Annotated in this window: 103 protein-coding genes, 4 tRNA genes and 6 pseudogenes (2 of these 113 only partly in view); 48 read left to right on the top strand and 65 right to left on the bottom strand. The window is 59.6% G+C overall.

What is annotated here, in order from left to right; all coding sequences use genetic code 11:
* On the bottom strand, window positions 1–5,169 hold the 5' portion of the coding sequence (locus tag AACY18_RS02515) for a retention module-containing protein (RefSeq protein ID WP_339464110.1). The gene continues 2,697 nt to the left of window position 1, outside the view; the window shows 5,169 of its 7,866 coding nt (coding positions 1–5,169); it begins with the start codon at window positions 5,167–5,169; the stop codon falls past the left edge of the window.
* A gap of 533 nt (window positions 5,170–5,702) precedes the next feature.
* Here AACY18_RS02515 and AACY18_RS02510 point away from each other — a divergent pair.
* From AACY18_RS02510 to AACY18_RS02500, 3 genes are read left to right on the top strand one after another with little or no spacing between them, the layout of a single operon-like run.
* Window positions 5,703–7,061: a TolC family outer membrane protein gene (locus AACY18_RS02510; RefSeq protein ID WP_339430771.1), complete on the top strand. Its 1,359-nt coding sequence runs from the start codon at window positions 5,703–5,705 to the stop codon at window positions 7,059–7,061.
* A 33-nt stretch (window positions 7,062–7,094) separates the two neighbouring features.
* Entirely contained in the window at window positions 7,095–9,254 is a 2,160-nt protein-coding gene (locus AACY18_RS02505) for a type I secretion system permease/ATPase (protein WP_339464109.1), read from the top strand.
* A 10-nt stretch (window positions 9,255–9,264) separates the two neighbouring features.
* The gene (locus AACY18_RS02500; protein ID WP_339464108.1) at window positions 9,265–10,626 is read left to right on the top strand and encodes an HlyD family type I secretion periplasmic adaptor subunit; all 1,362 of its coding nucleotides are present in this window, start codon (window positions 9,265–9,267) and stop codon (window positions 10,624–10,626) included.
* A 121-nt stretch (window positions 10,627–10,747) separates the two neighbouring features.
* Here AACY18_RS02500 and AACY18_RS02495 read toward each other — a convergent pair whose 3' ends face one another.
* Together AACY18_RS02495 and AACY18_RS02490 are read right to left on the bottom strand one after the other, a co-directional pair.
* A complete protein-coding gene (locus AACY18_RS02495) occupies window positions 10,748–11,344 on the bottom strand; it encodes a tRNA-uridine aminocarboxypropyltransferase (protein WP_339430774.1) in 597 nt (198 codons plus the stop codon).
* Between the two features lie 18 nt (window positions 11,345–11,362).
* Window positions 11,363–12,256 (bottom strand): LysR family transcriptional regulator, encoded by an 894-nt coding sequence (locus AACY18_RS02490; protein ID WP_090282283.1) that lies wholly within the window; start codon window positions 12,254–12,256, stop codon window positions 11,363–11,365.
* Window positions 12,257–12,570: 314 nt separating this feature from the next.
* Here AACY18_RS02490 and speB point away from each other — a divergent pair, with 314 nt between their 5' ends.
* From speB to AACY18_RS02460, 6 genes are all read left to right on the top strand, one after another.
* Window positions 12,571–13,521 carry an agmatinase gene (speB, locus tag AACY18_RS02485; RefSeq protein WP_339464107.1) on the top strand — a complete coding sequence of 317 codons (951 nt, stop codon included), beginning with the start codon at window positions 12,571–12,573 and terminating at the stop codon, window positions 13,519–13,521.
* Between the two features lie 10 nt (window positions 13,522–13,531).
* The gene (locus AACY18_RS02480; protein ID WP_339430776.1) at window positions 13,532–13,972 is read left to right on the top strand and encodes a YybH family protein; all 441 of its coding nucleotides are present in this window, start codon (window positions 13,532–13,534) and stop codon (window positions 13,970–13,972) included.
* 75 nt (window positions 13,973–14,047) lie between these two features.
* Window positions 14,048–15,559 carry a purine-cytosine permease family protein gene (locus AACY18_RS02475; protein ID WP_339430777.1) on the top strand — a complete coding sequence of 504 codons (1,512 nt, stop codon included), beginning with the start codon at window positions 14,048–14,050 and terminating at the stop codon, window positions 15,557–15,559.
* A gap of 93 nt (window positions 15,560–15,652) precedes the next feature.
* On the top strand, window positions 15,653–17,032 hold the full coding sequence (locus AACY18_RS02470) for a sodium:solute symporter (protein ID WP_339430778.1): 1,380 nt from the start codon (window positions 15,653–15,655) through the stop codon (window positions 17,030–17,032).
* A gap of 86 nt (window positions 17,033–17,118) precedes the next feature.
* A complete protein-coding gene (locus AACY18_RS02465; RefSeq protein ID WP_339464106.1) occupies window positions 17,119–17,844 on the top strand; it encodes an MBL fold metallo-hydrolase in 726 nt (241 codons plus the stop codon).
* A gap of 43 nt (window positions 17,845–17,887) precedes the next feature.
* Window positions 17,888–18,136, top strand: coding sequence for an acyl carrier protein (locus tag AACY18_RS02460; protein ID WP_339430780.1), 249 nt, complete (start codon window positions 17,888–17,890; stop codon window positions 18,134–18,136).
* Window positions 18,137–18,225: 89 nt separating this feature from the next.
* On the opposite strand, the gene AACY18_RS02455 is transcribed toward AACY18_RS02460, so the two are convergent.
* Complete coding sequence (locus AACY18_RS02455) at window positions 18,226–18,354, bottom strand: PA1414 family protein (protein WP_003184145.1); 129 nt, start codon at window positions 18,352–18,354, stop codon at window positions 18,226–18,228.
* Between the two features lie 142 nt (window positions 18,355–18,496).
* Window positions 18,497–19,390, bottom strand: a complete 894-nt coding sequence (gene ptrR, locus AACY18_RS02450) for a putrescine utilization regulator PtrR (RefSeq protein WP_339464105.1) — start codon at window positions 19,388–19,390, stop codon at window positions 18,497–18,499.
* 104 nt (window positions 19,391–19,494) lie between these two features.
* Between ptrR and AACY18_RS02445 the strand changes: the two genes are divergently transcribed.
* Window positions 19,495–20,676 carry an MFS transporter gene (locus AACY18_RS02445; protein WP_339464104.1) on the top strand — a complete coding sequence of 394 codons (1,182 nt, stop codon included), beginning with the start codon at window positions 19,495–19,497 and terminating at the stop codon, window positions 20,674–20,676.
* Here AACY18_RS02445 and AACY18_RS02440 read toward each other — a convergent pair.
* From AACY18_RS02440 to AACY18_RS02430, 3 genes are all read right to left on the bottom strand, one after another.
* Complete coding sequence (locus tag AACY18_RS02440; RefSeq protein ID WP_339464103.1) at window positions 20,624–21,553, bottom strand: DMT family transporter; 930 nt, start codon at window positions 21,551–21,553, stop codon at window positions 20,624–20,626. The two genes, AACY18_RS02445 and AACY18_RS02440, sit on opposite strands and share 53 nt — an antisense overlap.
* Window positions 21,554–21,802: 249 nt before the next feature.
* On the bottom strand, window positions 21,803–22,207 hold the full coding sequence (locus AACY18_RS02435) for a DUF2177 family protein (RefSeq protein WP_339430783.1): 405 nt from the start codon (window positions 22,205–22,207) through the stop codon (window positions 21,803–21,805).
* Between the two features lie 45 nt (window positions 22,208–22,252).
* Window positions 22,253–23,089 (bottom strand): CvfB family protein, encoded by an 837-nt coding sequence (locus AACY18_RS02430; protein WP_221733693.1) that lies wholly within the window; start codon window positions 23,087–23,089, stop codon window positions 22,253–22,255.
* A 340-nt stretch (window positions 23,090–23,429) separates the two neighbouring features.
* On the opposite strand from AACY18_RS02430, the gene AACY18_RS02425 reads away from it, so the two are divergent.
* The 3 genes from AACY18_RS02425 (at window position 23,430) to AACY18_RS02415 (ending at window position 25,490) form a co-directional block, all read left to right on the top strand.
* Entirely contained in the window at window positions 23,430–23,618 is a 189-nt protein-coding gene (locus tag AACY18_RS02425) for a hypothetical protein (RefSeq protein ID WP_016985943.1), read from the top strand.
* A gap of 209 nt (window positions 23,619–23,827) precedes the next feature.
* Window positions 23,828–24,544 carry a TorF family putative porin gene (locus AACY18_RS02420; RefSeq protein WP_339430784.1) on the top strand — a complete coding sequence of 239 codons (717 nt, stop codon included), beginning with the start codon at window positions 23,828–23,830 and terminating at the stop codon, window positions 24,542–24,544.
* A 76-nt stretch (window positions 24,545–24,620) separates the two neighbouring features.
* Window positions 24,621–25,490, top strand: a complete 870-nt coding sequence (locus tag AACY18_RS02415) for a DUF6279 family lipoprotein (RefSeq protein WP_339464102.1) — start codon at window positions 24,621–24,623, stop codon at window positions 25,488–25,490.
* A gap of 52 nt (window positions 25,491–25,542) precedes the next feature.
* On the opposite strand, the gene AACY18_RS02410 is transcribed toward AACY18_RS02415, so the two are convergent.
* Window positions 25,543–25,935: a transcriptional regulator gene (locus AACY18_RS02410; RefSeq protein ID WP_339430786.1), complete on the bottom strand. Its 393-nt coding sequence runs from the start codon at window positions 25,933–25,935 to the stop codon at window positions 25,543–25,545.
* 176 nt (window positions 25,936–26,111) lie between these two features.
* Here AACY18_RS02410 and AACY18_RS02405 point away from each other — a divergent pair, with 176 nt between their 5' ends.
* The 4 genes from AACY18_RS02405 (at window position 26,112) to AACY18_RS02390 (ending at window position 28,857) form a co-directional block, all read left to right on the top strand.
* Window positions 26,112–26,852, top strand: a complete 741-nt coding sequence (locus AACY18_RS02405; RefSeq protein ID WP_339430787.1) for a DUF899 domain-containing protein — start codon at window positions 26,112–26,114, stop codon at window positions 26,850–26,852.
* 268 nt (window positions 26,853–27,120) lie between these two features.
* Entirely contained in the window at window positions 27,121–27,396 is a 276-nt protein-coding gene (locus AACY18_RS02400; RefSeq protein WP_339464101.1) for a hypothetical protein, read from the top strand.
* Window positions 27,397–27,660: 264 nt separating this feature from the next.
* Window positions 27,661–28,245 carry a papain-like cysteine protease family protein gene (locus tag AACY18_RS02395; RefSeq protein ID WP_339430789.1) on the top strand — a complete coding sequence of 195 codons (585 nt, stop codon included), beginning with the start codon at window positions 27,661–27,663 and terminating at the stop codon, window positions 28,243–28,245.
* Between the two features lie 12 nt (window positions 28,246–28,257).
* On the top strand, window positions 28,258–28,857 hold the full coding sequence (locus AACY18_RS02390; protein WP_339430790.1) for a hypothetical protein: 600 nt from the start codon (window positions 28,258–28,260) through the stop codon (window positions 28,855–28,857).
* A 61-nt stretch (window positions 28,858–28,918) separates the two neighbouring features.
* Here the strand turns inward: AACY18_RS02390 and AACY18_RS02385 are convergent, their stop codons facing one another.
* Window positions 28,919–30,259, bottom strand: a complete 1,341-nt coding sequence (locus AACY18_RS02385; RefSeq protein WP_339430791.1) for a DEAD/DEAH box helicase — start codon at window positions 30,257–30,259, stop codon at window positions 28,919–28,921.
* Between the two features lie 190 nt (window positions 30,260–30,449).
* Between AACY18_RS02385 and AACY18_RS02380 the strand changes: the two genes are divergently transcribed.
* Window positions 30,450–31,748: a mechanosensitive ion channel family protein gene (locus AACY18_RS02380; protein ID WP_221733702.1), complete on the top strand. Its 1,299-nt coding sequence runs from the start codon at window positions 30,450–30,452 to the stop codon at window positions 31,746–31,748.
* A 50-nt stretch (window positions 31,749–31,798) separates the two neighbouring features.
* Here AACY18_RS02380 and AACY18_RS02375 read toward each other — a convergent pair whose 3' ends face one another.
* The 13 genes from AACY18_RS02375 to AACY18_RS02315 form a co-directional block, all read right to left on the bottom strand.
* Window positions 31,799–32,665: a carboxylate/amino acid/amine transporter gene (locus AACY18_RS02375; RefSeq protein WP_339464099.1), complete on the bottom strand. Its 867-nt coding sequence runs from the start codon at window positions 32,663–32,665 to the stop codon at window positions 31,799–31,801.
* A gap of 141 nt (window positions 32,666–32,806) precedes the next feature.
* Window positions 32,807–33,403, bottom strand: coding sequence for a nucleotidyltransferase family protein (locus AACY18_RS02370; RefSeq protein WP_339464098.1), 597 nt, complete (start codon window positions 33,401–33,403; stop codon window positions 32,807–32,809).
* Window positions 33,400–34,380 carry an XdhC family protein gene (locus AACY18_RS02365; protein WP_339464097.1) on the bottom strand — a complete coding sequence of 327 codons (981 nt, stop codon included), beginning with the start codon at window positions 34,378–34,380 and terminating at the stop codon, window positions 33,400–33,402. Before AACY18_RS02365 ends, AACY18_RS02370 begins: the two co-directional genes overlap by 4 nt.
* A complete protein-coding gene (locus tag AACY18_RS02360) occupies window positions 34,380–36,701 on the bottom strand; it encodes a xanthine dehydrogenase family protein molybdopterin-binding subunit (protein WP_339464096.1) in 2,322 nt (773 codons plus the stop codon). The genes AACY18_RS02365 and AACY18_RS02360 overlap by 1 nt, the downstream gene beginning before the upstream one ends.
* Complete coding sequence (locus AACY18_RS02355; protein WP_221733707.1) at window positions 36,698–37,168, bottom strand: (2Fe-2S)-binding protein; 471 nt, start codon at window positions 37,166–37,168, stop codon at window positions 36,698–36,700. The genes AACY18_RS02360 and AACY18_RS02355 overlap by 4 nt, the downstream gene beginning before the upstream one ends.
* Before the next feature lie 247 nt (window positions 37,169–37,415).
* Entirely contained in the window at window positions 37,416–38,435 is a 1,020-nt protein-coding gene (murB, locus tag AACY18_RS02350; protein ID WP_339430797.1) for a UDP-N-acetylmuramate dehydrogenase, read from the bottom strand.
* Window positions 38,432–38,896 (bottom strand): low molecular weight protein-tyrosine-phosphatase, encoded by a 465-nt coding sequence (locus AACY18_RS02345; RefSeq protein ID WP_339430798.1) that lies wholly within the window; start codon window positions 38,894–38,896, stop codon window positions 38,432–38,434. Before AACY18_RS02345 ends, murB begins: the two co-directional genes overlap by 4 nt.
* Complete coding sequence (kdsB, locus tag AACY18_RS02340) at window positions 38,896–39,660, bottom strand: 3-deoxy-manno-octulosonate cytidylyltransferase (RefSeq protein WP_221733710.1); 765 nt, start codon at window positions 39,658–39,660, stop codon at window positions 38,896–38,898. Before kdsB ends, AACY18_RS02345 begins: the two co-directional genes overlap by 1 nt.
* Complete coding sequence (locus AACY18_RS02335) at window positions 39,657–39,842, bottom strand: Trm112 family protein (RefSeq protein WP_187677807.1); 186 nt, start codon at window positions 39,840–39,842, stop codon at window positions 39,657–39,659. The genes kdsB and AACY18_RS02335 overlap by 4 nt, the downstream gene beginning before the upstream one ends.
* A 22-nt stretch (window positions 39,843–39,864) precedes the next feature.
* Window positions 39,865–40,875 carry a tetraacyldisaccharide 4'-kinase gene (lpxK, locus tag AACY18_RS02330; protein ID WP_339430799.1) on the bottom strand — a complete coding sequence of 337 codons (1,011 nt, stop codon included), beginning with the start codon at window positions 40,873–40,875 and terminating at the stop codon, window positions 39,865–39,867.
* Window positions 40,875–41,303, bottom strand: coding sequence for an ExbD/TolR family protein (locus tag AACY18_RS02325; protein WP_221733712.1), 429 nt, complete (start codon window positions 41,301–41,303; stop codon window positions 40,875–40,877). Before AACY18_RS02325 ends, lpxK begins: the two co-directional genes overlap by 1 nt.
* Window positions 41,300–41,935, bottom strand: a complete 636-nt coding sequence (locus AACY18_RS02320; protein ID WP_221733720.1) for a MotA/TolQ/ExbB proton channel family protein — start codon at window positions 41,933–41,935, stop codon at window positions 41,300–41,302. The genes AACY18_RS02325 and AACY18_RS02320 overlap by 4 nt, the downstream gene beginning before the upstream one ends.
* Before the next feature lie 101 nt (window positions 41,936–42,036).
* Entirely contained in the window at window positions 42,037–44,271 is a 2,235-nt protein-coding gene (locus AACY18_RS02315; RefSeq protein WP_339464095.1) for a DNA internalization-related competence protein ComEC/Rec2, read from the bottom strand.
* A gap of 136 nt (window positions 44,272–44,407) precedes the next feature.
* On the opposite strand from AACY18_RS02315, the gene AACY18_RS02310 reads away from it, so the two are divergent.
* The gene (locus AACY18_RS02310; RefSeq protein ID WP_339430801.1) at window positions 44,408–44,926 is read left to right on the top strand and encodes a DUF2062 domain-containing protein; all 519 of its coding nucleotides are present in this window, start codon (window positions 44,408–44,410) and stop codon (window positions 44,924–44,926) included.
* A 75-nt stretch (window positions 44,927–45,001) separates the two neighbouring features.
* On the opposite strand, the gene AACY18_RS02305 is transcribed toward AACY18_RS02310, so the two are convergent.
* From AACY18_RS02305 to AACY18_RS02290, 4 genes are all read right to left on the bottom strand, one after another.
* Window positions 45,002–45,781: an ABC transporter permease gene (locus tag AACY18_RS02305; RefSeq protein WP_339430802.1), complete on the bottom strand. Its 780-nt coding sequence runs from the start codon at window positions 45,779–45,781 to the stop codon at window positions 45,002–45,004.
* On the bottom strand, window positions 45,778–46,710 hold the full coding sequence (locus tag AACY18_RS02300; RefSeq protein WP_339430803.1) for an ABC transporter ATP-binding protein: 933 nt from the start codon (window positions 46,708–46,710) through the stop codon (window positions 45,778–45,780). The genes AACY18_RS02305 and AACY18_RS02300 overlap by 4 nt, the downstream gene beginning before the upstream one ends.
* Before the next feature lie 136 nt (window positions 46,711–46,846).
* Window positions 46,847–47,470 (bottom strand): glutathione S-transferase family protein, encoded by a 624-nt coding sequence (locus AACY18_RS02295; protein WP_339464094.1) that lies wholly within the window; start codon window positions 47,468–47,470, stop codon window positions 46,847–46,849.
* Window positions 47,471–47,513: 43 nt separating this feature from the next.
* On the bottom strand, window positions 47,514–48,173 hold the full coding sequence (locus AACY18_RS02290; protein WP_339464093.1) for a transglutaminase-like domain-containing protein: 660 nt from the start codon (window positions 48,171–48,173) through the stop codon (window positions 47,514–47,516).
* Window positions 48,174–48,421: 248 nt separating this feature from the next.
* Between AACY18_RS02290 and AACY18_RS02285 the strand changes: the two genes are divergently transcribed.
* A complete protein-coding gene (locus tag AACY18_RS02285; protein WP_339464092.1) occupies window positions 48,422–50,869 on the top strand; it encodes an acyl-CoA dehydrogenase in 2,448 nt (815 codons plus the stop codon).
* An 87-nt stretch (window positions 50,870–50,956) separates the two neighbouring features.
* A complete protein-coding gene (locus AACY18_RS02280) occupies window positions 50,957–51,364 on the top strand; it encodes a PA2817 family protein (protein ID WP_339430807.1) in 408 nt (135 codons plus the stop codon).
* Window positions 51,365–51,427: 63 nt separating this feature from the next.
* Here the strand turns inward: AACY18_RS02280 and AACY18_RS02275 are convergent, their stop codons facing one another.
* A complete protein-coding gene (locus AACY18_RS02275) occupies window positions 51,428–52,426 on the bottom strand; it encodes a LysR family transcriptional regulator (protein ID WP_339430808.1) in 999 nt (332 codons plus the stop codon).
* Window positions 52,427–52,516: 90 nt separating this feature from the next.
* On the opposite strand from AACY18_RS02275, the gene AACY18_RS02270 reads away from it, so the two are divergent.
* The 3 genes from AACY18_RS02270 to AACY18_RS02260 all read left to right on the top strand — a co-directional run bounded on the left by AACY18_RS02270 (window position 52,517) and on the right by AACY18_RS02260 (window position 54,643).
* A complete protein-coding gene (locus AACY18_RS02270; protein ID WP_339430809.1) occupies window positions 52,517–53,143 on the top strand; it encodes an alanyl-tRNA editing protein in 627 nt (208 codons plus the stop codon).
* 89 nt (window positions 53,144–53,232) lie between these two features.
* Entirely contained in the window at window positions 53,233–54,003 is a 771-nt protein-coding gene (locus tag AACY18_RS02265; protein ID WP_339464090.1) for a 2OG-Fe(II) oxygenase, read from the top strand.
* A 1-nt stretch (window position 54,004) separates the two neighbouring features.
* Window positions 54,005–54,643, top strand: a complete 639-nt coding sequence (locus tag AACY18_RS02260) for a LysE family translocator (RefSeq protein WP_339430811.1) — start codon at window positions 54,005–54,007, stop codon at window positions 54,641–54,643.
* Window positions 54,644–54,780: 137 nt separating this feature from the next.
* Here AACY18_RS02260 and AACY18_RS02255 read toward each other — a convergent pair.
* The 4 genes from AACY18_RS02255 to AACY18_RS02240 all read right to left on the bottom strand — a co-directional run bounded on the left by AACY18_RS02255 (window position 54,781) and on the right by AACY18_RS02240 (window position 55,193).
* A tRNA-Gly gene (locus AACY18_RS02255) sits at window positions 54,781–54,856 on the bottom strand.
* Window positions 54,857–54,859: 3 nt separating this feature from the next.
* Window positions 54,860–54,935, bottom strand: a tRNA-Glu gene (locus tag AACY18_RS02250).
* Between the two features lie 104 nt (window positions 54,936–55,039).
* Window positions 55,040–55,115, bottom strand: a tRNA-Gly gene (locus AACY18_RS02245).
* Window positions 55,116–55,117: 2 nt separating this feature from the next.
* Window positions 55,118–55,193 (bottom strand) — tRNA-Glu (locus AACY18_RS02240).
* 385 nt (window positions 55,194–55,578) lie between these two features.
* Here AACY18_RS02240 and AACY18_RS02235 point away from each other — a divergent pair.
* Window positions 55,579–56,337 carry a hypothetical protein gene (locus tag AACY18_RS02235; protein WP_339430812.1) on the top strand — a complete coding sequence of 253 codons (759 nt, stop codon included), beginning with the start codon at window positions 55,579–55,581 and terminating at the stop codon, window positions 56,335–56,337.
* Window positions 56,338–56,478: 141 nt separating this feature from the next.
* On the opposite strand, the gene AACY18_RS27975 is transcribed toward AACY18_RS02235, so the two are convergent.
* The 4 genes and pseudogenes from AACY18_RS27975 to AACY18_RS02220 form a co-directional block, all read right to left on the bottom strand.
* The gene (locus tag AACY18_RS27975; RefSeq protein ID WP_445261464.1) at window positions 56,479–57,342 is read right to left on the bottom strand and encodes a methyl-accepting chemotaxis protein; all 864 of its coding nucleotides are present in this window, start codon (window positions 57,340–57,342) and stop codon (window positions 56,479–56,481) included.
* Window positions 57,340–57,564 (bottom strand): annotated as a pseudogene (locus AACY18_RS27970) (HAMP domain-containing protein); the annotation flags it as partial. The gene AACY18_RS27975 and the pseudogene AACY18_RS27970, both read right to left, overlap by 3 nt.
* Before the next feature lie 990 nt (window positions 57,565–58,554).
* Window positions 58,555–59,955, bottom strand: a complete 1,401-nt coding sequence (locus AACY18_RS02225; protein ID WP_339464087.1) for an aminotransferase-like domain-containing protein — start codon at window positions 59,953–59,955, stop codon at window positions 58,555–58,557.
* Window positions 59,956–60,146: 191 nt separating this feature from the next.
* Complete coding sequence (locus AACY18_RS02220; protein WP_339430814.1) at window positions 60,147–60,908, bottom strand: SDR family oxidoreductase; 762 nt, start codon at window positions 60,906–60,908, stop codon at window positions 60,147–60,149.
* Window positions 60,909–61,145: 237 nt separating this feature from the next.
* Between AACY18_RS02220 and AACY18_RS02215 the strand changes: the two genes are divergently transcribed.
* Window positions 61,146–62,150 (top strand): NADP-dependent oxidoreductase, encoded by a 1,005-nt coding sequence (locus tag AACY18_RS02215; protein WP_339464086.1) that lies wholly within the window; start codon window positions 61,146–61,148, stop codon window positions 62,148–62,150.
* A gap of 126 nt (window positions 62,151–62,276) precedes the next feature.
* On the opposite strand, the gene pyrF is transcribed toward AACY18_RS02215, so the two are convergent.
* Window positions 62,277–62,975 carry an orotidine-5'-phosphate decarboxylase gene (gene pyrF / locus AACY18_RS02205; protein WP_339430816.1) on the bottom strand — a complete coding sequence of 233 codons (699 nt, stop codon included), beginning with the start codon at window positions 62,973–62,975 and terminating at the stop codon, window positions 62,277–62,279.
* 295 nt (window positions 62,976–63,270) lie between these two features.
* Here pyrF and AACY18_RS02200 point away from each other — a divergent pair, with 295 nt between their 5' ends.
* The 3 genes and pseudogenes from AACY18_RS02200 to AACY18_RS02190 form a co-directional block, all read left to right on the top strand.
* Complete coding sequence (locus tag AACY18_RS02200) at window positions 63,271–64,020, top strand: response regulator (protein ID WP_445261463.1); 750 nt, start codon at window positions 63,271–63,273, stop codon at window positions 64,018–64,020.
* On the top strand, window positions 64,020–65,069 hold the full coding sequence (locus AACY18_RS02195; RefSeq protein WP_339430817.1) for a sensor histidine kinase: 1,050 nt from the start codon (window positions 64,020–64,022) through the stop codon (window positions 65,067–65,069). Before AACY18_RS02200 ends, AACY18_RS02195 begins: the two co-directional genes overlap by 1 nt.
* An 87-nt stretch (window positions 65,070–65,156) precedes the next feature.
* Window positions 65,157–65,312 (top strand): annotated as a pseudogene (locus tag AACY18_RS02190) (histidine kinase); the annotation flags it as partial.
* A gap of 77 nt (window positions 65,313–65,389) precedes the next feature.
* Here the strand turns inward: AACY18_RS02190 and AACY18_RS02185 are convergent.
* The 4 genes from AACY18_RS02185 to AACY18_RS02170 all read right to left on the bottom strand — a co-directional run bounded on the left by AACY18_RS02185 (window position 65,390) and on the right by AACY18_RS02170 (window position 69,104).
* Complete coding sequence (locus AACY18_RS02185; RefSeq protein ID WP_339430818.1) at window positions 65,390–66,442, bottom strand: AI-2E family transporter; 1,053 nt, start codon at window positions 66,440–66,442, stop codon at window positions 65,390–65,392.
* A 67-nt stretch (window positions 66,443–66,509) separates the two neighbouring features.
* Window positions 66,510–67,319 carry a DUF4892 domain-containing protein gene (locus tag AACY18_RS02180; protein WP_221732995.1) on the bottom strand — a complete coding sequence of 270 codons (810 nt, stop codon included), beginning with the start codon at window positions 67,317–67,319 and terminating at the stop codon, window positions 66,510–66,512.
* A 127-nt stretch (window positions 67,320–67,446) separates the two neighbouring features.
* The gene (locus AACY18_RS02175; protein ID WP_339464085.1) at window positions 67,447–68,301 is read right to left on the bottom strand and encodes an alpha/beta hydrolase; all 855 of its coding nucleotides are present in this window, start codon (window positions 68,299–68,301) and stop codon (window positions 67,447–67,449) included.
* Entirely contained in the window at window positions 68,298–69,104 is an 807-nt protein-coding gene (locus AACY18_RS02170) for an alpha/beta fold hydrolase (RefSeq protein ID WP_339430820.1), read from the bottom strand. The genes AACY18_RS02175 and AACY18_RS02170 overlap by 4 nt, the downstream gene beginning before the upstream one ends.
* Window positions 69,105–69,320: 216 nt before the next feature.
* Here AACY18_RS02170 and AACY18_RS02165 point away from each other — a divergent pair, with 216 nt between their 5' ends.
* The gene (locus AACY18_RS02165; RefSeq protein ID WP_339464084.1) at window positions 69,321–72,317 is read left to right on the top strand and encodes an RHS repeat-associated core domain-containing protein; all 2,997 of its coding nucleotides are present in this window, start codon (window positions 69,321–69,323) and stop codon (window positions 72,315–72,317) included.
* A 1-nt stretch (window position 72,318) separates the two neighbouring features.
* Here the strand turns inward: AACY18_RS02165 and AACY18_RS02160 are convergent, their stop codons facing one another.
* From AACY18_RS02160 to AACY18_RS02140, 5 genes are all read right to left on the bottom strand, one after another.
* On the bottom strand, window positions 72,319–72,762 hold the full coding sequence (locus AACY18_RS02160; protein WP_339430822.1) for a hotdog fold thioesterase: 444 nt from the start codon (window positions 72,760–72,762) through the stop codon (window positions 72,319–72,321).
* 31 nt (window positions 72,763–72,793) lie between these two features.
* Window positions 72,794–74,449, bottom strand: coding sequence for an AMP-binding protein (locus AACY18_RS02155; RefSeq protein WP_339430823.1), 1,656 nt, complete (start codon window positions 74,447–74,449; stop codon window positions 72,794–72,796).
* A 122-nt stretch (window positions 74,450–74,571) separates the two neighbouring features.
* Entirely contained in the window at window positions 74,572–75,024 is a 453-nt protein-coding gene (sixA, locus tag AACY18_RS02150) for a phosphohistidine phosphatase SixA (protein WP_339430824.1), read from the bottom strand.
* Window positions 75,021–75,368, bottom strand: a complete 348-nt coding sequence (locus AACY18_RS02145) for a DUF4389 domain-containing protein (RefSeq protein WP_339430825.1) — start codon at window positions 75,366–75,368, stop codon at window positions 75,021–75,023. Before AACY18_RS02145 ends, sixA begins: the two co-directional genes overlap by 4 nt.
* Window positions 75,369–75,386: 18 nt before the next feature.
* A complete protein-coding gene (locus AACY18_RS02140) occupies window positions 75,387–76,412 on the bottom strand; it encodes an NAD(P)H-dependent glycerol-3-phosphate dehydrogenase (RefSeq protein WP_339430826.1) in 1,026 nt (341 codons plus the stop codon).
* Window positions 76,413–76,608: 196 nt separating this feature from the next.
* Here AACY18_RS02140 and AACY18_RS02135 point away from each other — a divergent pair, with 196 nt between their 5' ends.
* The 6 genes from AACY18_RS02135 to AACY18_RS02110 all read left to right on the top strand — a co-directional run bounded on the left by AACY18_RS02135 (window position 76,609) and on the right by AACY18_RS02110 (window position 84,081).
* Window positions 76,609–78,732, top strand: a complete 2,124-nt coding sequence (locus AACY18_RS02135; RefSeq protein ID WP_339430827.1) for a TonB-dependent receptor plug domain-containing protein — start codon at window positions 76,609–76,611, stop codon at window positions 78,730–78,732.
* Window position 78,733: 1 nt separating this feature from the next.
* On the top strand, window positions 78,734–79,666 hold the full coding sequence (locus AACY18_RS02130; protein ID WP_339464083.1) for an ABC transporter substrate-binding protein: 933 nt from the start codon (window positions 78,734–78,736) through the stop codon (window positions 79,664–79,666).
* Entirely contained in the window at window positions 79,663–81,567 is a 1,905-nt protein-coding gene (locus AACY18_RS02125; protein ID WP_339430829.1) for a response regulator, read from the top strand. The genes AACY18_RS02130 and AACY18_RS02125 overlap by 4 nt, the downstream gene beginning before the upstream one ends.
* 247 nt (window positions 81,568–81,814) lie before the next feature.
* Entirely contained in the window at window positions 81,815–82,330 is a 516-nt protein-coding gene (gene fabA / locus AACY18_RS02120; RefSeq protein WP_003227150.1) for a 3-hydroxyacyl-[acyl-carrier-protein] dehydratase FabA, read from the top strand.
* 11 nt (window positions 82,331–82,341) lie between these two features.
* Window positions 82,342–83,562: a beta-ketoacyl-ACP synthase I gene (gene fabB, locus AACY18_RS02115; protein WP_221733008.1), complete on the top strand. Its 1,221-nt coding sequence runs from the start codon at window positions 82,342–82,344 to the stop codon at window positions 83,560–83,562.
* Between the two features lie 330 nt (window positions 83,563–83,892).
* Window positions 83,893–84,081, top strand: a complete 189-nt coding sequence (locus AACY18_RS02110) for a hypothetical protein (protein WP_339430830.1) — start codon at window positions 83,893–83,895, stop codon at window positions 84,079–84,081.
* Window positions 84,082–84,150: 69 nt separating this feature from the next.
* Here AACY18_RS02110 and AACY18_RS02105 read toward each other — a convergent pair whose 3' ends face one another.
* The 8 genes from AACY18_RS02105 to AACY18_RS02070 all read right to left on the bottom strand — a co-directional run bounded on the left by AACY18_RS02105 (window position 84,151) and on the right by AACY18_RS02070 (window position 93,759).
* Entirely contained in the window at window positions 84,151–84,693 is a 543-nt protein-coding gene (locus AACY18_RS02105) for a DUF2058 domain-containing protein (RefSeq protein WP_339430831.1), read from the bottom strand.
* A gap of 25 nt (window positions 84,694–84,718) precedes the next feature.
* Complete coding sequence (gene mazG, locus AACY18_RS02100) at window positions 84,719–85,552, bottom strand: nucleoside triphosphate pyrophosphohydrolase (protein ID WP_339431010.1); 834 nt, start codon at window positions 85,550–85,552, stop codon at window positions 84,719–84,721.
* Window positions 85,553–85,684: 132 nt separating this feature from the next.
* Entirely contained in the window at window positions 85,685–87,928 is a 2,244-nt protein-coding gene (gene relA / locus AACY18_RS02095; RefSeq protein ID WP_339430832.1) for a GTP diphosphokinase, read from the bottom strand.
* A gap of 76 nt (window positions 87,929–88,004) precedes the next feature.
* Entirely contained in the window at window positions 88,005–89,405 is a 1,401-nt protein-coding gene (gene rlmD / locus AACY18_RS02090) for a 23S rRNA (uracil(1939)-C(5))-methyltransferase RlmD (RefSeq protein WP_339464082.1), read from the bottom strand.
* Window positions 89,405–90,307, bottom strand: coding sequence for a cysteine synthase CysM (cysM, locus tag AACY18_RS02085; RefSeq protein ID WP_221733057.1), 903 nt, complete (start codon window positions 90,305–90,307; stop codon window positions 89,405–89,407). The genes rlmD and cysM overlap by 1 nt, the downstream gene beginning before the upstream one ends.
* A 107-nt stretch (window positions 90,308–90,414) precedes the next feature.
* Window positions 90,415–91,440 (bottom strand): PDDEXK nuclease domain-containing protein, encoded by a 1,026-nt coding sequence (locus tag AACY18_RS02080; protein ID WP_339464080.1) that lies wholly within the window; start codon window positions 91,438–91,440, stop codon window positions 90,415–90,417.
* Window positions 91,441–91,625: 185 nt separating this feature from the next.
* Window positions 91,626–93,050 carry a sensor histidine kinase gene (locus AACY18_RS02075; protein ID WP_339430835.1) on the bottom strand — a complete coding sequence of 475 codons (1,425 nt, stop codon included), beginning with the start codon at window positions 93,048–93,050 and terminating at the stop codon, window positions 91,626–91,628.
* Complete coding sequence (locus tag AACY18_RS02070) at window positions 93,037–93,759, bottom strand: response regulator transcription factor (RefSeq protein ID WP_339464079.1); 723 nt, start codon at window positions 93,757–93,759, stop codon at window positions 93,037–93,039. The genes AACY18_RS02075 and AACY18_RS02070 overlap by 14 nt, the downstream gene beginning before the upstream one ends.
* Before the next feature lie 219 nt (window positions 93,760–93,978).
* On the opposite strand from AACY18_RS02070, the gene AACY18_RS02065 reads away from it, so the two are divergent.
* Window positions 93,979–96,732, top strand: coding sequence for a response regulator (locus tag AACY18_RS02065; protein WP_339431011.1), 2,754 nt, complete (start codon window positions 93,979–93,981; stop codon window positions 96,730–96,732).
* An 82-nt stretch (window positions 96,733–96,814) separates the two neighbouring features.
* Window positions 96,815–97,804, top strand: coding sequence for a 2-hydroxyacid dehydrogenase (locus AACY18_RS02060; protein WP_339430837.1), 990 nt, complete (start codon window positions 96,815–96,817; stop codon window positions 97,802–97,804).
* 12 nt (window positions 97,805–97,816) lie between these two features.
* Here AACY18_RS02060 and AACY18_RS02055 read toward each other — a convergent pair whose 3' ends face one another.
* Complete coding sequence (locus AACY18_RS02055; protein ID WP_339430838.1) at window positions 97,817–98,272, bottom strand: hypothetical protein; 456 nt, start codon at window positions 98,270–98,272, stop codon at window positions 97,817–97,819.
* A 133-nt stretch (window positions 98,273–98,405) separates the two neighbouring features.
* On the opposite strand from AACY18_RS02055, the gene AACY18_RS02050 reads away from it, so the two are divergent.
* Both AACY18_RS02050 and AACY18_RS02045 read left to right on the top strand, forming a co-directional pair.
* A complete protein-coding gene (locus AACY18_RS02050; protein ID WP_008079168.1) occupies window positions 98,406–98,840 on the top strand; it encodes a hypothetical protein in 435 nt (144 codons plus the stop codon).
* Window positions 98,840–99,244 (top strand): META domain-containing protein, encoded by a 405-nt coding sequence (locus tag AACY18_RS02045; protein WP_339430839.1) that lies wholly within the window; start codon window positions 98,840–98,842, stop codon window positions 99,242–99,244. Before AACY18_RS02050 ends, AACY18_RS02045 begins: the two co-directional genes overlap by 1 nt.
* Before the next feature lie 66 nt (window positions 99,245–99,310).
* On the opposite strand, the gene AACY18_RS02040 is transcribed toward AACY18_RS02045, so the two are convergent.
* Complete coding sequence (locus tag AACY18_RS02040) at window positions 99,311–99,778, bottom strand: TlpA disulfide reductase family protein (protein ID WP_339430840.1); 468 nt, start codon at window positions 99,776–99,778, stop codon at window positions 99,311–99,313.
* Window positions 99,779–99,891: 113 nt separating this feature from the next.
* Between AACY18_RS02040 and arsC the strand changes: the two genes are divergently transcribed.
* From arsC to AACY18_RS02025, 3 genes are read left to right on the top strand one after another with little or no spacing between them, the layout of a single operon-like run.
* Window positions 99,892–100,245: an arsenate reductase (glutaredoxin) gene (arsC, locus tag AACY18_RS02035; RefSeq protein WP_339430841.1), complete on the top strand. Its 354-nt coding sequence runs from the start codon at window positions 99,892–99,894 to the stop codon at window positions 100,243–100,245.
* Complete coding sequence (wrbA, locus tag AACY18_RS02030) at window positions 100,242–100,838, top strand: NAD(P)H:quinone oxidoreductase (protein ID WP_221733022.1); 597 nt, start codon at window positions 100,242–100,244, stop codon at window positions 100,836–100,838. Before arsC ends, wrbA begins: the two co-directional genes overlap by 4 nt.
* A gap of 1 nt (window position 100,839) precedes the next feature.
* Complete coding sequence (locus tag AACY18_RS02025; RefSeq protein WP_339430842.1) at window positions 100,840–101,265, top strand: DUF2069 domain-containing protein; 426 nt, start codon at window positions 100,840–100,842, stop codon at window positions 101,263–101,265.
* A gap of 99 nt (window positions 101,266–101,364) precedes the next feature.
* Here the strand turns inward: AACY18_RS02025 and AACY18_RS02020 are convergent, their stop codons facing one another.
* Window positions 101,365–102,039: a DNA-3-methyladenine glycosylase I gene (locus AACY18_RS02020; RefSeq protein ID WP_123534540.1), complete on the bottom strand. Its 675-nt coding sequence runs from the start codon at window positions 102,037–102,039 to the stop codon at window positions 101,365–101,367.
* Window positions 102,040–102,108: 69 nt separating this feature from the next.
* Window positions 102,109–102,933 (bottom strand): tRNA 2-thiocytidine(32) synthetase TtcA, encoded by an 825-nt coding sequence (gene ttcA / locus AACY18_RS02015; RefSeq protein ID WP_339430843.1) that lies wholly within the window; start codon window positions 102,931–102,933, stop codon window positions 102,109–102,111.
* Window positions 102,934–103,221: 288 nt separating this feature from the next.
* On the opposite strand from ttcA, the gene AACY18_RS02010 reads away from it, so the two are divergent.
* Together AACY18_RS02010 and AACY18_RS02005 are read left to right on the top strand one after the other, a co-directional pair.
* The gene (locus tag AACY18_RS02010) at window positions 103,222–103,824 is read left to right on the top strand and encodes a Yip1 family protein (protein WP_339430844.1); all 603 of its coding nucleotides are present in this window, start codon (window positions 103,222–103,224) and stop codon (window positions 103,822–103,824) included.
* Between the two features lie 149 nt (window positions 103,825–103,973).
* Complete coding sequence (locus tag AACY18_RS02005) at window positions 103,974–104,468, top strand: SprT family zinc-dependent metalloprotease (protein WP_221733026.1); 495 nt, start codon at window positions 103,974–103,976, stop codon at window positions 104,466–104,468.
* Between the two features lie 36 nt (window positions 104,469–104,504).
* Here AACY18_RS02005 and AACY18_RS02000 read toward each other — a convergent pair whose 3' ends face one another.
* Window positions 104,505–105,686 (bottom strand): CaiB/BaiF CoA transferase family protein, encoded by a 1,182-nt coding sequence (locus AACY18_RS02000; RefSeq protein WP_339464078.1) that lies wholly within the window; start codon window positions 105,684–105,686, stop codon window positions 104,505–104,507.
* 145 nt (window positions 105,687–105,831) lie between these two features.
* Complete coding sequence (locus AACY18_RS01995; RefSeq protein WP_339430846.1) at window positions 105,832–107,166, bottom strand: dicarboxylate/amino acid:cation symporter; 1,335 nt, start codon at window positions 107,164–107,166, stop codon at window positions 105,832–105,834.
* A gap of 353 nt (window positions 107,167–107,519) precedes the next feature.
* Here AACY18_RS01995 and AACY18_RS01990 point away from each other — a divergent pair, with 353 nt between their 5' ends.
* A complete protein-coding gene (locus AACY18_RS01990; protein ID WP_339464077.1) occupies window positions 107,520–108,518 on the top strand; it encodes an AraC family transcriptional regulator in 999 nt (332 codons plus the stop codon).
* Between the two features lie 49 nt (window positions 108,519–108,567).
* Here the strand turns inward: AACY18_RS01990 and AACY18_RS01985 are convergent, their stop codons facing one another.
* Entirely contained in the window at window positions 108,568–110,199 is a 1,632-nt protein-coding gene (locus tag AACY18_RS01985; RefSeq protein ID WP_339464076.1) for a hypothetical protein, read from the bottom strand.
* A gap of 240 nt (window positions 110,200–110,439) precedes the next feature.
* Window positions 110,440–110,734, bottom strand: a pseudogene (locus tag AACY18_RS01980) (ATP-binding protein).
* A 60-nt stretch (window positions 110,735–110,794) separates the two neighbouring features.
* On the opposite strand from AACY18_RS01980, the pseudogene AACY18_RS01975 reads away from it, so the two are divergent.
* Window positions 110,795–110,929, top strand: a pseudogene (locus AACY18_RS01975) (helix-turn-helix domain-containing protein); the annotation flags it as partial.
* A gap of 54 nt (window positions 110,930–110,983) precedes the next feature.
* On the opposite strand, the gene AACY18_RS01970 reads toward AACY18_RS01975, so the two are convergent.
* The gene (locus AACY18_RS01970; protein WP_339464074.1) at window positions 110,984–112,738 is read right to left on the bottom strand and encodes a YncE family protein; all 1,755 of its coding nucleotides are present in this window, start codon (window positions 112,736–112,738) and stop codon (window positions 110,984–110,986) included.
* Window positions 112,739–112,796: 58 nt separating this feature from the next.
* Window positions 112,797–113,000, bottom strand: a pseudogene (locus AACY18_RS01965) (ATP-binding protein); the annotation flags it as partial.
* Between the two features lie 48 nt (window positions 113,001–113,048).
* Here AACY18_RS01965 and AACY18_RS01960 point away from each other — a divergent pair.
* Window positions 113,049–113,192: pseudogene (locus AACY18_RS01960) on the top strand (helix-turn-helix domain-containing protein); the annotation flags it as partial.
* A 15-nt stretch (window positions 113,193–113,207) separates the two neighbouring features.
* Here the strand turns inward: AACY18_RS01960 and AACY18_RS01955 are convergent.
* Window positions 113,208–114,469, bottom strand: the 3' portion of a protein-coding gene (locus AACY18_RS01955; protein ID WP_339464073.1) for a hypothetical protein. The gene runs 334 nt beyond the window's last position; only the last 1,262 of its 1,596 coding nucleotides appear in the window; its start codon lies off the right edge, out of view; the stop codon is at window positions 113,208–113,210.

Genomic DNA, 114,469 nt, shown 5'->3' with positions numbered 1-114,469 from the left:
GCTGCCGCCAGTCACCGCGCCGACCAGCGTGCCGGTTGCGGTTTCGCCGGTGTTGGTCGGATCGCTGCCGGTGACCGTACCCGGGGCCAGGTCCTGGCCGTCCTGGGTCAGGTCGAGGGCTTTCTCAAAGACCGTCACGTCCTGATCGACCGAGGCCACGAGTTTGCTGTCGGCAACGTTGATGGTGAGGGTTGTGGTGCTTTCGTCGCCGTCGGTGTCGCGGATGGTGTAGGTAAAGGTGTCGGTGGCGCCGGGTGGGCTGACCGAGTTCGGATTGCTGTGGTAAACGGCGTTGCCCGCCGCATCCAGGGTCAGGTAACCGTAGGCGCCGTTGATGTTGCTGTTGAGCCCGCCAACGGCCGAAGTGCCGGTGTTGCTGCCGGCGCGCACGCCAACCACGGTGGCCGCACCATCGGCCCCGCTGATGTCATTGCCCAGCACGCTGACGTTGACCGTGCCGCCCTCCGCCACCGACCCCGTGTCGGGTGTGGCAGTTGGCAGGTCATCGATGATGTTGACGTTGATCTGGCCCGTGGCGGTGCTGCCATCGGTGTCGGTGGCCACCACGTTGAAGTTTTCGGTGAGGCTGTTGGCACCGTTGCCGCTCGGATGGGTTTCGTTATCCACCAAGGTGTAGCTGTAGCTGACCACACCGGTCGCCGGGTTGTAACCGGTGATGGTGAACGTGCTGCCCAGGGGCGAGACGGCCGATTGCGGGAAGCCTGCAGCCACACCGTTGGTGACCACGGCTATGCCGCCGACCGTGAGGGTTTGCAGACCATCAAGCGCGGTGACGATGAAGGTGCCGCTTTGGGTCAGCGCCGCAGTGTTGGGGTTGGTGCCGTCGCTGAGGTTTTTCTCGTAGACGGTGAGTTCGCCGCCATAGACATCGAGCCCGTTGAGCACCACCGGATCATCATTGTTGTGGATGTTCAGCATCAGGTTGGCGGTGCTGGTGTCGCCGTCGGCATCGGTCAGCGTGTAGGTGAACGTTTCGGTGCCGTTGCCGCCGCCGTGCAGGTTTTTGAAATCGGCATCATTGGTGTCCAGGGTGTAGGTGTAAGTGCCGTTGGCGTTGAGCACCAAGGTGCCGTAAGTGCCGACGATGGTGGCGGGCGTGATCGGCCCGGCATTCGGCCCGGTCGCTACCACGTCCGCCCCTTGCACATCGTTGGTCAATACGTTGCCGGTCAGCGTCAATTGGGTTTCCGATGCGGTGTTCGCGTTGCTGTCGTTCATCGCTTTGGGCACGTCATCGACGATGCTGACGACGATGGTGCTGGTGACGATGTTGCCCAGCGAATCGGTGGCCTGATAGGTAAAGCTTTCGGTCAGGGTGTTGGCACCGTCGTCGGCATGCGGCGTGGTGGTTGCCGGCGATGTCAGGGTGTAGGTGTAGGTGCCGTTGGGGTTGAGCACGATCTGTCCGTAGCTGCCGATGGCGCTGCCGACCAGCGCATAGCTGATCGCACCGACCGCGCCCGTGACCGAGCCGACCAACGTGCCAGACGCGGTTTCACCGGTGCTGGTCGGATCGCTGCCAGTCACCGTACCGGCGGCCAGGTCGGCGCCATCCTTGGTCAGGTCCAGGGCTTTCTCGTACACGGTGACGTCGGTATCGCTGGCCGCACACAGTTTGCTGTTGGAGACATCGATGGTGATGGTCGTGGTGCTTTCATCACCGTCGGAATCACGCACGGTGTAGGTGAACACATCGAACGCGCCAGGCCCATTCACGGCATTGGGCGCGCTGTGGTAAACCGCGTTGCCGTTGGCATCCAGCGTCAGGTAACCGTAAGTGCCGTTGATCTGGGTGTTCAAACCACCGAGGGCCGAGGTCGAGGTATCTGAACCGGCGCGCACGCCAACCACGGCGCCCGTAACGGCCGGGCCATCGGCGCCACCAATGTCGTTGTCCAGCACATTGCCGCTGACGGTGCCGCCCTCCGCCACCGACGCCGAATCGGGGTGAGCGCTGGGCAAGTCATCGATGATGTTGACGTTGATCTGGCCGCTGGCAGTGCTGCCGTCGGTGTCGGTCGCCACCACATTGAAGTTCTCGGTGATGCTGTTGGCGCCGTTGCCATTGGGATGGGTTTCGTTATCCACCAAGGTGTAGCTGTAGCTGACCACGCCGGTCGTCGCGTTGTAGCCGGTGATGGTCAGCGTGCTGCCGAGCGGCGTGACCACCGATTGCGGGAAACCTGCGGCGACGCCACCAGTCACCACGGCGATGCCACCGACGGTGAGGGTTTGCAAACCGTCGAGTGCGGTGACGGTGAAGGTGCCGCTCTGGGTCAGCGCTGGCGCGTCAGGGCTGGTGCCGGCGCTGAGGTTTTTCTCGTAAACGGTGAGTTCACCGCCATAGACGTCGAGGCCGTTGAGAATCACCGGGTCGTCATTGTTGTGGATCTGCAAAACCAGATTCGCGGTGCTGGTGTCACCGTCCGAATCGGTGATGGTGTAGGCGAAGGTTTCGGTGCCGTTGCCGCCGCCGTGCAGCGCTTTGAAATCCGCATCGCTGGTGTTCAGCGTGTAGGTGTAAGTGCCGTTGGCGTTCAATACCAACGTGCCATAGGTGCCGGTGAATGTACCGGCCGTCACGGGCCCGGTGGGTACACGGTCGGCGCCTTGCACGTCGTTGGTCAGGACGTTGCCGGTCAGGGTCAGTTGGGTTTCCGAAGCCGTGGTTGCGTTGCTGTCATCGAACGCTTTTGGCAGGTCGTCGATGATGTTGATGTCGAGGGTCGCGTTGGCGGTGGTGCCGTTGTCATCGACCACGGTCACGGCGAACTGCTCAGGCAGGTTGTTCGCGCCATTGGCGGTGGGATGCGCTTCGTTATCGACCAGGGTGTAGCTGTAACTGACCACGCCGGTTGCCGCATTGAAACCGGTAATCGTCAGCGTGCTGCCCAAAGGCGTAGTGACCGATTGCGGGAAACCGGCGGCCACGCCATTGGTGACCACGGCGATGCCGCCGACGGTCAGCGTGGTGACGCCGTCCAAAGCCGTGATGCTGAAGGTGCCGCTTTGGGTCAGTGCCGTGGAATCCGGTGCACTGCCGTCGCCGAGGTTTTTCTCGTAAACCGTCAACTCCCCGCCCTCAACGTTCAAGCCGTTGATGATCACCGGGTCGTCGTTGTTGTGGATCTGCAAAACCAGATTCGCGGTGCTGGTGTCACCGTCCGAATCGGTGATGGTGTAGGCGAAGGTTTCGGTGCCGTTGCCGCCGCCGTGCAGCGCTTTGAAATCCGCATCACTGGTGTTCAGCGTGTAGGTGTAAGTGCCGTTGGCGTTCAATACCAACGTGCCGTAGGTGCCGGTGAATGTACCGGCCGTCACCGGCCCGGTGGGTACACGGTCGGCGCCTTGCACGTCGTTGGTCAGGACGTTGCCGGTCAGGGTCAGTTGGGTTTCCGAAGCCGTGGTTGCGTTGCTGTCATCGAACGCTTTTGGCAGGTCGTCGATGATGTTGATGTCGAGGGTCGCGTTGGCGGTGGTGCCGTTGTCATCGACCACGGTCACGGCGAACTGCTCAGGCAGGTTGTTCGCGCCATTGGCGGTGGGATGCGCTTCGTTATCGACCAGGGTGTAGCTGTAACTGACCACGCCGGTTGCCGCATTGAAACCGGTAATCGTCAGCGTGCTGCCCAAAGGCGTAGTGACCGATTGCGGGAAACCGGCGGCCACGCCATTGGTGACCACGGCGATGCCGCCGACGGTCAGCGTGGTGACGCCGTCCAAAGCCGTGATGCTGAAGGTGCCGCTTTGGGTCAGTGCCGTGGAATCCGGTGCACTGCCGTCGCCGAGGTTTTTCTCGTAAACCGTCAACTCCCCGCCCTCAACGTTCAAGCCGTTGATGATCACCGGGTCGTCGTTGTTGTGGATCTGCAAAACCAGATTCGCGGTGCTGGTGTCACCGTCCGAATCGGTGATGGTGTAGGCGAAGGTTTCGGTGCCGTTGCCGCCGCCGTGCAGCGCTTTGAAATCCGCATCACTGGTGTTCAGCGTGTAGGTGTAAGTGCCGTTGGCGTTCAATACCAACGTGCCGTAGGTGCCGGTGAATGTACCGGCCGTCACCGGCCCGGTGGGTACACGGTCGGCGCCTTGCACGTCGTTGGTCAGGACGTTGCCGGTCAGCGTGAGCAAGGTTTCCGAGGCGGTCGACGCGTTGCTGTCATCGAACGCTTTGGGCACGTCGTCGATGATGTTGATGTCCAGCGTACCGGTCGCGGTATCGCCATTGCTGTCGCCGGCGATCACGGTGAACTGTTCGCTGAGACTATTGGCGCCGCCACCCGTCGCATGGGTGTCGTTGCCATTGAGGGTGTAGCTGTAACTGACCACGCCGGTCGCCGCGTTGTAACCGGTGATGGTCAGGGTGTTGCCCAGTTGCGTGGTGATCGATTGCGGGAAACCGACGGCCACCCCACCGCTGATCACGTTGATGCCGCCGATGCTCAGACTGTTCAAACCGTCCGGTGCCGTTACCGTGAAGCTTGCGTTTTGGGTCAGCGCGCCAGCGTTGGCCGCCGAGCCGTCTGGCAGATTCGCTTCGTTGAGTGTCAGTTCGCCCCCGGGCACGGCAAGGCCGGTGAGGGTCACGAGGTTGTTGACGGGCGGCACGACAGGCGCGGGGGTGCCATCGCCGTTATCGATCACGGCGTTGTGGCGCTCTTCGGGAAATTCGGGAATGCCATTGAACCCGGCAGTGGGGAAACCGATGATCGGATCAACCCGCCCGCCGACTTCCGTCAGCAAGACAAAACTGTGCCCGCCGCCCACTGCACCACCGGTATCGCCCGGGGCGTTGGGGCCAGCGGCGGTGGCTTCAGCGGTTTTGGTCGGGTCGTCACCGGCGGCGATGGCTTTCTGAATCTGCTCGACGTCAGTCAGTTGCGCTTCGCTCGGGGTCACAGCCTCCGGCGCGTTCACATGGGCGGCCTGATCGGCGAGCAATTGGCCGGTCATGGTCAGGCTGCTGTCGCGGCCCAGGGTCAAATCCTGGCCATTTTGCAGATGAACGGCGACGGCGCCTTCGGCCCCGGTGATCAGTTGATCGCCAGCAAACAAACGGTCGCCCTCGACCAAGGCGCGACGAGTGCCGTCAGTACCTTGCGCGAAAACCTGACCAATGACTTTAGTGACGATACCAATGAGCGTTGCCATGTGAATTCCTCCGCTGCCGACCACCGTCGGCACTGGTTCGCGAAGCAGCCCATGGCTCAATCGGGTTGTCGGGGCGACGCTCGCACCCTCGACAGTTCGTTTGGCCAGTGACGCCTCAAGGGGAAACTTCAGTGCTATCAAGCACTTGCAAACCCCGATTGAAGCAGCACACCGACTAACGCTACGTAACGGTGGTGAATCACCCAGGTGACAAAAATCTGTCACCCATCAACCGCTACGCGTCCCTCCCCTTCAGCAGTACTTCGCCGTATGTCGCAAAGTGAATGGAACTTTCCTCAAGCCTTTTCGCGCTCCCTAAAGCACATAAAACAAAGGCTTTCGACCTGAACAATGTGCCGGTTTTTACAAAGCGCATAAGTTTTTTTCGGCATAAGCCTTATGAAAATTTTTTCTTAGCTACGCTTCAGGATGTTCTTAGCTCTGTTGTTACAAGAGTGAAACGCCTACAGCTAAAAATACCGCCAAATTTTTGGCGACAGTAACACACCATCAGGAATCAGGGAGATGCACCCATGCGCGTTCTAACCCCCCTCTGCAGCGCGGTTTTGCTGGCCATGGCTTGCACTTCTCAAGCTCAGGCCATGAACCTCACCGAGGCGATTCAAAGCACCATCGCCACGCACCCGGAACTGGCTTCACGCGTGGACGCACGCCTGGCTGCAGATGAACAAATCAAAGTCGCCAAGGGCGGTTTCTACCCGTCCGTCGATTTGAACGCATCCTACGGGCGCGGCTACAGCGACAACACCACGACCCGGTCGCTGGGTAACCACCACACCTCGATCCTCAACTACACACAGTCCGAATTGCGGCTGCGGCAGATGCTCTTCGACGGTTTCAACACCGCCAACGAGGTTGAACGCACCAAAGGCGTGTCCAACTCGCGCGCTTACTACGCGCAAGGCACCGCTCAGGATCTGGCCCTGCGCACCATCGAGGTTTACCTCGAAGTGCTCAAGCGCCGCGAACTGGTGACCCTGGCCCGCAACAACCTGCAGGCGCACTTGCGTGTAAACGACCAGATTGGCCTGCGTACCGAGCGCGGTGTTGGTAGCACCGCCGACTCCGACCAGTCGGGTGCCCGTAAGGCACTGGCGCAAAACAACCTCGATACCGCTGAAGTCGATCTGGCCGATGCCGAATCGAATTTCTACAGCGTGGTCGGGCGCATGCCCGACGAGCTGGAAGCGCCGGCATCGACCCGTGGCGAGTTGCCCGCCACCCTGCCGGAAGCCCAGCAGAGCATGGTCGAGAACAACCCGTATCTGAAATCCGCACAGGCCGATGTGCAGTCGGCAGAGAGCCAGTACGAAGTGGCCAAATCGCCGTTCTACCCTCGCTTCGACGCGGAAGCGGCAGTGGGCGCGAACAACAACGTGCAGGGTGACCAGGGCCACGACAACGAATGGCGCGTGGGGGTGGTGATGAACTACAACCTGTTCCGCGGCGGCAGCGACAAGGCACGACTGGCCTCCGATGCACACCAGATCAATCAGGCCATGGACATCCGCAACAATGCCCTGCGCCAGCTCAACGAGAACATTCACCTAGCCTGGAACGCCATGGTCAACGCCAAGAAACAAACCCCGACCGCCCGCGAATACGCCGAAACCACCAAACGCGTGCGCGCCGCGTATCAGGACCAGTTCGGCCTCGGCCAACGCACCCTGCTCGACTTGCTCGACAGTGAAAACGAGCTCTACAACGCCAACCGCCGCTACACCGAAATCCGTTACACCGAGGAATACTCGATGTACCGCGTGCTGGCGAACATGGGTCAGTTGCTGAGCAAGCAACGGGTGGTGCTGCCTGCCGACGCGATCGCTGCGACCGAGGTGAAAAACGAAGCGCGCTTGCCTGAACTGAAGTAAGTCCAATGAAGCGGTAACAGGGGAACAATCAATATGACCAGCATGGAACCCGGCCATTGCGGAGTCGATCCGCGGCTGAGCTTCGATGATCCGTTACTCGACGGTCTGTTGATCCTCTGCAAACTCCATGGCGCGACGGTCAGTCGCGCCAGCCTGAGTGCCGGTCTGCCGCTGAACAAACAACGCCTGAGCCTTGATCTGCTGCCCCGCGCCGCCGCCCGTGCCGGGTTACAGGCACGGTTGTTGCGGCGAGACCTGAACGACATTTCGCCGCTGAACCTGCCGCTTCTGTTGCTGCTCAACGACGGTCGCACCGCCGTGTTGCGGCGTTTCGGCGACGACGGCAAAGCGCTGATCCTGCCCAGTGAAGCCGATGGCGGCGAGCAATGGGTCAGTCGCGAAGAGCTCAGCGAGCACTACAGCGGCCAGGCCTTGTTCGCTCGACCTCGGCATGAACTCGAAGACCTGCGCTCACCGCTGGTGCCACGGGTACATGCATGGTTTCGCGACACCCTGAAGCTGTCGAAATGGCTGTACAGCGATGCAATTCTCGCCAGTTTCCTGATCAACCTTTTAGGCCTGATGGTGCCGCTGTTCGTCATGCAGACCTACGACCGCGTGGTACCCAATCAAGCCACCTCGACCCTGTGGGTGTTGTCGATCGGTCTGCTGATCGGCACCGGTTTCGAACTGGTATTACGGGTGGTGCGCGCGCACCTGCTCGACACCGCCGGCAAGAAAACCGACGTGATCCTTTCCGCGACGTTATTCGAGCGCATCACCGGCATGTCGATGAAGGCACGACCGGCGACCATCGGCGGTTTCGCTCAGAGCATTCATGACTTCCAGGGCCTGCGCGAATTTCTTACGGCGGTAACCCTGACCAGTCTGATCGACCTGCCCTTCGTGGTGTTGATGCTGGTGGTCATCGGCCTGCTGGGCGGCTGGCTGGTGATGATCCCGCTGCTGGCCTTCCCCATCACCATCGTCTTCGCGATGGTCATTCAGGTGCGTCTGCGCGACACGGTGCAAAAAAGCCTGAGCCTGGGCGCTGAGCGTCAGGCGCTGCTGATCGAAACCCTCGGTGGCCTGGAAACCCTCAAGGCCTGCAGCGCCGAAAGCGAGCGCCAGCACAAATGGGAAAGCACCCACGGCGCCCTCACCCGCCTCGACAGCCACGCGCGCAACCTCTCGGCGCTGGCGACCAACGGCACGCTGTTCATTCAACAGTTTTCGGGGATGGCGACGATTGTCGCCGGGGTCTACAGCATCATCGCCGGCAACCTCAGTGTCGGGGCGCTGGTGGCAACCTACATGCTCGGCAGCCGCGTGCTCGCCCCCCTGGGGCAGATTGCCGGGCTGATCACTCGCTACCAGCAAGCGCAACTGACCATGAAAAGCACCGACGCGCTGATGTCGTTGCCACAGGAACGCGACGGCAAACAGCGACCGCTGGAGCGTACGCAACTGCAAGGCGCACTGGACGTCAGCGGTGTGACGTTTCACTACAACGGCCAGAATGCGCCGGCCCTGAGCAACGTCACTTTCAGCCTGAAGCCCGGAGAACGGGTCGGTATCATTGGCCGTAGCGGCTCAGGCAAAAGTACCCTGGCGCGGCTGGTGATGGGGTTCTACGAACCGGAGGAAGGCCAGTTGCTGCTCGACGGCCTTGACCTGCGGCAACTGGATGTCGCCGACCTGCGCCAGCAGATCGGTTACGTCGCCCATGACCTGCCGCTGCTGGCGGGCAGCCTGCGCGACAACCTGACCCTCGGCGCGCGCTACGTCAGCGATTCACGGATGCTTGAAGTGGCCGAACTGACCGGTGTCACCGAACTCGCCCGGCAGCATCCACAAGGCTTCGACCGCCCCGTCGGCGAGCGCGGGCAATTGCTGTCCGGCGGTCAACGCCAGGCCGTATTACTCGCTCGGGCATTGCTGCTCGACCCGCCCATCATGCTGCTCGACGAACCGACCAGCGCCATGGACAACAGCAGTGAGGACCTTCTGCGTCAGAAACTGCACAACTGGGTACAAGGCAAAACCCTGCTGCTGGTCACCCACCGCACCTCGATGCTGAGCCTGGTGGACCGGTTGCTGGTACTGGACAACGGCCGGATCGTCGCCGACGGTCCGAAAGAAGCGGTCATCGATGCGCTGCGCAAGGGCCGTGTCGGCTCGGCGGCGGTCTAGGAGTTGCCCCATGTCTGCTTCTTCAGATAGCAAATCACGCGGCTACTTCGACAGTTTCAGCAAAAGTGCCGAAGCCGATTTCATGCCGGAAACCGCCGGCGCCTCGTTGCAGGATTCGCCGCGCTGGTCGCGGATTACCGTGTGGCTGGCGGCGGGGTTGCTGATCAGCGCGCTGGTCTGGGCCAAGTTCGCGGTGCTGGAAGAAGTGACCATGGGCGAAGGCAAGGCGATTCCGTCGAGCAAGGTTCAGGTGATTCAGAACCTTGAGGGCGGCATCGTCACCGAGATTTTCGTCCGTGAAGGCCAGATGGTGAACAAGGGCGACACCCTGTTGCGTCTGGATGACACGCGCTTTTTATCGAACAAGGGCGAGAGCGAAGTCGACCGATATGCATTGACCGCACAGGTCGAACGGCTGGCGGCAGAATCGGAAGGTCGGCCGTTCAAACTCTCCGAAGAGGTCATCGCCAAGGCCCCGCAAGTGGCTGAAGACGAGCGCTCACTATACGAACAACGCCAGCGGCGACTGGCCAGCGAAAAGCGCACCTTGACCGAACAGTTACGGCAAAAGACTCAGGAACTGGCGGAGTTCCGCTCCAAGCAAGGCCAATTCAGTTCAAGCCTGTCATTACTGCAACAAGAGATGAACATGTCCGAGCCACTGGTCAAGGCCGGCGCGGTATCGCCGGTGGAGATCCTGCGGCTCAAGCGCAGCGCGGTGGAAATCCGTGGCTCGCTGAATGCGACGACACTGGCGATTCCTCGTGCGGAATCGGCGATTGCCGAGATCCGCAGCAAGATCGACGAATCGGAACAGACCTTCCGCTCGGAAGCCGCCAAAGAGCTGAATGAAAAACGCACCGACCTGTCGAAAATCACTGCAACCAGCATCGCCATCGACGACCGCGTCAGCCGCACCACCGTGACCTCACCGGTACACGGGGTGATCAAGCAATTGAAGGTCAACACCATCGGCGGCGTGGTCCAGCCGGGCAGCGACATGTTGGAAATCGTGCCGCTGGAAGACAACCTGCTGATCGAGGCCAAGGTGCGTCCGCAAGACGTCGCGTTCCTCCATCCGGGTCAGAAAGCCATGGTCAAGTTCAGCGCTTATGACTACACGATCTACGGTGGGCTCAGCGCCAAGCTTGAGCTGATCGGCGCCGATACCATCACTGATGACAAGGGCAACAGCTTCTACCTGATTCAGGTGCGTACCGATAAAAACCATTTGGGCGGGGATGTGAACCCCCTGCTGATCATCCCGGGAATGGTGGCGACGGTGGACATCATTACCGGGGAGAAAAGTGTGCTGGATTACCTGCTCAAACCAGTGCTCAAGGCCCGAACCGAGGCGATGCGCGAACGCTAGTGATTCCTGATTTTGTGATGATTGATCTGGCGCTTTCGCGAGCAAGCCCGCTCCCACATTTTGGAATGCGTTCCCCCTGTGGGAGCGGGCTTGCTCGCGAAAAGGCCGGCATTATCAACACCTATCTTTCGCCATGGTTCTTCTGAAAGGTCTCCTCCCCCATCGCCGCAATCTGCCCCTCGATCAACGCTTCAAACGGCTTGAGCAATGGCTCAAACGAGGCCGGTGCTTCCAGCGTGTGCAATGCCTGCACAATCGCCTCAACCGTCGACAACGCCCCCGGCCCTGGAGCCTTGCGCAACCGATAGCGCGACACCCCGCCCTCTGCCAGCGTCACACGTGGCAACGCCGCCAACAATGGATTGAGATGGAGCATTTTGCGCGCCTTGCGCCAGGTGCCATCGGGCACGACCAGCAACAGCGGTTGATCAGACTCACCATAGGCCTGCATCACCTGCGCATCGTCCGCCGGAAACAACAACCGCGCCTGATAGCCCGGTTGATTCAACAGCGTCGGTAAATCCTCGAACACCTCACCCACGATCAGCTCGGCGTTGGTCAAACCCAGCGCCGCCAAGCGCGCAGTATTGAGCGCATGATTGACCTCGCTGGGATGCTGCAACACCAACACTCGGGTGCGGCTATCGAGACGCGGAATCAGCGCGCACAGGCAATGGGTTTGTGGGCGCAGGCAGCGCGGGCATTGGGGTCTGGACATACTTCTTTTTCCTTCGAGCTACGCCTGATTGAGCTGGGCTTTGAGCAAATCGCGGAACGTCTGAATCAACGGCTCGCGGCTTCGGCCACGGCGCATGATCATCGAAAACGGCGCCTGATAACCGAAAGTCGCTGGCAGCAACACGCGCAAATCACCCTTGTCGGCCCAGGCCTGAGCGTAGTGTTCTGGCAGATACCCGATGTAGGCGCCGGACAGCACCAGAATCAGCTGCGCTTCCATACTTTCCACGGTGGCGGCGCTGTGTTTGAAGCCGTGACGTGCCAGTTCCGCCTGGCTCCAGTAGCCGCGACCGACCATGCGTTGCTGAGTGATGACTTGCTCGGGAATGCGCCGTTCGTTGAACAACGGGTGGCGACTGCTGCAATACAGCCAGTGCTGCTCGCGGTACAGCGGCATGTAGACCAGACCGCTCATGCGTGTGGAGAACGCGCCGATCGCCAGATCGAGGCGGTTGTCCTGTACGCCGAGTTGCAGTTCGTAGGGGCTCATCACCGACAGGTGCAAATGCACTGCCGGGTGTTCCTGACTGTAGGCGCCGATGGCTTCGGCGAAGGGCAAGGCCTTGTCGCTGACCGTGGAATCGATCACGCCGAGGTTGAGTGTGCCGCGCAACTCGCCCTTGAGCGCAGCGGCGTATTGCTCGAAACCTTCAAGTTCGCCGAGCAGGCGCAGGGTTTCCTGATGGAACAGCTCACCCTTGCTGGTCAGGCTGAAGCCGCCACGGCCGCGATGGCACAGCACCAGACCGAGCGCGGCTTCGAGCTGGCTCATGTAGGTGCTGATCGCCGAGGTCGACAGGTTGAGTTCCTGCTGCGCGTTGGCGAAACCCTGATGACGCACCACGCTGACGAAGATGCGCAACAGTTTCAGGTCGGGTAAAGCGTTGGCCATGTCTACTCCATGTTCCTGTCGAAACGCCTTAAATGTGGGAACGGGCTTGCTCGCGAAAGCGTCGGGCCAGCCGACATCCACGTTGCCTGACACACCGTATTCGCGAGCAAGCCCGCTCCCACTGAGGCGCCATGTTCACCCCGGTGAACGACAACGAGTCTATCTTCAGCCTCGCCGTTAGTTTAGAAAAATCTGAACTAAGTATTTGCCCGTAGCGATTCTTCCCCACCCCTGCATTTCGCAGAATCAGCCCACAGCGGTGCACGCCAGCCGGCGCGCCGACATAAATAAAACAAGACGATGAGGCCCTACCCGTGGACAAAATTCTTCACCAACCACTGGGCGGCAACGAAATGCCGCGCTTCGGCGGCATCGCCACCATGCTCCGACTCCCCCATGTACCGAGCGCTGCCGGCCTGGACGCTGCCTTCGTTGGCGTGCCGCTGGACATCGGCACTTCGCTGCGCCCCGGCACCCGCTTCGGGCCACGTGAAATCCGCACCGAATCGGTGATGATCCGCCCGTACAACATGGCCACCGGCGCCGCGCCGTTCGACTCGCTGTCGGTGGCCGACATCGGTGACGTGGCGATCAACACCTTCAACCTGCTCGACGCCGTGCGCATCATCGAAAAAGCCTACGACAACATCCTTGAGCACAACGTCATCCCGATGACCCTGGGTGGCGACCACACCATCACCCTGCCGATCCTGCGTGCCATCCACAAGAAACACGGCAAGGTCGGTCTGGTACACATCGACGCCCACGCTGACGTCAACGATCACATGTTCGGCGAGAAAATCGCCCACGGCACCACCTTCCGTCGCGCCGTCGAAGAAGGTCTTCTGGACTGCGATCGTGTGGTGCAGATTGGTTTGCGCGCGCAGGGTTACACCGCTGACGACTTCAACTGGAGCCGTGATCAGGGTTTCCGCGTGGTGCAGGCCGAAGAGTGCTGGCACAAGTCGCTGGCACCGCTGATGGCCGAAGTGCGGGAGAAAGTCGGCGGCGGTCCGGTGTACCTGAGCTTTGACATCGACGGCATCGACCCGGCCTGGGCGCCTGGCACCGGCACCCCGGAAATCGGCGGTCTGACGACCATTCAGGCGATTGAAATCGTTCGCGGCTGCCAAGGCCTCGACCTGATCGGTTGCGATCTGGTAGAAGTTTCGCCCGCTTACGACACCACCGGTAACACCTCGCTGCTGGCCGCCAACCTGCTGTACGAAATGCTCTGCGTACTGCCTGGCGTAGTTCACCGCTGAGGGTCGGGTCATGAGCGAACGTGATCAGGTATTGAAAGCGGCCGCCGAGCTGGTGTGCGCCTTCGCCCGTAACGATCGCGAGGCTTACTTCGGCGCGTTCAGCGCTGATGCGAGTTTCGTGTTCTACACCCTCGAACAGCCGCTGCTGTCGCGCGACGCCTATCAGGCGTTGTGGGACAACTGGCGCGCCGAGGATGGCTTTGAAGTGCTCTCGTGCACTTCGAGCAACGCCTTCGTCAGCCTGCAAGGTGACGTGGCGATTTTCATCCATGACGTGGCCACCGAGCTGCGCATGCAAGGGGAGCAACACTTCAGCCAGGAGCGCGAGACGATTGTTTTCAAGAAACAAGCGTCGAGCCTAGAACAACAAGGCCTTTGGCTGGCCTGTCATGAACATTTATCCGCGATGCCGGAAGGGCTGCCATCCCTAGGGTCTGCTGACGTTGGGTGACGACCGCGACGGAGACCCTACCCAAACAGGTGACGCTCACACACGATGAGCGCGCCTTTATGATCGGAGCAGATCATGAATAACAACAACAACGACCAAAGCCTTACGCAAATTGAAACCCACGGGGTCGAACAGATCCCGGACAACGAACGCACCGCAGGCCCGACGGATTTGTTCCGGATGATCTTCGGTGGTTCCAACACCTTTGCCACCGCCGTGCTCGGCAGCTTCCCGGTGCTGTTCGGCCTGTCGTTTCAGGCTGGCGTCTGGGCGATTGTCTCGGGCGTGCTGCTGGGCTCGCTGATCCTCGCACCGATGGGCCTGTTCGGCCCGCTCAATGGCACCAACAATGCCGTGTCGTCCGGTGCGCATTTCGGCGTGCACGGGCGGATCGTCGGCTCGTTTCTGTCGCTGTTGACCGCCATCGCATTCTTCTCGCTCTCGGTGTGGAGTTCGGGCGATGCGCTGATCGGCGGTGCGAAACGCTTGATAGGCTTGCCGGAAACCGACCTGACCCTGGGTTTGGCCTACGGCCTGTTCGCGATCCTGGTACTGACCGTGTGCATCTATGGCTTCCGCTTTTTGCTGTGGGTGAACAAGATCGCGGTATGGAGCGCCAGCCTGCTGTTTCTGCTGGGCGCGGTCGCTTTCGCCGCTCCTTTCGACGCGCAATACGCCGGCACGGTCAGTCTCGGTCAGCCCGGTTTCTGGGCCGCGTTCATCGGCGCCGCACTGGTGGCCATGAGCAACCCGATTTCCTTCGGCGCGTTCCTCGGCGACTGGTCGCGCTACATCCCGCGTGACACCTCCAAGCAGCGGATCATGGCCGCCGTCGTGCTGTCGCAGATCGCCACGTTCATCCCGTTCCTGTTCGGCCTGGCCACCGCGACCATCGTCGCGATCAAGGCGCCGGACTACATCGCGGCGAACAACTATGTGGGCGGTCTGCTGGCGGTGTCGCCGAGCTGGTTCTTCCTGCCGGTGTGCCTGATTGCGGTGATCGGCGGCATGTCCACCGGCACCACATCGCTGTATGGCACCGGGCTGGACATGTCCAGCGTGTTCCCTCGCGTACTGTCGCGGGTCAAGGCGACGTTGCTGATCGGCGTGCTGTCGATTGCCTTCATCTTCATCGGGCGCTTTGCGGCGAACCTGGTGCAGAGCGTGTCGACATTCGCCGTGCTGATCATCACCTGCACTACGCCGTGGATGGTGATCATGATCATCGGCCTGCTGGTGCGTCGTGGCTTCTACTGCCCGGACGACCTGCAAGTGTTCACGCGCGGCGAACAGGGCGGACGCTACTGGTTCAGTCACGGCTGGAACTGGCGTGGCCTGGGCGCCTGGATCCCGAGTGCGGCGGTCGGCCTGTGCTTCGTCAACCTGCCGGGGCAGTTCGTCGGCCCGCTGGGTGAAATGGCCGGCGGCATCGACATCAGCCTGCCCGTCACCCTCGGCCTGGCTTCGGTGGTGTACCTGACGCTACTGCGCCTGTTCCCGGAACCGCGCGACGTGTTCGGCCCGCAGGATGCCCGAAACCAGGGCGCAAACGCGCCGGCTAAAGCGTCGTTGCGCCAGGCCGCCTGAAGAAACACATAACCCCTGTGGGCGCGGGCCCGCTCCCACAAGGGCAAATCGATTCGAGCCTCACATAAAAAAGACAATCGGAGACACGCCATCATGGCTTTGGATTTAATCGTCGTACTCATCTACGCCGCCGCGATGCTGATTCTGGGCTATTACGGCATGCGCAAAGCCAAGACCCACGAAGACTATCTGGTCGCCGGTCGTAACCTGGGTCCGAGCCTGTACATGGGCACCATGGCCGCAACTGTACTGGGTGGCGCGTCCACCGTCGGCACCGTGCGTTTGGGTTATGTGCACGGTATTTCCGGGTTCTGGCTGTGCGCAGCACTGGGTTGCGGCATCGTTGCGCTGAACCTGTTCCTCGCCAAGCCACTGCTGAAACTGAAAGTGTTTACCGTCACCCAGGTGCTGGAAAAACGCTACAACCCGATGGCTCGTACCGCCAGCGCCACCATCATGCTGGCCTACGCCTTGATGATCGGCGTGACCTCGATCCTGGCGATCGGCACCGTGTTGCAAGTGCTGTTCGGCCTGCCGTTCTGGATGTCTGTGCTGCTGGGTGGCGGCATCGTCGTGATCTATTCGACCATCGGCGGTATGTGGTCGCTGACCCTGACCGACATCGTCCAGTTCGCCATCCAGACCGTCGGCCTGATGTTCCTGCTGCTGCCGATCTGCCTGTACCGCGTCGGTGGCTGGGATCAACTGGTGGCGCAATTGCCGGCCGCCAGCTTCAGCTTCACCAGCATCGGCTGGGACACGATCATTACCTACTTCATGATCTACTTCTTCGGCATCCTGATCGGTCAGGACATCTGGCAGCGTGTGTTCACCGCCAAAAGCGAGAAAGTCGCGAAGTACGCCGGCACTTCGGCCGGCATCTACTGCATCATCTACGGCCTGGTCTGCGCCCTGATCGGCATGGCTGCACACGTCCTGATCCCGGATCTGGACAACGTCAACAACGCCTTCGCCGCCATCGTCAAAGTCTCGCTGCCGGACGGCATCCGGGGTCTGGTGATCGCTGCTGCACTGGCCGCGATGATGTCCACCGCCAGCGCCGGCCTGCTCGCCGCATCCACCACGCTGACGGAAGACCTGCTGCCAAAACTGCGCGGCGGTAAACAATCCAGCGTGGCCGTCAGCCGCCTGTTTACCCTGTTGACCGGCGTTGCGGTGCTGGGCATCGCACTGGTGGTCAATGACGTCATCAGTGCCCTGACCCTGGCCTACAACCTTCTGGTCGGCGGCATGCTGATTCCATTGATGGGGGCGATTTTCTGGAAACGCGCGACCACCGCAGGCGCGATCAGTGCGATGACCCTGGGTTTCGCCACCTCCTTGATCTTCATGTTCAAGGACGGGATGGACGCCAACTCGCCGATCTATTACAGCCTGGGTATCAGCCTGGCAAGTTTCGTGCTGGTCAGCCTGTTCTCGCGCCGCCCTGCGATGGTGGCGAGTGCGCTATAAGCTTTGATGTAACCACTTGATGCTTTCTTCGACGGGTGTGGCGTCGGTTGCCACACCCGTTTTTTTTCGTTTTAAGGAATGTACTGATGAAGATTGTTTCTCGCGATCAGTGGTTCGAAGTGCAAACCCTGAGTGACGGCATCCGCCTGATTCACGAGCCGTACATCCGCCCGTTCTACCGCTGCAACCTGTGGCACGTTCAGGGCCGCGACAAGGATTTGTTGCTCGACAGTGGTTCAGGGCTGGTCAGCCTGCGCGAGCAACTGCCATGGCTGACCGAGCGGCCACTGGTGGCCGTGGCCAGCCATTGCCATTTCGACCACATTGCAGGCCATCACGAGTTTGCCGAGCGGCTGGTGCACCCTGCCGAGGCCGACATCCTTGCCGCGCCGGATGGTGAAAACGATTTGAGCCGAGCTTTCGTCGGCGATGACATGTTCGAAGCACACCCGGATTGTCCGCTGTGCTACGCCGAATATAGGGTCAAAGCGGCACCGGCGACCGGGTTTGTCGAAGACGGGGATGTGCTGGATCTGGGCGACCGCACGTTGCAGGTGCTGCACACGCCGGGGCATTCGCCGGGCGGGATCAGCCTGTTTGAAGCGGCGACACAAACACTGTTCAGTGGCGACATCATCTACGACGGGCCGCTGATCGAAGACGCCTACCATTCGAATCTGGACGATTACGCCGCCAGTCTGCGACGTTTGCAGGCGTTACCGATCCGTACCGTGCATGGTGGACACTTCGGCAGTTTTTCCGGTGAGCATTTGCGCTTGATGATTGACGAATGGTTGCGCCGACATCAGTGAGGCCTGCTGTAATCAAGCAAAACAATGACTAGAACTGTTTGCCATGAGAAGAGCTGCCGTGCGTGCCGCTGTGCATCGGTTCATTCGCCGACTGCTGGAAAACCGCGAATTCGATGACCACACCCGTCTGGTGCAATTGGGACTGGAGAAAGCGGATATCGAGGATCTGATTTTTCATCTGGAGGATGAATTCGGACTGACGGCATTCACCGCCGAAGAAGATCAACTGCTCAAGACTGCGAAGACCGCGAATGACTTGAGCCGGTTTTTACTGATGATTGCGCGGCACTGAATGCAAAAGATCGCAGCCTTCGGCAGGTCCCACACCGCTCTGTGTGGGACCTGCCGAAGGCTGCGATCTCTCGATCAATTAATGAGGCATTACCGCCGACGCGGCTGACGCCGACGCTGTTCGTCGTCTGTGCGAATCGGTACCGGTTGCAGAGGCGGTTCGATCAAGCCGAGGGCAACACCCAAATCGTGCAGCCAATTCTGAATTTTCTCTTTCATCGTAATGCCCCCTTCAGGGTGGTGCCGAGCGACCGGAATTCTGAGGCCGCCTCGCACTGATAATAGTCCGAAGTCCTGCGCAATGCTCGGCCTAATCCGCAATGATCTGTTACTGAATAGAACAGAATCCGTTGCCATCGGTTCAAGCCGTTTCACGGGTTTCAACCAGAGCCGCAGGATAGACGGCCTGCTGCACTTCAATCCACGCATTGAGGTTGGCGCCCAGCATGCCCTTGCGCCACATGAGCCACGTTGTCGCACGCTCGAACGGTTCGGCCAGCGGATGCACCGCGACGCTCTCGCGCCCCGGCAAACTGGCCAACATCGACTCCGACATCAGCGCCACACCGCTGCCGGCAATCACGCAGGCGAGCATGCCCTGATAGGACTCGATCTCCATCGCCCGTCCCATCGCCGCATGCGAGTGAGAGAACCATGCCTCCAGACGCATGCGATAGGAGCAGCCCTGGCGAAAGGTGAACACCGAGCGCCCTTCTACATCCCGCGCACTGTAAACCGGCGGATGATCAGCTTCGGTAATCAGCACCAGCCGCTCCTCGCACAGCGGCACGCCGTCGAGCCCGGCCAGTTCGAGCGGGCCGTCCACCAGCGCGGCATCCAGACGTCCGGTAAGCAGGCCTTCGAGCAGTTCACCGCTCGGCGCCGACTGCACTTGCAGGTTCACCGCCGGGTATTGCTTGTGATAACGCGCCAGCAACGCCGGCAGATGGATCGCCGCCGTGCTGTACATGGTGCCGAGCACAAAGTCCCCGGCCGGTTGTCCGCCCATCACCGCCGCACGGGCCTGATCCCTTAGGGCAAAGAGTTTGCCGGTGTAGTCCAGCAGGACTTTTCCCGCAGGCGACAGTTGCAAACGCTGACGCTCACGAACGAACAATTCGACACCCATTTGCTCCTCGAGCTGTTTAAGCCGAGTCGACAGGTTCGATGGCACGCGATGCAGCCGTTCGGCCGCGCGAGTGATCGAACCTTCCTCGGCAACCGCCTGAAAGATCCGCAGTTGGCTGAACTCCACAACCTTTCTCCAGAACAGAACAAGTTAATCACTATTATTCAATTTTAAAGAAAGTCAATCAGTCCTAGCCTGACGGTCGTTACTCTTTCAATGGAATCCAGACCATGTCGCCGCTGATTCGCTTATCCGCTTGTTTCGTTGCCCTGATGCTGGCCATGGGCATCGGGCGTTTCGCCCTCACTCCACAAATGCCGCACCTGCTCAGCGAGGGACAGATCGACCTGACTGCCGCCGGTCTGATTGCGGCGGCCAACTACCTCGGATACTTGCTCGGTGCCGTAGACGCGATGTTTGCCCACCGTCCGCAACAGGTTCAGCGCCGACTGCACGGTGGTCTGTGGTTGTGCGTGCTGCTGACACTGGCCTCGTTCTGGGCTGACGGCTTCTGGTCGCATCTGGTTTTGCGCTTTGGCACCGGCGTGGCGAGTGCCTGGGTCTTGGTGATGATCACCTCGCTGAGTCAGCCGCTGGCGGCGGCGGCCGGTCGTCCACGGCTTGGGGCCTTGGTATTTGCCGGACCGGGGCTGGGGATTTTTCTGACAGGGTTGCTGGCGCTGGTCTCACATCTGCTGAACCAGACGTCCGCGACGTTGTGGCTGATTTATGCCGCAGCCGCGTTGGTAATGATGTTGGGGGTGTGGCGCCTGCTGCCGCAACCAACCACCGCCAAGACCATTGCGGCAACCTCCGTCAGTCCGTCGAGTCGTGGCATTGGTCGGTTGGCGGTGATTTACGCACTCTACGGCCTCGGCTACATCATCCCGGCCACGTTCCTGTCGCAGATGGCCACCGCGCAGTTTCACGGGCAATGGCAGGCAGATTTGCTCTGGCCGTGCTTCGGCCTGGGCGCGGCCATCGGGGTGCTGCTGGTGAGTCTGCGCCGTCACGATCCTCGGACCACGCGTCACTGGTTGATGGCTACGTTGTGGCTGCAAGCGGCCGGTGTTTTTGCCTGCCTGTCGGGCAGCGGTTGGGGCCTGGCACTGGCCGTCATCCTGTGCGGCACGCCGTTCCTGGCCTGCATGCAGCTAGTCATGCAACGCTCGCGGGAACTGGCGCCCCACACCATCCAGCGCAACGCTGGCATGCTCACCGCTTGCTTCGCCGTCGGCCAACTCAGCGGCCCGTTATTGGCCGCGTTGAGCAGCCATTTCAGCGGTGGCTTGCAGCCGGCGCTGGTCATCGCCGGATGCGGTTTGTTGATTGCCGGCGGACTGGCGATGCAATCGACTACTACTGGCCGAGCGCTTTGCGCAAACGCCGACGCAACCACGGCTCAGCGCTGACGAAAGTGATGCCGAGCAACACCAGTACCGCGCCGATGACGAAGTTCAGGCTCAGTCGCTCGCCGAGCAGCAACACACCGAAGGTGACCCCGAACAGCGGCGTCATGAATGAGAACACCGCCAGATTCGCCGCCAGATAACGGCGCAACAGCCAGAACCACACCAGATAACTGAAGAACGACACCACCAGCCCCTGGAACAGCACACTGGCCACCGCCACGGAGGTCAGGCTGACATGGGTGATCTGGCCGCTGAACAACGCGATCAACAACAGGCCGATGAAGCCGACGATCAACTGATAGAACAGGGTCAGTGTCACCGGAGCATCCGACAGGCGTGAGGCGCGCACCACCACGGTGGTCGCGCCCCAACAGGCGCCGGCCAACACACCGAAGGCATCGCCCAGCAACATGCGACGGTCGATGTTATCCCACGACACACCGCCGGCGAAGGCCAGCGCAATGCCGATGAATGCCAACACAATCCCCAGCCACTGCAAGGGCCGCAGACGCTCACTGGCCAACAGAAAATGCACGCCCAGCGCGGTGAAGATCGGCGCGGTGTAGAGGAACACCGACATGTGCGCAGCGGTGGTCAGTTGCAAACCTTCGCTGATAAAGAAGAACTCCAGGCCGAACAGTGCACCGGCCAGCAAACCGCCGCGCCAGGTGCTGCCGACCTGATCCCAGCCACCCTTCCAGCAGATGAGCAAGCCTACCAGCAACGCGGAAATCCCTGACCGCCCGGCTGCCTGCATCACCGGCGCGATATCCGGTGCGGCCCACTTGATCATCACTTGCTGCACGCCCCAGATCAGACACAGGCCGATCATCACCTGCAAGGCAAAACGGTCGGCATTGCGCCGCTCGGCACTCACCGCAACACCTCGAACACACACAACATGGCAGCCATCCAATGGTCAAAAACAGTGCCGAGGATTATCAGTCAGCCAGACAGAAAAAACCGTCCGGAAAAGACATTTAATTCTTCCATTGCGTCAGCAGTGAATGGCTGGTGAAGACAGTGCCTCCCACAGATGTTTGTGTCGAACGCAGGACTCGTGAACGACATCAATCACGGTGGGAGCCGGGCTTGCCCGCGAAGAGGCCCGTTCAGACAATAAAGATCAATGATGCGAAGCGCATAACCTGCGAGCCACCGAAAACCCGACAGTACACGCCACAGCGGTGGCAAACGCCCCCCACATCCAATCCATCAACGTCACCTGCACCGACCATCCGCGCAATGTCGCCCAATTGGTCAGGTCATACGTGCCATACGCCACCAGCCCCAACAACGCGCCCATCTTCGCTGCCCGCTGCCAACTCGATGCCGGCAACACCACAAACACCACACACCCGAAAACGTACAGCCAATAAAAAACCGCTGCCGGAACCAGCAGCGGTTTTTCGAGCATCAGTGAACCGAGCAGTTCACGATAGGTCGGCGCCATCAACAGGCCGAGCCAGATGCCGTCGAGCAACAGAAACGTCACCAGCGTGGCGACATAGGCAATCAGCGCTTTTTTCATTCAACCGACCTCAAGTAAGCCCATGAAACATGGGCCACGCAAGGCTCAGGTTAGTTCAATGCGATCGGCATGAATGACGATCTTGCCTTCCTTGTACAGCGAACCGATAGCCTTCTTGAAGTTGCCTTTGCTGACGCCAAACAGGCTAGTGATCAACACCGGATCACTCTTGTCGCTGACCGGCAGTGTGCCGGCGTTCTCGCGCAACTTGGCGAGGATTTTCGAGTTCAGGCTGCTGGCCGCTTCCTGGCCAACCGGTTGCAGGCTCAGGCTGATCTTGCCGTCGGCGCGCACTTCCTTGATGAAGCCTTTCTCGATCATGCCGGCGCGCATGAACTTGAAGATTTCGTTCTTGTGGATCAACCCCCAGTGCTTGTTGTTGATGATCGCCTTGAAGCCCATATCGGTGGCTTCGGCGACCAGCAGATCAACTTCCTGGCCCTGGCTGTAGTTGGCAGGGGTCTTGTCGAGATAGCGATCCAGCCGCGCGGTGGCGGTGATACGACGGGTGTGTTTGTCGAGGTAGACGTGCACCACGCAATATTCGCCGGCCGTCATCTGACGCTTTTCTTCGGAATACGGCAGCAACAGATCCTTCGGCAGCCCCCAATCGAGGAACACACCGATGCTGTTGACTTCAACAACTTTCAGACTGGCAAATTCACCCACCTGAACTTTTGGTTTTTCTGTGGTAGCGAGAAGTTTGTCTTCGCTGTCCAGATAAACAAAAACGTTGAGCCAGTCTTCATCTTCGCTGGGAATATCTTTCGGGATATAACGATTAGGCAAAAGAATTTCGCCGTCAGCACCGCCGTCCAGATATAAACCGAAGTTAGTGTGTTTAACCACTTGCAAACTGTTGTAACGCCCGACTAAAGCCATTTCCAGAACCCTCATTGCGTGGGCGGCATTCTACCCGTTTTGCCGTGAACGATGGCCGGCAGATTCCCAGGTTTCAGTAAAATCTGCGCAAAGCCTTGATTTTCCTTGGGCTCGGCTGCGCGGGTTGCCGCTCGTCAGGCCGGTTTGGCGCATTACGGCAGCTCGTCACAGCCCGGTGGAATATAAGTGATGTTATTTAAAACAGCAGGTTAGCCGATTATTTCGAGTATTGAATCGAGCGTAATGCCGTCACGGGGCGGGTTATTCCGGGGGATATTTAACAAGCTATTGTCAAGTTATTCCTGTACGATGCCTGGCCGAGTTACTTTTCTACAGGTTAATGGCCGCCATGCGTGTAAAAGCATCCACCAGCAAAGCAAAGCCAGCTCCAGCCGTTGAAACCAGCGAATCGATCAACGATCAGATCGCCGCGTTCCTCAAGTCTGGCGGCGAGATTCAGCAAATTGCCAAAGGCGTCAGCGGCCAGACGTTCGGCCCGTCCAAGCAGATCAGCCTGGGCAAGAAGTAACACCCGGTTTTACCCCCGTCCAGAGGCGCTTTGAGCTTCGAAGCGTCTGGACTGGCACCACGCAATACTCCCCCCGTTTAAAACAAACAAATACTCATGAATCGACGAACGGACATCAATGCCGATCATTCGCCGGTATCCTTGCACGCGTCTGGATCAAGCGTTTCAGCAGGCCCGCCGCCCTGCGCTCGCTGTTCATGGAGTGACGCATGCGCAAATCATCCTGTTTATTGCTCTCAAGCCTGATGGCTTGCACAGCTGTGCATGCGCAGGTTTTCCAGCGTGAACTTGGCGACTTCGACCTGAAACTCGACACCACACCCAGCCGCAGCATGGCCCAGGGCCTGGTCAAACCGGCGGTCGCTGGCTCGTTTCATGGCGGGCTCGACCTCAGCCACGACAGTGGCCTGTATTTCGGCCAGTACGCGCCGAGCATGGGCATCACGCCGGGCAAGAACCTCGAAATCGATTCCTATGTCGGTTTTAAACAACCTTTCGATCAAACCCTCGGCTATGAAATCGGGATGATCCACTACAGCTATCCCGAGGTAGACACACTCGACAGCCAGGAACTGTTCGGTGGCCTGACCCTGCTCGGCAGCCGTTTCGGCATCGCCCTGAGCCACGACCCGGACAAACAGAACAACACGTTGTTTGCCGATCTTGGCGGCAACCAACCGTTCGGCATCGGCGTCAGCATGAAATACACCACCCACCAGTTGAACACGCCCGTGGCCGTTGACGGCGGTTATGTCAGCAACTTTACCGATTGGTCGGTGAAGCTGTCCCGGCCGTTAATGGGCGTCGATCTCAACCTGATTTACAGCAACTCCAGCCTCAGCGGCAGCGATTGCTCGGCCTACTCCGGACACAACAGCCAGTGTGACGGCCTCGTCACATTCAAGGCCGAGCACGCATTCTATTGATCGGCTGAACTGCCGGGTTCATTGTGCGTTCACATAAGAATCAGACCCCAAGGCTGGCTATCGCAAGGATTCGCCCATGTCTCGCTGGTTCAAACATATCGCTACCCTCTTGATCTTCACCCTTGCCCTCGGCGCCTGCAGCCGCGTCGGCCTGGCTTATCGCTACCTCGACGTGATCATCCCGTGGACGCTCAGCGACTACCTGGACATGAACGGCGAGCAGAAAGGCTGGTTCAACGAACGCCTCAAAGAACACCTGAGCTGGCACTGCAGCACGCAATTGCCAGAGTATCTGGACTGGCTCGACCGCCTGCAAACGATGGTTGAAAACAATCAGGTGACCGACACCGCGCTGCAGACACGCACGGAAGAAGCCAAGCAGGCGATTGCTCAAACCGCACGGGAAATCACTCCGTCAGCCATCGAGTTGCTGCAAGGCTTGGATGACAAACAGGTCGCGGAAATGAACGACGCATTTGCCAAGGATTTGCGTAAACGCCAGCGGGAATATTTGAACCCGCCGCTTGCCCAGCAGATCGCCGAACGCGGCGCACGCATGGTCAAACGCCTCAACGACTGGCTCGGGCCATTGAGCGTCAATCAAGAACAGCGGGTAATGGTGTGGTCGACCGCGCTGGGCGACCAGAACACCCAATGGATCGCCAACCGCGCTCACTGGCAGCAGCAGTTCAGTAACGCCGTTGCCCAGCGTAAAAGTGCCGAATTCCCACAGCGAATCGAGACACTTCTGGTCAACCGCGAGCGTTTATGGACAACGGATTACCAGAAGGCCTATGCGAACACCGAAGCGCAAGCGCGCTCGCTGGCGGTGGATCTGATGGCCGAGAGCACACCGCAGCAGCGTCAGCGGTTGCTCAAGAAAATCGAAGGGGTGCGTAAAGACTTCAATGACCTCAAATGCCTCAAGGCCGCACAAAAACCTTGAATCAGACCACAAACCAATGTGGGAGCGAGCAAGCCCGCTCCCACAAAGGCTATCAGGCAATCTGCGCCTTGGAAGCCACCTCATCAAACGTCGCTTCATCCAGCGCATCTCCCTGCTCGTCCAGCACCTGCCGCGGATGATCATTTCCGGGAATGCTGCTGTCGATCAGGCTCAGCAGGCTTGATCCGCGTGGCGTCAGAATGAAATTGCTGCCGGTACTGCCCATATGATCCGGGCGCGGTTCGATAAATCCACGATCAAGCAACAAGCCTTCATATTCGCAGGCCACCGTTTTCAGGTGATCCAGATTCTCAATCGGCTCGCCTGCACTGGCTTTCTCGGCCGCATAGTCCTCGGCGTATTTTCGAGGGGCGAAACTTTCGCCAGCACTGTTCTGCACTTCATGCAGCAAGCGTTCAATCAAATCCCAGTTATAAGTCGTCATCCTGATTCAACCTCCGGTGCGCGTGATTTGGGGCGCTGTCATAGGTTGTGACCGGTGCCTGTCGCCGCCGTTCAGCCGCATTTTCCGCCGCGACCGACCGGCGGTCTGTCGAATTGATCGAGGGTTAAACGACTAGTCTGACAAAGACGGTTTCAACCCCCGCAGGAGAAATCATCATGAACGTTGAGAATCATCCGGTGGTATCGCGCGAAGAATGGCTCGCTGCGCGCAAACAACACCTGGCCGAAGAAAAAGCCTTCACCCGCGAGCGCGACCGCTTGAGCGCCAAACGCCGCGCATTGCCTTGGGTCAAAGTCGACAAGGACTACCGCTTCCACGGCCCGAACGGCGAGCTGAAACTGACTGACCTGTTTGGCAAACACAGCCAGTTGATCGTTTACCACTTCATGTTTGCCAAGGACTGGGAGGAAGGCTGTCAGGGGTGTTCGTTTCTGTCCGACCACATCGACGGCGCCAATCTGCATCTGGCGCATCACGATATTGCCGTGGTCGCGGTTTCCCACGCACCGTTCGAGCAGTTTCAGGCCTTCAAACAGCGCATGGGCTGGAGATTCGACTGGGTGTCGTCAGACGGTTGCGATTTCAACTATGACTTTGGCGTGTGTGCGCGCGCTGAAGATGTCGCTGCAGGAAAGGCTACCTACAACTACGAAAAGACTGACAGTGCCGAGGAAGAAATGCCCGGCCTGAGCGTGTTTTATCGTGATGCAAAAGGAGACATTTTCCACACCTACTCAACCTATGCCCGCGGTCTGGACATGCTGGTGGGTGCCTACAACTACCTCGACCTCACGCCCAAGGGCAGGAATGAGGACGAGATCATGGAGTGGGTGCGGCATCATGATCGGTATGAGTCGGCAATCAAGTCTCAATGCTGTCATGGGAAAGAAGGTTGAACAAAGTAGCCAAAGCGGGGGCCCATGGCCATCCGCTGTTTACTTAGAGAACGGGGCAGATTTGTTATCTGAATTGCTAATCGCTACGGCTCTGCAAGAGCGCCATTCTGATCATCGAAGATAGCAGCGATCTCAAAATAGTGACCATCCAACAGATAATTTCGACCCGATCAAGTCAATGGGTTCAGCACGTTTGTTGCGCTGAACTTTATCCCTGAAAAGCTCCTCAACCGGTTAACCCGCCTTAACCGGAACGAAGGCCTACCCCATGAAAACCCTGATCAAGCTCACCCTCGCCGCCACGCTCGCCTGCGCCCTGCCCGTCTGGGCTTGCACGCCGGAAGAAGCCACCGCCAAACGCGAACAACTGGCCAAGGAAGTTGCGAAGCTCACGCAGCAGAATCCGACCAAAGCCAAAGAAATGAACGACGAGCTACAGAAAATGGACCTGGGCACGGCCAGTGCGGATCTGCCAGACAAATGTCAGTTGATCGATCAGCGCTTGAAAGAGCTGGATTCGGCCGAGAAGAAAACCGAGGGTTAATCACCGCAGAATCAAAAGATCGCAGCCTTCGGCAGCGCCTACACCGCCCCCTGTAGTAGCTGCCGAAGGCTGCGATCTTTTGACTCTAAAAATGCACCAATGCATTTTTTACTTGCGCAAACGCATACATGGACTAAGGTTACCTCGAGCAAGGAGATCGGCACCGTTCATCGCAGATGAAAACCTTTAACCACCGATCGCTCGGCAACACCGCTACAACCACACAAGCTGGACGCTTGTTTTCACTCATGGAGGATTGAAAAAATGTTAACCAATGAAGCAACCCGATTCACCGGCGAAACGCTGCCAAGGTGCTTGAGCAGCCATCTGCTTGACCCGCAACTGGTCGAAGTCGAAGCGGCTGAACAGATCAACGCCCTCGCCACTGCAAGCCTCAACTTCAGCATGCAGAAACAAACCCAGACCAACTGGTGCTGGGCCGCCGTTTCCGCTTCGGTCGGCAACTATTACGGCACCGGGTCCTGGACCCAGTGCGGTGTGGCCAGTTCGGAACTGAATCGCAACTGCTGCAATCAGCCGGGGCCGTGCAACGTTTACGGCTATCTGGATTCCGCCCTGCGCACCACGCGCAGTTACAACGGCATGAATCAGGGTTCGCTGCAGATGTCGGCCATCCAGAACCAGATCAACATGGGCCGTCCGGTCGGCCTGCGCTGTGCCTGGTACGGCGGCGGTGCGCACTTCCTGACGATCTATGGCACCAACGGCAACTACGTGCTGGTCGCCGACTCGATCTATGGCTATTCGACCCGTGCGTTGAACGCTTTCCCCGGTTCGTATAACGGTGGCGGCAACTGGACCCACACTTACTTCACCGCCAAAAACTAGGAGGGCGACATCATGCAACTGACTTATCCAAAGGCGCCTTCCAACGGCGTTCAGACACTGCGTCCGGCGCTGCAAGCCGCACTGCAAACCCAAGGCTTCGGCGCCAATCGCCAGTTTGCCAATGCAGCACCTGCGAAAATCAGCCTCAGCGAAGCCTATCGCGGCTACTCATTGAGTCTGGATGACCTGAGCACCGGCAAAGGGCTGAAAGACGCCAAGGTGGGCGACTGGCATTACCTGGTGTTCGCCGATGGCGTGACGATTGCCGATGCGCAACTGGCCGATGTACGCGGTCACGTCGAGTTCGCCTCGTTGAACCACGGGACGCTCGCCGCCGCGACTGTCGGAGCGCTGAAACTGGCCGAACAGTCACCACAACTGCAGGGTAAAACCGTTGAGCTGCGGGTGTTGTTTGTTTCAGCGCTGCACGTTGTGGCGATCTGGCTGCACGCCGACGGTGAAGATGTGCTGATTCCAATCGATCCAACGCCCAAAGAACTGGCGGGCACCCGGTTGTACAGCGAGGCGGCGCTGCTCGCCCTGCTGAAGCCGGCCGCTGACACGGCAAAGCAACGTTTTGATGCCGACACCAGCGGGCAGCTCGGGAGCTGACAAATCCCGGCCGTAAAAAACCCGGACACTGTCCGGGTTTTTTGTGTGCGCCTGAAACGACTTACTCAGCCGCAGGCTCTGCCGGCTTGCGGCGCTTGAGCGGGGCCATGCCGTCGCTGCTCACCAGAGAGTCCGGCTTCGGACGATTGACGCTCTTGCGCTTGGTCGGCGTCTTGGCGGCGGTTTTCTTCTTGTCGCCCTTGGCGTCGGTCTTTTTCTTCTTCACGCCGACGGCTTTGCCCGAGGCCTTGACCTTTTTCGGCCCGCCGTAGGTGCCTTTGACTTCCTTGACGGTGCGGCGCTCGAAGCTTTGCTTCAGGTAGCGCTCGATGCTCGACATCAGGTTCCAGTCGCCATGGCAGATCAGCGAGATCGCCAGACCGTCGTTACCGGCACGACCGGTACGACCGATGCGGTGTACGTATTCGTCGCCGCTGCGTGGCATGTCGAAGTTGATAACCATATCCAGACCATCGACGTCCAGACCACGGGCCGCGACGTCGGTCGCTACCAGAATCTTCACCCCGCCCTGCTTCAGACGATCGATCGCCAGTTTGCGATCCTTCTGGTCTTTCTCGCCGTGCAACACGAACGCCTTGTATTCCTGAGCCACCAGACGACCATAGATGCGGTCGGCCATGGCGCGGGTGTTGGTGAAGATGATTGCTTTCTGATAGGTCTCGTTGGCCAGCAGCCAGTTCACGATCTGTTCTTTGTGCTGGTTGTGGTCAGCGGTGATGATCTGCTGACGGGTGGTCGAGTTCAGTTGGCTGACCGCGTTGAGTTGCAAGTGCTCAGGGTTGTTCAGCACCTTGGCGATCATCTCGCGCAGGCCGGAACCGCCGGTGGTGGCGGAGAACAGCATGGTCTGCTGACGGTTCGGGCATTCATCGACCAGACGCTGCACGTCTTCGGCAAAACCCATGTCGAGCATGCGGTCGGCTTCGTCGAGCACCAGCACTTCAACTTCTTTCAGATCGAGGTTGCCGGCGTTGAGTTGCTCGATCATCCGGCCTGGGGTGCCGATGAGGATGTCCGGCACCTTGCGCAGCATGGCGGCCTGCACCTTGAAGTCTTCACCGCCGGTGATCAGGCCGGACTTGATGAAGGTGAACTGCGAAAAACGCTCAACTTCTTTCAGGGTTTGCTGGGCCAGTTCACGGGTGGGCAGCAGGATCAGCGTTTTGATGCTGACGCGGACCTTGGCCGGGCCGATCAGGCGGTTGAGGATCGGCAGTACGAAAGCGGCGGTCTTGCCGCTACCGGTTTGCGCCGTCACCCGCAGGTCACGCCCCTGGAGCGCCAGCGGAATGGCCGCGGCTTGCACAGGCGTTGGCTCGACAAATTTCAGCTCGGCCACGGCTTTAAGCAGGCGTTCGTGCAGGGCGAATTGGGAAAACACGGGTGCTACCTCGAAGATATGCAAAAAAACAGCTGCATAGGTTACCGGTTTCGAGCGCTCAGGCCGAGTTTCTTTATACAAACGGTGCTAATCAGTGGTTTTTTGTTGCCTGATTTGTCTCTTACGGTAATACACAGCGTCTTAAATGCTCTAATCGCCCATCGCGTCTTACAGAAGAATCGTTTCTCTTATGGATTTCAAACAGCTCTGGCTCAACGCCCAGGACCTCTGGGGCACCCTGGAACAGCATCCACTCTTGCAGGCCGGCCTGGCTTTGGCAGTGTTGCTGGTGATCGCGCTGGTACTCGGACGAGTGGCGCGCTACCTGATCCTGCACGCCAGCCGCATGCTCGGCCGCCAGCCTTCGCTGCACTGGATCAACGATTTTCGCCACAACAAGGTGTTTCAGCGTCTGGCGCAAATGACGCCATCGCTGGTCATCCAGTTCGGCCTGCATCTGGTGCCCGAACTGAGTGACACCGCCATGACCTTTCTGGGCAACGTGGCGCTGGCGTTTACCATCCTGTTCCTGTTGCTGTCGGTCACCGCCCTGCTCAACGCCTTGCTCGACATCTATGCACGCACCGAACACGCCCGCACTCGCTCGATCAAGGGCTATGTGCAACTGGCGAAAATGGTCTTGTACGTGTTTGGCGCAATCATCATCGTCGCCACCCTGATCGACCGTTCGCCACTGTTGCTGCTCTCGGGTCTGGGCGCGATGTCGGCGGTGATTCTGTTGGTCTACAAGGACACGCTGCTGTCGTTCGTCGCCAGCGTGCAACTGACCAGCAACGACATGCTGCGGGTCGGCGACTGGATCGAGATGCCACAAGTCGGTGCCGATGGCGACGTGGTCGACATCACCCTGCACACGGTCAAGGTGCAGAACTTCGACAAGACCATCGTCTCGATCCCGACCTGGCGCCTGATGTCCGAGTCGTTCAAGAACTGGCGCGGCATGCAGCAGTCTGGCGGGCGGCGGATCAAACGCAGCCTGTTCATCGACGCCAGCGGTGTGCGTTTCATTCGCGATGATGAAGAAGAGAAGCTGAGCCAGGTACATCTGCTGACCGACTACATGGGCCGCAAGAAAGCCGAGCTCAAGGCGTGGAACCAAGCCCAGGGCAATGTCGCGGCGATGTCCGCCAATCGTCGACGCATGACCAACCTTGGAACGTTCCGCGCTTATGCGCTGGCGTATCTGAAAAGCCACGCAGAGATCCAGCCGAACATGACCTGCATGGTCCGTCAGATGCAGACCACGGCTCAAGGCATTCCCCTGGAAATCTACTGTTTCACCCGCACCACGGCGTGGGCCGATTACGAGCGGATTCAGGGAGATATTTTTGACTATCTGCTGGCGGTGTTGCCGGAGTTTGGCCTGAGCCTGTATCAGCAGCCAAGCGGCGGGGATCTGCGGACGGGGTTGCTGCCGGCGGTGTTGGGTGCAAGCCACATTCCCGAAGCCCAGAAACACTTGATGTAACACCGCGAAGCAAAAACGGTGGGAGCGGGCTTGCCCGCTCCCACAGTGGGTTATGCGCTGGCCAGTGGTTTGCGGATCCCCAACCGGCTGATCCACACCGCTGCCAGAATCACACTCGCGCCGAGGAACAATCTTCCAAGCGCCTCATGCTGATTCCAGATCAGCAGATTCAGCAGCAAGCCCAACGGTACATGCAGGTTGTTCATCACCGCCAAAGTCCCGCCGTTGACCAGGCACGCTCCCTTGTTCCACCAGTACATGCCCAACGCCGTCGAGACCAGACCGAGGAACAGCAACACCCCCCATTGCAGCGGCGCTTCCGGCAGGAAGTTGGCTTTGCCGAACATCAGGAACGCTGGCAACACCACCGCCAGCGCACCGAGATAGAAGAAGCCGAAGCGCCGGTAATGCGGCAGATCGCTGGGATGTTTTGCCACCAGATGCTTGTACAGCACCTGCCCGGCGGCGTAGGTGAAGTTGGCCAGTTGCAGCAGCAGGAAGCCCATGAAGAAGTCCGGATTGATCCGGTCGAAACGAATCACCGCCGCGCCGCCCACCGCCACCAGTGCGGCGACCAGCGCCCATGGGTTGAAGCGGCGATTCAGCGCATCTTCGATCAGCGTTACGTGCAACGGCGTGAGGATGGTGAACAGCAACACCTCCGGCACCGTCAACACCCGGAAGCTCAGGTACAGGCAGACGTAGGTCACGCCGAACTGCAATGCGCCGATCAGCAGCATGCCGCGCATGAACGCCGGCTCCACCGAACGCCAGCGGGTCAGCGGGATGAACACCAGCCCGGCCAGCACCACACGCACCAGCACCGCAAAGTAACTGTCGACATGACCGGCCAGGTATTCACCGATCAGACTGAAAGAAAACGCCTGGATCAGCGTGACAAAAAGTAGATAGCCCATGCTCGCCTCTGTTTCGAATGGCGGCGACGATAGCGGGTTTTGTCGTGAAGCGGATAAATCGCAGGCAAAAAAACCTCGAAAAAACTGCCTGGTCAGTCCCCTCGCCTTTCGGGTGAGGGCTATCAAGAACCCCCAATAAGCTCAAGCTTGAGCAAAGACCAAGGCTTGCGGCACATCGATGTCCCAAAGCACCCCGGGATCCTCCACCACCACTTCCACCACCCGTCCCTGCTTGAACAAAGGCCTGGCACCGCGCTCACCCGACAACGCCTGCAACCGCGCCCCCAACGAACGGCCGAACCCGACTGGATGCCCAAACTCGCCATCCAGCACCGGCACGCTCACCGCATCATCGGCCATCGCCGCCGCCACCTGCTCGATACTCGACGGCAAGATAAACGGCATATCCCCCAGCACGATCAGCCAGCCATCCACATCCGGACACGCCGCCACACCCGCTGCAATACTGTCGCCCATCCCGGTCGATGCAATTGACAGCACCTCGCAACCATAAGCCTGCGCCATGCGCATCGCCTGCGGCCGCGCTTCAGTCGTCACAAGGATTCGCTTGTCGAGACTGGCCGGCAGATTGACCAAGACCTGCTCGATCACCGAACGCACGGCGCCATCACGACCGGCGCAATCAGCCAGTAACTTATCCTTGTCGGCGCCCGCCACTTCGCGAAAGCGACGGCCCTCGCCCGCTGCCAGCACAATCACAGCAATGGATCGACTCATGCGCCCTCCACTGCCCTTATCTGTTTCAGCTCGACGCCGTTTTTGATCGCGACGATTTCTGCCAGCAAGGACAAAGCAATTTCCGCCGGCGAATGACTGCCGATGTGCAGCCCGATCGGACCGTGCAATCGACTGATGGCCTGTGCCGACAAGCCTAGCTGGGCCAGATTTTCCCGACGCTTCTGGCTGTTGACCCGTGACCCCAGCGCGCCGACGTAAAAAGCTCGCGAGTCGAGCGCAGTGAGCAGCGCCATATCATCCAGGCGCGGGTCGTGAGTCAGCGCGACAATCGCCGTGCGTTCGTCGGTCTGAATGCTCAACACTGCATCATCCGGCATGCCGGGGACGAAACGACCGTGATGCTCTTCCCAGCCATAGACGAACTCGGCGCGCGGATCGCAGATCAACACCTCGAAATCCAGCAACCGCGCCATGTCCGCGACGTAACGTGACAATTGCCCGGCACCGATCAACAGCAGACGCCAACGCGGGCCATAGATGGCACGCAGGGTTTTGCCGTCGAAGAGCAGCGAATCGGACTGGCTGGCTGGCGACAACACCACTTCACCGGTGTCGATATTCAGCTCGCGCGCCACAATCTCGTGGGCTTCGCAACGTGCGAGCAATTCGGCCACCCACGCCGAATCGCCGACGCGCTCTTCAGTCAGACGCAACGTGCCACCGCAAGGCAAGCCGAAGCGCGCCGCTTCTTCACGGGTAACGCCGTAAGTGATCAATTGCACGGGCGGCCCGTCGGTAGCGATGCGTCCGTCGTGCAGACGGGCGATCAAGTCATCCTCGACACACCCACCCGACACCGAGCCGATCACCACGCCATCTTCGCGCAACGCCAACATCGCGCCAGGAGCCCGGGGCGCGGTGCCCCAGGTCTGCACCACGCTGAACAGCACGACCCGCTGCCCGGCGCGGCGCCATTCGTGCACGCTGCGCAGGACGTTCAGGTCGACGCTGTCCATCACGCTTTCGCCTTCTGCCAGCCCTGCAACTGATAACGCACCGGCAGGTTCCGGATGCGTTGGCCGGTCGCCGCAAAAATCGCGTTGCACAACGCCGGCGCGATAGGCGGCACACCTGGCTCACCGACGCCGCCCAATGGCACATCACCCGGCGGCGTCACCAGATGCACCGCGACGTCCTTGGGCGCCAGCGACATGCGCGCCACTTCATACATGTGGAAGTTGTCTTGTTGAACCTTACCGTCCTTGAAGCTGATTTCACCCAGCACCGCGTTCCCCAGGCCCATGACACACGCGCCCTCGAACTGCGACCGGATGCGTTCAGGGTTGATCTGCGGCCCGCAATCCACAGCGATGTCAGCCTTGTGCACGATCAGCGTGCCGTCATCCTTGACCTCGACCTCAATCACCGCTGCCACGTAAGTCACGAAGCTGTAATGCACCGCCAATCCCAGACCACGGCCCTTGGGCAGTTTGCGCCCCCAACCGGCCGCCTTGGCAGCGGTTTCCAGCACGGTGCGCATACGCCCGGTGTCGATCGGATAACGCTCAGGGGATTCGCCGTAGTTCCACTCTTCACTCAACGTGCGCGGGTCGATCTGCCGATCCGGGCCAAGCAGCTTGATCTGGTACTTGAGCGGATCCTCACCGGCCTTGTGCGCCAGTTCGTCGACAAAGCTCTGGATCGCGAAACCATGGGGAATGTTCGACACCGAGCGATACCAGCCAACCCGCGTATGCACCGTGGCTTCGGGGTTTTCCAGACGCACATTGGGAATCGCATACGCCATGTTGGTGAAGCCCATACCCAACTCGAACGCCGCTTCATGATTCATGCCCGGCGCGAACAGCGCGGTAATGCTTGGCGCCACGGTGCGGTGCAACCAGCCGGACGGCATGCCGTCCTTGTCGACGCCAGCCTTCAGGTATTCAGCGGACACGGTGTGGAAGTACGAATTGTGAACGTCATCTTCGCGCGTCCACTGTACCCGCACGGCTTTGCCGGGGAATTGCTTGGCGAGGATTGCCGCTTCGATGACAAAGTCGGGTTTCGACTTGCGACCGAAACCGCCGCCGAGCAAGGTGACATTAACGGTCACGTTGTCGAAAGGCAGCCCTAAACGCTCGCTGATTCGCTCACGGGTAACCTGCGGTGCCTGACTCGGCGCCCAGGCTTCGCAGTGGCCGTCCTGGTAGCGGGCAATCGCGACCATTGGCTCCATCGGCGCTTGCGCCAGATGTGGCAAATAATAAGAGGCTTGAAGGGTGCTCGCGGCGCCGCTCATGGCTTTGTCGATATCGCCAGTGTTGCGCACCACTTTGCCGGGTTTCAGCGACGCGGCTTCCAGTTCCTTGCGGTAGGCAACCGAGTCGTAACTGGCGTTCGGGCCGTCATCCCACTCGATCTTCAGCGCCTCGCGCCCCTTGATCGCAGCCCACGTGTTACTGGCGACCACCGCGACTCCGCCCAACGGCTGGAACTCCGAGGGCAACGGACGACTTTCGATCTGCATCACTTTAAGCACGCCGGGGACCTTCAGCGCGGCGCTGTCATCCAGCGATTTGACCTTGCCGCCATACACCGCTGGCCGGGCAATGGTGGCGTACAACATGCCATCGAAATGCACATCGGCGCCGTACACCGCGCGCCCCTTGACGATGTCATCACCGTCGATGGCTTTGGTGCCCTCCTTCCCGATGTAGCGAAATTCGGACGGCTGCTTGAGGCGCAGACTGTCACGCGCCGGCACCGCCAACGCACTGGCCGCAGCGGCAAGTTCACCATAGCCCAGCTCACGGCCGGACGGTTTATGCAGCACTTTGTGCAACTGTGCATGACACTCGCCAACCGGCACTTTCCACTGCTCGGCCGCCGCTTGTTCCAGCATCGCCCGGGCTGCCGCGCCGCAGCGGCGCATCGGTTCATACCAGTGGCGCATGCTGCGCGAACCGTCAGTGTCCTGGTTACCGAAACGCACTTCATCGCCCGGCGCCTGCTGGACTTTGACGTGAGCCCAATCGGCCTCCAACTCGTCGGCCACCACCATGGTCAGACTGGTACGCACGCCCTGGCCCATCTCGGAACGGTTGCAGACCACGGTCACGGTGCCATCAGCGGCGATGCTGACGTAAACCTTCGGATCGTCGATCCAGCCGTTGGGCATGCCGTCGGCGCCGAACTTCTTCGGTTTGTCCTCAGCCAACGCATCCTGCCAACCCCAACTCGCTGCCAACACCAGTGCACCGGTGGCGGTGGCGCCTTTGAGAAAACCGCGACGGCTGAGATTGCTCAGGGCGAAATCATGGGGTAGACGACTCATGCCTTGGCCTCCTTCAAATGAGTGGAAGCCTGACGGATCGCGGTTTTGATTCGGTTGTAGGTGCCACAGCGGCAGATATTGCCAACCATCGCTTCTTCGATCTGTTGGTCGCTCGGGTTCGGGTTGGTTTTCAGCAATGCAGTGGCCGACATGATCTGCCCGCCCTGACAGAAACCACACTGGGCCACGGCGCTGTCGAGCCAGGCTTGCTGGACGACTTGCCCGACCGGATCAGCGTGCAGGTTGTCGATGGTCGTAACGTTCTGCCCGACGACCGAGCCGATCGGCGTGATGCAACTGCGTGCCGGCAAGCCGTCGATATGAATCGTGCACGCGCCACACAAGCCCATGCCGCAGCCGAACTTGGTGCCGTTGTAACCGGCGACGTCGCGAATGGCCCACAGCAGCGGCATGTCTTCGGTGACGTCAAGGGAATGGTCTTGACCATTGAGTTTCAGGGTAATCATGGGCACGCCCGCATATTCATGGAGGTTATGGGGTCGAGCAATCTGCTGCCGAAAAAGCAACGGAGGGTTCACGCAGATCGACTCAGGCTAATGAGGCTCTCTTGTGCCGACGGGAACGCCTGCACCGGGCCTTTGATGGAGCAAATGGCTGGTATCGTTAGCTCACTAAGTTAACCCAGCGTTAACAAAAAAGCCCTGCACTTTTTAATCGGTGCAGGGCTTGGGATGGTGTTCTGCAAGCGTAGCCTCAATAACGATTGGGCTCCATTTCAAGCTCGACATTGAAACGCTCGGCAATATCGTTCTGGATACGTTGCGCCAGATCGAGCAATTGCAGGCCTGTCGCCGTCCCGTAGTTGACCAGCACCAGCGCCTGCAATTTATGCACACCGGCATCGCCCTCACGAAAACCTTTCCAGCCTGCGCGCTCGATCAGCCAACCGGCCGCCAGCTTCATCTGCCCGTCTGGCTGCGCGTACGCCACCAGATCCGGGTGCTGCTCCTTGATCTGCGCCACCCGCGCCGCCGACACCAGCGGGTTCTTGAAGAAGCTACCGGCATTGCCGAGCACTGCCGGGTCCGGCAGTTTTTCGCTGCGTATGCTGCAAATGGCGCGGCTGACGTCGGTGGGCGTCGGCTGTTCGATGCCCTGTTCGGTCAAGCGCTGACGCACCGGGCCGTACTCCAGGTGCAGATGTGCCACGCGATCGAGTCTGAAGCGCACCCGCAGAATCAGCCAACGCCCCGGCTCCTGTTTGAACAGGCTGTCGCGGTAGGCGAAGTTGCATTCTTCCAGGGTGAAATCGCGCAGCTCGCCGCTCTGACGATCCAGCGCGGTGAGCCCGGCAAATACATCCTTGATCTCGACACCGTAGGCACCGATGTTTTGCATCGGCGCTGCACCAACGGTGCCGGGAATCAGGCTGAGGTTTTCCAGTCCGGAGAAACCCTGTGCCAAGGTGTGTTGCACAAACGCATGCCACGGTTCGCCCGCTTCGGCTTCAATCACCACACGGTTGCCGTCATCACTGATCACGCGGATACCGCGTGTGGCCATGCGCAGCACCAGCGCCGCAATGTCAGCGGTCAGCAGCAAGTTACTGCCGCCACCGATCACCAGCAACGGCACCTGGTGAGCAGCAGCATAGCTCAGCGCCTCACGCACCTCGGCGTCGCTGTGGGCTTCGGCATACAGTTGCGCCTGCACATCAACGCCAAAACTGTTGAACGGTTTCAGGGAAACCCCGGGTTGCACCTGCAAACTCATAACCGGCCCTTCACTTCGATCAACAGTTGGTCACACGCCGTCTCGATCAGATCCAGCACCTGCTCGAAGCCCTGATCGCCGTCGTAGTACGGATCTGGCACGTCATCGACCACACCGGCATAACGACGCAGGAACAGATCCAGTTCGGCCTTGCCGGTGGACGGCTGCAAGGCCTTGAGATTGCGCAGGTTGCTGTTGTCCATGGCCAGGATCAGGTCGTAACGGGCGAAATCGGCACGGCTGACCTGTTGCGCGCGTTGCGCCGACAGGTCATAGCCACGCACTTTGGCCGCGGCCTGGCTGCGCTTGTCCGGTGGGTTGCCGACGTGCCAGTCACCAGTACCGGCAGAAGCCACTTCAACCTGATCCGCCAACCCGGCCTCACGCAGTTTGCGGCGCAGCACGCCTTCGGCAGTGGGTGACCGGCAAATGTTGCCCAGGCACACAAACAGAACGCGCATCAGGCCTCCAGCAGGCGACGGACGCGCTCGAGGTCTTCGGCGGTGTCGACACCGGTCGGCGGCGCGATCAGAGCGTCAGCCACATGAATACGCACGCCATGCCACAAGGCACGCAGTTGCTCGAGGGATTCGGTGTTTTCCAGCCAGCACGGCCCCCAACTCACGAAGTCCTGCAAGAAACCAGCACGGTAGGCATAAATGCCGATGTGGCGACGGTACGGCACGCCTTCGGGCAGTTGCTCGCGGCTCTTGGCGAAGGCATCGCGGGCCCACGGCAACGTGGCACGGCTGAACGTCAGCGCCAGGCCGTTGAGGTCGCTGACAACCTTGACTACGTTCGGGTTGAACAGGGTTTCCACGTCCTCGATCGGCTCGGCCAACGTGGCCATCCGCGCTTCGGTGTGGGCTGCAAGATTGGCGGCGACCTGATCGATCACGCTCGGTGGGATCAGCGGCTCATCGCCTTGCACGTTGACCACGATCGCGTCGGGTTCAAGCCCCAGTTTCGCCGCGACCTCAGCCAGACGATCGGTGCCGGAGTTGTGATCTTCACGGGTCAAAACCACTTCGGCGCCAAACCCCTTGCACGCCTCAACGATGCGCGCATCGTCCGTTGCGACCACCACGCGGGTGGCGCTGCTTTTGCTCGCCTGCTCCCAGACGTGCTGGATCATCGGTTTGCCGGCAATCAACAGCAACGGTTTGCCCGGCAACCGAGTGGAGGCGTATCGCGACGGGATGACAACGGTGAAGGCTGTGGTCATTTATCCAGACGCTCGTCGGTGGTCAAGGTGCGGGCTTCGGTTTCGAGCATCACCGGGATGCCATCACGGATGGGATAGGCAAGACCTGCACCCTTGCTGATCAGTTCGGTTTTGTCGGCGCTGAGCTTGAGCGGGCCTTTGCAGATAGGGCACGCGAGGATGTCGAGCAATTTGGTGTCCATGAACATTCCCTGGATAAAAGAGTTAAGGCAAAAGACGATCCGGCAACAGGCGCATCAGTTGTGTGTCGAACCAGGCCACAAAAGCCGGCGACGGCACCGCATCGACCGCCAGGTACCACCAGTCGGCAGCAGCGAAGGCACGGCACTTCACCGCGTCCTTTTCGGTCATCACCAATGGCAATGACGGTGTAAAATTCAAGGCCTGCACGCTGTATTCGGCGTGGTCGGCAAACGCATGGGGGACTGCTCGCCAGTCTAGCGCTTCGAGGGTATTGAAGAAACGTTGCGGATTGCCGATCCCGGCGACCGCGTGCACAGCCTGACCGGCCGGAAAATGATCGAGCGGCATACGTTTGCCGCTGCGCAGATTGACCAGTGCGGTGGGTTGCAGACGGAAGGCGAAACCGTCGTCGCGATCATCGAGCGCACCGTTGAACAGCACACCATCGACGCTTTGCAGACGTTCAATCGGCTCGCGCAATGGCCCGGCAGGCAGGCAGCGCTTATTGCCCAGGCCTCGGGCGGCGTCGATCAGCACCAACTCCAGATCCCGGGCCAAACGGTAATGCTGCATGCCGTCGTCGGACAGAATCAGATCCAGCGGTTCGCTTTCGAGCAAGGCTTTGACGGCGGCGCTGCGATCGGGGTCGATCATCAGCGGCACGCCGGTGCGCTGAACGATCAGCAGCGGTTCATCGCCCGCGATATCGGCGCTTTGATCAGCCTCGACTCGCCATGGCAGTTGCGCAGGCTTGGCGCCGTAGCCACGGCTGACCACGCCCACACGCAAACCGCTGCGCCGGCAGTGTTCGATCAGCCAGAGAATCATCGGTGTCTTGCCCGTGCCCCCGACGGTGATGTTGCCGACCACGATCAGCGGCACTGGTGGCTGGTAGATTTCACCTTCGCCATCAAGAAAACGCTGGCGTTTGTTGACCACCACGCGGCGGTACAACATTTCCAGCGGCCGCAGCAGCGTCAGGGCCGGGTGCCCCTGATACCACGCGGCGAGCAAGCGATCAGACAGGCTCATCAGGATTTGGGCGCCGCCTCGACCGTGGTCATGCGCAGATGGCTGAAACCGAGCTTGCCGGCCGCGTCCATGGCAGTGATCACCGATTGGTGTTGAGTTTTGCCATCGGCACTGATCGACAACGGCAGGCTGGTGTCGCCGTTGGATTCTTTCTGCATGGCTTCCATCAGGGTGGCCAGATCGTTTTTCGGCAGAATCTTGTTGTTCACCGAAAACACGCCCTCGGCGCTGATGGCGACGTCGATCTGTTTGACCTGCTGATCTTCGGCGGGCGAGCCGCTGACCGCTTCCGGCAAATCGACGCGCAACTGGGTTTCACGGGTAAAGGTGGTGGTCACGACGAAAAACAGCAGCAGGATAAACACCACGTCAATCAGCGACGCGAGGTTGATGTCCACGGTTTCCCGGGGTTTGCGACGGAATTTCACGCTTTGCCCTCAGCCAGATCGACGTCACGGTCGCCCTGCACCACTTCAACCAGTTTGATCGCCTCCTGCTCCATGCCCACCACCAGTTCATCGATGCGGCGCTGCAGGAAACGGTGGAAGAAAACCGCCGGAATACCGACCATCAGGCCCGCTGCGGTGGTGATCAGCGCTTTGGAAATACCGCCAGCCAACACCGAGGCGTTGGTGCCCATGCCGGAACCGGTGAACGCGCTGAAAATATCGATCATGCCCAGTACGGTGCCGAGCAGGCCCAACAAGGGCGCCATGGCGGCGATGGTGCCCAGTGCATTTATGTAGCGTTCAAGCTCGTGAATGACCCGGGCAGCGGCCTCTTCGATGCACTCTTTCATGATCTCGCGACCATGTTTGGAGTTGGCAAGGCCTGCGGCGAGGATTTCCCCCAGCGGCGAATTGGCGCGCAATTCCTTGAGTTTTTCTTTATTGAGCTGCTTGTCCTTGATCCAGACCCAGACCTGACCCAGCAGATGCTCGGGAGTGACGCGACTGGCGCGCAGGGTCCACAGGCGCTCGGCGACAATCGCCATGGCCGCGATGGAACTCAGAATGATCGGCAACATCATCCAGCCGCCGGATTTGACCAATTCCCACACAGTGACAGTCCCCTCGAAAAAGTGCGCCACTTTACCATACCGGTTCATGATTAAGACCCGCCGCCCCGACGACCGTGACGTCGCCTTCGTCCACGCCCCGATCAATGGGTCAATGACGGTGGATCACGCCAGAAACGCTGCTGTTGGCGCATTGTCCAGGGTGGCCTGAAGCGGCCCAATTGCAGATGAATGGCGCCCTGTTCAGCACTGTCATAAATGCGCAGCCCCTGTTTGCGATAGCGTGCCAGCACCGTCGGGTGGGGGTGGCCAAACGAATTCCCGTGACCTCGGGAAATCAGCACGGCGCCGGGCTTCAACACTTTCAGCAAGGCCATCGATGAAGAACTGCGGCTGCCGTGGTGCGGCGCTTGCAACCATTGCGTCGGGACTGCCAGCGGGCTGTCGAGCAGGACACGTTCGGCATGGGTGTCGATATCGCCGGTTAACAGCAGGCGCTCGCCGTTGGCCTCGACCTGTAATACGCAGGAGCGCTGGTTGCTGTCGCGGGCATCCGCCCATTGCCACAGGTGAAAACCGACGCCATCCCACTGCCATCGGCGGCCACTTTCACAAGCTTCGGCGTTCAGTTCGGCTGGCAGCCCGGGCGGATCGCCGCTGATGACTCGATCCACCTTCAAGTGGCGCGCCACTGCCAGGGCGCCACCGGCATGATCGGCATCGGCGTGGCTGAGCAGCATCAAGTCGAGCTTCTCGACCCTCCATTTGCGCAAGGCGGGCAGCACAACGCGTTCGCCGAGGTCCAAATCACCGAAACGCGGCCCGGCGTCGTAGAGCAAGGTGTGATGCCGGGTGCGGACCAGAATCGCCAGCCCCTGGCCGACGTCGAGCTGCCAGATGTCGGCCAAGCCTTCGTCCAATCGCTCGCGTGGCGGCACGACCAGAACCAGCAGTAACGGCCAGCCCAGAGGACGCATCGGTACACCGCGCGGCAGCAGTAACAGCAAGGCGCCTAGACTGCCCATGGCTAACGCCCACGCGGGAATCGACGGTGCAATCCACGCAGGCCATTGCCCGGCAATCAACGCCAAGGCTCGAAACAACCCGTCGATCAAACCGCCGGCCGCCCATAACAGGCCTTCGCCGACATACGGCACGGGTAACAATAAAGTGCCGAGCAATGCCGGCGGCAACACCACCAGACTGATCCAAGGCACCGCCAGCAAATTCGCCAACGGCCCACTCAGGCTGATCGGCAAGCTCAGCACCATCAGCACTGGACACAAACCGATTGCAATCAGCCACTGCGCCCGCGTCCAGGTTTGCCACCAACGCCAGCCTCCGAGACGACCGCCAAAGGTAAGGATCAGCACCGCCACCGCCGCGAACGACAACCAGAAACCGGGGCGCAAACCGGCCAGCGGATCAAGCAACAGCACGGCGTTGAACGCCAGCAACAGCGGCCACCACGCGCCGAGATGGCGAAAGCGCAAACGCCACAAAAGCACCAGCCCGACCATCACGCAGGCCCGGCGCACCGGCACGTCGAACCCGGCGAGCAGCCCGTAACCAAGCGCCGCGGCGAACGCCAGCGCACAGGCCCATGGCAGCCACGGCCAACGCAGCGGCCACAGCCCATAACGGGCCAACCCGGCAACCACCAGGTACATCACCGCCGCCAGCATTGCGATGTGCTGGCCGGAAATCACCAGTAAATGGACGGTGCCGGTGTCCTGCAGAATCTGCCAATCGTCGCGGCTGAGCCCAGAGCCATCGCCCAGCACCAGCGCGGCCAATGCACCGGCCCGACCCTGAGCGTCCACCGCGAGCAAGCGCTGACGAATGCTGTCGCGCCACGCCCACCGCGCCTCGGCCAAACGCCGGCCATCCTTGATCGAACCGGTCGCACCGATGCGTTGCGCCAGCAGCCAGGCTTCGTAATCGAAGGCATCCGGATTGAGCAAACCGGCCGGGCGTTTGAGCTTGACCGCCAGGCGCCAGCGCTCGCCACTGTTGACCGGTGGCCCGGCGTACCAGGCCAGACGCATCAGTGACGGCAGTTTCTCGTGACGCGAGCGCGCATCAGCCAATTCGAAACGCACCACACCGTCGCCATTGTGCGGCAGACCAACCACCCGCCCCTCAAGCCAGCGGGTTTCGCCGTCCAGACGGGTTGAAAGTCGCTCATCCAACGCCCATTGCGCGCCGACGCAGGCCCAAGTGAAACCAAACAATAAAAATGCCAATGGATAGCTGCGAAACGGCAGCAACATCAAACCCACCACCGCCAGCAACACGGCCAACCCGGCCGGCGGCAAAGCCGGCAAAACTATCGGGGCCAGCAGACCGACTGCCAACGCCATCATCCCTGTGCGCATAAGCCCGTCCTTGAGAGTCGCGCACTTAGGCATAGCGGGTCTTGGGCACGACCGTCGTCAACAATTGTCACAAAGTCTGAATGGGCGGTTCGTAGAATCCAGACATACTTGCCGCCTTAATCGACCGAGAAGCCTTATGCCCCGGCGCTTATTCAAACGCTACATGCCCGACCCAACGAGGATCAGGGAACACAAATCCTTACGATTTCTCGGCAAGTTGCTGCATGACCCGAACCTCTGGCACCTCAATCGCCACTCGGTCGCTCGAGCAATGGCAGTGGGTCTGTTTACCGCATTCCTACCGATCCCGTTGCAGATGCTGGTGGCCGCAGCGCTGGCAATCAAGGTGCGCGGCAACCTGCCAATTGCTGTGAGCCTGGTCTGGCTGACCAATCCGATCACCATGCCAGCGGTGTTTTTTTGCACTTATAAGGTGGGTGCGTGGCTGATGGACGTGCCGATACGGCATTTGCCCGATCAACTGACCTGGGAATGGATAAGCGGTGAGCTGTCGACATTATGGCAACCGTTTTTGCTCGGTTCGGTGCTGTCCGGGTTGGTGCTGGGCGCCCTCGCCTACTTCGTGGTCATGATGTATTGGCGCTGGTGGGTCGCACGGCAATGGGCGCGGCGCAAGAAAAACCGAACGCCTTGAATGCAAAACGGCCTGCGCAATGGAGGCCGTTTTTTGTGGTGCCCGGACTAGCCAGGCATGCAACTGGGCATAGCGTCAGGTCCGCATCCCGCGCCCGCTCACCAGTAAACGCGCGCAACCGAAATACAACACCACCGTCGCCACCAGCATGAAGGTGATCGCAATACCGATGCGGATATCCGAAACACCGAGGATGCCGTAGCGGAAGGCGTTGACCATGTGCAGTACCGGATTGGCCAGCGACACCGTCTGCCAGAACGGCGGCAGCAAAGTGATCGAGTAGAACACGCCGCCCAGATACGTCAGCGGTGTCAGCACGAAGGTCGGGATGATCGAAATATCATCGAAATTGCGCGCAAACACGGCGTTGATAAAGCCCAGTAACGAGAAAATCGTCGCCGTCAGCACCACCACCAGAAGGGTCACGCCCAGGTGATGCACCTGCAAGTGGGTAAAGAACAGCGACAGGAGGGTGACGATCACACCCACCATCAACCCGCGCAGCACGCCACCACAGGTATAGCCGATCAGGATTGTGTGCGGCGAGACCGGCGAGACCATCAACTCTTCGATGGAACGCTGGAACTTGCTACCGAAGAAGCTCGACACCACGTTGCCGTAGGAGTTGGTGATCACCGACATCATGATCAGCCCCGGCACGATGTACTCCATATAAGTGAAGCCACCCATGTCGCCGATCTGCCGACCGATCAGGTTACCGAAGATCACGAAGTACAGAACCATGGTGATCGCCGGCGGCAGCAGGGTTTGCGGCCAGATCCGGGTGAAGCGTTTGACCTCTCGGTAAACAATGGTTTGGAGCGCGACGAGGTTGGGACGGAATTCGGAACTCATACCGCCACCTTCGACAGATTTTTCTCCACCAGGGACACGAACAGCTCCTCAAGGCGATTGGTTTTGTTGCGCAGGCTCAACACTTCGATGTTCTGCAGAGCCAGTTGGCCGAACAACGCGGTGATGCCCATGGATTTGTCGACCTGCACCTCCAGCGTGTGTGCATCCACCAAACGGGACGGATAGCCGACCAGTTGCGGCGCGACGCTCAAATTGCCCTTGAGGTCGAGCAGGAAGGTTTCCACATGCAGTTGGCCGAGCAACTGACGCATGCTGGTGTTCTCGACAATCGTGCCGTGGTCGATGATGCCGATGTTGCGGCACAACTGCTCAGCCTCTTCCAGATAATGCGTGGTGAGGATGATGGTGATGCCTTTCTGGTTAAGTTCGGTGAGGAACGTCCACATCGAACGACGCAGTTCAATGTCGACGCCGGCCGTCGGTTCGTCGAGGATCAACAGGCGCGGCTCATGCACCAGCGCCCGAGCAATCATCAAGCGGCGCTTCATGCCGCCCGACAGCGAACGCGAAGGCACATCGCGCTTGTCCCACAGGCCGAGCTGGGTCAGGTACTGCTCGGCACGTTCCTTGGCGATTTTCGCCGCAATGCCGTAGTAACCGGCCTGGGTCACGACGATGTCGAACGTCTTTTCGAACTGGTTGAAGTTGAATTCCTGGGGCACCACGCCGATCGAGCGCTTAAGCGCGGCCGGGCTCTTGTCCAGGTCATTGCCAAAGATATTCACCGTGCCGCTGGTCTTGTTCACCAGGGTGGAAAGAATGCCGATGGTCGTGGATTTGCCGGCGCCGTTGGGGCCGAGCAAGGCGAAAAAATCACCTTCGGCGACGTCCAGATCGATACCACTCAAGGCCTGGAACCCGTTGCCGTAGGTTTTGGTTAGCTGCCGGATGGACAGAGCGGAACTCATATCTGATTTACGCACCATGGTGAAGGGAGGAAAGAGAGAAATAAGGGCAAGCGGCGAGGGATACAACCGCAGCGCAAGAGCGCAATGGTGCTTGCCCCCGCCGCACAAGTACAGTCAAGTGTGTCGATAGTAATTATCAAGTCAACGCGGTCATGACGGCTTTTTTGTAGGCCGGACGCTGTTTGAGCCGCTCGTACCAGGCTTGCAGATGCGGTTGCGGAGCCCGCTCGATGGGCATCTCGAACCAGGCATAAATGAAACTGCCGAGCGGAATATCGCCCATGCCGATTTCTGTTCCGCCGAGGTAAGGCTGGCAGGCCAAAGCAGAGTCGGCCATGCTCAAAAGCTCGTTACATTGCGTGATCGCCGCGTCGATAGCCGCCCAATCCTGCTGGTCGGCCGGTGTCCGCAAAACGCCCCAGAACACGGTGCGGAAGGGACCGGCAAAACTCGAAGTGGTCCAGTCCATCCACTTGTCAGCGATAGCCCGGGCTTGTGGGTCTGCCGGGTACCAGGCACTGTCAGGCGCATGTTTGGCCAGCAGATAGCGGACGATGGCGTTGGACTCCCACAGCACAAAACCGTCGTCTTCGATCACCGGCACCCGGCCATTCGGATTCATCGCCCGGTACTGCGGCGTGTCGACCACACCGAACGCGCCACCCGCATCGATCGCCTCGTAAGCCAGGCCGAGTTCTTCGGCGGCCCACAATGGCTTCCTGACATTCGATGAGTTTTTCCGTCCCCAGATCTTCAGCATGACCGCCTCTTTGCAAATGCGTGGGCAGGCAGCATACGCCGGATCAGAGGCGGCTGACATTACTCTGCATGTCGCCCAATAGTGGCGGCTGTTGATCGCCGAACAGGTGCGGATAACATTTTTCCAGATGCTCAAAGAAGAAGCTTTGCGGCACATCGGCGAACTGGCCGTGATCGACCAGGTACTCCATCAACTGCGCACCGTCCCGGTTGTACGGGTGGAAAACACTGTCGTTGATACCGTCAAAATCCAGTGGCGCGACGTTGAACTGTTCGCAGAGTTTCTGGTTAAACGCAGGCGTAGCCTTGACCCAGCGATCACCAAGAAACAGCTCGGTGTAACCGTGCATGGCGAACACATCGCTCTTGAGCAGTTCAAGCAAACGCGGGGTCGACAGATGATTGCGCACATCCGCCAGACCGATGCGTGCCGCAATCGCGCAATGTCGCGCGCAAGCGGCCAGCAGCGTGGCTTTCGGCACGCAATAGCTCTCTCCCGTTGCCAAAGCGTAACTGCCGCGCAACGTCTGCGGATCCCGACTGAAGGTGTAAGGGTTGTAGCGCACCGCCTCGCGCACGGCGTAGTAGAGATTGATCGCCTGCTTGAGCGGGTCACCGCTGGCGCCACGGTGCTGTTCGGCGAACTCCACCACCGCCGGGTGGTCACTATCGATGAAGCGGCCGGGACTCAGATACTCGTGCATGACGGCAATCTCCTGGGTGAGCCCCGAGTCTAGCGACCGCTCAAGCACAGAGATAACGACGTTTCGGCCAAACATGCACGCAAAGTTGCGCAGTGAACGAACGATTTCCCACGCGTGTTGCCCACCGAACCTACGAAAACCGTCAGAGGTTTCCCACGATTTCAATCACCATGGTCTGACCACCCGGTTTTACAGATGCCGTCTAAGCTCTGAAGGGTCGATTTGCCTTGGTTCACGGAGGACTGAATATGCTGTTGTTGTGGATACTGGTTTTGGTCGTTGGCGTGGCGTATCTCGCCCACCGGCGAATTTCCCCGCTGCCCGCATTGGGCATCGTTGCCGTCTACCTGCTGGCGATGGGGATTTTCAGCCACGCACCGGGCTGGCTGTTGCTGGTGCTCTGGATCGTACTGGCGATGGTGGCCGCGCCATTGGTGCTGCCTGACCTGCGCCGCCAATATTTCAGTGCGCCGCTGTTCAACTGGTTCCAGAAAACCCTGCCGCCGATGTCGCAGACCGAACGCGACGCGATCGATGCCGGCACCGTCTGGTGGGATGGCGAGCTGTTCAGCGGTCGTCCGGACTGGGAAAAACTGCTGTCCTATCCCAAGGCGCAACTGAGCGAAGAAGAACAGGCCTTTATCGATGGTCCGACCGAAGAGCTCTGCGCGATGGTCACTGACTGGCAAATCGGCCAGTCGATGGATCTGCCGCCCGAAGCCTGGGCGCATATCAAGGAACACGGCTTTTTCGCCCTGATCATTCCCAAGGAATTCGGCGGCAAGGGCTTTTCCGCCTATGCCCACTCGCAAGTAGCGATGAAACTTGCGACCCGCAGCGGCGATCTCGCCTCCACCGTGATGGTGCCCAACTCCCTCGGCCCGGCAGAACTGCTGCTGCATTACGGCACCGACGAACAACGCAATCACTACCTGCCACGGCTGGCCCGTGGCGACGACATCCCGTGCTTCGCCCTCACCGGCCCGCTCGCCGGTTCCGACGCAGGCGCGATGCCGGACACCGGGATCATCTGCAAAGGCCAATGGGAGGGTCAGGAAGTCCTCGGCCTGCGCCTTAACTGGGAAAAGCGCTACATCACACTGGGTCCGGTCGCCACGTTGCTCGGCCTCGCGTTCAAAGCGTATGACCCGGATCACCTGCTGGGGAACAAGGAAGACCTGGGCATCAGCCTTGCGCTGATTCCAACCGATACCGCAGGCGTGGAGATTGGTCGCCGTCACCTGCCACTGGGCGCTGCGTTCATGAACGGCCCGAACTCGGGCAAAGACGTGTTCATCCCGCTGGACTTCCTGATCGGCGGCCAGGAGATGCTCGGCAAAGGCTGGATGATGCTGATGAACTGCCTGTCGGTCGGCCGTTCGATCTCGCTGCCGGCAGTCGGTACCGGTGCAGCCAAGTTCACCAGCCTGGTGACCGGGCAATACGCGCAGATTCGTGAACAGTTCAATGTGCCCCTGTCGGCCTTCGAAGGCATACAGGAAGCCATGGCGCGCATCGGCGGTAACGCGTGGATGATGGACGCTGCGCGAATGCTGACCGCCAACGCGGTCGATCTGGGCGAAAAACCGTCAGTCCTGTCGGCGATCCTCAAGTACCACCTGACCGAACGCGGCCGTGAATGCATCAGCCACGCCATGGACGTACACGGCGGCAAGGCGATCATCATGGGCCCGAACAACTACCTCGGACGTAGCTGGAACGGCGCGCCGATCTTCATCACCGTGGAAGGCGCGAACATTCTCTCGCGTAACCTGATGATCTTCGGTCAGGGTGCGATTCGTTGCCATCCGTTCGTGCTCAAGGAAATGGCCCTCGCCGGCCGCGAGGACAAGGATCAGGCACTGAAAGAATTCGACGGCCTGCTGCTCAAGCATATCGGTTTCGCCGTGAGCAATGCCGCCAGCACCCTGGTGTTGAACCTGGGTTTGGGCCACTTCGAACCTGCGCCGGGCGACAAGATCAGTCAGGGTTACTTCCGCGCGCTCAATCGTCAGGCGGCAGCCTTTGCCATGCTCGCCGACTTCAGCATGATGCTGCTGGGGGGCGAACTGAAACGCCGCGAGCGTCTCTCGGCACGTCTTGGCGATGTGCTGAGCAACCTGTATCTGGGGTCCGCTGCGCTCAAGCGTTTTCACGATCTGGATTCGCCAGGGTATATGGAACCGCTGTTGCGCTGGGCCATGGAAGAAAGCCTTTTCCAGTCGGAGCGTGCTCTCGATGAGCTGCTGAGCAATTTCCCGAACAAGATATTTGGCTGCATTTTGCGGGTCATCGTGTTTCCGTTCGGCCGGCGCCACAAAGGCCCATCGGACAAACTCGGTGCCGAAGTGGCGAGCATTATTGGTCGAACCAAAGGCGATCCGGCGCTGGAAGAGTTGCTTGCCGGCTGCTATCGCCCGCAATCGGCAGAGGATGCCGTCGGCGCACTGCAACACGCCAGCGACCTGCTGAGTGCTGTGCAACCGCTGCAGAAAAAACTGCACACTTCGTTGAAAAGCGGTCAGGTCAAACCGGTCGCCGGCGAAAACGCGATCGATGCAGCGCTTGAGGCTGGGGTTCTCCAGGCAGCGCAAGCGCAGAGCCTGCACGAAGCCGAAGCGGCACGGCGCAAGGTGATCGATGTCGATGATTTCGACAAAGAGCAGTTGGTGCTGGCCGACGGCAAAGTCCGCTAATCCTTCAACGTGTAGCCGTTTATTTGTGAAAAACGGGCGCAGGGGCTTTATACTCCCGCGCCCGTTTTGCTCTTGAGGACTTATCTCGTGTCCAACGTCGTCGCCGACCATCTTGTTTTGCTCGACCACCTGCGCAGTATTCTGGTCGCCGTAGGTGAGGCCGATCAGGTTCCCGAAGAAAGCCACGCCCTGTTCCTGGAGCGCTTCGACGAATTGCTGGCGTCACTGCCGATCGATCCGATCGAAAGCCAATACCTGGGCCAGGACATCCTGACTCAAGTGATTACTCGCTATCCGCAAATTGCCCACCTGATCCCACGGGATCTGCTGTGGTTCTTCGGTGGCGACTGCCTGCACTACCTGGCCGATGAAGAAATCGACCTGTATCAGGCCCTGGAAGAACGCCGCTACGAAGCCGAACAAAACGACGAACCGTTCGACTGGAATCAGGAAAAGCAACTGATGGCAATGTCCGCTCAGGACAGCAAGCACTGATTTTCTTTCGGTAATGAAAAGGCCCGCCTGGTTGTCCAGGCGGGCCTTTTTTTTGAGTTGCCGTTAGAGCAGCCCTTCACTCTCAGGCAATTCATAGACCATCGCAGCATTACTCGCACCGCCCGATTTACCGGGCTTGCTCAAGGTCGGCTCCTTCTCCAGGCACTCCACCAGGTAGTCGATGAACACCCGCAGCTTCGGCGGCAAATAACGCGTCGGCGAATGCAGCAGCCAGAGTCCGCCATGGTAAGAAGCCAGGAAGCTCCACTCTGGCAATACCTGCACAATCAACTTCTGCTCCAGGGCATACCGTGCGGTGAAGTACGGCAGGCTGCCAATTCCAATATGCTGCAACACCGCTCCCAGCCTCACGCCAGTGTGATTGGCGGCATATCGGCCACGCACGCCGACCGTCACGGCGTTGCTGCCTTTTTTGAATTTCCAGCGCGCATCGCTTGGGGTTTCCCCAAGATAAATACAGCTGTGATCGAGCAAGTCGTGAGGGTGCTTTGGCGTGCCGTTTTCAGCCAGGTATTGCGGAGTTGCGCAGAGCAAATGGTCAATCGTCAACAATTGACGCCCGACCAATCCGGCGGGTGGCCGATCGGTGATGCGAATCGCCAGATCGACATGATCGTCGATCAGATCGACCTGCCGGTCTTCCAGTAACAACTCCACATCGACCTTGGGATAACGGCGCAGAAATTCGGGCATATGCGGATGAATCACGAAACGCCCCACCGCTTTCGGTACGCTGACCCGCACCAGCCCTTCAGCCTCATGGGTGAACTGGCCGCTGATTTCCATCACGGACTTGGCAGCGCTGACCATTTCCTGACAGCGCTTGAACACCTCTTCGCCCCCATCACTCAGGCGCAGTTTGCGCGTGGTGCGCTGCAGCAACCGTGTGGCCAACGCTTTTTCCAGTCGGGAAATGCTGCGGCTTATCGCTGAAGGCGACGATCCGAGTTGGCGGGCGGCTTCAGAAAAGCTGCCGGTTTCCACGACCTTGACGAAAATCGCCATTTCACCGAGTAACGGCAGCGGTAGATTTATGCTCACAGCGCACAAGTCCTTTGATGTTTGAACGGATTATCACGTTATTGCACGATTCATATAATAAAAATAGAAACTTTAATAAGGGCATGGAATATGACGCTTCGCCTCTTTTTCCATAGTGATGACCTCAAGGCCAATGTAGAAGTCCTCGACTGCACGCCCCACGAGAACGAATTCGCGGTAGAACTGCGCGCTACCCTGTTTCATCCGCAAGGTGGCGGCCAACCCTGTGATACCGGCTGGATCGGCGCAAGCCAGGTGCTGCGCGTAGTGCAAGAAGCGGATCGAATCATCCATTTCGTTGATCGACCGGTCACGCTCGGCATGACCTGTATTCGCGTCGACGAAGATCGCCGCTGCTTCAATACACGCCTGCATTCGGCCGGGCATTTGATCGGGCATTTCGTCCAGGCCATGGGGTGGACGCCTGTCAAAGCGCACCACTGGCCGAATGAAGGCCGCGTGCAATTCAAGCCAGGTGATGCCGCACAGGAAGTTGACGCACACACCGTTCAACTCGGTATCGATCAGTGGATCGAGCACGATCTGCCACGCCTGACCTCGCTGCGCGAAGGCGCGCGGGAAATCGGTTTTGGTGAACTGCCAGCCTATGGCTGCGGTGGCACCCATGTACGAAGCCTGAAGGATCTGGGCACAGTCACGATCGCGTCCCTTTCACAGAAGAAAGGCACATTGTCCGTCCACTACAGCGTGGATTGAGCATTTCCGGACATTGCTCCGCGCAATGTCCGGCGCCGGGGAACCGCATTCGCCGGTTCCGTTGACTATCGATAGATGGACCTAAAAAAATGATGCTAGACGTCGAGCGTCTCGATGAGACGTGCATAAAAAAACTGGCCAACGAAGAAGTCCTCGCCATTCGCGTCAAAGGCTTTTTGCCCGAACCGCTGGCAATCCAGATTGGCGACAAGATTCTCGCCCCAGGCTTTGAGGGCTACATCAACGCACCGAGTATCGGCCGTATCGGTATGGCGTTTTACGAGGCGGAAAACCAGCCGCTGCTGATCGAGGATTACTTCGAACGCGCCACCAGCAACATCGCCGAACTGCGTAATCGCTGCGCCCCCTACTCTTCACCGGTCGACACACTGCGCTGCATGCTCGACGAGTCGTGGCCGGCCGGTGCGCATCTGGAAAATCTATACGGTCGCAAAATGTACGTCGGCCTGTCGCGAGTCGTAAAACCCGGCGTGTGCTTCCTCGCCCACCACGACATTTTCGCCAAGGACGCACCGGAGAGCTTTCAAGCGCGCAGCCTGGAAGCACAGTTTGCCTGCAACGTGTACCTGAACATGCCGACCGAAGGTGGCGCGTTGCAGATGTGGGACGACGACATAACGCCCGAACTGTTCGACGAAATGCGAGGCGACAGTTACGGCATCGACCCGGCCCTGCTTGGACCGCCCACACTTGAGGTTCGGCCCGAACCCGGCGATTTCATCATGTTCAATTCGCGCTGCATGCACTCGGTGACTCCGGGTGTAGCGGATCCGCGCTTGAGCCTGTCCTTCTTTGTCGGCTATCGCGGCAATGCTTCACCCCTGACCTTCTGGAGCTGAAATGTTATCGAATTACCTGGGCGAGTTTCTGGCGCTGGCCACCATCCATTTTCTGGCCGTGGTCGCTCCCGGCCCTGACTTTGCGGTCACTATTCGCCAGAGTGTGCGCTTTGGCCGCTTGGTCGGGATTTGCACGGCACTGGGCATTGGGGCGGGGATTTCCGTGCACGTTCTGTACACGCTGCTCGGTGTCGGCGCACTCATGCACACCACGCCGTGGCTGCTGACCGCGGCCAAGGTGGTGGGGGGCGCCTACATTCTGTATCTCGGTGTCAGCCTGATCCGCAGCAAACCGAAAACCACCCTCGATGGCGAAAAAACAGCGGAGCAAACGTTGGTTGAGCAATCTCTGTTCAAGGCGTTCAGTACCGGTTTTCTGACCAATGCCACCAACCCCAAGGCGACGCTGTTTTTCCTCGCAATCTTCACCACGATCATCAGCGCCAGCACGCCCCTGCAAATCCAGGCGTTCTATGGTCTGTGGATGTGTTTTGTAAACGCGTTGTGGTTCGTCATCGTCGCGCTGTTCTTCTCCAGCAACAAAGTGCGTTTGCTGTTCATGCGCATGGGGCATTGGTTCGAACGCACCATGGGCGTCGTGCTGATTTTGTTTGCCGGCCGACTGATGCTGTCCTGGTAATCCGAACTGAAACGCAAAAGGCCCGCCGAATCTCTTCGGCGGGCCTCTTTTTTTGACTGACTCGATGACTTCAATCCGTAAAGTAAAAACACACGCATACAAAAACGCCGCTCAATAGAGCGGCGTTTTTGTGAAATTGGAGCGGGAAACGAGACTCGAACTCGCGACCCCGACCTTGGCAAGGTCGTGCTCTACCAACTGAGCTATTCCCGCAAATGGCGTCCCCTAGGGGACTCGAACCCCTGTTACCGCCGTGAAAGGGCGGTGTCCTAGGCCACTAGACGAAGGGGACACGCTACCCGGAACACATGGTGTGTGTTTCGGTGTCCAGACCCGCATCCGAAGACTTGGCTCTGGTTTCACTCAGCCCCGCCCGAAAGCAGTGCTGTTTAAAATTGGAGCGGGAAACGAGACTCGAACTCGCGACCCCGACCTTGGCAAGGTCGTGCTCTACCAACTGAGCTATTCCCGCATTGGCGTCCCCTAGGGGACTCGAACCCCTGTTACCGCCGTGAAAGGGCGGTGTCCTAGGCCACTAGACGAAGGGGACACACTACAACATTCACTCCCTGCTTCGTTTCGCTGTGTGCTTTACGCTGCAAGTGGCGCGCATTCTATGGATGGATTGAGAGGTCGTCAACCCCCTGATATAAATTTATTTAAATCAATGACTTCGACCTGCTTTACGAAGCCAATCGGGCTTTTCCGTCGCCCGGCGTTTGACGCCTATATTCCGGCGGTCGACAAGACGTTATAGTCCACCGCACAGTGATGGCAATCTGCACATCAAGGGCCAGCATTCATATAAGCAACAAACGGCCGATACAGATTGCACCTGCCGATCCAATTCGTCGAGCGGCGCTAGGCGCATAAATGCCCCAGCCACTACACTCGCATGTGAACCCTATAAAGAGGTCTTACCGGTGACACCACTCATGATCACCCTGCTAGTCATAGCCGGGATAGCAATTCTGATCGCCATTGGCTATATGAACCATGTGGTGGAAAACAGCAAACTGGAGAAGGCCCGCACCAAAGTCGAACTCAACGACCGCCTGCGTCGCTGCGGCGAACTGACCGAGACCTTTCCAGGTCAATTCATGACGCCTGCACTCAAGCTGCTGCTGACCCGCCTGGAACTCAATGTCTGCCAGCGTCTGTTGAATCTTGAGAAAACCAGTGCGACGACTAAAGCACGCATCACTGAACTGAGCGCACTGGTGGCCCAAGGCGAGTCGATCCCGATCAACAACCCGCCGGCACCGATTCTGACCGAAGCCAAAGCCAAAGACGTGCGTTTCCTGCTCGAAGCCCTCCACGGACAGATCACCCGTGCCGCCCATGACGGCTTCCTGCCGCCGAACGAAGCCAAGCACTGGGTTCGCGAAGTCCGCCACATTCTGGTGCTGCTGCACATTGAGTTTTTCAACAACCTTGGCCAACAAGCTTTGCAACAAAACCAACCTGGCCAGGCCCGCCTCGCCTTCGAGCGCGGCGTGCAATACCTGCGCAAACAACAGGATCCGCAGATCTATTCCGAACAGTTGCAATACCTGGAAAAACTCCTCGCCCGCGCCAATGCCCAAGTCATGGACAAGATTGCGCCAGTTGAAGGAGAAGAGAACCAACTGACCGCTGGCCTCAAAGATGCCGAAACCGATGCGGACTGGAAGAAGAAAGTGATCTACGACTGATCGCTGACGTTGAAAGTTAAGCCACCGAGAGGTGGCTTTTTTGTGGTCATGCGGTTGGGGCCCAGCCTCACAGAAGTTACATCCCTCTTCGCGAGCAAGCCCACAGTTTGAAGCGAGTACACCTGTCAGGTCGTCAAGTCATCAAAGCCGAAAATGCCCGACCATCCCGCGCAACTCGCCCCCCAACTGCGCCAGTTCAACACTCGAGGCTGCATTCCCACGCATTGCAATCGACGACTGATCGGCACTCGCGCGAATACTCGTCACACTGCGATTGATCTCCTCCGCCACTGAACTCTGCTCCTCGGCCGCCGCCGCAATCTGCTGATTCATCTGCTGAATCAGCGAAACCGCCGCCGCAATACTCCCCAACGCACTCTCCGTCTGCAAGGCATCACTGACGGCCAGCTTCACCAGTTCACCACTGCTCTGAATCTGCTGCACCGAAGAATGCGCCGCCGAGCGCAAAGCACTGACCAAGCGCTCGATCTCCTCAGTCGATTGCTGCGTACGCCGGGCCAAAGCACGAACCTCATCGGCCACCACTGCAAAGCCCCTGCCCTGCTCACCGGCCCGCGCCGCTTCGATTGCCGCATTCAATGCCAAAAGATTGGTCTGCTCGGCCACGCTTTTGATCACCTCCAGCACCGTACCGATATTCTGGATTTCAGCGCTGAGGCTTTCGATACTGGAACTGGCCGAAGTCGCCGAATCAGCCAGTTGCTCGATCCGCGCCATGCTCTGGCGCACGACCTGCTGACCACTTTCGACCTTGTCATCCGCCGTCTGCGCCGCCAACGCCGCCTCTTCCGCGTTGCGCGCAACATCGTGAACAGTAGCGGTCATCTGATTCATGGCCGTGGCCACCTGCTCGGTTTCTTCCTTCTGACTGCTGACCTCAAGGTTGGTCTGTTCGGTCACGGCCGACAGCGATTGTGCCGAACTGGCCAACTGCTCAATACCGGCCTGCAACCCGCTGACAATCGTGCTCAAGCCCGCCCCCATCTGCTGCATCGCCAACATCAGTTGGCCAATTTCATCACGACGGGTGACCTCGACCGTTGCACTCAGATCTCCGGCAGCAATCTGCTGCGCGACTTGAATCACACTGCGCAACGGCGCGACGATCAAACGGGTAATCACCCACGCAGCGATCAAACCGACAAGCAGTGCCAGCGCCGATGAGCCAATGATCAGCAGCGCGTTCTTCTTAAGTTCAGCCTGCATCGCGCTGTCTTGCGCGACATAAGCCTGATTCACCCGCTCTACCACCTGCGCAGAACGCTCGTGCAATTGTTCATAAACAGTCTTTTCCTGAGCCAGCAGCCCGGTGTACTCAGCCAGTTTTTCGTTGAAACCTGCGATGTGCCCCAAGACTTCATTGAGCACCGTCAGATAGCCTTCGTCCTTGACCGTGGACTTCAACTCATCAGCCTGCGCCTGGGCTTGGGCAGCCTGTTCGATTTTGCCTTTGTCGGCATTGTCGGCATCACCTTTGCGGCTTTGATCCAGTCGAACCCGTGCCTCATTCATCGCTTGCAGCATCAGCTTCGACACCTGACTGACCTGACTGGCCTGCTCAATGAATTGCGCGCCATCCTTGCCCTCGGAATCCTTCAAGGTATACGCACCGTCGTCCGCCAGCCCGGCCTGCAACAAGTCGAGATTGTTGGCCACACTGGAAACCGACCAACTGGCCATTTCCAGCGCCAGATCCTTGGCCTGGGTCAGCGAAACGAACTCATCGAATGCCTTTCGATAGGCCGCCAGCGACTGCTCGACATCCGTCATCACTGGCACGTTGACCGGTGATTGCGCCTTGAGCTCATTGGCCCGGGCAATAAGCCCGTCCACGCCCTCACGCACGGCATCGGCGGTTTTAGGATCACCGCGCAAGGCGTATTCCTGCTCGAGCAAGCGAACGTTGAGCAGGCCGCTATTGAGCGAGGACATCTGTTTGAGCCCGTCGAAACGCTGGCTGATGGTTTGCAGAGACCAGACACCAATGGCTGCCACCAGCGCGGTCAGCAGCAAGACCAACGCAAACCCGATACCCAGTTTTTTTGCCATACCAAGGTTGGCAAAACGTGCTTGCACGGCCGAAATCATTGCGTGTAGTCCCCTGCCAAAGTCTGTTGATGAAGAGTCGCAATGGCCATGAACCAGCACAAGTCTCTGGCGTCGGAATAATGGCAAAAAGCTACGCCCGCGTCGTTTTCAGAACACTTGAGGTCGATCCGAACCGGTATTGCGAAAAAACTGGCGGGCGCGCGGATCACAGGCGTAAGCCACGTTGATGCGATGCCATTCGCCAGCCTCGCCACTGGGGCTGAAGGCATCTGGAGCTGAAAGCAGCACCCCGCAGCGTTGGGCCTGCCTGAACACACGAGCCTGATCGGTCATTCGCGCACGCGCCCAGATAAACAATCCGCCCGTCGGTTTGCCGAAAACCTCCCAATCGGCATCCTCCAGAGCCTGTAACGCCGCTGCGCGATCGGCGTTCAAGCGCTGCCGCTGACGCTGCACCAGTTTGCGGTATGCGCCGGTCGACATCAGACTGGCCAGCACCGCTTCGGAAAATCTTGAGCATCCCAGACCGCTGATCATCTTGACCCGAGCCAGCCGTGCAACAAGCTCGCTGTCGGCCAAGACGAACCCCACCCGCAAAGCGCTGCTCAGTGTTTTGGAAAAGCTGCCGACATAGATGACCCGCTCCTCATCGTCCAGTGCAGCCAGGCGCGTACCATTGCCAGTGTGCAAGTCCGCGTAGACATCGTCTTCGATCAGGCGTACATCGTAGATCCTGCTCAACTGCACGATGCGCTGAGCCACTGCCGGTGTCAGGGAACTGCCGGTGGGGTTGTGGTGATGGCTGTTGATGAAAAACGCACTGGGCTGAAACTGACGCAGCAGAGCCTCAAGCGCTTCGATATCCGGCCCGTTCGGCGTTCGACGCACCTCAAGCATGCGCACGCCATGCAGCCGCAACAGGTCGAACAGCGGCGCATAACCCGGTGTTTCGACCACGACGCAATCGCCAGCCTTCAACAAGGTTCGAACAATCAGATCCAGCGCGTGACTGGCACCGCCAGTGCTCAGAATCTGTGTGCTGCAGGCTTCGATGCTGAACAGTTTAAGTCGTTTGACGATCTGCTCGCGTAACGCTGCAAGGCCCAGTGGCGTGCTGTAGTTGAACAGGCTCGCCATGTCGGTACGCGCTACCTCACGCAGTGCATAGCTCAGATCGTCGGGCTCGCGCCAGCTCTCCGGCAAACCGCCACCGCCGAGTTTCAAGCCACTTGAAGTGCCGCACACGGTATCGCACCAGGCTTGCCGGCCCTCGCATGGCACCGATTCATCCTCCAGGCTCTGGCTCGACGGCGACGGTGCCACGATAAACCCCGCGCCCTGCCGCGTGGACAGAACGCCTTGCGCTACCAACCGCTCACAAGCCTCGACGACACATGACTGACTGAGCAGATTACCCCGGGCGATTTGCCGAACAGAGGGCAAGCGGGTAGCCGGCGGTACCCCGCTTTGCAGGATCCAGTCAGTCAGTCCGTCAACAATCTGCTGTACGACCGGCACCATTGCCTGTCGATCAATTCTCAATTCCATGAGCAAGCAAACTCCTGTCCGTTTTGCTGGCGGCAGTAAATCACAGCCACGCCGCACAGGCTGTGCGACAACGCCGCCAAAAGCGACCGTTCTAATCATTTGATACACATTGTTTATCGGTTTAACGGAACTGACGGCGGTCCATAAAAAGAAAACCCGCACGAAGGCGGGTTCTTTCAAGCGGCGCTTTTTCAGAACGCGGTGACACCACCGTCCACGGCCAAAGAATGTCCCGTGGTGAACGCGGCACCATCGCTGCACAGATACAGCACGGCACTGGCGATCTCTTCGACCTTGCCGATGCGGCCTACCGGATGCATGGCGTTGGCAAACTCGCCCTTCTTCGGATCAGCCTCGTAGGCACGGCGAAACATATCGGTATCGATCACGGCCGGGCATACCGCGTTGACGCGGATTTTCTTCTTCGCATATTCGATGGCTGCCGATTTGGTCAGACCGATCACCGCGTGTTTCGATGCTGCATAGATGCTCATCTTCGGCGCAGCACCCAGCCCGGCCACCGAGGCAGTGTTGACGATTGCTCCGCCGCCCTGCGCCAGCAACAGCGGCAACTGGTATTTCATGCACAGCCAGACGCCTTTGACGTTGACGCCCATGATCGCGTCAAACTCATCCATCGAGCCTTCGGCCAGCTTGCCTTTCTCGATTTCGATCCCGGCATTGTTGAAGGCGTAGTCGAGGCGGCCGTAAACATTGATCACCTCTTCCATCAGGTTTTTTACGTCGTTTTCGTCGGTGACATTGCAACGCACAAAGGTGGCGTCACCGCCCGCTGTACGAATCAGCGCCACCGTGCCCTCGCCCCCTGCCGCATCCAGATCGGCCACCACCACTTTCAGGCCTTCGGCGGCGAATGCCTGTGCGGTCGCACGGCCAATGCCGTTGGCCGCACCAGTGACTACGGCAACCTGACCGGAAAACGTCATGCTCATTGTTATGTCCTCGAACGGGTAATTGCAGGGGATGGGTTCAAGTGCAGCATAGCCACAGGGTTCTACCAGACGTCAGCACTATCAAAAGCCTGTTTATGCGCCCATGCGCCCCAGTGATAGAACCCCGTAGATCACTATCACTGCACTGGATCGATGTGCATTCGCCGCATCAGCCAACCTTGCGACATCGCCGGTGAAGGTCTATCAACAAGGCTTAATTCAATTCGAGAACCTGCCATGACTTCCCAGACCAATCGCCAGTTCCTGCTCGCCAAACGCCCGGTGGGCGCTGCCACCCGCGAGACCTTCACTTATCAGGAAGTGCCGGTCGGTGAACCGGCTGCGGGACAGATTCTGGTCAAGAACCAATACCTGTCCCTCGACCCGGCCATGCGTGGCTGGATGAACGAGGGCAAGTCCTACATCCCACCGGTCGGCATCGGTGAAGTCATGCGTGCGCTCGGCGTAGGAAAAGTGCTCGCGTCGAACAACCCGGGCTTTGCCGTCGGGGACTACGTCAACGGAGCCATCGGCGTGCAGGATTATTTCCTCGGCGAGCCAAGAGGTTTCTACAAAGTCGATCCGAAACTGGCGCCGCTACCGGTTTATCTGTCGGCACTGGGCATGACCGGGATGACCGCCTACTTCGCGCTGCTTGAGGTGGGCGTGCCTAAGGCTGGCGACACGGTGGTGTTGTCCGGGGCTGCGGGCGCAGTGGGCAGCATTGCCGGACAGATCGCCAAGATCAAAGGTTGCCGTGTGGTGGGCATTGCCGGTGGCGCCGACAAGTGCAAATTCCTCATCGATGAACTGGGCTTCGACGGCGCTATCGACTACAAAAACGAAGACGTGGTGGCAGGGCTTAAACGCGAATGTCCGAAAGGTGTGGACGTTTATTTCGATAACGTCGGTGGCGACATCCTTGACGCTGTGCTGAGCCGCCTGGCGCCGAAAGCGCGAGTGGTGATCTGCGGCGCCATCAGTCAGTACAACAACAAGGAAGCGGTCAAAGGCCCGGCCAACTATCTGTCGCTGTTGGTCAATCGTGCGCGCATGGAAGGGTTTGTGGTGATGGACTATGCCGCGCAATACGCCAGTGCGGCACAGGAAATGGCCGGCTGGATGGCCAAGGGGCAGCTCAAAAGCAAGGAAGACATCGTCGAAGGCCTGGAGACCTTCCCCGAGACGCTGATGAAATTGTTCAGCGGTGAGAATTTCGGCAAGTTGGTGCTGAAGGTTTAAGCCACCAGAAACCAATGTGGGAGCGGGCTTGCTCGCGAAGGCGGTGTGTCAGTCAACATCTGTGTCGACTGATACGCCTACTTCGCGAGCAAGCCCGCTCCCACATTTTGGATCTTCAGCGTTTGATCAGGCGATTTCGGCCACGACAGCGGCCAGCGCCCTGGCCGGATCTGCCGCCTGGCTGATCGGACGGCCGATCACCAGATAATCGGAGCCGGCATCCAGCGCCTGACGCGGGGTCAGAATACGGCGCTGATCGTCCTGCGCGCTACCCGCCGGGCGAATTCCGGGGGTCACCAGTTGCAGCGACGGATGCGCGGTTTTCAGTGCGGTGGCTTCCAGCGCCGAGCACACCAGACCGTCCAGCCCGGCCTTCTCGGCCAGTGCCGCCAGACGCAGCACCTGCTCCTGCGGCTCGATATCCAGACCGATACCGGCCAGATCTTCGCGTTCCATGCTGGTCAGCACGGTCACGCCGATCAGCAACGGTTGCGGGCCGCTGCGCTTGTCCAGTTCTTCACGGCAGGCGGCCATCATGCGCAGGCCACCGGAGCAATGCACGTTGACCATCCACACACCCATCTCGGCGGCGGCTTTCACGGCCATCGCGGTGGTGTTGGGAATGTCGTGGAATTTCAGATCGAGGAAGACTTCAAAACCCTTGTCACGCAGGGTGCCAACGATTTCGGCGGCGCAACTGGTGAACAGTTCCTTGCCCACTTTGACCCGGCACTGCTTCGGGTCCAACTGGTCGGCCAGCTTCAGTGCGGCGTCACGGGTGGGAAAATCCAGGGCGACGATGATAGGAGTCTGGCAGGCGGACATGGATGGGCTCTCAGGCAAGTCGAAATCGGCGCGCATTGTAGCGGAACCGGCGGCGGCGCGGCACCCGATGATCGGTAATTCGTCGCGCCAAACGTGATCAGCATAGCGTTCGACGCTATTGTGTCGACTCCGATACACAACCGACATGTCGCCAACAAGCGCCCGCGCTAGCCTCGCCAGCCGAAACACGTCCTTACATCAGCACTTCCCGCTTCGCGGCCGGACACCTATGCTGAAACCACAACCTCGCAGCCCATCTTTGTGGTTGGCGGCCTACTGGCAGATGAACAGCCCCATGCACAACACCCAAACCACCGGAACGGATGAGCCCAAAGACGACAAGCGCTGGAGCATTCGCGCCCTGATCGTCGACGATGACGTGCCGATCCGCGAGCTGATGATCGATTACCTTGCCCGTTTCAATATCCACGCCAGTGGCGTCACTGACGGCGCGGCGATGCGCCAGGCGATGCAAGCCGAACATTTTGATGTGGTGGTGCTGGACCTGATGCTGCCCGGCGAAGACGGTTTGTCGCTGTGCCGTTGGCTGCGCGCCGAATCGGACATCCCGATCCTGATGTTAACCGCCCGCTGCGAACCCACCGATCGCATCATCGGCCTGGAACTGGGTGCCGATGACTACATGGCCAAACCGTTCGAGCCGCGTGAACTGGTCGCCCGGATTCAGACGATTCTGCGCCGCGTGCGCGACGATCGTACCGAGCAGCGCGCCAATATTCGTTTCGACAACTGGCGCCTGAACAGCGTTCTGCGCCAACTGATCGCCGACAATGGCCTGGTGGTGCCGCTGTCCAACGCTGAATTCCGCCTGCTCTGGGTCTTCATCGAGCGCCCGCGCCGGGTACTCAGCCGCGAACAATTGCTTGATGCCGCCCGAGGCCGTTCGATTGAAGCGTTCGACCGCAGCATCGACTTGCTGGTCTCGCGTCTGCGACAGAAACTCGGCGACGATCCGAAAGCACCGCAGTTGATCAAAACCGTGCGCGGTGAGGGTTACCTGTTCGACGCACGAGACATCGGCTGATGCGGGCGCGCTTCGACACCCTGTTCGGCCGCCTGTTTGGCGTGTTGTTCGTGGCGATCGTCCTGGCGCACCTGCTGGCGTTCACCTGGTTTCACCTCTACGGTCCGCCGCCACCTCCGCCGCCCCCGGCGTTTTCCCCAAATGCCGAGGGGCAACGGCCTCACCAGGATCCGCGCTATCCGCCACGGCCAGCGCGACCCTGGTTCGGCGGCCCCGTGGTGCCACTGACCTTTCAGTTCATTACCTTGATGATCGCCGCTTGGTATGGCGCCAAGCTGCTCAGTCGCCCGATCCAGCGCTTGAGTGACGCCGCCGAGCGCCTCAGTGAAGACCTCGACAGCCCACCGCTGGACGAATCCGGCCCGCGGGAAGCCCGGCAAGCAGCGCATACCTTCAACCTGATGCAACAACGGATACGCGAACAAATTCAGCAACGCGCGCGAATGCTCGGCGCCGTCTCCCACGACCTGCGCACACCGCTGTCGCGATTGAAACTGCGCCTGGAAAACATCAGCGACGACAAATTGCAAAGCCAGATGCGCCAGGATCTGAACGACATGATCGGCATGCTCGATGCCACCCTTACCTATTTGCACGAACAGCGCACCAGCGAAGCCTTGCAATTAATGGACGTGCAGGCGCTGGTCGAATCTCTGTGCGAAAACGCCCAGGATCAAGGCTCGGATGTGCAGGTCAGCGGCCATTGCGCACCACTTGCGGTACAGCCGATGGCGCTGCGCTCATGCATCAATAACCTGATGGACAACGCCCTGCGCTATGCCGGGCAGGCATGCATCGAACTGCTGGATCGGCGCGGCCAACTGCTGATCCGCGTGATCGACCATGGGCCGGGAATTGCCGAGGACAAGCGCGAGGCAGTGTTTGAACCGTTTTATCGCCTGGAAGGCTCGCGCAACCGCAACTCCGGCGGCGTCGGCCTGGGCATGACCATTGCCCGGGAAGCCGCGCAGCGTTTGGGTGGAGATCTAAACCTGGAACAAACCCCCGGTGGCGGCCTCACGGCAGTCATCCGCCTGCCTCGACCCTGAGAACTCCACCCTCGTGTGTACTCACCTGCCCCTTGAGGCTGCCTGCGCCGGAACACCCACCGGTTTTCCAGTTCAGGAGTGAGCCCGATGATCGGTAGCGTCAGCAGCTACACGAGCTATACCAGCACCCGCAGCGCCTCCACGCAAAACGCCCGAGGCCAGCAACTGCAAAAGCAACTGTTCGCCAAATTCGACAGCAACAGCGATGGCGCGGTGGATCAGGACGAGCTGAAACGTGCGGTGCCCACAGTCCGGACTGGGGACTCCTGCCAGAGACAGGTCAGTCCTCAGGCCCGCGCATACCGTCCCATTCCAAAAAACTAACGGCGGTCTTCAACCCGAGCCTGACTCTTGCTCCAGTCCGTCAGCAAACTATAAGCAACAGCCAACAGCGTAGGTCCGATAAACAACCCGATAAACCCAAACGCAATCAACCCGCCAAAGACACCCAGCAATACAATTACCAGCGGCAGATTCCCCCCGCGACTGATCAGGTACGGCTTGAGCACGTTGTCCACGCCACTGATGACGAACGTCCCCCAGATCCCGAGAAACACCGCCATCCCATACTCACCCTTCCAGGCCAGCCAAGCCGTGGCCGGCACCCATACCAGCGGTGGTCCCATCGGAATCAGGCTGAGCAGGAACGTCACAACCCCCAATACCAACGCCCCCGGTACGCCGGCAATCAGGAAGCCGATCAACGCCAGAATCGCCTGCGCCGCCGCCGTACCGATCACGCCGTTGACCACCCGCTGAACCGTGCCAGCGACCAATTCGATGTAGTACCCGGCGCGTTCGCCAATCAAGCGTTCCAGCAAGCGATGAGCAAACGCCGCCAGCCTCGGCCCGTCGCGATAGAAAAAGAAGACAAAGACAATGCTCAACGTCAGTTCGAGAATCCCGCCGCCGATCTGCGCACTGCGCGCCAGCAACCAGTTACCGACCTGCCCCAGATAAGGTTTGATCGACACCATCAACGCGGCGCCCTGCTCATCAATGCTGTTCCAGAGCCCGACCAGCCGCTCACCCACAAACGGCAAACCTCCCAGCCACGTCGGCGCCTGCGGCAAACCATCGACTTGCACATCCTTGATGAATGCCGTGGCATCGCGCACGTGATCCGCCAGGTTGAACCCCAGCCAGACCAGCGGCGCCGCCACCAGCAACATCCAGCCCAACGTCAGAATGGCGGCAGCCAGCGATTCGCGGCCATTGAGCCAGCGGGTCAGAAGACGCATCAGCGGCCAACTGGCAAACGCCAGCACTGCGCCCCAGAACAACGCCGACCAGAACGGCGCCATCACCCACAGGCTGGCACCAAACAGCACCAGCAGAAGGATTTGCACCAACAGCCGATCGTTATTGAGCATGTAAGGTCTCGAAAAAGTCAGTCAGACAAAAAAAAGGCGAACACACAGCGTGCCCGCCCGATACACCTTATCGCAACAGATTAATGTGCAAGCCAGGGCCTTCGACACTGCCGGCTTCCAGCCGCCTCGCGCGCACGCCCTGCTCGATCAGTGCTTGTCGCCAAGCCTCGGCCTTGGGGCCCGACACGGTCACCCGTTGCGTAATATCCAGGTTCAAGCCACGGGAAATCAGCCGCAGCCAGGTGTCGTCCGGATCGCCAACCAACTTTGGAAAGTCCAGTTCACCGGTGCTTTTGAGCTGCCGCAACAAGGTCGCAGACGTCGGCAACAACTCGCCCAGCGGCGCTTCGGCAACGAACTGTTCAACATGTAGATAAGCCCTGCGATTGCCGCGCGTAATGCTGTAGAGCGCTATCAGCGTGTTATCCCTTGGAGCCGCCAGCCTTAGCAACAGATAGGCCTGCTGCTCATCGGAACCAAACAGTTTCGAGTTACCAAAGACCTCATTGGCCCACAGGCTGCTTTCGCCACAATCACGGGACTCGCACCAATACAGCAACTCGGCGCCCTGTTTTTTTTGCAGCGCTTCACGGGCGGCAGTGAAAGCTTCGTTGGCGGAGTGTTCCGGTGGCAGTTCGTAGGTCACTGACGTGGTTTGGCCTCTGGCACTGACCTGCCCTTCGAAGCGCAGCTTGCCGCTGATTTTGCGGATCGATCCGAGCGGATAGACACGCTCCAGTTCGGTCGGGGCACGATAGTCGACGATTTGTGCATCGGCCAGACGCGGCACGATCGGTAGATCCTGACTGCCCGGCACATCGTCCGCGATTGAAAAGGAACTGAAACAGCACAGTGCCAAGAGACTGAGTGAACGCATGGATAGGTTCATCGGATAGACATGGCCTGGGTGCCGCTTTGGCCATTCGGGGTCGTAGCGGTGTAAAGATCCATCATGGTTATCTCCCATTTCAACCCGCCCAGCCTCGACAGTTGCCCGCAGCAAGTCAAGGAATGGCGAAGAACCGATTGAAACAGTCTGCGACAAGATCGGCACCGGCCTCATCGTTGAGGTGCAAATGGTGTCCGCCGGGCAGCTGTTCCCGGTTAAAGGGTAGACGTTCCAGCAGTTCTGGGTGTTTGGCCAGCATGCCGTCGGCCGCGACGACCAATTGCGCAGGACAGCCGATGCGCAGGACGAAAGCCATCGCCTGCTCCTGGGTCAGGCGCAGCGGCGACGGCAGGGTCAGGCGATTATCGGTGCGCCAGGTGTAACCGCCGGGCACGGGCATCAATCCCCGTTGCGCCAACAGTTCCGCCGCCTCACGACTGACCGCCACCAGACCTTTCATCCGCGCTTCGATGGCTCGGTCGAGGCTGTTGTAGACCGGTTTGCGCTTCTCGCGCAGTTCCAGTTGCGCTTGCAGGGCCATGCCCATGCGTTCGGCAGCGTTTTCGCCTTTGTCTGTAGGAGGAATCACGCCGTCGATCAACGCCAGATGCGAGATACGCTGCGGCAACGAACCGGCCAGCACCAGCGACACGATGGCGCCCATCGAATGCCCGAGCAGGCCGAAACGTTTCCAGCCCATCTGCTCGGCAACCTGCAGCACGTCATGGGCGTAGTCCCACAACGCGTAACCGGCGCCACTCGGACGATGCCCGGAGTGCCCATGCCCGGCCATGTCCAGGGCCATGATGCGCAAGCCTTTGAGCTTCGGCGCCAGGCGGGCAAAGCTGTTGGCGTTGTCGAGCCAGCCATGCAGGGCGATGACCGGCAAACCGTCCTCGGGACCGAACAAGTGCGCAGCCAACTCGATATGCGGCAGGTTCAGGCGTACTTCTTCGAAGGTCGGGCTCATGCGCAATCCTTGTCCTGAGGGTTTTCCCAGCGAGTGAACAGGCTCTTGAGCAACCGCGCCGTGTCTTGCGGGCGTTCAAGCGGAAACATATGGCCACCGGGCATGCTCAGCGCCTCGCCCTGGGCAAGACGCGAAACGAAACGGGTGTGATGACGCATCACCACCCGACTCTTGTGCCCTCGTACCACCGCCAGCGGCACTTGCAACTGTCGGGTAAGGCCGGGACTGGTGTGCGGCACCCCGCGATAGATGCTGATCTCGGTGGCCGGGTCGAAGCGCAACCGCAGCTTGTCGCCCACCTGATGCAAACCGTGTTGCAGATAGGCATCGAAACATTCGGGATCGAAACTGCGAAACAATGTCTTGCCGGCAAAGTAGCTGCGTGCGCTGTCGAGATCGGCAAACTCTTCGCGCCGGCCCAGGGTGCGTCCAGCCGGAGTCAGTCTGTCGATGAAGCCGAAGCGCTTGGCCGCACGGATCACCCATTGATCGGTACGGGTCAGCACAGGGGAATCGAGCATGACCACGCCGCGATACAACTCAGGGCAACGCAGCGCCGCATGCAGGTGCAGCACGCCGCCAAACGAGTGGCCGACGCCCCACACCGGTTGATCCTGCTGCTGCAAATGGTGAATCAACTCATCGACAAGGTTGTACCAGTTATCGTCCGCGGGAAATCGCGGGTCATGGGCATGCTGCTCCAGATGCGCGACCCGGTACTCGGGCGCCAGCGCCGCGAACAACTTGCCATAGGTACCCGAAGGAAATCCGTTGGCGTGGGCGAAAAAGATCGGTTGCGACATGCGGGTAGATCCATGAGCGGGAAACGTGGCGTTGATTGTCCGCAAGAGTGCGCCTCACAGCAATGACCGTAACGGCCAGGAATGATGACAGTCGCGCCATGGCTATATCCGACGCACCGCCGTGTGGGTGTTTTTGTCAACTGTCAGTTCTGTCAGTTGACCCACGCCGTGTTCAGGCTGATAAGAGGATCACCCTCATCAAAGCTGCCGGCGCCCATGACTCACGCGAATACACCCGCCATCCAGGCCTTCGACGCTCGAGGCCTGGTATTACGCAGCGTGAATTACCATCGTCGCGATGAGACTTTGGCACCCGAGAGTTACATCACTCACCAGACGCATGATGCAGCGGGGCGCACGGTATTGAGTCGCGATCCCAGACTGTTCCGCGAGCACACACCTGAAAAACCCGGCCCGGCGAATCAGAGCAATGTGTTCAGCCTGTCAGGCGCCATGCTGTCGAGTGAAAACAGCGATGCAGGCTGGCGCCTGAGCTTGCTCGCAGAGGACGGCGCTCACATTGACGGATGGGATCAGAAACGCAACCACAGCCGTATCGTCCATGATGCTCTGCGACGACCGAGCGCCACTTTCGAGCAGTCTGGCGACGAGCCTGAACACTGTACGGAGCGCTTCACCTATTTCGATGATCCGGATGAAGTCCACCATAACCGCCGTGGCCGATTGATTCGGCATGACGACACCGCAGGCACCCTGCACTTCACTGAACTCAGTATGAGCGGGCAACCACTGCAACTTTGTCGCACCTTCAGTGCCGATCCCGCGTGGGCGGTGGACTGGCCGGAAGTGAAAGTCGATCGCGATTTTTTTCTGGAAACCCGATCGGCCGCGACCCACTTCAGCTACAACGCCCTTGGCGAGTCGGTTGGTCAGACAGATGCCTTGGGAAATCGGCAGATACAGCTTCAAGACGTGGCGGGCCATGTGAAAGAAACCCGTCTGACACTGGCCGCAAACGACGACAGCCAGACGCTGGTCAGCGATATCCACTACAACGCCTTTGGGCTTATTGAGCAGCAACGCGCGGGAAATGACGTGATCTCCCAAGCGACATTCAGCCTCGACGATGGCCGCCTGCAACGTCTGAGGAGCCAGACCAGTCATGGCTCGATCCTCCAGGATCTGTCCTACGCGTACGACGCAGTCGGCAATATCACTCGCATCAGCGATAGCGCAGAGGCGGCTGTCTATCACCGTAACCAGCGAACAGACGCGATCTGCCGCTACCGTTACGACAGCCTCTCGCGCTTGATCGAGGCCAGTGGCCGGCAGATCCGCAACGCTGCGGGCGGGCCACAGCTGCCGGCATTTGCCTCTCCTGCCGACCCGGGTCAGTTGGAAAACTACACGCGCACTTACACCTATGATCCGTCCGGCAATCTGCTGTTGATGGAGCACCGCGCCGCCAGTGGAAACCGCACCGAGCGCACGGTTGTGGCCAGCGCCAGCAATCGCAGCCTGCCGGAAAGCCCCGACGGCCATCTGCCCGATGAGCAGGCGATTGCCGCCGCTTACGACGCCAATGGCAACCGCGTGTTTCTCCAAGACGAAGGGCAAACGCTGCAATGGGATCGACGCAATGAATTGCAACAGGTTGATCAGGTGGTTCGAGAGGGTGAACCGAATGATTGCGAGTTCTACATCTATGACGGCAGCGGTCAACGCCTGCGAAAAATCCGTCAGGCCTGTACCGCATCGGTGCAACGACTCAGTGAAACGCGCTACTTGCCCGGTCTGGAAACTCGCACCGATCCGAATCAGACCGTACACGTCATCACCGTCAAGGCCGGTCGCGCGACAATCCAGGTGTTGCACTTTGAAAAACCGCCACCACACGGCATACCCCAGCATCAGCAGCGCTACAGCTTCACCGATCAATTGAACTCCAGCACCATTGAACTGGACGCCCAGGCACAGATGATCTCCCGGGAAAGCTATTACCCGTTTGGCGGTACCTGTTGGTGGGCGGGCCGAAGCCTGGTCGAAGCGAGCTACAAGACCCTGCGCTACTCGGGCAAGGAACGGGATGCCAGTGGCCTGTATTACTACGGTTTTCGTTACTACACGCCATGGCTTCAGCGCTGGCTCAATGCAGACCCGCTGGGGGTGCAGGACGGACTGAATCTGTTTGCCATGGTGCACGGCAACCCTGTCGGGAACGTGGACTTCCAGGGACTGGTCACACTGAAAGAAGGCGTGGGCGCCGCTCTGGCAACCTTTGGCCGGGACAGTGTGAGTGCACTGGCCGCAGGAGCGGTTAAATATTTTGCTGCAAGAGGGTTGGAGCAATGGGCAACCGGCGATCCGGACTCACCGCCAGACCCGGGTGTCAATCTGGGATTGACCCTAGCAGGCAGCATGGTGGGTGCGTTGGCCGGTGGTTCCATGGGGATAGGAGCAGGCAGTCGTATTGCCAGCAGCCGCAACTACAACCGCACCACACAGAAAGTCATGGCCGGTATCTTGGGGCTGGCGGGCGCTGCGGCGGGAGCCGCCGCTCCACTGTATGCGTACCTGTCTGAGCGGGAAACCTTGAACATGACAGCCATCAGCATACTTGCCAGTGTGCCCAAGAGCATGACAAGGGAAGCAGGCCAACGCGCGTTCGCCAGCGTCGGCCCCAGCGTCACGATTGCGCCAAGCGGCACCACGACCGCTTGGCGCACCGCCTTCTATGGAGCCGTTCTTTTTGCTGACGGTGCGCTCGGGGCAAATCTGCCACCTGGCCTGGATATCACTGTCGCCGCTACCGTGGAAGGCCTGGATGGAGCGTCCACAACCACGATCAACTCATTGCGTGGAGGTGACTACAGCAGCCCGGAACGCAATCGGCTTTCTGTGCCGAATGCAGCGGAATGGCTATACGGCGTCGTAACACGTACCGCCGGCTCAACCTTGACCGCCTCACTGACATTGCTCGCCGAACCTCTAACGAACACAATCGAAAACGCCCACTTACAATCAGCAGTCGTCGAAAGCCTGGCCACCCCCACCGAGGCCCGCACATACCTGGGCCAGCATGTGCAGCGTGGCGCCTTCGAGCTGGCCAGGTACGACGATGGGGACTTCACTCTGGATCGTTTCACTCCAGCGAACCGGATTTGGAGAGATGCGACACCCGCCGGTTATCACCCGGAAACACCCGACGCGGGCGACCTGCCCATGAGTGTTATCAGACGACGTAGCGTATGACTCAACTCAAGGGTGGTGTCTGCCCCAACGGCACCACTGCCATGGTCAAGCGCGAGACACAACTGGCCTTGCCTTCATCGCTGGTCAGTCGAATATCCCAGACATGCGTGGTGCGACCGATATGAATCGGCTTGGCCACAGCCGTCACCCGGCCACTGCGCAAACCACGCAAATGGTTGGCGTTGATCTCAAGCCCCACGCAATAAAACTGGCTGGCATCGATACACAAATAACTGGCCATAGAACCGACAGTTTCAGCCAGCACCACCGAGGCGCCGCCGTGCAGCAGGCCGTAAGGCTGGTGGGTGCGATGGTCGATGACCATGCTCGCGGTCAGTGATTGTTCGTCGAACGCCTCGAAACGGATATCCAGCACTTCGCCGATGGTGTTTTTCTGGATTGCGTTCAACTGCTCGATGTCGGGAGTGGTGCGCCACAGGCTCATCACAGACTTCCTTTGTTGTTTTAGTGGTCGCTCAATCCTGCCACAGCACCGCCTCGCTGCGCTCGCTCCATTCTTCGAAGCGCGCGCCGTAGGTGTCTTCGATGACGTTGCGTTTGATTTTCAGGGTCGGCGTGAGAAACCCGTTCTCCACCGCCCAACTGTCCTTGACCACCACCAGTCGACGCAGGCGCTCGTGCTTGTCGAGCACCGCGTTGACCTCCTCCAGCAGTTTTTCCAGGCTCGAATGCAGACTCGCCCGCCCCTCTTCCTGATTGACAATGGAGAGCACGCACAAGCCCAGCGGCGCGCTCAAACCATCGCCCACCACGCAGACCTGTTCGATACGCGAATGCACCGCCAGCCGATTTTCGATCGGTGCCGGCGCCACATATTTGCCTTTACTGGTCTTGAAGATCTCCTTGAGTCGACCGGTCAGGCGCAGGCGCCCTTCGGCATCCTGCTCGCCCTTGTCACCGGTGCGCAGAAAACCGTCCTCGGTGATCGTTTCGGCGGTTTTCTGCGGCTCCTTGAAATAGCCGAGCATGTTCGCCTGACTGCGTACCTGCACTTCACCGGACTCATCGATACGCACTTCAACATCCGGGCACGGTTTACCGATCCAGCCCTGCTTGTATTGACCCGGCAGGCAGATGTGCGAATAGCCGCAGCTCTCGGTCATGCCGTAGACCTCCAGGACGTCGAGCCCGAGTTTCTGATACCACGCAAGCAAGGTTTGCGGCACTGGCGCGGCGCCCGACAGGGCGACGTGCAAGGCATCCAGCCCGAGGCCAGCAAGCACTTTGTGCCCGACCCGCTTGCCGATGAACGGCAGGCCGAGGAGCAAATCCAGGCGCTTTGCCGGAATCTTGCTGTAAACGCCCATCTGGAATTTGCTCCAGATTCGCGGCACACCAAACATTGCGGTCGGCCGCGCACGCTGCAAGTCAGTGATAAAAGTCTCGAGGCTTTCGGCAAAGAACACCGTCTGCCCGGTGTAGATCGACGCCAACTCTACAAACATCCGCTCGGCGACGTGGCACAGCGGCAGGTAGGAGAGCAATCGATCATGCTCGTTAAGCCCGAATAACTGCGTGCCATGGGTCGTCGCAAACCCGAGGTTGGCGAAACTGTGCATCACGCCTTTGGGCAGGCCAGTGGTGCCGGAGGTGTAGATGATGGTGGCCAGTTGCTCGGCGGCGGGACGCGGGTCGTCCTGGATCGGTGAACTGCGTTGCAGGTCGGCCCAGCTGAAATCGAAGTCGCCGGCCGGATGCAGCGGCAGGCTGATGGTCGGCAGGCCCAAGGGCATGCCTTTCGACATGCCGGGCCAATCATCCAGTTTGCCGATAAACGCCAACACACTTTCCGAGTGGTTGAGCACCTGAGCCACGGAGTCGGCGGTCAGGTTGGGATACAGCGGCACAGAGACGTGCCCGGCCATCCAGATGGCGAGGTCGGCGATGATCCAGTGCGCGCAGTTTTTCGAGATCAGCGCGATGTGGCTGCCCTGCGGCAACTCGCGCGCTCGCAGCCAATGCGCGGCGCAGCGGGCCTGATGGCCGACGTCGGCCCAGGTCAGCGTTTCGACCTGCCCGCCCCCGACTGGCTGTACGAGGAAGCGCTGGCGCGGGTGCCGCGCCTCGCGTTCGTAAAACACGTCCAGCGGCAAACGGAATGCGGCAGACATGCGACTCGCTCCTGTTTTTTGGGTCTGGAGCAAGCGTAGTCAACCAAGCAAGTGCTTGGTTGGAAAATTCAAACAAATAATTTCCCCCGACACAGCGAAATGTGGGAGCGGTGTTTACAACGTTATGGATGCTTGAGGCTATTGAGCTTCATCGAGCCGATCAGCAACTCACTGTGTTCAAGCTCCGCAAGCCCGGCCGTGCTGACCCTCTCGGGCGGATACCCGGCGCCATGCTGCAGATAGCTGAGCAAATTGCCCACCAGCGGGTTATGGCTGACCAGCAGCACATTGCTCACCGAGACCAGTTGATCGGTGACCTTGTCCGGATCGACCTCTGGCGTCAGCCACTCGACCGTGCGAATCGGCGGCTCGAAACCCAGCGCCTCACGGACAATCTGCGCGGTCTGTTGCGCGCGCAGATAGGGGCTGGCGTAGATCGCGGTCAACGGCTGGCCCATCAGACGGGCCGCACTGCTCAAGGCTTCCTGGCGGCCATGCTCGGTCAGCTCCCGCTCGGCATCGGGGCACGCGCCATAAGGCACGGCTTCACCGTGACGCAATACCCAGAGTTTCATAGCTTGGGTTCCTCATCTCGGGCCGGATGCGGTGCTGGCGGCACGGCATGCGGCGCTTCGCCTTCGGGGGTACGCGGCGCAGGCCAGTCGGCGAACGGCCATGGTTTCTGGTCGCTGTGAAAGCTGCCGAAACGGCCGATCTGTGCCAGAAACTGGCTCAGGCTGTCGCCGAAATTCATCAGGCCGGCGCTCGGAGCGCCATAGATCAAACGATAGATCAGTTGCACCAGCACCACTGCGCCAAGGATGAACTGCGCCACTTGCCAGACCAGCACGTAAATGAGCATCCACAACACCCGCAGGAGGATGGACTCGTACTTGGTGTCGATTTTTGGATCGTTCATAGGTCGTTCCCTGCTGATTCAGTTGAAACCACTGGTGGAAATAAAGTCGACGTCGGTTTTCGGCTCGGCCCGCATCAACAACGCGATGACCTGGTCCAGCGTGCGCCCTTCGAACAGAATGGCGTGCAGCCCGGCGACCAGCGGCATGTAGACACCCACCTCCTGGGATTTGGCCTTGAGTACTTTCAAGGTATTCACCCCTTCGGCGACTTCACCAAGGCGCGACACCGCTTCGTCGAGGCTCAGCCCCTGACCGAGGGCGAAACCGACCTGATAGTTGCGGCTCTTGGGCGACGAACACGTCACGATCAAGTCACCGACGCCGGCAAGCCCCAGGAAGGTCATGGGGTTGGCACCCTGATTCACCGCAAACCGGGTCATCTCGGCCAGGGCCCGGGTGATCAGCATGCTCTTGGTGTTCTCGCCCATCTCCAGAGCCACCGCCATGCCGGCGATGATCGCGTAAACGTTTTTCAACGCACCGCCCAACTCGACACCGAAACGATCGGCGCTGGCGTAGACGCGGAAGGTGCGGCCATGCAGCGCGGCTTGCACTTGTTTGCACAGGTCTTCGTCTTCACTGGCAACCACGGTGGCGGTCAGTGCGTGCTCGGCGATTTCCCGCGCCAGATTCGGCCCGGACAACACGCCGATGCGCGCTTGCGGAGCGATCTCTTCGAGGATCTGGCTCATCAGCTTGAAGGTGTGGGCTTCGATACCCTTGGTCAGGCTGACCAGCATTTTGCCGCTCAGCCGTTCGGCGTGGGCGGCCAGCACCGTGCGCAACGCGCTGGACGGCAGGGCGACAAAGCACAGGTCACAGGCATCGAGGGTGGCTTGCAGGTCGGTGACGGCGGTCACGCCCGGCACAATCTTGATGCCTTTGAGGTAACGCGGGTTTTCGCGATTGACCCGGATGGCCTCGGCCTGCTCGGGGTCACGCATCCACTGCAAGACTTGATGGCCGTTCTCGGCCAGAAGATTGGCCACGGCGGTACCAAAACTTCCGCCTCCCAGGACCGCAATCGGGCGCTGTTCAGTCATATGCAATCCGTTAATCCATACCAGTGGCGATGTCGGCATTATACGGGGCGACCCCGTCGCGGCCAGCCCCCGCGTCAATTACCGATACTTGTAGGAAGAAGACCAACAAAACCTAGGAAAATGCCTATAACGTGACTGGAAAAGTCGCTGCCCTCGGTTAACATGCCCGCCAATTCTTCGCTCTATAGGCTGTGTCGTGCTCTTTGCTTCTCCCTCATCGCGCTCGTCCCTGTTGCTCGCGCTGCTGTTCAGCCCGGTCGTGCAGGCCGATGACCTGTTCATGGACAGCGAGTCGCTACCGCAGGTGCTGACGGCCACACGCCTTAAACAGACACCGGCGCAAGTGCCGGGAAGCATGACCGTCCTCGACAGCGAATTGATCAACGCCAGCGGCGCCCGCGACATCAGTGAACTGCTGCGCCTGGTGCCCGGGATGATGGTCGGCAACGTCAGCGGCAATCAGGCTGTGGTCAATTACCACGGCACCAACGCCAGCGAAGCGCGGCGCATGCAGGTGTTGATCGACGGCCGCTCGGTTTACCGCGCGGGTCTGGCCACGGTGGACTGGAGCGATATTCCGGTGGCCGTGGAAGACATTGAGCGCATCGAAGTCTTCCGAGGCCCGAACACTGTCAGCTACGGCGCCAATGCACTGATGGCGGTGGTCAACATCATCACGCGCCACCCGGCGAACAGCCACGGCACACGGCTGAAGATCACTCGAGGCCAGCGCGGCATCAACGATTTCCATGCCAGCCAGGGCACGGGCTGGAATGGCGGCGACCTGCGTCTGTCGCTGTCAGGTCAAGAAGACGACGGTTTCGACAGCGATCGCACAGGCGCCGATTACCGCGACAGCCGCCGCTTGAACCGTTTCAGTCTAGCGGTCAGTCATACCCTGAGCGACAGCCAGAGCCTCGACTGGCAGGTCAACGCGAAGGACGGCACCAACCAGCGGCCCTATACCTACCGACCGGTGTTCTCGGGGATTACAGACGCGGGGAACAACTCCGACGTGGTGGCCAAGGACTACGCCGGGTCGGTGCGCTGGAATCTCGACATCAATCCCGAACATAGCCTTTATGTACAAGGATCGGCGCAGCACTGGGACCGTCAGCAAACCTGGCGCGCTTGCGACGCCGAAGTGTCGTTCAGCCCGGAACTGACGCAGCTGTGGCAACTCGACCCCAATTACACCGAGCGCCTGGCGCGCAACATCACCCGGTTCACCGGCCCCGGCGCCGAGCCCGGCAGCCCGCAGAAAATGGCGCTGGCCAATCAGGTGCTTGATCAATGGCGCAACGGCGCCAGCCAAACCCTGTGCGGCGATATCGACCAGAGTGCCCGGGAGTCGCGTTACGACCTCGAATTGCAGGACACCCTCAGCCTGTCCGACAGCCTGCGCCTGGTCAGCGGCATGAACTATCGTTACGACCGGGCCGATTCCGAGACCTACTTCAACGGCACGCTGGACGACACCACTTGGCGCGCCTTCGGCCAACTGGAATGGCGCGCGACCGAACACTGGCTGTTGCAGGGCGGTGCAATGTTCGAAGACACGCAACTGATCGGCAGTTCGCTGACCCCGCGCTTCGCGATCAACTACCTGATCAACCCGCGCCATGGTCTGCGTGCGGTGTACTCGGAGGCGATCCGCTCGCCGGACATGTTCGAGAACAACGTCAACTGGAGCTATCAGGTGACCAACCTGCGGCCCACGGCGTACGGCCAGTCGTCAGCGCGTTATTTCGTCAAGACCCGTGGCCCCGGCGATCTCGATCAGGAACACATGCGCTCGCGTGAACTGGGCTACAACGGCAATTTCGCAGAGTGGGGACTGGCACTGGATGTGAAGCTGTTCTACGACGAAATCACCGGGATGATCAGCGAGCCGTTGCGCAACAACCAATACATCGCCAGCAATGCCAACAGCTCACGTTTTCGCGGCACCGAAACCCAACTCGACTGGCGCGTGAGCAGGGTCGACCGCTTGCGTTTCACTTACGCCTACGTCGACGCCCAAGCGAGCAATCCGCTGGATCAGCAATTCACCTCGCGCAACAGCGGTTCGGCCGGTTGGCTGCGCGACTGGGGCCAAGGCTGGAACAGCGCCCTCTTCTATTACGGCGACAACGCGCTCAACGGCTATCGCTTTGAACGGGTCGACACGCGGATCGCCAAACGCATCCCGCTGGGCAAAGCCCAACTGCAACTGGCCGGCGTGCTGCAACAGCGCCTCGATCACGCGCCAACGACGTTCGTGGACAACCAATACGACGAACGCCGGGTGATGTATTTCAGCGCCGAGTTGGAGTTCTAGGGTGCGCCTCGGCCTGTCACGCAAGGCGCCAACCCTTGGCCACTGCCTGGCCGGGCTGTGCCTGTTTCTGGCCACGTGGCTGCACGGCATCGCAGTGCAAGCGGCCGATATTCTGCTCACAGGGGCTGAAGAAAGTCCCGGCGTGCAGGCTTTCGTTCAGGCCCTCAGCGAGTTGCGTCCGACCGACAGTGTGCGTTTCCAGCCGCTGGCCAGTCTCCCGGCACCGGGAAAATTACCTTCCAGACTGCGCCTGATTCTGCTCGATCTGCCAAGCCTCGACTGGCGCCTGCAAGACTCAAAGGGCCCGGCAACGCTGGTGCTGCGTATCAGCCGCGTGCAAGCACATCAGCGTTTCGGCTCGGCACAACCCTCGCAGTTGACTCTGCTGTGGAGCGATCCACCACTGGGCCGTCAATTGCAGTTGATCCGGCGGATGTTGCCGCAGGCGCGCAGGGTTGGCGTGTTGTTCCACCCGCACAGCGAATTTCTGCTCAAGGAACTGCGCCTGACCGCTCAATCGCTGAATCTGCAAATCGTCAGCCAACGCTGGGACAACACCCACGACAACCGACCCCTGCAAGCTGTACTGAAAAACAGCGACGTGCTGCTGGGCCTCGACGATCCTGATCTGTACAACCCGAGAACCGCGAAAAACCTGCTGCTCAGCAGTTACTCGCAGCAAATGGCGCTGGTGGGGCCCAACGTTGCGTTTGTCCGCGCCGGTAGCCTGGTCAGCAGCTACAGCGATCAGAGCGACTGGCTGGCGGTACTCGACCAACTGCTCGACCAGCCGCCGGGCAATTGGCCGCCAGCCCTCTATCCCAAACGTTTTAAAGTTTCAAGTAATGCGCAGGTGGCTCGTTCCCTTGGGATCGAACCGTTAAATGACGCGTCAGTCGCCAGAGCGTTGGCTGAAGGAGAAAGCCGCCCATGAGTTTCCGTCGCCGTTGGGACATCAACACCCGGACCCAGTTGATCAGCCTGGGCCCGGCGCTGTTGCTGACCTTGTTGTTGATCAGCTTTTTTACCTTCGTGCGCATTCAGGATTTGCGCCAGGAGCTGAACCACACCGGCCAATTGATCGCCAACCAACTGGCACCCGCCACCGAGTACGGGGTGATTTCCGGCAATAACGAAGTGCTGGAGAGCCTGCTCAAAGCCTCGCTGGCAACACCCAACGTGCGCTTTATCGAAGTGCAAGACAGTGCTAACCGGATTCTGGTCTACGTCGAGCAACCGGCGAATGTCCATAGCCGTGCGCATCAGGTCGAAGTTTTTCAAGCGCCGGTAAGGCTGCAACGGATCGCCCTGCACAATGATTTTTTCCAGGACACCAAAGTCAGCAATGGCGCGGCCAACGAGGATTATCTGGGGCGAGTGATCGTCGGTCTGTCCAACGATGCCTTCAGTCAGCGTCAGCAGGAAATCCTGCTCAAGGCCGCTATTCTGGCGCTGTTTGCCCTGCTCTTCACCTTCATCGTCGCGCGGCGTCTGGCCGGCAGCCTGTCGCAGCCGATTCGCGATATCGGCAATGCGGTCAAGGCGATTCAGCAAGGCGACTATAAAACGCCGCTACCGATTGTCGACGACACCGAACTGGGCGCCCTGTCGCAACACATCAACAACCTCGCTCAGGCGCTGGAACAGGCCAGTCGTGAACAGCATCAAGCCATGGCCCAACTGATCCAGACCCGTGAGGAAGCGGAAAAGGCCAACTGCGCCAAATCCGACTTCCTGGCGATGATGAGCCATGAACTGCGCACCCCCATGAACGGCGTGCTGGGCATGTTGCAATTGCTCGAAACCACCGACATGACCGAAGAACAGGTCGAGTACGCCGCGCTTGCCTCGGAGTCCACCGAACACCTGCTCAAGGTCATCAACGACATTCTCGACTTCTCGCGCATCGAGCGTTCGGAACTGGAACTGGAGCATATCCCGTTCAACCTCGCCGAACTCATCGCAGCCTGCGCCCAGTCGTTCCAGCACAGCGCGGTTCAGCGTGGCCTGGCGCTCAATCTGCGGATCCCCGAAGACATGCACGGTTTGCAGGTACAGGGCGATCCGACGCGGATCCGGCAGATTCTGGTCAACCTGGTCGGCAACGCCTTGAAATTCACTGAACAGGGTCGGGTCAGCATCGAGGCGCAGTGGCAGTCGCTGGATCACGAACTGCTGTGGTTCACCTGTTCGGTGCGCGACAGCGGCATCGGTATTTCGTCCGAGAGCCTGGAGTTGATGTTCAACGCTTTCCAGCAGGCCGACAGTTCTATTTCAAGGCGTTACGGTGGCACCGGCCTCGGTCTGCCGATTGCCCGCACTCTCGCCGAGCGCATGGGCGGGACATTGCGCGCGCAGAGCGAAGAAGGTCGCGGCTCGGTATTCACCCTGGAAATTCCGCTGGCTCTTTATAAGCAGGCGTTGCCGCAACTGGCAGCGCCACGCGCATTGAACAGCAGCGGTCACGGCGAGGGGCGTCATGTGTTGCTCGTGGAAGACAATCCGGTGAATCAGACTGTGATTGAAGCGATGCTGCGCAGTTTGGGCTTTACTGTCAGTGTTGCCACCGATGGCGCACAAGCGGTGCAAAATGCCGAAGCAAGCGATTTCGAAATGATTCTCATGGATTGCCGTTTGCCGATCATTGATGGCTACGAAGCGACCCGGCAGATTCGCCGCTTGCCCGGACGCAGCGCGGTGCCGATCATCGCATTGACCGCCAATGCCTTGCAGGGCGACCGCGAGGCCTGCCTGTCGGCGGGCATGAACGATTATCTGGCGAAGCCGTTCAAACGCAATGACCTACAGCAGATTCTGCAGCGCTGGGTGTCGTAGTGACGGCTTTTCGACCATCTGCGACTGGCGTGAAAAGCGAAAGTGCGGCAGTCTTAGGCACCCGAACGAGCCTCAAAAGGGGCTTGAATAAAAATTTCAGTGCACAAGTGTACATTCATGTCCTTGGTGCTGTGACTTTCACCACAACGCAATAGTCTATGAGTAGGCTGCCGGTTCGAGGCATGAACGCTTCGAACGGTCGGGAAGATTTGCCCCACCTGCCGCATGGGATTATTGAGGAGCTCGCATGACCAAACAAAACGCCTTTACTCGGGAAGATCTGCTGCGCTGCAGTCGCGGTGAGCTGTTCGGCCCAGGTAACGCGCAACTGCCCGCCCCGAACATGCTGATGGTGGATCGAATCACCCTGATCAGCGAAGAAGGCGGCAAGTACGGCAAAGGTGAATTGGTCGCCGAACTGGATATCAATCCTGACCTGTGGTTCTTCGCGTGCCACTTCGAAGGTGATCCGGTCATGCCGGGCTGCCTGGGTCTGGATGCCATGTGGCAACTGGTCGGTTTCTTCCTGGGCTGGCAAGGCCTGCCGGGCCGCGGCCGTGCGCTGGGTTCGGGCGAAGTGAAATTCTTCGGTCAGGTGCTGCCGACCGCCAAGAAAGTCACCTACAACATTCATATCAAACGCGTCCTCAAGGGCAAGCTGAACCTGGCCATTGCCGATGGTTCGGTGACTGTCGACGGTCGCGAAATCTACACCGCCGAAGGCCTTCGCGTCGGCGTGTTCACCTCCACTGACAACTTCTAAGGGTTATTCGCATGCGCCGCGTCGTTATCACTGGTCTGGGCATTGTTTCGTGCCTGGGCAATGACAAAGAGACCGTCTCCGCTAACCTGCGTGCAAGCCGCCCTGGCATCCGGTTCAACCCGGAATATGCCGAAATGGGTCTGCGTAGCCAGGTTTCCGGCTCCATCGACCTCAACCTTGAAGAGCTGATTGATCGCAAGATCTATCGCTTCGTCGGCCACGCAGCGGCTTACGCCTACCTGGCCATGAAAGACGCTATCGCTGACTCCGGTCTGACCGAAGAGCAAGTGTCCAACCCGCGTACCGGTCTGATCGCCGGTTCCGGTGGTGCTTCCACGCTGAACCAGATGGAAGCGCTGGACATCCTGCGCGAGAAAGGCGTGAAGCGCGTTGGCCCATACCGCGTCACGCGGACCATGAGCAGCACCGTTTCCGCTTGCCTGGCCACGCCCTTCAAGATCAAGGGCCTGAACTACTCCATCGCTTCTGCCTGCGCCACCAGTGCTCACTGCATCGGTACCGCCATGGAACAGATCCAGATGGGCAAGCAAGACATCGTCTTCGCCGGTGGTGGTGAAGAAGAGCATTGGAGCCAGTCGTTCCTGTTCGACGCGATGGGCGCCCTGTCCAGCAAGCGCAACGACACCCCGCAACAAGCCTCCCGTGCCTACGACGCTGACCGTGACGGTTTCGTCATCGCTGGCGGTGGCGGTATGGTCGTGGTTGAAGAGCTGGAACACGCTCTGGCCCGTGGCGCGAAAATCTACGCCGAAATCGTTGGCTACGGCGCGACGTCCGACGGCTACGACATGGTCGCTCCAAGCGGCGAAGGCGCGATCCGCTGCATGCAGATGGCGATGTCCACCGTTGATACCCCGATCGACTACCTCAACACCCACGGCACTTCGACTCCGGTCGGTGACGTCGCGGAAATGAAAGGTGTGCGTGAAGTGTTCGGCGACAAGGCTCCGGCCATCAGCTCGACCAAGAGCCTGTCCGGTCACTCCCTGGGCGCCGCCGGCGTTCACGAAGCGATCTACTGCATGCTGATGATGGAAGGCAACTTCATTGCCGGTTCCGCCAACATCGACGAACTCGACCCAGAAGTGGCCGATATGCCGGTGCTGACCAAGACCCGCGAGAACGCCACCATCAACACCGTGATGAGCAACAGCTTCGGCTTTGGCGGCACCAACGCCACGCTGGTACTGAAGCGCTGGGAAGGCAAGTAATTCCCCGCTGCTGAGCCTCACATGAAAACGCCCCGACTGGTTCGGGGCGTTTTTTTGGCCTGAAGTAAATGGCAGTTACACCGTAAAACCCTGTGGGGCGAGCCTGTTCGCTCCCACAAGTGGGCTTGCGGAGCTTCTGAAAATGAAACATCTGTCATGCAACTTCCCACCCTGCGATCGAATGTCGCGGTTTTAGCGGCCTCCAGCACTGTTGCAGAATTCGCAACTATACCTTGCACGAATCAGCCGTTTACTTAGCAAACTAACAAATCATATAAAAGAGTCCTGCACACGCCTTGCTGCAGATAACTTGAGATTTGGAGCTAGCAGATGACTGTAAAAGTAACTGAACGCGACGATTCACACATGTCCCATGAAGGCGTAGCCGCCGGTTTACGAATCTGGGATGTGCATCAACAAGACTTGCTGGTCGGCATGTTCCATAACGAAATCGATGCCCACAACTACAAGGCCGAACTGGAACTGCAAGAACAGCAACGGGATTTACGATCCGCCTGAACCAACCACAGCATTGAAAACGACAAACCCCGCGATCGCGGGGTTTGTCGTAGTGACAGCACTACCGATTTACCACATCAGATCGTCAGGGATCTGGTAGGCCGCGTACGGATCGTCCTCGGTGATGATCTCTTCGGTCTGCACGTTGAGCTGCACGATGCGCTGTGGATCGCGCTCCTGGATCTTCAGGGCCGCTTCACGGGGGATCACTTCATAGCCGCCGGCATGGTGCACGATCGCCAGCGAACCGCTGCTGAGCTTGTTGCGCATCAGCGTGTTGACCGAGAGGCGCTTGACCTTCTTGTCGTCGACGAAGTTGTAGTAGTCCTCGGTGGTCAGCTTCGGCAGACGCGAGGCTTCTATCAACTGCTTGACCTGTGCCGCACGCGCCTTGGCCTCGGCTTTCTCTTTCTGCTGACGATTCAGCTCCTGGTCGCGCTTGACCTTCTCGGCCATGGCTTCCTGTGCGGCGCGCTGCTGCGAGTCATCCAGCTCGATCTGGCCTTTGTGGGCCAGACGCTGCTGCTTCTGTTTGTCCTTGCTGACCTGTTTGGCCTGCTTCTGGTTGACCAGCCCTGCTTTGAGCAACTGATCGCGAAGGGAAATACTCATGGTGCTTACTCACTTGGGCAGTTGCTCAGCCGCAGCTGGGCAAGTTCTTTTCCTGACGTTTGGCTTCACCCCAGAGGGCGTCCAACTCTTCGAGGGTGCAATCTTCCATGGGACGGTGGGTGTCGCGCAATGCCTGTTCGATAAATCGGAAACGTCTTTCGAACTTGCCGTTGGCACCACGCAGTGCGGTTTCCGGATCGACCTTCAGATGCCGGGCCAGATTGACCACGGAAAACAGCAGATCACCGATCTCGTCAGCCACCGCGACGGGATCGTTCTCGGACATGGCCTCAAGCACTTCATCAAGCTCTTCGCGCACCTTGTCGAGCACTGGCAAGGCGTCTGGCCAGTCGAAACCGACCTGCCCCGCACGCTTTTGCAACTTGGCTGAACGCGACAGCGCAGGCAGCGTCGCCGGTACGTCATCAAGCAGCGAAAGTTGCTCTGGCGCAGCGGATTTCTCGGCGCGCTCTTGCGCCTTGATCTCCTCCCAGCGCTGCTTGACTTGCTCTTCACTCAAACGCGGTACGTCGAGCGGCGCATACAGATCGCCGGTGGGGAAGACGTGGGGATGACGGCGGATCAGCTTGCGGGTGATGCTGTCGATCACCCCGGCAAACTCGAATCGCCCTTCCTCCCGCGCAAGCTGGCTGTAATACACCACCTGGAACAACAGATCGCCCAACTCGCCCTGCAAGTGATCGAAGTCGCCACGCTCGATGGCGTCGGCCACTTCGTAGGCTTCTTCGAGGGTGTGCGGGACGATGGTTGCGTAGGTTTGCTTGATGTCCCACGGGCAACCGTACTGCGGATCGCGCAGGCGGCTCATCAGGTGGAGCAGGTCTTCAAGGCTGTACATCATTTATCTCTCACCACAAAACCCATGTGGGAGCGGGCTTGCTCGCGAATACGGTGTGTCAGCAACAATGATGTCGACTGACATGCCCTTTTCGCGAGCCACCCCGCTCCCACAGTTGATCGGCGTTGGTCTTCACGGAGTACGGTTACGCCGCGTTTCGATGATGTTCGGCAACTGCGAAATCCGCCCCAGCAACCGCCCCAACGCATCCAGACCCGGAATCTCGATGGTCAGGGACATCAGCGCGGTGTTGTCCTCCTTGTTCGAGCGGGTGTTGACCGCCAGCACGTTGATCCGCTCGTTGAGCAATATCTGCGAAACGTCGCGCAGCAGACCGGACCGGTCGTAGGCTCGGATGACGATGTCCACCGGATAGGTGAGCACCGGCACAGGGCCCCAACTGACCTGGATGATCCGCTCAGGTTCGCGCCCGCCCAGTTGCAGCACCGAAGCGCAGTCCTGGCGGTGAATGCTCACGCCACGGCCCTGGGTGATGTAACCGACAATCGCATCGCCCGGCAGCGGCTGGCAGCAACCGGCCATCTGCGTCATCAGGTTGCCGACGCCCTGGATCTGTATGTCGCCACGCTTGCCCGGCTTGTAGCCAGTGGCTTTGCGCGGGATCAGCTCCAGTTGCTCGTTGCCGCGTTCCGGTTCGACCAGTTGCTGCGCCAGGTTGACCAGTTGCGCCAGACGCAAATCGCCAGCACCGAGGGCGGCGAACATGTCTTCGGCGGTTTTCATGTTGGCCTTGTCCGCCAACTTGTCGAAATCCACCGCAGGCAGCCCCAGACGCGCGAGTTCGCGCTCGATCAGGGTTTTGCCCGCCGCAACGTTCTGATCACGGGCCTGTAACTTGAACCAGTGAACAATCTTGGCCCGAGCCCGGGAAGTGGTGACGTACCCCAGGTTCGAGTTCAGCCAGTCGCGACTCGGCGTCCCGTGCTTGCTGGTGATGATCTCGACCTGCTCACCGGTTTGCAGGCTGTAGTTGAGCGGTACGATGCGCCCGTTGATCTTCGCGCCACGGCAGTTGTGACCGATTTCCGTGTGCACGCGGTAAGCGAAGTCCAGCGGCGTCGCGCCTTTGGGCAAGTCGATGGCGTGACCGTCGGGGGTGAAGATGTAGACCCGGTCCGGCTCGATATCGACGCGCAGTTGTTCGGCCAGGCCCCCGATATCGCCCAGTTCCTCATGCCACTCGAGCACCTGACGCAGCCAGGAGATCTTCTCTTCGTAGTGATTGGAGCCGGATTTGACATCGGTGCCCTTGTAGCGCCAATGCGCGCAGACGCCGAGTTCGGCCTCTTCGTGCATGGAATGGGTGCGGATCTGCACCTCCAGCACCTTGCCTTCCGGGCCGATCACCGCGGTATGCAACGAGCGGTAGCCGTTCTCTTTCGGGTTGGCGATGTAGTCGTCGAACTCTTTCGGAATGTGCCGCCACAGGGTGTGGACGATGCCGAGCGCGGTGTAGCAATCGCGCATTTCCGGCACCAGCACGCGCACCGCACGCACGTCGTAGATCTGGCTGAATTCCAGACCCTTGCGCTGCATTTTGCGCCAGATCGAATAGATGTGTTTGGCCCGGCCGCTGATGTCGGCGTCGACCCCCGTGGCCTGCAATTCGTCTTTGAGCTGGGTCATCACGTCGGCGATGAAACGCTCGCGATCCAGACGTCGCTCGTGGAGCAACTTGGCGATCTGTTTGTATTGATCGGGTTCCAGGTAGCGGAAGGACAAGTCCTCCAGCTCCCATTTGATATGTCCGATGCCGAGCCGGTGCGCGAGCGGCGCATAAATGTCGAAGACTTCCCGGGCGACACGGTTACGCTTCTCGTCGTCGGCGGTTTTCACCGCGCGGATCGCGCAGGTCCGTTCGGCCAGTTTGATCAGGGCAACGCGCACGTCGTCGACCATTGCCACGAGCATCTTGCGCAGGTTTTCCACCTGCCCTTGCGCCCCCATGACCATCGACTGACGCGGGCTCAGACTGGCACTGATGGCGGCCATGCGCTGCACGCCGTCAATCAGCTTGGCGACCACGGAACCGAAGCGCTGGCTGACGGCTGCCAGTTCGATCTGACCTTCGCGCACACCGCGATACAAGACCGCAGCGACCAGCGAATCCTGATCGAGCTTGAGGTCGGCGAGAATCTCGGCAATCTCAAGCCCGGTGCGGAAACTGCCGGAGCCCTCGGCCCACAGGTTCTTGGCGGCGTTGGACTGTTGTTCAGCCTCGCGAGCGAACTCGCAGGCTTCTTTCAAGGCTTCGCGATCCAGTGCCAGATCGACACTGACCGCGTGATCGAGCCAAGCCTCGAGATTGATACTGCCGTCATTGTTGATCGGCTGGTGTGCTCTCACCTGTACCATCTTGCTTTACCTTCCCTACGACGCAGATTCAATGCGTCAAATCGCTGGTCTTCTATGCCCGTGGGCACTCGCGGGGCTAACGCGAGCGCGTCACGGACAGACCGGACGGATCAGACGAGCCATCCTGGCTCGCTTCAAATAACGCCATGGCTTCGACATGCGCCGTCTGAGGAAACATATCGAGAATCCCGGCACGTTTTAACCGGTAGCCCTGCTTGATCAATTCGACCGTATCGCGCGCCAGCGTTGCCGGGTTGCACGACACATACACCAACCGCTTGGCACCCAGGGTCGCGAGCTTGCGCACCACCTCGAAAGCACCGTCACGCGGTGGGTCCAAGAGTACCGCAGAAAAGCCGTTTCCGATCCACTGAGCATCGGTCAAAGGCTGGGATAAATCGGCTTGAAAAAACTTTGTGTTATGCAAATTGTTACTAGCGGCGTTCGCGGCGGCACGCTCGACCATGGTCTGCACACCTTCGACCGCCACCACTTCGCGCACGGTTCTGGCCAGCGGCAAAGCGAAGTTGCCCAAGCCGCAGAACAGATCCAGCACACGCTCTTCGCTCGTCGGTTTCAGCCAATCCAGCGCCTGCGCAACCATCGCTTCGTTAATACCGGCGTTGACCTGAATGAAATCCCCCGGCCGGTAAGCCAGATCCAGTCCCCATTGCTCCAGGCGATAACCCAGCGACTGGTTCGCATCAATCGGTTGCGGTCCGCCTTCGCCATGCAGCCACAATTGCGCTTCATGGCATTGGCAGAAATCCTTGAGGATCGTCAGATCCGCTTCCGACAACGGCGCCATGTGCCGCAGCAACACCGCCAGCGATGAACCGCTGAACAACTCGATATGGCCCAGCGCTTGCGGTTTGCTCAAACGACGGAGCATCTGCGGCAAAGCGGTCATGATCGGCTGCAAGGGCTGTACCAGCACCGGGCATTCGTTGATCGCAACAATGTCCTGGCTGCCGGCAGCACGCAAACCCACCTCAAGTTGCCTGGCTTTGATGTCCCAGCGCACGGCAATGCGGGCGCGACGGCGATAGCCGAACTCGGGGCCGGTCAGCGGCGGCGCCCACTCTTGCGGTTCGACACCGGCGACCTTCGATAATTGCTCGGCGAGCATGCGCTGTTTCAGGGCAAGCTGTTCGCCGTGGGGCAAATGCTGAACGCTGCAACCGCCACAACGGCCCGCGTGCTGACACGGCGCAGGACGGCGCAACTCACTGGTCTTGAACACGCGTTCGGTACGCGCCTCGACCACTTTGCCGTGGGCGCCGAGCACCCGCGCCTCGACCTCTTCACCGGCGAGGGCGCCGAGGACGAACCAGGTGCGGCCTTCGAAAAACGCGATGCCGCGACCGTCATTGGCCAGACGCTCGATGCTCAAGCGCTGTTTTTTGCCGGTCGGGATTTGCGGGGCCTTGCTGCCACCCGTGGGCTGGAAGCGCAGGCCTCTCTCGTGTTTGGCCATCAGTTGGGCGCGTCGAAAATGCCGGTCGACAGATAACGGTCGCCACGGTCACAGATGATCGCGACGATCACCGCGTTTTCAACTTCCTGGGACAGACGCAGCATCGCTGCCACCGCACCGCCCGAGGACACACCGCAGAAGATACCTTCTTCGCGGGCCAGACGACGGGTCACGTCCTCGGCTTCGCTTTGTGCCATGTCGACGATGCGGTCGACGCGGTCGGCCTGATAGATCTTCGGCAGGTATTCCTGCGGCCAGCGACGGATGCCGGGAATGGCCGAGCCTTCCATCGGTTGCAGACCGACGATCTGCACGTTGTCGTTCTGCTCTTTCAAGTAGCGCGACACGCCCATGATGGTGCCGGTGGTGCCCATAGAGCTGACGAAATGGGTGATGCTGCCCTGGGTCTGACGCCAGATTTCCGGGCCGGTGGTGGTGTAGTGCGCCTCAGGATTGTCACCGTTGGCGAACTGATCGAGCACCTTGCCACGACCTTCGGCTTCCATGCGCTGGGCGAGATCGCGAGCGCCTTCCATGCCTTCTTCCTGGCTGACCAGAATCAGCTCGGCACCGTAGGCGGTCATGGCCGCTTTGCGCTCGGCGCTGGAATTGTCCGGCATGATCAGGATCATTTTGTAACCCTTGATCGCTGCAGCCATGGCCAGAGCGATCCCGGTGTTGCCCGAGGTCGCTTCGATCAGCGTGTCGCCGGCGTGGATCTGCCCGCGCAACTCGGCACGGGTGATCATCGACAGCGCCGGACGGTCCTTGACCGAACCCGCCGGGTTATTCCCTTCGAGCTTGAGCAATAGGGTGTTGCTGGTGGCTCCGGGCAGGCGCTGCAAACGCACCAGCGGAGTGTTGCCGACGCAATCGGCGATGGTTGGGTACTGCAAGGTCATGGCGTATTCGCAATCCAGACGTGCGGGGGCGCCTATCATACCGGCAAACCCGCGCAGGCCATATCACGCAAAGTGCGGTGCTTATGGTTTATGGGAATAAGGAGACGCTAGTCCGTGTTTTCTGCGTGCGCCGTATCCAATGCATAAAACTCGTGCAGTTTGGCTTGCAACAATTGTTTATCCGGCAAGCACGTTTGGTATTCAGCAATCAAGGCAGGCGAAAGGCTGCGATTAAGGGCGTACTCGACGACCTCGTCCTCTTTGCTGGCGCAGAGCAGCACACCGATGGCCGGGTTTTCGTGGGGCTTGCGAACAGTGCGGTCCAGCGCCTCCAGATAAAAATCCAGCTTGCCGAGGTACTCCGGCTCAAAGCGCCCAACCTTGAGTTCGATGGCCACCAGGCAGTTGAGCCCACGGTGAAAGAAGAGCAAATCGAGCGCGAAATCCCGACTGCCGACTTGCAGGGGGTATTGAGAGCCAACAAAGCAGAAGTCGCGACCAAGCTCGGTCAGGAACGCCTTCAGCCGCCCCAGCAATCCTTGGTGCAGATCGGTCTCGGCATGGACGCCGGGCAAGTCGAGAAATTCGACCATGTAGGCGTCGCGAAATATCTCCAGTGCTGCTGGGTGAGCCTGCTTTAAAGCAGCAGATGCCTTCGCCGGATCGGTGACACTTCGTTCGAACAGGGCTGCCTTGAACTGGCGCTCCAGTTCGCGCTTCGACCATTTTTCCTGAACCGCCATTTTCAGGTAGAACTCCCGCTCTTCCGGGCGTTTGCTTTGGCCGAAAATGATCACGTTGTGCGACCAGGATAATTGTCGCGCCAGTGGTGCGACTTTTTCTTCGCCGCGATAAATTTCATAAAACTGACGCATACGAAATAGATTGGACCGGGTAAAACCTCGCAGTCCCGGTTGGGTCAGAGCCAAATGTTCAGCCAATTGACCAACCACTGAATCCCCCCACTCCGCCCGCTCAATCTTGCGACTGATATGTGCACCGACCTGCCAATACAGCTCAATCAGTTGTGTATTGACGGTCTGCATGGCCTGGTGCCTGGCACTGTTGATCAGCGCTAACACTTCGTTAAAATGATCGCCATCCGAGATACCGGTAACGCTGGAGGCATTCATGCGCAATTCCTTGAAGATGAGGTGAAGCGCGAGCTTAAACGCTCAACGAACCTTCAAATGACCGCCGATCCTGCTTGGGAAATATCGTACAAAAATACGAGAGCACTCCCGCAAAGTCGGCGGAAATGGACATTCCATAGGACTACATCGCGAGCAGGCTCACGCCTACAAGAGAACCGTTTCCTTCACACAGTCAGCGGCGAACACAACCCCAATGCAGGAGCGAGCCTGCTCGCGAAGGCGTCAGTCGAAGCAATCCCCTCATCAGCAACCAACCGAAAATTCAGTCGCAACCCCGTCCCGCTGTTCTCCGCCCACAACGTCCCGCCCTGGCGCTGCACCGCATTCCTGGCAATGCTCAACCCCAACCCGAACCCGCCATTGCCCGGCCGCGCCCCATCCAGTCGGATGAACGGATCAAAAATCCGCTGCAGATCCCCGCCAGCCACCCCGCCCCCCTGATCCTCCAGACACAGATGCCAATAACTCCCCTCCCGTCGCCCATCCAAGCGCACGATCCCGCCCTCAGGCGAGTGACGAATGGCATTGCGCAAAATGTTTTCCAGCGCCTGCGCCAGCGTATTGAGATTGCCGCGCACCCAGCACGACGCTTCGACGGAGCACTGCAATTGCAGACTTGACCAGCCGCTTTCATAACAGGCGTTATCGGTGAGCATTTCCCACAGCGCCTGGATCTGGATGGCCTCATCCGGCAACGGTGAGCGGTCAGTATCCAGCCAGGCCAGTTGCAGCGTGTCTTCGACCAACCGTTGCATGCCGTCGACTTCACGCCCGATGCGCTCGCGCAATTGCACCAGGCTTTGCTCGCTTTCGCTGGCCACGCGCAGTCGACTCAGCGGTGTACGCAGTTCATGGGAGAGGTCGCGCAGCAATTGCTGTTGCAGCGCGACGCTCGATTGCAAACGTTCGGACATCGAGTCGAACGCCCGGGCCAGTTCGCCGAGTTCGTCCGGTCGCTGGGTGATACCGCTCGACAGTCGCACATTCAATTGATCGGCGCGCCAGGCGTTGGCCTGTTCACGCAGGTTGTTCAGCGGCACCACCAGCAGGCGATACAGGCCAACGCACAGTAATAAAGTGAACAGGCCGGGAATCACGCCGTTGGTGATCACCCGCCAGAACACTCGATATTTGCCCGGCAGAAAACGCTCGGGGAGTTCGATCACCAGACTGCCAACGGAGGGGGCTTGGGGAAACGGTATGCGCAGCCACGGCCGCCCCTGCTTGTGGATCGGCCAATCGAGCCCGCGCAGAAAAGTCAGGTGCTGGATTTCCCGGTCATTGAGCGGCTCATTGCTCAACGATTGCAAGTTGCTGCCGATCACGCCGACCCAGGCGGCTTCGCGCAACTCCATGCTCTGCAACCAGCTATCGACGCCTTCGCGCCGGCCCCGCTGCCAAGCCTGCTCGGCTTCGCTGGCATAACGCATCAAGGTGCCACGCGCCTCGCTGGAGAGAAACTGATTGCGTTGCTCCATGTACCGGCCCCATGACCAGCTCAGCCAGATCATCAGCAAACAGAACGCCACCAACAGAAAGGCCAGCTTCCAGAACAGCGAATGACGCCCCGGCAGTTCAGACACTTTCATCAGCGGCACTCAACACATAGCCCTTGCCCCAGACCGTGCGCACTTCGCGCTCGGTATAACCGATGGCCTTGAGTTTGCGGCGGATCTGGCTGATGTGCATATCGAGGCTGCGGTCATGGGCCGCGTAACCGCGTTGCAGAACATGCTGATAAAGAAAGGCCTTGCTCAGCACCTCCTCATCATAGCGATCGAGGGTTTCCAGCAGGCGGAATTCGCTGCGGGTCAGCCCCGCCGGTTGTTCGCGAAAAAACACATCGCTCTGTTGATCGTCGAAGCGCAGCGTACCCGGCGCCACGGGCACGGCTACAGGCGCCGGGCGACGATCCAGGGCCACCCGCCGCAGAATCGCTTCGATGCGCACATGCAATTCGGCCATGCTGAACGGTTTGGGCAAATAGTCATCGGCGCCCAAGCGGAAACCACTGATGCGATCAGCCTCGGCCCCCAGCGCCGACATCAGCAGCACTGGCGTCGAATGACTCTGGCGCAACTGGGTCAGCACCTTGAGACCGTCCAGCCCGGGCAGCAGAATATCCACCAGCACCACGTCGAACGGTTGGTGCTGAGCGATGTTCAGACCTTCCTGGCCGTTCTGGCACCACGTCACCTGAAAGCCGCTGCGGCCCAGGTGTTCGTGAACGTAGGCCCCCAGGACCGGATCGTCTTCGATGGAAAGAATGCGTGGCTGAACGACGGAAACAGGATTCATGAGTATCTGCAAATAATTCTCAGTTGAGCGCGATTATTCAAGATTGAGGGACATCGGGCAACCCAAGCCTGGCCTGCCGGACAAACGCGCACCGATGCACAGACCGACCACGACACCATTTTTCCGAAGATTGCCCGCGAGCAAATCGCTACACTGCGCCCATGCCGCGTGCCGGATGCACGCATGAGTCAACAGATCAGCGGGATGCAGGAGACAGGTGTGCTCAAGAAACTGGGAATCAAAGGTCGCGTGATGCTGCTGACCTTGTTGCCGACCAGCCTGATGGCGCTGGTGCTGGGTGGTTATTTCACCTGGACGCAGCAGTCCGACTTGCAGACCCAATTGATGCAGCGTGGCGAAATGATCGCTGAGCAACTGGCGCCGCTGGTAGCTCCCGCCATGGGCCATGGCAACAACGAATTGCTCGAACGCATTGCCACCCAGTCGCTCGAACAACCGGACATGCGCGCGGTGACCTTCCTCGCGCCGGATCGCACGCCGCTGGCCCACGCCGGCCCCACCATGCTCAATCAGGCGCCGAGCGGCGACAGCGCCCAACTGCAAAGACGCAGCGGCAATGACGCGACTCGTTACCTGATGCCGGTCTTCGGCAGACACCGCAACCTTGCCGGTGAGGTGATCCCCGAAGAGTCCGACCGCCTGCTGGGCTGGGTCGAACTGGAGCTGTCCCACAACGGCATGCTGCTGCGCGGTTATCGCAGCCTGTTCGCCAGCCTGCTGCTGATCGCCGCAGGCCTCGCTGGTGCGGCTTTGCTCGCATTGCGCATGGGGCGCACCATCAACCGCCCGCTGGGCCAGATCAAACAAGCCGTCGCGCAACTCAAGGATGGTCATCTGGAAACCCGCCTGCCACCCCTTGGCAGCCAGGAGCTCGATGAGCTGGCGTCGGGCATCAACCGCATGGCCGGCACCCTGCAAAACGCCCGCGAAGAATTGCAGCACAGTGTCGATCAAGCCACCGAAGACGTGCGCCAGAACCTGGAAACCATCGAGATCCAGAACATCGAACTGGACCTGGCCCGTAAGGAGGCGCTGGAGGCAAGCCGGATCAAATCCGAGTTCCTCGCCAACATGAGCCACGAGATTCGCACGCCGCTCAATGGCATTCTCGGCTTCACTCACCTGTTGCAGAAAAGCGAACTGACGCCGCGTCAGCTCGATTATCTGGGCACCATTGAAAAGTCCGCCGACAGCCTCCTGGGCATCATCAACGAGATCCTCGATTTCTCGAAAATCGAAGCCGGCAAACTGGTGCTCGACCATATCCCGTTCAACCTGCGCGATCTGTTGCAGGACACCTTGACGATTCTTGCCCCGGCCGCCCACGCCAAACAGCTTGAACTGGTCAGCCTGGTGTACCGCGACACGCCACTGTCGCTGGTCGGCGACCCGTTGCGCCTGAAGCAGATCCTCACCAACCTGGTCAGCAACGCGATCAAGTTCACCCGCGAAGGCACCATCGTCGCGCGAGCCATGCTTGAGGAAGAACACGAGGACAGCGTGCAACTGCGCATCAGCATTCAGGACACCGGCATCGGCTTGTCGAGCCAGGACGTACGGGCGTTGTTCCAGGCCTTCAGTCAGGCTGACAACTCGCTGTCGCGCCAACCCGGAGGCACCGGTCTGGGTCTGGTGATTTCCAAGCGACTGATCGAACAGATGGGCGGCGAAATCGGCGTCGAGAGCACGCCGGGCGAAGGCTCGGAATTCTGGATCAGCCTGAGCCTGCCCAAGGCCCGCGACGATGCCGAAGACCTGCCCTCGGCGCCGCTGCTCGGACGTCGGGTGGCGGTGCTGGAAAACCACGAACTGGCGCGTCAGGCGTTGCAGCATCAACTGGAAGACTGCGGCCTCAATGTCACACCGTTCAACACCCTGGAAAGCCTGACCAATGGCGTCACCGGCGCGCATCAGACCGATCAGGCGATTGATCTGGCGGTAATCGGCATCACCAGCAACGACATGTTGCCGGAACGTCTGAACCAGCATATCTGGGATCTCGAACACCTGGGTTGCAAAGTGTTGGTGCTGTGCCCGACCACGGAACAGACGCTGTTCCATCTGTCGGTGCCCAATCCGCACAGCCAACTGCAAGCCAAACCGGCCTGCACGCGCAAACTGCGCCGGGCGCTATCGGATCTGGCCAACCCGCGCCAACCGCGCACCGAACCCGGCGAGCCGCTGTCGAGTCGCGCGCCGCGAGTGCTTTGCGTCGATGACAACCCGGCCAACCTGTTGCTGGTGCAAACCCTGCTCGAAGACATGGGCGCCAAGGTCCTCGCCGTGGAAAGCGGTTACGCCGCAGTCAAAGCGGTACAGACCGAATCCTTCGACCTGGTACTGATGGACGTGCAAATGCCGGGCATGGACGGCCGCCAGAGCACCGAAACCATCCGCCAGTGGGAAAGTGAGCGGCATTGCACACCGCTGCCGATCGTCGCCCTCACCGCCCACGCCATGGCCAACGAAAAACGTGCGTTACTGCAAAGCGGCATGGACGACTACCTGACCAAACCGATCAGCGAACGGCAACTGGCGCAGGTCGTGTTGAAGTGGACCGGTCTAGCCCTGCGCAATCAGGGGCCGGAGCGGGCCAGCGAAAGCACTGCCGGCCAAAACGAACTGCCGGTACTCGATCACGAGGAAGGTTTGCGCCTGGCTGCCGGTAAAGCAGATCTGGCGGCGGACATGCTGGCGATGTTGCTGGCCTCGCTGGAGGCCGACCGCGAAGCCATCCGCAATGCACGCGACAGCCACGATCAGAATGCACTGATCGAACGAGTCCATCGCCTGCACGGCGCCACACGCTACTGCGGCGTACCGCAATTGCGCGCCGCCTGTCAGCGCAGCGAAACCCTGCTAAAACAGGACGACCCAAAAGCCGCGCAAGCGCTCGATGAACTGGAGCGAGCGATGAACCGACTGGCAGCGCAAGCGAGGATCAGCGCCTGATCCAGCGCAATGCCGGTCGACGCAGACCCGGCTAAAGTGGATTCGGGTGCTTCAACCCGGGTCGATGTTCCAGGAGGATTCAATGCGCACAATCGTTTTCAGCAGCCAGGCCTACGACCGCGACAGTTTTCTCGCGGCCGACTGCCCGACGGACATCGAACTGCATTTTCAACCTGCCCGGCTCAGCCTCGACACCGCCGCACTGGCCGACAGGCACGAGGTGGTTTGCGCGTTCATCAATGACGATCTCGGCGCGGCGGTGCTGGAGCGACTGGCCGCCGGCGGCACCCGATTGATTGCCTTGCGCTCGGCCGGTTACAACCATGTCGATCTGGCCGCAGCCAAACGTCTCGGCCTGACCGTCGTGCGTGTCCCGGCCTACTCGCCCCATGCCGTGGCCGAACATGCTGTCGCACTGATCCTGGCCCTCAACCGACGCTTGCACCGCGCGTACAACCGCACCCGCGAGGGCGATTTCAGCCTGCACGGGCTGACCGGTTTCGATCTGGTCGGCAAGACCGTCGGCATCGTCGGCACCGGGCAGATCGGCGCCACGTTCGCGAAAATCATGCACGGTTTCGGCTGTAAATTGCTGGCCTGTGATCCGTATCCAAACCCCGACGTCCTGGCACTCGGCGCACGCTATCTGAGCCTGCCGGAGTTGCTCGCGCAATCGCGAATCGTCAGCCTGCACTGCCCGCTCAACGAGCAAAGCAAACACCTGATCAACCGTGATTCACTGGCGCACATGCAAGCCGGCGCCATGCTGATCAACACCGGGCGCGGCGCTTTGGTCGACACGCCAGCGTTGATCGACGCCTTGAAGGACGGGCAGCTCGGCTACCTGGGGCTGGATGTGTATGAAGAAGAAGCGCAGTTGTTTTTCGAGGATCGCTCCGACCTGCCGTTGCAGGACGACGTGTTGGCGCGATTGCTGACCTTTCCGAACGTGATCATCACCGCGCATCAGGCGTTTCTGACGCATGAAGCGCTGGGCGCGATTGCCGCAACGACCCTGCACAACATCGCGACCTGGGCGGCGGGATCGCCGCAAAATCAGGTCGAGGGTTGAGGGTTTAACGTTTTATTTCGGTGATAGCGAGGACGCCAGAATCAGTAGCGCCAGCCAGCCGAAGCCGAAAAGCCGCTGCTTCGCCGAGTGCCCGCTGCGCAGCAGAAACCAGACGAAAACCATCGGCAACAGGAACACCATGATCTTCAGCCAGCTTTCCACCGGACGGCTGCCATCTTCATTGATGGGCCGCGCAACCGTTTGTTCGGCCTGTTGCCGACGCCGACGCCCCGCTGCGGCCGGCATGACTTTTGGCAAAGGCTCAGGCGCCGGAGGGACAAATGCCTCGGGCACGGCCTGGTTACGCGGCAGACTGCCGAAAGAAATCGTCGAAGGCTGAACGGGGGCCGCTGCGGTCTGGGCTTGTGCGTGGGTTGGCTGCTCTGCCATCGGAGCCCCGCAATGAATGCACGCCGAGGCTTCTGAGCTGATGCTGCGCTTGCATTCATAACATTCGATAAGCGCCATGTTCCGTTCCTTCAGAGTCGAGGGCGGCAGTTTGCCATGTGTGCAAGCCGATTTGAACCTGATCGAAGGTCACAAGCGTGCGTCATTCTGCAACGTGGCCCGTGCTAGCATGTCGCGCATATTTGGAGGACCCATGGTCGAACACGATTTCCGCTACAACCTGATGAACCCGCAACACACCCTCACCGAATGCCGCGCCCTTGTTCCGGGCCGCTATCAGGTCACCGGCAATGGTGGCTCGATCCGCATCGGTGACGCCCTGTTGGTCACCCTCAAAGGCAGCAAGGACTTGTCCATGCGCCTGACCGTCGAAACCGTCCGCCACCTGATCAATCCGCCGGGCCAATGGACCGCGATGACCACGGGCCCGGTGTTCGGCGAACTGGCGATTCACACCTGGCAGGTCAACTGCGACAGCTGCGCCAAAGAGCTGAGCTTTGAATTCGCCGTCGACGCCAAGCTGGGCAAAACCGCAGAAAAACCAGCGGCTACGGCGCGCATCGCCGAACTGGGCTGGAAAGCCGTTGGCGACAAGCACCTGTGCCCGAAATGCCAGGAGCCTGCGTGATGAAACGCCTTGCCCTGGCCGCTCTGGTCGGTGTTGGCCTGATGGGCTGCGCCGCGGAGCCTGTGCAGTTGCAACAGAACCGCAGCTACATTCTGGAGTGGATCGGCGAGCGGCCGTTGATGGATTACAGCCATCTGACCGTGACACTTGGCGATGATGGTCGCGCCTATGGCAACGGCGGCTGCAACCATTGGTTCGCGCCTTACACGCTCGATGGCAACAAGTTGAGCTTCGGCAAGATCGGCAAGACCCGCAAGCTGTGCGCACCGGCACTGATGGAGCAGGAGCAGCGTTTCCTGCAGGCATTGGAAGGCGTGCAGCGCTGGGACATCTCGCCCATCGAGCAGATGCGCTTCTGGCCGGCGCAAGGCAAACCGCTGCGCTGGTGGCTGGAAGAGGGTTGATCATTTGTGGTGAGGGGACTTATCCCCTCACCACTGAAGCTCGCTTTCGGCAAAAGCTCGGCGTGCCTACTGGGTAGCCTGCAACGCCTCAAGCCTGGCCATCACCCCGGCCGCCGTCTGCTCACCCAGCAACTGCTCCCGCACCTTGCCTTTGTTGTCGATGATGTAAGTCACCGGCAACGCCTCGCTGCGCGGCAACTCGAACAACTCCGCCGGATCCTGCGCCAGCACGGTGAACTGGATGCCCAGTTTTTCGCTGGCGCTCTTCAGCTCTTCCCCCTGCACGTTGTCGAAGTTGACCCCGAACACGCCGACGTTCTTGCTCTTGAGCTCGTCTGCCAGATGGTTGAGCTCCGGAATTTCGGTCCGGCACGGCCCGCACCATTCGGCCCAGTAGTTGAGCACCACCCATTGTTTGTCCAGGCGCTCGGACGCCACCTTCTGACCATTCTGGTCGATGCCGTAATCATTGCCGCAGCCCCCCAGCATCAACGCCCCGATCATGGTCAATGCCGCTGCCAATCGCCGTGTCATGTCGTGTTCCTTGTGAAAATTTGAATGCGCCTGCGACCCATCGTCTCTGAAGGTTCTGGATTGTGCGCTGCACAGTTAGAATAGCCGCCACTTTACGCCAGAAGCGACCCGCCATGACCGATCTGACGCTTTATCACAATCCGCGCTGCTCGAAATCCCGCGGCGCACTGGAACTGCTGGAAGCCCGCGGCCTGACCCCGATCGTCGTGCGTTACCTCGAAACCCCGCTGGATGCGGCGCACATCAAGGCGCTGCTCGGCAAGCTGGGGATCAGCGCACGGCAACTGCTGCGCACCGGGGAAGATGAATACAAAATGCTTCAGCTCGCCGACAGTAGCCTCAGCGAAGATCAACTGATCGCCGCCATCGCCCAGCATCCAAAACTGATGGAGCGACCGATTCTTGAAGCCGGCGACAAAGCCGTCATCGGCCGTCCACCGGAACAGATTCTGGAGTTGCTGCCGTGAGCGCGCCGTACATTCTGGTGTTGTATTACAGCCGCAGCGGCTCGACCAACGAGATGGCGCGGCAGATTGCCCGCGGCGTCGAGCAGGCCGGTCTTGAAGCACGCCTGCGCACCGTGCCGGCGATCTCCACCGAATGCGAAGCCGTGGCCTCGGACATCCCTGATGAAGGTGCGCTCTACGCCACCCTTGATGATCTGAAGAATTGCGCCGGACTGGCCCTCGGCAGCCCCACCCGATTCGGCAACATGGCCGCACCGCTCAAGTACTTCCTCGATGGCACCAGCAATCTGTGGCTGACCGGCGCACTGGTCGGCAAACCGGCCGGCGTGTTCACCTCCACCGCCAGCCTGCACGGCGGTCAGGAAACCACGTTGCTGTCGATGATGCTGCCCCTGCTGCACCACGGCATGCTGATCACCGGCCTGCCGTACAGCGAATCGGCGCTGCTGGAAACCCAGGGCGGCGGCACGCCTTACGGCGCCAGCCATCATGCCGGGGCTGATGGTAAAAGCGGTCTGGATCAGCACGAAGTGGCGCTGTGTCGCGCACTCGGCCTGCGTCTGGCCAAGACAGCCCAAAAACTGGAGGACTGACATGGCCAGGAAGCCGAAGATTCTACCCTCCGTCGCGTGGCTCGAGCCGCGCGTCAAAGCGATGCGGATTATCAGTCTGTTGTGCTTTTTCGGCCTGGCCGGATTGCTCGCCGCTTACTACCTGATCTTTGCCGACCTGCACGGTGCGCGACCGTGGGTGATTCTGCTGGTCGAACTGGTCCCGTGGATCGTCCTCGCACCGGCCATGATCATGGGCAGCGCTCGCGGACATTCGTGGATGTGCTTTGTGGTGAATCTGTATTTCATCAAAGGCGCGCTGGCGGCGTATGACCCGAACCGGCAGTTGTTCGGCATTCTGGAGATGCTCGCGAGCCTGGCAGTGTTCTGCTCGGCGCTGCTGTATGTGCGGTGGCGGTATCAGTTGAATCGCAAACTGGCGGGTGAAGGCGAGATTTGCGGCGCCTGAGCCGGCGCCTTCGCGAGCAAGCCCGCTCCCACAGGGGATCCGTGGCGTCCACAGATCCCCTGTGGGAGCGGACTTGCTCGCGAAGGGGCGGACTCGGTGTCAGTGATTGACGGTATAAGCCAGCATCATCGAAATCTGGCTCATCGGCCGGCCGCCACTCTCTTCATGCCACTGGTTGAACACATTCTGCACAATGGCCAGATCGCGCAGGCTGGTCGGCGCCTTGTCGACGATCTTCTGCGCATTCAACGCCGCGACCACGTCGTAGCTCGGCACAAACGTATCCTTGCCGACCATGCGCAAAAAGCGCGGCGCCGATAGCCCGCCCAACTGATGGCCGTGCTTTTTCAGGTAGGTCCACAGACCGACAATATCGGTCACCGGCCAGTCAGCGATCAACGCGCCGAAACTGCCCTTCTCTTTCTCGACATCGAGGATGAACTGCGCATTGCGCGGCACGCTCTTGAGTTTGCCCAGGTGACGGATAATCCGCGCATCCTGCATCAGGCGTTCAAGGTGTTCGGCGCTCATCAGCACGACTTTTTCCGGGTCGAACTTGAAGAACACCTCTTCGAAGGCCGGCCACTTGGCGTCGACCAGACTGTGTTTGAGGCCGGCGCGAAATACGCGCAGGGCCATGGTCGAGAGGTAGCGGTCGTCGCTGATCTTGCGCAGTTGTGCCGGGGTCTTGGGAACGGGCAGATGGGCTTCCAGTTCAGCCGCCGAACCGAAGCGGTTCAGACAGTATTCGTGCAGCCACTTGTAATCGCGCATGCCCTCTCCTGTTGAGTGAAGCGAAGAAACCAATGTGTGCGGGCAAGCCCGCTCCCACAGGGATGGTGTTTACAGGTTGACGACGTTAACGAAGCGCGAAGCCGCCGTTTCGTCGATCTTCAGGCTGGTGAAGTCGAACAGGTTGCGGTCAGCCAGTTGCGACGGCACCACATTCTGCAAACTGCGGAAGATGCTTTCGGTGCGACCCGGGGTCTTGCGATCCCAGTCCTGAAGCATTTCCTTGACCACCTGACGCTGCAGGTTTTCCTGCGAACCGCAGAGGTTGCACGGGATGATCGGGAATGCCTTGAAGTCCGAGTACGCCTGAATGTCCTTCTCGTTGCAGTAGGCCAGCGGGCGGATTACCACGTTGCGACCGTCGTCGGCGCGCAGCTTGGGCGGCATCGCCTTGAGCGAGCCGTTGAAGAACATGTTGAGAAAGAACGTTTCGACGATGTCGTCGCGGTGATGACCGAGGGCCATTTTGGTCGCACCGATTTCATCGGCAAAGGTGTACAGCGTGCCACGACGCAGGCGCGAGCACAGCGAGCAGGTGGTCTTGCCTTCCGGAATCAGCTCTTTGACCACCGAGTAAGTATCCTTCTCGACGATGTGGTACTCGACGCCCAGTTCTTTGAGGTAGGCCGGCAGCACGTGCTCCGGGAAGCCCGGCTGCTTCTGGTCCATGTTCACGGCGACGATCTCGAACTTGATCGGCGCAACCTTCTGCAGGTGCATCAGTACGTCGAGCATGGTGTAGCTGTCCTTGCCCCCGGACAGGCAGACCATGACCTTGTCGCCGTCTTCGATCATGTTGAAATCGGCGACCGCTTCGCCGGCCAGGCGGCGCAGGCGCTTTTGCAGTTTGTTCTGATTGACCGTAAGAGTGCCCATGACGCGAAATCCGTGAGGTGTGACGAAAGGCCGGCATTTTACGCAAAAACCCTGAGGTTGTGGTCACAGGTTGTCGCCACTGGCCGATTCGCCTTTTACAGACCCCACGGCGATTAACCCGTGTGTTTACAGCGCGATTTGCTCTAACCCCCTGGTCCCGGTGCGGTTCAGAACTTTCTATACTGCGACGTAAGGTCGCACGCATTTGAAGACCTGAACTTGCTCGGCCTCATTGGCCCGTAGGCGCTCCGCTGGGGGGCGATGGCAATAACAAGAGGAGTGACTGGCATGATCCATCACGTAGTGGGACTTTTTACCCACCCCGATCAGGAATGGAAAGAAATCCGTGGCGACCAAGAGGAAAGCATCAGCCACATGTACCTGACGCACACGCTGATCCTGGCGGCCATCCCGGCTGTCTCGGCCTTCATCGGCACCACTCAGGTCGGCTGGGTGATCGGCAACCGCGCCCCCGTGATGCTCACGGTCGAAAGCGCGATCTGGATGACGGTCATGTCTTATCTGGCGATGCTCGGCGGCGTCGCGGTCATGGGGGCCTTCGTGCACTGGATGGCGCGCACCTATGACGCCAACCCGAGCCTGGCCCGTTGCGTTGCATTCGCCACTTACACCGCGACACCGCTGTTCGTCGGCGGGTTGGCGGCGTTGTATCCGCATATGTGGCTGGGGATGATCGTCGGTACGGCGGCCATCTGCTACACGGTGTATCTGCTCTATGTCGGTCTTCCGACCTTCATGAATATTCCATCCGACGAGGGTTTTCTGTTTTCCAGCTCGGTGCTGGCGGTGGGCCTGGTGGTGCTCGTGGCCATCATGGCGTTCACCGTGATCATCTGGGGGCTGGGCGTCGGCCCGGTCTATACCAACTAGAAAAGCGTCCTGCCTGAGAAAAACCAGACCTGCCAATAGAGGCCGCCGCAAGGCGGCCTTCTCGCGTGCAGGATGACCATTCGGCAGTTCGGCGATTCGCAAGTCCCAAGGGTTGCGGCATACTCGACACCTCTGGAGATCCATCAAGCATGCCCGAGCAACTCAATACCCGCGTCGAAGACTGCTACCAACTCGCTGAATCCTTTTTCAAACGTCACTTCCAACGCCCTGTGGTGAGCCTCAAGCTGCGCGGGCAAAAAGCCGGGGTCGCGCATCTGCACGAGAACCTGCTGCGCTTCAACCCACAGCTGTACCGGGAAAACACCGAGCATTTCCTCAAGCAGACCGTGGCCCATGAAGTCGCGCACCTGATCGCCCATCAACTGTTTGGCGACCGCATTCAGCCCCACGGCGAGGAGTGGCAACTGATCATGCGCGGCGTTTATGAACTGCCGCCGGATCGCTGCCATACCTATCAAGTCAAACGCCGCAGCGTGACGCGCTATATCTATAAATGCCCGTGTGCAGACAGCGATTTTCCGTTTTCGGCGCAGCGTCACAGCCTGGTGCGGCAGGGGCGGCGGTATTTGTGCCGGCGGTGCCGGAACACGTTGGTATTCAGTGGTGAAATGCGGGTGGAATAAGTGTTGTTACAACTGGCCCCATCGCTAGCACTGGCTCTAAAGAATTACTTTGGCAACACGCCATTCGGTAATCCGCTGCGCACTAAACCCCAACGCCCCCAACACCTGATCCGTATGCTCCCCCAACACCGCCCCGACATGCCGCGGCGCCGGTAAAGCCTCGGAAAACTTCAGCGGACACGCCATCTGCGCCTGCGTCGTGCCATCTCCCCGCGGCACCTGCGTCACCAGTTCCCGCGCCTGCAACTGTGGATGCTGCAGCGCCTCACCCAGGCTCAACACCGGCTCGACACAGGCATCGAGCCCGGCAAACAGCGCGCACAGTTCGGCAAAGTCATGCTTCTCGAATTCAACCTTCAACGCCTCCTTGAGCGCCTGCTGTTGCTCAGGCTTGGGTGACAGGCCGTACGCCGCCAGCTCCGGCCGGCCCAGCGCCGTACACAGTGGCTGCATGAAACCCGGCTCCAAACTGCCCACCGACATCCAGCGCCCATCGCGGGAACGATAATAGTCGTAGAAGCTGCCGCCATTGAGCATCTGGTCTTCCCACCCCGGCTCCTCGCCGCAAGCCAGATAGCCGGCGCCGGCCATGGCATTGAGGCTGAAGGCGCAGTCCGTCATGCTCACGTCCAGATGCGTGCCCTGCCCGGTTTGCTGACGCGCAATCACCGCCGCCAACAGACCGACAACCCCATGCAGCGAGCCGCCGGCGACATCGGCCACCTGCATGCCCAGCGGCAGAGGCCCGCTGTCGGCGCGGCCGGTGTAACTGGACAGCCCGGCCAGGGCCAGATAGTTAATGTCGTGGCCGGCGCGATCCTTGTAAGGCCCGGTCTGGCCGTAACCGGTGATCGACACGTAAATCAGCTTCGGATTGATGGCTTTCAACGCCTCGTAACCCAGCCCCAAACGCTCCATCACACCGGGGCGAAACTGCTCAAGCACAATGTCGTAATCGCCCAGCAACTGCTTGATCACGTCCAGCGCCGCGGGCTGTTTCAAGTCCAGCGCCAGGCTGCGCTTGTTGCGATTGAGATACGCGTGGCTGGCTGATACCCCGCCGTCATGGGGCGGCAGCACCCGCAGCAGATCCATGCGCGTGGGCGACTCGATGCGCAGCACGTCGGCGCCCATGTCCGCCAGCAGCAGCGAGGCGAAGGGCCCCGGCAACAACGTCGAGAAATCCAGAATCTTCAGTGAGGCCAGCGGTGCGGACATGGGCGATCTCCTTGTGCGATGCACTCAGCCTAGGCAGCTAACCGCCATGCGGCAATCACCGGATGTGTCAGTAAACATGACCGTTGTACTCAAATCGCAGGCCAAAAAAAACCCGCCGAAGCGGGTTTTTTCATGCAAGCACGAGTTAGCTGACGCTGTTAGGGGTTGGGCCTTCAGCCACACCCAGGTCATCTTCTTCACGCACATCGGAGATACCACGACCGCCCGAGGCCAGCTCGGATTGCAGCACGTCGGTGTCCAGCTCATTCACCCACTTGGCCACAACGAGGGTGGCAACGGCGTTGCCGACCAGGTTGGTCAGCGCGCGAGCTTCGGACATGAAGCGGTCGATACCCAGGATCAGCGCCAGACCGGCCACCGGCAGGTGACCGACCGCCGACAGCGTGGCCGCCAGCACGATGAAGCCCGAACCGGTGACACCGGCAGCGCCTTTGGAGGACAGCAGCAGCACCAGCAGCAGGGTGATCTGGTGAGTGATGTCCATGTGGGTGTCGGTCGCTTGAGCGATGAACACGGCCGCCATGGTCAGGTAGATCGAAGTACCGTCGAGGTTGAACGAGTAACCGGTCGGGATCACCAGACCCACAACGGATTTCTTCGCGCCCAGACGCTCCATCTTGATCAGCATGCGTGGCAGCGCCGACTCGGACGAGGAAGTACCCAGCACGATCAGCAGTTCTTCACGGATGTAGCGAACCAGTTTCAACACGCTGAAACCATGCGCGCGGCAGATGGAGCCCAGCACCACGACGACGAACAGTACGCAGGTGATGTAGAAGCAGATCATCAGTTGACCCAACTGTACCAGCGAGCCGACACCGTAAGCACCGATGGTGAAGGCCATGGCACCCAGCGCACCGAGCGGCGCCAGTTTCATGATCATGTTGATGATGTTGAACATCACATGCGCGAAGCGATCAATCAGGTCCAGCAGCGGACGGCCGTAGGAACCGAGGCGATGCAGGGCGTAACCGAAAATCACCGAGAACATCAGCACTTGCAGGATATCGCCGGTGGCGAATGCACCGACAATGGTGTTCGGGATGACGTTAAGCAGGAAACCGACGATGCTCTGGTCTTTACTGGCCGTGACATAGGAGGCGATTTTCGAGGCATCCAGCGTTGTCACGTCGATGTGCATGCCGGCGCCCGGCTGCACAACGTTGACCACCACCAGACCGATCAGCAAGGCGATGGTGGAAACCACTTCGAAGTACAACAGCGCGTAGCCGCCGGTCTTGCCCACCGACTTCATGCTCTGCATACCCGCGATACCGCTGACAACGGTACAGAAGATGATCGGCGCGATGACCATTTTGATCAGTTTGATGAACCCGTCACCCAGCGGCTTGAGCGCCACACCGGTCTGCGGATAGAAGTGACCGACCAGAATGCCGATGGCGATGGCAACGATCACCTGGAAATACAGGGATTTATACAGTGGCTGACGAGTCGTCATTGCAAGTGTCCTCAAGCGTCTCGCTGGGCAACATCCATCTGTTGTCCGCAAAACCTTAAATTGCGAACCCTCCTGCACTGGAGGGATTTGTTGTGTCGAATGGCGCTTTATCCTGCGGATCAACGCACGCTTCTGACACTCCTATCGCAAGCGTCGTGCCACGTTGGTGCATTTCGCGGCAAGCCTTTTGATATCAGGGATTGCAGGCTCATCGATGTCAGCGTTCGTCGCCCCTGCCCTGGCGGATTTCCGCCAACCCACCGCTTCTCGTCCTACAATTTGGCGGAAATCCGCCTTGTTGCCCTTGATGCACCCCGGCTACCATCCGGCGCCTGAGAAAGGATTTGCCGCTTATGCGCGAACGCACCATTGCCAGCCATTTCGCCCGTGCCGCCCTCGGTGGCGCACGCCGCTCAGGGTTCGACTATTCGGGCCTGTTGCAGCAACTGGGGATCAGCCCTGAATTGCTCGACGAGCCTCGTGCACGCATTGCCCCGGAGCAGTTCACCCGTTTGATCCAGGCACTGTGGCTGGTGCTGGACGACGAATACCTGGGATTGGGCAACGCACCAAGCAAACCCGGCAGCTTCGCCATGATGTGCCACGCCTCGATTCATTGCCGCAACCTGGAGAAAGCCCTGCAACGCGGTTTGTTGTTCTACAGCCTGTTCCCCCAGGCCCCGCGCCTGACCCTGAGCCGCGAAGACGAATGGGTGCGGCTGAGCCTTGACGATTCGCAGCTATGGGACCCGGATCACTTTCTCAGCGAGAGCCTGCTGGTGATCTGGCATCGCCTGGGCAGTTGGCTGATCGGCCAGCGCATTCGCCTGGAACACGCCACGTTCAGCTATGCGAAACCGGCGCATGGCGCTGAATACGATCTGCTGTTCCCCTGCCCCACGACGTTCGGCACCGCGCAAAGCAGCCTGCTGTTTCACAGTCGCTACCTGCCCATGCCCTTGCTGCAGGACGAACGCACCCTCAAGCATTTCCTCGAACGCTCCCCGGCGGATCTGCTGTCACGCCCGGATGACGGCGACAGCCTGAGCAGCCGCTTGCGTCGCTTGCTCAGCCGCGACACGGCGAACTGGCCGGATCTGGAAGCGGTGGCCGCGCACCTGCACATCAGCCCGCAGACCCTGCGTCGGCATTTGCGCGAGGAAGGCAGCAGTTTTCAGGAGTTGAAAGATCAGTTGCGGCGGGATATCGCCATCTACCATTTGGGGCGGGCGGATCTGTCGTTGCAACAGATCGCCGAGCAGTTGGGGTTTTCAGAACCGTCGGCGTTTCACCGCGCGTTCAAGAAATGGACAGGGCTGACGCCGGGGGCTTATCGGGCGCAGGAGCATTAACAGCAAACGCGGCCCGGGATGAGCGATCCTTTAAGCTGTTATTCGATTTCTATAGCCTGAACACGAACTTGTCGACAACCAGATTGGTTCCTATTCCCGGCGGGGAAATATGCAGAAGCTCGAGTCGAACAATACCCGGTCTAGAAAAAATCAGCGTCTGCTGGATTCCAATATTTCCCGGAGTAGCGAAACGCTTTTCTTCAAGTAAATTTTCCTGCCGGTCATATGTGCGGTAAATGAACTCGGCACCTGCCCAACCGTTCATCACAGCTCCAAACTGAATCGATGAGTAGGCCATTTTGAAATCCAACCGAGTAGTACCCGTGTCGTTTAGCACGGCATAGAGTGATTTACCGTCATTTATTCCAGGTGTATGAGCGCTGCCCGTCAATATGCTTGCATAGCGACCTGCCCCCGGTAGCACAGTGATAAACATACTCGGCAGTTCGACCCTCTCTCCAACAGGAAAGATCATCCCTTCCGGATAGGCTTCGAAGTCTTCAGAAAGAATAGGAACAACCTCGCCTATCACCTGCGCGGTGGCAGCCTTCGAAGTGCCGATCACAGCGCCCTCTCTGACTTGATCATAAACAACTTCGACACGGCTGTCGGCAATGACTTTGTTGTTAGGGATCTCCCATGATATCTGCCCGGGAACCTGTGTGATCGGCATTGTTGCTGCATGGGTAGCAACTTCGCTGCCCCCGAGCATCGCGGTGAACTTCAAGTGGATTTCATCCCCGGCTCTCCAGACCCTGTCGACCAGATGGATCAATGCCCATAACGGACCGCCTTTCATCTTCGTCAGATCGACAATGCTTGAGTCGTCATCGTTCTCGGTGGGGATTTCCCTGAGGACTACCGGTTCCAGCGTTACACGTTCGGTATCGACATCAGCCTCGACCACCTTCGACCAGCGCCGCTTGTCCGTCGGGTTATTGAGCTGATCGACCACCGTGTAGGAAATCTCGAATCGAGGACTGTTGCCAGCAAGTTCGAACATTTCCCGGGTAATAGTGATCACGTACGGTTTGCCGACCTGATCGGGCTGGACGGTGAAATTAAAGCGATAGCGATTGAGTTCCAGCGTGACTTTGTCGTAGGCCCGCCGAAAGATGTAGGACAGCGTGCAGGGAACGCCTGCGTCCGTTTCTTCCTTACCGATGTGGGGTGGGTCGCCCAACTCTGCAGGCAGGCTGATCTCGAGGTTGGGATGAGCGCCGGTACCCGGCACATCGTTGCCGCCAGGAAGATCTCGGTGATACAGAACCCATGACTCGGTCGAGGGGCCGCTGTTGCCACTGGCGCGCTCCACCTCGTAAGTAAAGACATGCACGCCGTCGTCGAGCTGTGACTGGTACACATAGAAATACACCGGATCATTCTGCTCGGCGGGCGTTACCGGCTTACGCTCGATCAGTTGCCGCACGCTATCGCGAGGCCCCTTCATGTAGAGCGCGATATTCAGATACACGCCGCCCTTAGGCGGATCGACTATCGCCTGCACCGCACCCTCACGATTACCGTCGCGTTTGACCACTTCTTTAAAACTGGCCTGCGGCAGCCCTTCCACCGGCACGTTGGCAGGCGGCGGCGGACTGACGATAACGTCGGGAGTAGCACCGGCAAATTTCACAGGATAATTGATCAATACACCGGCATCTGGCTGATCGATGGTCATCGCACGGGCTCCTTGCTGCACAGGTCGCGCTATGCGACGGATAGCAAGAATCAGACACCGCAGCGGTTGCACTGGCTACTGTAAGAACTAACAGGTATGCGGAATTTTCCGACGGACGGCAAGCTCGCAGGATGGGTTGGCTGGACGGGCGCTTTCGCGAGCAGGCTCACTCCAACAGAGGGATGCATTTCAAATGTGGGCGCGAGCTTGCTTCCGCGCGGGCCAGCACTGCAGCCCCCCCTAAACCGCCGGAAAATGAATCCTGAACGCCGCCCCGCCCATCGGCGAATCGCCCAGTGCGAGTTTGGCGTTGTAGCTTTCGATAATGTCCTTGACCACCGCCAACCCGATCCCCTGCCCCGGATGCTGCCGATCCAGCCGCTCCCCAAGGCTCAAGAATCCGCGCCCGCTGATCCGGCGGCACCCCCGGCCCGTCATCTTCGACGCACAACTCAATCCCGGCCAGGCTCTCACGCACACTGATACGCACCTCACCCAGACACAGCCGATACGCGTTCTCCAGCAAATTCCCCATCATTTCCAACAAAGCACCCTGCTCGATCGGCACATAACAATGCTCCGGCAGATCAAAAATCATCTGAGGCGGGCAGATCTGTCGTTGCAACAAATCGCCGAGCAGTTGGACTTTTCCGAACCGTCGGCGTTTCACCGGGCGTTCAAGAAGTGGACAGGGCTGACGCCGGGGGCTTATCGGGCGCAGGAGCAGTGAGTTCCAGCCTCAATGCTCCCGCTCCCGGACAATCGCCTTGTGCAGCAAACACTTTCAATCAGCCGCCACCACGGTAACGAAGCTGCTTCCCGCGTTGCTGACGTACAAGCGCTTGCCATCAGACGTACAACTCACCCCGTTAGATGAAACCCCGGATTGAAAGGTACGAACAATCGTTCCCGAAGCCGTATCCAGCACCAGATTGTTGCGCAACGACCATCCGCACAGGTAGAGCCGTGAACCCTCGGGGTTGAACGTTGCTGTGTATTGATCAGCTGGATAAGGGTGATTCAAGGTACGCAGCACCGTCAGGGTACTGGCCTCAACCTCCAGCAAGGCAAAGGAGGTGTCATTGAATGAAGGCAGATAAAGCCGCAGACCATCCGGCGTTACGTAAACAGTGCTCCTGTAGTTCGGCATGCCATTGGACCCCAGCCGGCGACCAGTGACGGGGTCCATCGCAACCAGATTGCCTGTTCCATATTCGAGATAATAGAAGCGCTGTCCATCCGGGCTGATCGCACCACCGCTGGTATAGCTCCCGGTAGCAAAGGTGTTGATAATCTGATCCGATCCCGTATCGATCACCCTGATCGCCCCGCTGGCTGGACTGATGGTATGAAAGATGACCTGATCGCCGTTCGGCCGCATGACAATAGAATGCGGACTCCCTCCAGCCGCGATGCGTTTGATCAATCTGTTCGAAGCGGTATCAATGACCAGAATTTCATTCGTCCCATACGCCGCGCCATACATCTTTACGCCATCGGGGGTAAAGGCGAAGCCCGTAAAAAAGTTTGTATTGGGGGTGACAATCGTCTCGATCCGTCGATTGATTGTAGTGTCGATCACTGAAATCGCACCGACGTGCCCAACATACGCGCGCGTCCCGTCCGGGCTGATGCCATTGGCTCTTTGCGTACGCCCCAGATCGATGTTTCCTACTGGCCCTGTAGCCATGCCAAACACTTGCGCAGTGGCGGTAAACGAAGAGGCCAGGACATCTTCCCCTCTGACTTGCTCATAAAACGCTGACACCTGGCTGTCCGCCAGAACCTTGTCCGCTGGCACCTTCAATTTGTGCGTGAAAGACAAGCACCCGACAGACTCCTCGACACTGTGCGTCACCGCAGGCCCGGTTTGCGGAGTACAGCGGTAACTGACCCTGACCACGTCGCCTTCTGCCCAGAGCGGTCTGAACACGTGAACCAGCACGTAGAGGTAGTCTTTCACCTTGCCCAGATCGATGGTGCCAGGATCATCCGTCGGGTCATCAGGGTCTTCACTGATATCCGGCGCCGTGAGAAAGGCACGCTCCGTATCGACATTCGCCTCAATCATTTTCGACCAACGCCGTTTGTCCGTCGGGTTGTTCAACTGATCGACCACCGTGTAAGAGAACGTAAACCGTGGACTGCTGCCAGCCTGTTCAAACATGGCGCGGGTAATGGTGATGTCGTAAGGCTGGTCGTCAACCCCGGTGGGTACGAAGTAGGAAAACCGTTCGCGATTCAGCTCCAGGGTGATCCGGTCGTAAGCCCTCAGGTACGGATAGAACAATGTGCACACAACCCCTTTGTCGACTTCGTCCTTGCCGATCTGCGGCGGATCACCCAACTCCACGGGCAAGTTGATGGAAAGGTCGGGGTGATCGCCGGTGCCGTGTACATCGTTGCCACCAGGCACATCACGGTGGTAGAGCGCCCATGACTCGGTCGAAGGGCCGCTGTTGCCACTGGTGCGCTCCACCTCGTAGGTAAAGATATGCAAACCGTCGCCAAACAAGGACTGATAGATGTCGAAATACACCGGATCGTTCTGTTGAGCGGGAGGCGAGTTTGGCGTTGTAGCTTTCGAAAATGTCCTTGACCACCGCCAACCCGATCCCTGCCCCGGATGCTGCCGATCCAGCCGCTCCCCAAGGCTCAAGAATCCGCGCCCGCTGATCCGGCGGCACCCCCGGCCCATCATCCTCAACACACAACTCAATCCCGGCCAGGCTCTCAGGCACACTGATACGCACCTCCCCCAGACACAGCCGATACGCGTTCTCCAGCAAATTCCCCACCATTTCCATCAAAGCACCCTGCTCGATCGGCACATAACAATGCTCCGGCAGATCAAAAATCATCTGAGGCGGGCAGATCTGTCGTTGCAACAAATCGCTGAGCAGTTGGACTTTTCCGAACCGTCGGCGTTTCACCGGGCGTTCAAGAAGTGGACGGGGCTGACGCCGGGGGCTTATCGGGCGCAGGAGCTTTGAGCATTCACCCGATCTTCAATTCCAAGTCCACCGTATCTCATCGATGTGAAAACCAGTGCTCCCTATCTCTCCCACGCTGTCAACTTCAAACCACCTGAATGGAATATTGGAGTGATGGACAAATTTCTGAGGTACTCCTGAACTGGTGCTGGTCGGAAGCGCTTGAGAAGAAACAAGCGCTCCATTAGCACCATAGAAAAGAATGAGACTTCCTGGGTACTCAATATGAAAATGCAAAAACTCAAGATGTTTCATGTCTGCGTTCCAACTGAATCTGCCTCTGGATTTTGCTCCGAACTGGAGATGGTGCCCCGCAATCGGTGCGTTTTGCACCAGAAGGGTCGGTGCACCCTGGCTCAGTAAAGTGAATGTCAATCCGCTCGGAAACGTTCTTGGGCTATTAACGCTAAAGGTCTGCAATGGCACACCTTCCCAGCTCTCATAGCCATGGCGAGGCATTCCCGTCACTTGTGCAACAGCTGGTTTTGAGGTTGCTATAACTTCAGATCGAATCTGGCTATATCCCGCCTTGATTTCCCCTCCCAACAAAACCTTTTCCACGGGAACTTTAAACGTCGCAAAAAACGGCAAGTTGGCCAACTTGATCTCATCGCTGTGCGTGGCTTTCGTCCCATCTGACTTCGTGCATTCGTAACCAAGCCGAACGATGTCACCGGGTTGCCACTGTGGCTCGGATGCGAACAACTGAGCAAAAATAAAGTCCACAACGTTATCCAGATTGATGACGTTGCGATCGGATTCGTCGTTCTCGACCTCACTCAGAATGAGTGCTGGCAGTACCACACGATTTACATCGACATCGACCGTCAAGGTCTTCGACCAACGACGCTTGTGGGTCGGGTTGTTGATCTGACTGACAACGGTGTAGGCAAACGGGAGCTTCGGATTATCGCCGGCCAGTTCGAGCATTTTTCTGGTTACGTGAAGCTTTTTAGGAAAGCCTTGTTCGCCCTTCTGCACCAGAAACTCGAACCGTTCGCGGCCGATTTCCAGAAGAATTTTGTCGAGCCAATTCATGAACTCATACGACACCGTGACATCCACACCCTTGTCCGCCTCATCTTTGCCAATTTGCGGCGGATCCCCCAATTCGGGTGGCAGGCTTATACCAAGGCCTGGATGGTCCCCGGTAGCCGGCACAACGTCGTTCCCCCCGGGCAGATCATCATGATGTACCACCCACAATTCGGTTGATGGTGCGCTGTTGCCGCTGCCTCGTTCCAGCACGTAAAGAACTTTGTGCACGCCATCGTTCA

The sequence above is a fragment of the Pseudomonas sp. EA_65y_Pfl2_P74 genome, from assembly GCF_963970575.1.
Lineage (GTDB): Bacteria > Pseudomonadota > Gammaproteobacteria > Pseudomonadales > Pseudomonadaceae > Aquipseudomonas > Aquipseudomonas baetica_A.
This window is presented reverse-complemented; position numbering and strand designations above follow the sequence as displayed.

Excerpts from the sequence above, each read along its gene's own strand:
- AACY18_RS02425 (WP_016985943.1), top strand. The coding sequence starts at position 23,430 with ATGGCCGCCATGCGTGTAAAAGCATCCACCAGCAAAGCAAAGCCAGCT.
- AACY18_RS02110 (WP_339430830.1), top strand. The coding sequence starts at position 83,893 with ATGACTGTAAAAGTAACTGAACGCGACGATTCACACATGTCCCATGAA.
- AACY18_RS02390 (WP_339430790.1), top strand. The coding sequence starts at position 28,258 with ATGCAACTGACTTATCCAAAGGCGCCTTCCAACGGCGTTCAGACACTG.
- AACY18_RS02020 (WP_123534540.1), bottom strand. The coding sequence starts at position 102,039 with ATGCGCGATTACAAGTGGCTGCACGAATACTGTCTGAACCGCTTCGGT.
- AACY18_RS02345 (WP_339430798.1), bottom strand. The coding sequence starts at position 38,896 with ATGCGCGTTCTGTTTGTGTGCCTGGGCAACATTTGCCGGTCACCCACT.
- lpxK (WP_339430799.1), bottom strand. The coding sequence starts at position 40,875 with ATGAGCCTGTCTGATCGCTTGCTCGCCGCGTGGTATCAGGGGCACCCG.
- AACY18_RS02170 (WP_339430820.1), bottom strand. The coding sequence starts at position 69,104 with ATGTCGCAACCGATCTTTTTCGCCCACGCCAACGGATTTCCTTCGGGT.
- relA (WP_339430832.1), bottom strand. The coding sequence starts at position 87,928 with ATGGTACAGGTGAGAGCACACCAGCCGATCAACAATGACGGCAGTATC.
- AACY18_RS02410 (WP_339430786.1), bottom strand. The coding sequence starts at position 25,935 with ATGACGACTTATAACTGGGATTTGATTGAACGCTTGCTGCATGAAGTG.
- AACY18_RS02180 (WP_221732995.1), bottom strand. The coding sequence starts at position 67,319 with ATGCGTTCACTCAGTCTCTTGGCACTGTGCTGTTTCAGTTCCTTTTCA.
- AACY18_RS02270 (WP_339430809.1), top strand. The coding sequence starts at position 52,517 with ATGACGCTTCGCCTCTTTTTCCATAGTGATGACCTCAAGGCCAATGTA.
- AACY18_RS02480 (WP_339430776.1), top strand. The coding sequence starts at position 13,532 with ATGAGCGAACGTGATCAGGTATTGAAAGCGGCCGCCGAGCTGGTGTGC.
- AACY18_RS02365 (WP_339464097.1), bottom strand. The coding sequence starts at position 34,380 with ATGGACAGCGTCGACCTGAACGTCCTGCGCAGCGTGCACGAATGGCGC.
- AACY18_RS02185 (WP_339430818.1), bottom strand. The coding sequence starts at position 66,442 with ATGCTCAATAACGATCGGCTGTTGGTGCAAATCCTTCTGCTGGTGCTG.
- ttcA (WP_339430843.1), bottom strand. The coding sequence starts at position 102,933 with ATGGGCACTCTTACGGTCAATCAGAACAAACTGCAAAAGCGCCTGCGC.
- AACY18_RS02040 (WP_339430840.1), bottom strand. The coding sequence starts at position 99,778 with ATGACACGGCGATTGGCAGCGGCATTGACCATGATCGGGGCGTTGATG.
- AACY18_RS02105 (WP_339430831.1), bottom strand. The coding sequence starts at position 84,693 with ATGAGTATTTCCCTTCGCGATCAGTTGCTCAAAGCAGGGCTGGTCAAC.
- rlmD (WP_339464082.1), bottom strand. The coding sequence starts at position 89,405 with ATGGCCAAACACGAGAGAGGCCTGCGCTTCCAGCCCACGGGTGGCAGC.
- AACY18_RS02290 (WP_339464093.1), bottom strand. The coding sequence starts at position 48,173 with ATGCACGAGTATCTGAGTCCCGGCCGCTTCATCGATAGTGACCACCCG.
- AACY18_RS02235 (WP_339430812.1), top strand. The coding sequence starts at position 55,579 with ATGATCACCCTGCTAGTCATAGCCGGGATAGCAATTCTGATCGCCATT.
- AACY18_RS02155 (WP_339430823.1), bottom strand. The coding sequence starts at position 74,449 with ATGTCTGCCGCATTCCGTTTGCCGCTGGACGTGTTTTACGAACGCGAG.
- AACY18_RS02070 (WP_339464079.1), bottom strand. The coding sequence starts at position 93,759 with ATGAATCCTGTTTCCGTCGTTCAGCCACGCATTCTTTCCATCGAAGAC.
- AACY18_RS02315 (WP_339464095.1), bottom strand. The coding sequence starts at position 44,271 with ATGCGCACAGGGATGATGGCGTTGGCAGTCGGTCTGCTGGCCCCGATA.
- AACY18_RS02470 (WP_339430778.1), top strand. The coding sequence starts at position 15,653 with ATGGCTTTGGATTTAATCGTCGTACTCATCTACGCCGCCGCGATGCTG.
- AACY18_RS02045 (WP_339430839.1), top strand. The coding sequence starts at position 98,840 with ATGAAACGCCTTGCCCTGGCCGCTCTGGTCGGTGTTGGCCTGATGGGC.
- murB (WP_339430797.1), bottom strand. The coding sequence starts at position 38,435 with ATGAGTTTGCAGGTGCAACCCGGGGTTTCCCTGAAACCGTTCAACAGT.
- AACY18_RS02400 (WP_339464101.1), top strand. The coding sequence starts at position 27,121 with ATGAAAACCCTGATCAAGCTCACCCTCGCCGCCACGCTCGCCTGCGCC.
- AACY18_RS02500 (WP_339464108.1), top strand. The coding sequence starts at position 9,265 with ATGTCTGCTTCTTCAGATAGCAAATCACGCGGCTACTTCGACAGTTTC.
- AACY18_RS02220 (WP_339430814.1), bottom strand. The coding sequence starts at position 60,908 with ATGAGCATGACGTTTTCCGGTCAGGTTGCCGTAGTCACTGGTGCGGCC.
- AACY18_RS02460 (WP_339430780.1), top strand. The coding sequence starts at position 17,888 with ATGAGAAGAGCTGCCGTGCGTGCCGCTGTGCATCGGTTCATTCGCCGA.
- AACY18_RS02200 (WP_445261463.1), top strand. The coding sequence starts at position 63,271 with ATGCACAACACCCAAACCACCGGAACGGATGAGCCCAAAGACGACAAG.
- AACY18_RS02445 (WP_339464104.1), top strand. The coding sequence starts at position 19,495 with ATGTCGCCGCTGATTCGCTTATCCGCTTGTTTCGTTGCCCTGATGCTG.
- AACY18_RS02285 (WP_339464092.1), top strand. The coding sequence starts at position 48,422 with ATGCTGTTGTTGTGGATACTGGTTTTGGTCGTTGGCGTGGCGTATCTC.
- AACY18_RS02430 (WP_221733693.1), bottom strand. The coding sequence starts at position 23,089 with ATGGCTTTAGTCGGGCGTTACAACAGTTTGCAAGTGGTTAAACACACT.
- AACY18_RS02060 (WP_339430837.1), top strand. The coding sequence starts at position 96,815 with ATGCGCACAATCGTTTTCAGCAGCCAGGCCTACGACCGCGACAGTTTT.
- arsC (WP_339430841.1), top strand. The coding sequence starts at position 99,892 with ATGACCGATCTGACGCTTTATCACAATCCGCGCTGCTCGAAATCCCGC.
- cysM (WP_221733057.1), bottom strand. The coding sequence starts at position 90,307 with ATGACCTTGCAGTACCCAACCATCGCCGATTGCGTCGGCAACACTCCG.
- AACY18_RS27975 (WP_445261464.1), bottom strand. The coding sequence starts at position 57,342 with ATGGGGGCGGGCTTGAGCACGATTGTCAGCGGGTTGCAGGCCGGTATT.
- AACY18_RS02435 (WP_339430783.1), bottom strand. The coding sequence starts at position 22,207 with ATGAAAAAAGCGCTGATTGCCTATGTCGCCACGCTGGTGACGTTTCTG.
- AACY18_RS02295 (WP_339464094.1), bottom strand. The coding sequence starts at position 47,470 with ATGCTGAAGATCTGGGGACGGAAAAACTCATCGAATGTCAGGAAGCCA.
- AACY18_RS02165 (WP_339464084.1), top strand. The coding sequence starts at position 69,321 with ATGACTCACGCGAATACACCCGCCATCCAGGCCTTCGACGCTCGAGGC.
- AACY18_RS01985 (WP_339464076.1), bottom strand. The coding sequence starts at position 110,199 with ATGACCATCGATCAGCCAGATGCCGGTGTATTGATCAATTATCCTGTG.
- fabA (WP_003227150.1), top strand. The coding sequence starts at position 81,815 with ATGACCAAACAAAACGCCTTTACTCGGGAAGATCTGCTGCGCTGCAGT.
- AACY18_RS02265 (WP_339464090.1), top strand. The coding sequence starts at position 53,233 with ATGATGCTAGACGTCGAGCGTCTCGATGAGACGTGCATAAAAAAACTG.
- kdsB (WP_221733710.1), bottom strand. The coding sequence starts at position 39,660 with ATGACCACAGCCTTCACCGTTGTCATCCCGTCGCGATACGCCTCCACT.
- AACY18_RS02490 (WP_090282283.1), bottom strand. The coding sequence starts at position 12,256 with ATGGCCAACGCTTTACCCGACCTGAAACTGTTGCGCATCTTCGTCAGC.
- AACY18_RS02475 (WP_339430777.1), top strand. The coding sequence starts at position 14,048 with ATGAATAACAACAACAACGACCAAAGCCTTACGCAAATTGAAACCCAC.
- sixA (WP_339430824.1), bottom strand. The coding sequence starts at position 75,024 with ATGAAACTCTGGGTATTGCGTCACGGTGAAGCCGTGCCTTATGGCGCG.
- AACY18_RS02215 (WP_339464086.1), top strand. The coding sequence starts at position 61,146 with ATGACTTCCCAGACCAATCGCCAGTTCCTGCTCGCCAAACGCCCGGTG.
- AACY18_RS02145 (WP_339430825.1), bottom strand. The coding sequence starts at position 75,368 with ATGAACGATCCAAAAATCGACACCAAGTACGAGTCCATCCTCCTGCGG.
- AACY18_RS02355 (WP_221733707.1), bottom strand. The coding sequence starts at position 37,168 with ATGATTACCCTGAAACTCAATGGTCAAGACCATTCCCTTGACGTCACC.
- AACY18_RS02380 (WP_221733702.1), top strand. The coding sequence starts at position 30,450 with ATGGATTTCAAACAGCTCTGGCTCAACGCCCAGGACCTCTGGGGCACC.
- AACY18_RS02010 (WP_339430844.1), top strand. The coding sequence starts at position 103,222 with ATGATCCATCACGTAGTGGGACTTTTTACCCACCCCGATCAGGAATGG.
- mazG (WP_339431010.1), bottom strand. The coding sequence starts at position 85,552 with ATGTACAGCCTTGAAGACCTGCTCCACCTGATGAGCCGCCTGCGCGAT.
- AACY18_RS02260 (WP_339430811.1), top strand. The coding sequence starts at position 54,005 with ATGTTATCGAATTACCTGGGCGAGTTTCTGGCGCTGGCCACCATCCAT.
- AACY18_RS02300 (WP_339430803.1), bottom strand. The coding sequence starts at position 46,710 with ATGAGTTCCGCTCTGTCCATCCGGCAGCTAACCAAAACCTACGGCAAC.
- AACY18_RS02495 (WP_339430774.1), bottom strand. The coding sequence starts at position 11,344 with ATGTCCAGACCCCAATGCCCGCGCTGCCTGCGCCCACAAACCCATTGC.
- AACY18_RS02405 (WP_339430787.1), top strand. The coding sequence starts at position 26,112 with ATGAACGTTGAGAATCATCCGGTGGTATCGCGCGAAGAATGGCTCGCT.
- AACY18_RS02000 (WP_339464078.1), bottom strand. The coding sequence starts at position 105,686 with ATGTCCGCACCGCTGGCCTCACTGAAGATTCTGGATTTCTCGACGTTG.
- fabB (WP_221733008.1), top strand. The coding sequence starts at position 82,342 with ATGCGCCGCGTCGTTATCACTGGTCTGGGCATTGTTTCGTGCCTGGGC.
- AACY18_RS02080 (WP_339464080.1), bottom strand. The coding sequence starts at position 91,440 with ATGAATGCCTCCAGCGTTACCGGTATCTCGGATGGCGATCATTTTAAC.
- AACY18_RS02370 (WP_339464098.1), bottom strand. The coding sequence starts at position 33,403 with ATGAGTCGATCCATTGCTGTGATTGTGCTGGCAGCGGGCGAGGGCCGT.
- AACY18_RS02140 (WP_339430826.1), bottom strand. The coding sequence starts at position 76,412 with ATGACTGAACAGCGCCCGATTGCGGTCCTGGGAGGCGGAAGTTTTGGT.
- AACY18_RS02465 (WP_339464106.1), top strand. The coding sequence starts at position 17,119 with ATGAAGATTGTTTCTCGCGATCAGTGGTTCGAAGTGCAAACCCTGAGT.
- AACY18_RS02025 (WP_339430842.1), top strand. The coding sequence starts at position 100,840 with ATGGCCAGGAAGCCGAAGATTCTACCCTCCGTCGCGTGGCTCGAGCCG.
- AACY18_RS01990 (WP_339464077.1), top strand. The coding sequence starts at position 107,520 with ATGCGCGAACGCACCATTGCCAGCCATTTCGCCCGTGCCGCCCTCGGT.
- AACY18_RS02360 (WP_339464096.1), bottom strand. The coding sequence starts at position 36,701 with ATGAGTCGTCTACCCCATGATTTCGCCCTGAGCAATCTCAGCCGTCGC.
- AACY18_RS02395 (WP_339430789.1), top strand. The coding sequence starts at position 27,661 with ATGTTAACCAATGAAGCAACCCGATTCACCGGCGAAACGCTGCCAAGG.
- AACY18_RS02375 (WP_339464099.1), bottom strand. The coding sequence starts at position 32,665 with ATGGGCTATCTACTTTTTGTCACGCTGATCCAGGCGTTTTCTTTCAGT.
- AACY18_RS02225 (WP_339464087.1), bottom strand. The coding sequence starts at position 59,955 with ATGGAATTGAGAATTGATCGACAGGCAATGGTGCCGGTCGTACAGCAG.
- AACY18_RS02050 (WP_008079168.1), top strand. The coding sequence starts at position 98,406 with ATGGTCGAACACGATTTCCGCTACAACCTGATGAACCCGCAACACACC.
- AACY18_RS02510 (WP_339430771.1), top strand. The coding sequence starts at position 5,703 with ATGCGCGTTCTAACCCCCCTCTGCAGCGCGGTTTTGCTGGCCATGGCT.
- AACY18_RS02055 (WP_339430838.1), bottom strand. The coding sequence starts at position 98,272 with ATGGCGCTTATCGAATGTTATGAATGCAAGCGCAGCATCAGCTCAGAA.
- AACY18_RS02175 (WP_339464085.1), bottom strand. The coding sequence starts at position 68,301 with ATGAGCCCGACCTTCGAAGAAGTACGCCTGAACCTGCCGCATATCGAG.
- AACY18_RS02420 (WP_339430784.1), top strand. The coding sequence starts at position 23,828 with ATGCGCAAATCATCCTGTTTATTGCTCTCAAGCCTGATGGCTTGCACA.
- AACY18_RS02310 (WP_339430801.1), top strand. The coding sequence starts at position 44,408 with ATGCCCCGGCGCTTATTCAAACGCTACATGCCCGACCCAACGAGGATC.
- AACY18_RS02505 (WP_339464109.1), top strand. The coding sequence starts at position 7,095 with ATGACCAGCATGGAACCCGGCCATTGCGGAGTCGATCCGCGGCTGAGC.
- AACY18_RS02160 (WP_339430822.1), bottom strand. The coding sequence starts at position 72,762 with ATGAGCCTGTGGCGCACCACTCCCGACATCGAGCAGTTGAACGCAATC.
- AACY18_RS01995 (WP_339430846.1), bottom strand. The coding sequence starts at position 107,166 with ATGACGACTCGTCAGCCACTGTATAAATCCCTGTATTTCCAGGTGATC.
- AACY18_RS02125 (WP_339430829.1), top strand. The coding sequence starts at position 79,663 with ATGAGTTTCCGTCGCCGTTGGGACATCAACACCCGGACCCAGTTGATC.
- AACY18_RS02075 (WP_339430835.1), bottom strand. The coding sequence starts at position 93,050 with ATGAAAGTGTCTGAACTGCCGGGGCGTCATTCGCTGTTCTGGAAGCTG.
- AACY18_RS02305 (WP_339430802.1), bottom strand. The coding sequence starts at position 45,781 with ATGAGTTCCGAATTCCGTCCCAACCTCGTCGCGCTCCAAACCATTGTT.
- AACY18_RS02005 (WP_221733026.1), top strand. The coding sequence starts at position 103,974 with ATGCCCGAGCAACTCAATACCCGCGTCGAAGACTGCTACCAACTCGCT.
- AACY18_RS02455 (WP_003184145.1), bottom strand. The coding sequence starts at position 18,354 with ATGAAAGAGAAAATTCAGAATTGGCTGCACGATTTGGGTGTTGCCCTC.
- AACY18_RS02335 (WP_187677807.1), bottom strand. The coding sequence starts at position 39,842 with ATGGACACCAAATTGCTCGACATCCTCGCGTGCCCTATCTGCAAAGGC.
- AACY18_RS02195 (WP_339430817.1), top strand. The coding sequence starts at position 64,020 with ATGCGGGCGCGCTTCGACACCCTGTTCGGCCGCCTGTTTGGCGTGTTG.
- AACY18_RS02415 (WP_339464102.1), top strand. The coding sequence starts at position 24,621 with ATGTCTCGCTGGTTCAAACATATCGCTACCCTCTTGATCTTCACCCTT.
- pyrF (WP_339430816.1), bottom strand. The coding sequence starts at position 62,975 with ATGTCCGCCTGCCAGACTCCTATCATCGTCGCCCTGGATTTTCCCACC.